This is a genomic window from Rhodococcus sp. MEB032 (assembly GCF_030208925.1).
Classification (GTDB): Bacteria; Actinomycetota; Actinomycetes; order Mycobacteriales; family Mycobacteriaceae; genus Rhodococcus_F; species Rhodococcus_F qingshengii.
Genome location: NZ_JARVSY010000009.1, coordinates 56930 through 172272, shown reverse-complemented (window position 1 = coordinate 172272; position 115343 = coordinate 56930). Strand labels below are relative to the sequence as shown.

Here is a 115343-nt window from a genome sequence, read left to right as displayed (position 1 = left end):
CACCGCCGCTATCGCATTCACCACTCTCACCCTCATGGCACTCTCGGGACATATCGCGGCCAGCGCTCCGCGCGGGCTCGTGGCAATCCGGACGAATAGTCACAAATCTTGATATTCGAGCCTCCACATCGCCTCTAACTGCAACGCGAATGCAATTGGCGGAGAGTTGATCTCGATCTGCCGCGGGCGTGTACTACAGGTGGACACACTCTCGTCTTTGGAGGTCTCGTCATGAAGTCGTGGAATCGAATGCAAGATGCCGTCGCGGTGGTTCTCGGCGTCTTTGCGGCTCTCTCGCCGATGTGGCTCGACACCACCGATCGGGCAATGTGGTCACTCGTCGTCCTGGGTGTCCTGGTTGCACTGTCGGGTCTGGCGCACATGGCACGTCCGGACATGGCCATGGCGGATTACGCGATGGGCGTTTTCGGCGTCTTGATGTTCATTTCACCCTGGGTCATGAGCTTCGACGCTCTACGCGGTGCGTCGTGGACGGCCTGGGTGGTCGGGGTCCTGACCGTTGTGGTCGCGGTGAGTGCGATGCCGGTGATGAGTGCGCGGATGCATCACGGGGGTCACGGCGGCGTAGCCGCACATTGACGGAGCGGAGTAGCCGCCCATTGACAGAGCGGAGTAGCCGCCCATTGACGGAGCGGAGAAGCTGCCCATTGATGAATGGCTGGCTGCAGGCTGGATCAGGCTTTGATCGCGCCCAACAACCGCCCGGCGTCGAAGGCTTCGGCGCTGGGCGGTAGCGCGCCCGGACGTCCACTCACGAAAACCTCGACGGTTCCCGATCCTTCACCCGCGTCACCGAGCCCGTCGATCCGCCGCAGGGTCTGTCGTGCAACGGCTTCGGCACTGTCGAAGAGTGTGACGCCGGCGGGTAGCCGCGCTGCGATTTCGTCCGCGAGCAGTGGGTAGTGCGTGCAGCCGAGGACAACGCCGTTGACGTCGTCCGGCGTCCGGGCCACTGCGGATTCGATGGCTGCAAGTGCGGCTGCACGATCACCGAGGTCTATCGAATCGGCCAGGCCGTGGCACGGCACCCCGACGACCTTGGCGCCGTTGCCGAACTGTTCGATCAGATCGGCTTGGTACCGGCTGGCAGTCGTCGCGGCGGTAGCCCAGATCGCCACTGAATCGCACGCGGCGGCCGCGGGCTTGATCGCGGGCACCGTTCCGATGACCGGCACACCCGGTCCGACCAGTTCGCGGACGTGTGGGAGAGCGGTGACGCTCGCGGTATTGCATGGAAGAACGATGACCTGAGCCCCACGATCGAGGCTCCGCCGCACCGCACCGAGTACCCGGTCGACGACCCACGGCTCGGGCTTGGGCCCCCAGGGGGCGCCGTCCGGATCGAGGGACAGCACAAGATCGAGATCCGGGCGCAGGCGTCTGAGCCACGCAGAGGTAGGGAGCAGGCCCAGTCCCGAGTCGATGAGTGCAACGATCACCGCACAAATCTATCGTCTCGGTACCGGTCCTGCCTCATCCGTTCAGGCCGGTGTGGACTCCAACACGTCCGAGATGGGCGTGCCGGCTGCGATCTTCGCGCGCATCTTCATCACAGCTCCCGCGCTACCGCCGCCGACGACAGCTGCCAGCACACCGTCGCGCTCGTAGTATGCGACGAACTTTCGGCCGTCGTCCTTCACGATGTGAACGGTGTCCGTGGGTGCGACGGTCCCCAATGCCTGGATCTTGACGTCGTACTGATCGCTCCAGAAGTACGGAACCTGCGCCGGCGCATCCGGATCACCCGTTCCGGTGATCGCTCCCGCCAGGATCTTGGCCTGGTCCCCAGCATTGGTCCAGTGTTCGACACGCTTGCGTCGATCTCCGATCTGCCAGGACGCGACGTCGCCGACCGCCCAGACGTGTTCGGTGCTGGTGCGGCCGACGCCGTCGCAGAGCACTCCGTTGTCGAGTTCGATCCCCGAACCGTCGAGCCATCCCGTGACCGGCACCGAACCGACTCCGATCGCGACCACGTCGACCGGGATTTCCGAACCGTCGCTCAAGGTCGCAGCGGCAACCGCTCCGTCGCCGGACAGCGAGGTCAAGCCCGTACCGACTCGGACGTCGATGCCCTCGTTCCGATGCAGACGTTCGACGAGGGCGCCGACGGTGGGGCCGAGCACCGACGCCAGCGGCGTCGGCTGTGGTTCGAGCAACACGACGTCGACGCCGTGAGACTTCATGCTCGCGGCCAGTTCGCAGCCGATGAAGCCGGCCCCGACGATCAGCGCACGCTTACCGGGAGCAAGGTCGGCGCGGAGGGCCAACGCTTCCTCGATGGAGCGCAGAACGTGCACTCCGGACAACTCCGGAAGGCCGGCGATGCGACGCGGAGTCAGTCCGGTCGCGATGACCAACTCGTCGTAGTCCAGGGTGGATCCGTCGGCGAACGCCACCGACTTGGCGACCGTGTCCACCGAGGTTGCCGGCGAACCGAGCTTGAGATCGACCTTGTTCTCGACGTAGAACTCGGCCGGACGCAAGGTCGTCTCGTCCTTGTCGCCGCGGATCACTTCCTTCGACAACGGAGGCCTGTCGTAGGGCAGATGCGTTTCTCCACCCGCGAGCGTCAATTCACCTTCGAAACCCGCTCGTCGCAGTTCCTCGACGGTCCGCAGTCCCGACAAACCCGCACCCACGATCACTATCCGTGCCACCACGTACCACCCTGTCCGACCCATGTCACTTGCAGCGCTCACTATGAACGCCGTCACTATTTGCCTCCGACTCTGCCATACCAAATGCCGGAGTAGGTGTGGTGCATCCCGCATGGTCACCTACCAGTCACTACAGTTGGAGGTACTTCAGACGCACGCACTGACACATGAGCAGGGAGCCCCCATGACCAGCGATTCCAGTGAAAAGAACAGCGTCCGATTCGGCGCCGACGGTGGCGCGGAACTAGTCAGCACCCAGGGTAAGACGATCATCGCCGACGCCGTGGTCGCCAAGATCGCCGGTATCGCGACCCGCGAGATCAACGGCGTGTACGACGTCGGCGGGGGCACAGCGCGTGCGGTGGGGGCACTTCGCGACCGCATACCGGGCGCCCGCGTCAACCATGCCCAGGGCGTGGCGGTGGAGGTAGGCGAGAAACAAGCCGCCATCGACATCGGCATTGTCGCCGAGTACGGCGTCGCACTCCACGAACTGGCGGTAGGTATCCGCCGCAACGTCATTGCCGCAGTGGAAAGCATGACGGGTCTCGAGGTCACCGAGGTCAACATCACCGTCTTCGACGTCATGCTCTTCGAGGATGCAGAGAGCGGCGGCAGTACCGATCCGGAAGCCAAGCCGAGGGTTCAGTGAGTACCGCCGACGCCGGCCGCGAGATCGACGCGGCCGAGGTAGTCGCCGACGCGGTTCTTGCCATCCCGGAAGTGGCAGATCTGCACGGAGGACAGTTCGGCGAAGTGGGAACCTACCTCCCCGGACGCCGCATCACCGGCGTCGTCGTCGACGAAAACTCTTGTGCTGTACACATTTCCGTTCACTATCCGGCAGACGTTCGCAGCGTCGCCGAACGCGTACGAGCGGTGGTGGCGAGATTGGTCGACGTACCGGTGAACGTGACCGTCGGCGACCTGTCGACCGCGGGATATCTACCCGTTGATGCCGAAAATGCAGTCACCGAGCCTGCCACCGTCACAGACATTGCACCGAACATTCGAGAAGGGAACTGACATGAACAGCACCACCGTCGGACTGCTGGTCGGTCTGCTCCTCGCACTCGCCGGAATCATGGGTGGGTTCAGCGGTTTCGTCTTCGCAGTCCTGCTCGGCGCCGCCGGTATGGCGATCGGAGCACACCGCGACGGACATCTCGACCTCGGCGCGATCCTCCGAAGCCGTGGCCGTGGCTGAGCCGTCCGATCCCAGCGCAGCGGACGATCCTGGCCTACGCGGCTCCTTGGTCATCAAGGACCGTGCGATGGCCAAGATCGCCACGGCCGCAGCGGTGAACGTCCCGGGGGTGGTCCGCCAGTCCGGTGGCTTGACTCGCCTGACCGGACGCGACCTTCCGCGAGCCGACATCTCGATGGGTAGCGACGCCGTCGCCATCAATCTCTTCCTCGCCGTGTCCTGGCCGTGTTCGGTCACCGAGTTGACCGGCCGGGTGCGAACGGAAGTCGGACGCAGCGTCGAATCGCTGACCGGGCTTCCACTCCACGACATGAACGTGATGATCGCGGCAACCGAGGGTTCTGACGACTCCTGTGTTTCCGGCGTCGAGATCGCGGAGGGCCCGGCACAGCAGGCACTCTCGGATCCGATTCCGCCGCGGGTCCCCTCTGCGAACCCGGCGGCCGCGGTTTCGGCCGTCGTCATCGCGTGTGGTCTACTCGCACTCGCCTTCGTCGTCTCGCGCGAATGGTTCATCAACCGTGAAACTTTCGAATCGGCACCCTGGATCCGAAACTCCGTGGAGTGGACGTCTCGTCTGCACTGGCAACCGTGGCTACTTCCGGTGGCGATCGCTGCCGTTGTCGCGGGTGTTGTCCTGATAATGTCGGCGATCAAACGCCGTGCGAAAACCCATGTCCCACTCGGGAACCCGAGCGCATCGACGGTGTGGATGCGGCCGACTGACATTGCACGTCTGTGCAGTAGCCACGCAGCGGTCGTTCCCGGCGTCGGCTCGGCTCACACCAGCGTCGACCGTAAACACGTCAAGGTCCACATCGAATCGACCGGTGGCGATCGAGTTGAACTTGCCGCAGCCGTCGACGCGGCGGTTCGGCCCCACCTCGCGATACTGCAGCGGCCACTGCAACTTTCGGTTGTCGTGCGAGAAACTGTAGTACGACGAAAGGACGCCTCGTGAACCGTTGGATCTCCGCGGTCGATCGGATCATCGTCCTCATCGTCGGAATCGCACTCCTCGCGGCGGGCGCATACGCCATCGCGTGGGACGCGGGCGCGTCGCTGATTCGAACCTGGGTGTCACGCCTCGATCGGGAGGTCCTCTTCGGCCTTCCGGAGGAGCCGTGGTGGCACTGGGTACTGTCGGGCACCTTCGTCCTCTGTGTCTTCGCCGGTTTCGGGCTGTTGTACCTGAACCTTCGCCGGCGCCGTACAAGCGCAGTCACATTGCGGCACAACGAATCCGGTACCGACGTCAGCGTGGATCTCGGACCCGTCGCAGACGGCGTAGCGGCCGAACTCGCTCAGCTGACCGGCGTGCGGAGCACCAAGAGCAAAGCGACGGTCGATCGCGGACTGCCGACGCTGTCGATTGTCGTCACTGCAGATCCGTCGATCGACGTCGCCGGATTCACCGCTTCGGCCGAACGCATCGCCGGCGCAACCAGGCGCAGCCTCGACGGCTCAACCGTCGCAGTACAGGTTCTGCTGCACCTCGACAGGGTGGAAGCCAACAAGTAAGTAAGAAGCACGCAGGCACCCGATCACCGAACACTCGATCACAGGCCACTCGATCACAGACACAGAAAAGGCGCTCACTCCCCGAAGGGAATGAGCGCCTTTTCAGTGCTGTGAATCAGCTAGCGAGACAAGAGTCTCACTTGATGATCTTGGCAACCTTGCCGGCGCCGACCGTACGGCCGCCTTCGCGAATTGCGAAGCGCAGGCCCTCGTCCATGGCGACAGGCTGGATCAGCTTGACGGACATCTCGGTGTTGTCACCGGGCATGACCATCTCGGTGCCCTCAGGCAGCGTCACGACGCCCGTAACGTCCGTGGTACGGAAGTAGAACTGCGGGCGGTAGTTGTTGAAGAACGGGGTGTGGCGGCCGCCCTCGTCCTTCGACAGGATGTATGCCTGGCCCTCGAACTCCGTGTGGGGAGTCGTGGTGCCCGGCTTGACGACAACCTGTCCACGCTCGACATCTTCGCGCTTGATGCCACGAACGAGCAGTCCGACGTTGTCGCCGGCCTGGCCCGAGTCGAGCAGCTTGCGGAACATCTCGATACCCGTGACCGTGGTCTTGGTCGAGGTTTCCTTGATGCCGACGATCTCGACCTCTTCGTTGACGTTGACAACGCCACGCTCGATACGACCGGTGACAACGGTGCCACGGCCGGTGATCGTGAAGACGTCCTCGACGGGCATGAGGAAGGGCTTCTCGGTCTCACGAATCGGGTCCGGGATGGACTCGTCGACAGCAGCCATCAGGTCGAGAATGGACTGCGTCCACTTCGGGTCACCCTCGAGTGCCTTGAGTGCCGAGATCGGAATGACGGGGGCTTCCTCGTCGAATTCCTGAGCGGCCAGCAGTTCGCGGACCTCCATCTCGACGAGCTCGAGGATCTCGTCGTCGTCAACCATGTCGGCCTTGTTCAGGGCGACGAGGATGTAAGGAACGCCAACCTGGCGAGCGAGCAGGACATGCTCGCGCGTCTGGGGCATCGGGCCGTCGGTAGCTGCGACGACGAGGATAGCGCCGTCCATCTGAGCTGCGCCGGTGATCATGTTCTTGATGTAGTCGGCGTGACCCGGTGCATCGACGTGCGCGTAGTGGCGCTTTTCCGTCTGGTACTCAACATGCGAGATGTTGATCGTGATGCCACGAGCCTTTTCCTCGGGAGCCTTGTCGATCTGATCGAAGGCCGAAGCCTCGTTCAGGTCGGGGAATGCATCCGCGAGAACCTTGGTGATGGCCGCCGTCGTCGTGGTCTTGCCGTGGTCGACGTGACCAATGGTGCCGATGTTCACGTGCGGCTTCGTCCGCTCGAACTTCGCCTTCGCCACTTTGTGTCCTCCTGGACTGTTGTTGCTTGCCGTATGCAGCAGTGCGGTTGGTTGTTACTAGGTCGTGCTTCGTGCCGGAAGAAACCGAGGTTACTTGCCGGCGCGGGCTGGGGAGCTCGCTGTGCTTACTCGCCCGTCGCCTTGGCGATGATTTCCTTCGAGACGTTCGCGGGAACCTCTGCGTAGGAATCGAACACCATGGAGAAGTTCGCTCGGCCCTGGGTCTTCGACCGCAGGTCACCGATGTAACCGAACATCTCCGAGAGCGGAACCAGCGCCTTCACGACACGGGCACCACTGCGTTCCTCCATGGCCTGGATCTGGCCACGGCGGGAGTTGAGGTCGCCGATCACGTCGCCCATGTACTCCTCGGGCGTTGTGACCTCGACAGCCATGAGCGGCTCGAGAATGACGGGGCCGGCCTTGCGGGCGGCTTCCTTCAGTGCCTGCGAACCGGCAACCTTGAACGCCATTTCCGAGGAGTCGACGTCGTGGTAAGCACCATCGAGCAGCGACAGCTTCAGGTTCACGAGCGGGTAGCCGGCGAGAACACCGTACTGCATCGCGTCCTGCGCACCGGCATCCACGGAGGGGATGTACTCGCGCGGGATACGTCCGCCGGAGACCTTGTTCTCGAACTCGTAGGTAGCACCGTCTTCGCCCACGAAAGGCTCCAGAGCGATGATGACCTTTGCGAACTGGCCCGAGCCACCCGTCTGCTTCTTGTGGGTGTAGTCGTGCTTCTCGACCTTCTTGGTGATGGTCTCGCGGTACGCAACCTGCGGCTTACCGACGTTCGCCTCGACCTTGAACTCGCGACGCATGCGGTCGACGAGGATGTCGAGGTGGAGCTCGCCCATACCGCCGATGACGGTCTGACCGGTCTCTTCGTCGAGCTCGACCGAGAAGGTCGGGTCCTCTTCGGCGAGCTTCTGGATCGCGACGCCCAGCTTTTCCTGGTCGGACTTGGTCTTGGGCTCGATGGAGACCTGGATGACCGGCGCGGGGAACGACATCGACTCGAGGACGATGGGGCTCGCCTGATCGCACAAGGTGTCACCGGTGGTGGTGTCCTTGAGGCCGATCATTGCGTAGATGTGGCCGGCTACGGCCTCGTCTACCGGGTTCTCCTTGTTGGCGTGCATCTGGAAGAGCTTTCCGATGCGCTCCTTCTTGCCCTTGGTTGCGTTGAGCACCTGAGCACCCGGATCGATACGACCCGAGTACACGCGGACGAAGGTCAGCTTGCCGAAGAACGGGTGAGCAGCGATCTTGAAGGCGAGAGCCGAGAACGGCTCGTCCTTGCTCGGCTTGCGAGTGATCTCTACTTCTTCGTCACCGAGCTTGTGGCCGATAACCTCGCCGATGTCCAGCGGGTTCGGAAGGTAGTCGATGACAGCGTCGAGCATGGGCTGAACGCCCTTGTTCTTGAACGCGGAGCCACAGAGAACCGGGTACAGCTCGGAGGCGACCGTCATCTTGCGGATGGCGCCCTTGATCTCCTCGATGGTGAGCTCTTCGCCGCCGAAGTACTTCTCCATGAGAGCTTCGTCGGACTCTGCAACCGTCTCGAGCAGCTTCTCGCGGTACTCGGCAGCCTTCTCGACGAGATCCGCGGGGATCTCCTCGATGGTCGGAGCGGTTCCCGTCGGGACCACGCCGCGCCAGGTGATGGCCTTCATCTCGACCAGGTCGACGACGCCGTCGAAGTCGTCCTCAGCGCCGATGGGCAGCTGGAGAACGAGCGGCTTCGCACCCAAGCGGTCGATGATGGTCTGGACTGTGAAGTAGAAGTCCGCGCCCATCTTGTCCATCTTGTTGACGAAGCAGATGCGCGGAACGTCGTACTTGGCAGCCTGACGCCAAACCTGCTCGGACTGCGGCTCGACACCCTCTTTACCGTCGAAGACAGCAACTGCGCCGTCGAGCACGCGCAGCGACCGCTCCACCTCGACCGTGAAGTCGACGTGGCCGGGGGTGTCGATGATGTTGATCTGGTTGTTGTTCCAGAAGCAAGTCACGGCGGCAGACGTGATCGTGATGCCGCGTTCCTTCTCCTGCTCCATCCAGTCCGTCGTCGACGCACCGTCGTGCGTCTCACCGATCTTGTAATTGACACCGGTGTAGAACAGGATGCGCTCGGTGGTGGTGGTCTTGCCGGCATCGATGTGCGCCATGATGCCGATGTTGCGGACCTTGTTCAGGTCAGTCAGCACTTCCTGTGCCACAGGTTTCTTCCCCGCTCGTTGCTTGGTTTTCGGGTGTCGGCCTTATCGGTGTGTTCCACCGTCAGGGCCATGGTCTTTCAATTATGTCTCTGCCGAGGCGAACCTGGCCACCTGCGTCCGGAATCCGTCGCGATGATCAGGCCGCCAACGGCGACAAGCGTCGGAGCCCCACCCGATGGCAGTTGCTCCGACGCTTTACATCACCAGCGGTAGTGGGCGAATGCCTTGTTGGCTTCGGCCATCTTGTGAGTGTCTTCGCGACGCTTCACAGCTGCACCGAGGCCATTGCTGGCATCGAGGAGCTCGTTGGCGAGACGCTCGACCATGGTCTTCTCACGACGTGCACGCGAGAAGGTGACCAGCCAGCGCAGTGCCAGCGTGGTGGAACGACCGGGGCGAACCTCGACCGGCACCTGGTAGGTAGCGCCACCGACGCGGCGGCTACGAACCTCGAGTGCAGGCTTGACGTTGTCCAGGGCGCGCTTGAGGGTGACGACCGGATCGGTGCCGGTCTTCTCGCGTGCCTGCTCGAGAGCCTGGTACACGATTCGCTCTGCGGTGGACTTCTTGCCGTCCAGCAGGATCTTGTTGACGAGCTGCGTCACCAACGGGGAACCGTAAACCGGGTCGTTGATGAGCGGGCGCTTCGGAGCGGGGCCCTTACGTGGCATTAGCTCTTCTCCTTCTTGGCGCCGTAGCGGCTGCGTGCCTGCTTGCGACCCTTGACACCCTGGGTGTCGAGGGAGCCGCGGATGATCTTGTAACGGACACCCGGGAGGTCCTTCACACGACCGCCACGGACGAGCACCATGGAGTGCTCCTGAAGGTTGTGACCTTCACCGGGGATGTACGCGGTGACCTCGACCGAAGTCGTGAGGCGAACACGTGCGACCTTACGGAGCGCGGAGTTCGGCTTCTTGGGGGTGGTGGTGTACACGCGAGTGCACACGCCACGACGCTGCGGGCTGCCCTTGAGGGCTGCCGTCTTGACCTTGGCGGTCTTGTCGCGGCGACCCTTGCGGACCAGCTGGTTGATGGTTGGCATTTACCGGCTTTCTTGTGACGAACAGACTGCTCGAGCGAACTCGGGCCGTTCGAAAACGTGGCTGTTCTGAAATTAGGGATCTAGCAGTTGGAGCAAGAGAGCTGCTGCTCCTCACCCACCTCAGAGTCTGTACTCAGCACTTTCATGCCGCGCACTGCCCCCGAGGTCGGGCGTGTCGCATACCCCCACACAGGCAGCCGGATGCTCGTTCATCAGCAGTTTCTGCTCGAACGCGCGCACGGCAATACCTAGCTAGGCACACAGATCGGCCCGGGCATGCCGGACACGACCCATAACGATACCTGTCGGCGCGCCACGAGGTCAAAGTGAGGCCACGGTGATAGTGACCTCACGCTCTGACCAGACACTCTGGCTGCACACTCAGACCACGCAGCCGGACCGGTCGCGATCAGATGCTGCGGTTCAACGTCAACGCGCCGAGCTTTGCCGCAGCCTCGCACGGATCCGCGCCGCCTTGCGGCTCGGTGACCCACCAACCGAACACTCCCCCGGCCGGTGCGCTCGCGCTCACCCCGCAGCTCTGCGGATCGGCCGGCTGGCGAACCTGGTACCCGCCACTGCCGTTGATGTCGATTTTCGCCACCACGTATCCCAGGTGCTCGAATGCAGCGCGCTCGTGATCGAGGGTGCCCGTCTCGAACCAGTTGAAGGTGATCTTGATCGGACCCGCGGTCCCGATGCCGTCCCAACGGCAGATAGCGCCGAAGAACCCACGCCCGACGGCGTCGGCACCCACGGCACCGGCGATCTGCTCGTCGGTGACGGCTTCGCATTCTTGGAGGACGTTCGCGAATTCCTGGCTGTCACTACCGCCGTAGCTGCCCTCCGCACGGGGAGTCCCGGTGACCACCGAGCCGCAGCCTGTCAGCAGAACCAGCGACCCCGCCAAGGCGAGTCCGATCCTTATGCGCTTCACGGCGCCCTCGAACTTCACTGTGCCCTCGAAACTGTTTTTTCCATCAGATCCCGCGCCACCGTGCATGGATCCGCGGTCGGTGGCAGCAAACCGTAGGTGATCGACCAGTGCACGAAGTCTCCGCCGAACGCGATACCCAACTCGCACAACGAACCTGCCGTGGACGCGATGAAGCCCTGGTGTCCACCGATCGTGATGTCGTCGGCAGGACGTCCGAGCAGGTCGGACCCGGCCCGTTCGCGGCCGATCGGGCTACCGCGGTACCAGGAGAAACTGACGCTCGGACCGTTCGAACCGGCGACTTCCCACTGGCAACCGACGCCGTTGCGCGTCGTCGTCGCAAAAGTGCCGAGATTGAAGGCGTTGACAACTTCCTCGTCGGTCACAGAGCCGCATTCGGCGAACATCGGGCCCGGATCCGTAGGTGCGAGTGCCTGCGAACCCGCACCGTCGCCCGGCTGATCGACGGACCCGTCGCCGGAGCTGCAGCCGACCACGGCCGAGAGCACGGCAGCCGAGACCAATACCGAAGTCCCGATCGAAGTGAGAGTGCGTGCGGCCATGGAGCCGACTGTACTTCTCGGTGGCCCCCGACACACGCCACGTGCGCGTCGAGAGCACCGGCGCCGGCCCCGCCGCTACCGATTCAGGGAGTTGCCACCGGTACCCGAACAAGTGTGGAATCCAATTGCGCCGCCCACTGTTTGACCACCTCGGTGCGTCGGCGCGAGTCGTCTGTCAAGACATCAGCCAGCCCCAGCCCGCGGGCCAGGTCCAGGGTCGCCTGTACCAAGCGGTGCGTCACCGGGTCGGAGTCGTCGACACCCAGACTCTCGACGGCCATGCGGTGCGCGATGCGCCCGAATCGTTCCTCGAGGGGCAGTACGCGGGCACGCAGGTCGGGGTCGGAGGCAGCGGCCGTCCACACCTGCAGTGCTGCTTTGAACAGAGTCCCGGTGTAGTACTCCACCAACCGCGAAATGATCGCCTCGGTTCGTCCGGCACCCACCGGAAGGTCGGTCGATTCCTTTCGTGCCTGATCCATCCGGGCGTCGAACATCACCTCGAGCGCCGCGGTGATGAGGTCCTCGCGGGTCGGGAAGTGATGCTGCATGGCGCCTCTGGACACCCCGGCACGCTGCGCGACGACGCTCATCGTCGTTGCGCTCCACCCGAGTTCGGCGAGACACTCCACAGTCACTTCGAGCAGGTGGGAGCGCGTGACTCGACTTCGGTCCTGCTTGGGCTCTCGAGTCATCGCGCCGCCATCCCTTCTACTTCTGTGTTCCAGCGCTTCTGTGTCCCAGCTGCGCAGTTTCTACTGCGCCCAGGCCGCTGGACGCTTCTGCAAGAAAGACATCATGCCCTCACGAGCCTCGTCAGAGGAAAACAGCCGAGCCGACTGCGCGATCATCTCCTCGCCGTCCCGGTCGAATCCAGCCAGGACCGAACGCGTCGTGATCCACTTCGATTCGGCAAGTCCCTGCGGTGAACATTGGCGCAAGGTGCCGAGCAGTTCGGTGATCGACTCCTCCGTGTCCTGCGACGCGGAGGTGACGAGTCCGATGGATTCGGCCTCGTGCTGGCCGAACTTCTCGCCGGTGAGCAGATAGCGGCTCGCAGATCGCTGGTCGAGCCTCGGTAGGACCGTGAGCGAAATGATGGACGCTGCCAAACCCAACCGTGATTCCGTCACCGCGAAGGTGCTCGCCGGTCCGGCGACGACGATGTCGCACGCCCCGACAAGACCCATGCCTCCGGCCCGGACGTGACCGTCGATCCGCCCGATCACCGGCTTGGGAAGCTCGAGAATGCTGCGCAAGAGTGTCAGCATCCCCCGTCCTCGCTCCTTGACGGCGTCCTCCGGTGATGCGGACGAACCGGAGGCCTCACTGAGATCGGCTCCCGCACAGAATGTTCCACCGGTGTGGGTGAGTACCACCGCTCGAACTGCCGGATCGGCGGCAGCCGACGTCAACCCAGCCTGCAACTCCGTGACCAACCGCGTCGAAATCGCGTTGCGGTTGTGGGGTGAGTCGAGAGTGATCGTGGCAGCACCGCCCGATACTTCGTACCGTACGTATGGCTTGTCCTGATCCGTCATGAGTCGCCTCTTCCTAGTAGGACCGTGGCAGACCGAGGGAATGCTGTGAGACGAAGTTGAGGATCATCTCGCGGCTCACCGGCGCGACACGGGCGATACGAGCCGCACCGAGCATGGCGGCCAGTCCGTATTCCTTCGTCAGTCCTGCGCCGCCATGCGTCTGGATCGCCTGATCGAGCGCCTTGATGCTGGCTTCGGCGGCGGCGTACTTGGCCATGTTCGCGGCTTCGGCAGCACCGAAATCGTCACCGCTGTCGTAGAGCACCGCGGCCTTCTGCATCATCAGCTTGGCGAGCTCGAGTTCGATCTTCACCTGCGCGAGTGGATGCGAAATGCCTTGGTGCGCACCGATCGGCGTCTTCCACACCGTGCGCTCGTTGGCGAACTTCACTGCGGCGTTCAGGGCGTAACGGCCCATGCCGATGGCCATCGACGCACCCAGGATGCGCTCGGGGTTGAGGCCGGCGAACAACTGCATCAGGGCGGCATCGGCTTCGCCGACCAGAGCGTCGGCCGGCAGACGGACGTCGTCGAGGAAGAGGATGAACTGGTGGTCCGGTTCGATGATGTCCATCTCCATCTGCGTCTTCACGAATCCGGGAGAATCCGTGGGGACGATGAACAGAGCGGGCTTGAGCTTGCCCGTCTTGGAGTCCTCGGTCCGCGCAACGACGAGGACCGCGTCAGCCTGATCGACACCCGAGATGTAGATCTTGTTGCCGCTCAGGATCCAGTCGTCGCCATCCCTGCGTGCCGTCGTGGTGATCTGATGAGAGTTGGAACCAGCGTCGGCCTCGGTGATTCCGAACGCCATGATCTTGGAGCCGTCGGCGAGGCTGGGTAGCCACTGCTGCTTCTGCTCCGCCGTGCCGTACTTGCCGATGATGGTGCCGCAGATGGCCGGGGATACGACAACCAGGAGCAGACCGGCACCCTGCGCCGCCAATTCCTCCTGCACCAGCGCGAGTTCGTAGATGCCTGCACCGCCGCCGCCGTATTCCTCCGGCAGGTTGACGCCCAGGAATCCGAGTTTGCCCGCCTCGTTCCACAATTCGGTGAGCGGCTCCCCCTTTCGCGCCTTGGGCAGCACGTAGTCGACGTAGTTGAAGCGCTCACCCAGTTTGGAAACGGATGCCCGCAGTTCCTTCTGCTCTTCGGTTTCGATGAAACTCATCATGCTTCCTCTTCTGTAGCGGGTTCTTCCACACGTGCGAGTACCGATCCGACCTCGACCTGCTGGCCGACGGCGACCGGAAGTTCCACCAGGACACCGGCAGTCGGCGCGGTGACGGTGTGTTCCATCTTCATGGCCTCCAGCCACAGAATCGGCTGGCCGGCGGTGACGGTGTCACCGAGTGCGGCACCGAGGCGGATGACCGATCCCGGCATCGGAGCGAGCAACGAACCGGCGGCGACTTCTGCCGACGGATCCACGAAGCGCGGTGCTGCCGTCAACGCGACGGGTCCGAGCGAGGAGTCGACAAAAATCTCACTCCCGTAGGCCGCAACGTCGAACGAGCGCTGTACTCCGCTCTGCTCGAGCACTACCCGGGTCGCAGTTGCCGATACCAGGCGCACGTCGTCGAAGCCTTCTGCACTCAGCACGCCGCTTCGGCTCAGGGAGTAGCGGACGTCGTAGTCGCCCGACGCAGTGGAATAGCTCTTGCTCTGCGGCTGCGACGGGAGGTTGCGCCACCCGCTGGGCAAGCGGCCGATGACGCGGGCCGACGCCCGGTTGTGCGCGGCATCGGCAAGTGCCGCCGCCAGCGCCGAGAGTCTTTCGGCGTCGGTATCGGCCAAGGGCGTAGACAGCTTCTCGAGGTCGTGAGTCTCGAAGAAGGCAGTGTCGGTGTCTCCGGCAATGAAGGCGGGGTGGGCCAGGACGTTGACGAGCAGGTCGCGGTTGGTGCGCAGCCCGTGAATCCTGGTGCGCGCCAGCGTCGATGCGAGCAGCCGGGCAGCTGCGGTCCGCGTCGGCGCGTACGAGATGACCTTGGCCAACATCGGGTCGTAGTGGACGCCGACAACACTGCCGTCGACGACGCCGGAGTCGAGGCGAACGCCCTGCTCACGCAGAACACTGAATTCTTGCGGGTCACCGGGCAACTCGATGTGGTGGACGGTTCCGCTCTGCGGCTGCCAGTTCTTGGCGGGGTCCTCGGCGTACAGGCGCACTTCGATCGAATGCCCACGGATCTCCGGCTGATCGTCCGGAAGTGCTTCACCTGAAGCGACCTGCAATTGCAGTTCCACCAGATCGAGTCCAGTGGTGCACTCGGTGACCGGATGCTCCACCTGCAAACGCGTGTTCATTTCCAGGAAGAAGAAGTCGCCTTTTTCGTCAGCCAGGAATTCAACGGTTCCTGCCCCCTCGTAACCGATGGCGTTGGCTGCGAGCCGCGAGGCGTCGAACAGCTTGTCGCGCATGGCGGGGATGCGTTGCACGAGCGGCGACGGGGCCTCTTCGACCACCTTCTGATGCCGACGCTGGATCGAGCACTCGCGCTCCCCCACCGCCCACACCGCACCGTGGCGGTCGGCCATGACCTGAACCTCGATGTGCCGACCGGTCTCGAGGTAACGCTCACAGAAGACTGTCGGGTCGCCGAAAGCGGACTGCGCCTCACGCCGCGCCGCTTCCAGTTCGCCGTCCAGCGCCGACAATTCACGAACGACACGCATTCCGCGTCCGCCGCCGCCCGCCGACGCCTTGATCAGCACCGGCAGATGAGCCTCGGTCACCGCGGCGGGATCGAGTTCGGAGAGCACCGGCACTCCGGCGGCGTCCATGATCTTCTTGGACTCGACCTTCGACCCCATGAGCTCGATGGATTCGACGGGCGGGCCGATCCACGTCAGTCCCGCGTCGATGACGCTGCGCGCGAACTCCGCGTTCTCGGAGAGGAATCCGTATCCGGGGTGAATCGCGTCGGCGCCCGAAGCCTTGGCGGCGGCGATGACGAGCTCACCCCGCAAGTAGGTCTCGGCAGGCGTGTTACCCGGTAGGCGAACCGAAGCATCGGCTTCGGCGACGTGCGGGCTGTCGGCATCTGCGTCGGAAAATACCGCGACCGTGCCGATTCCGTTCTTGCGGCAGGTTGCAAAGACACGGCGGGCGATTTCGCCACGATTGGCGACCAGTACTGAAGTGATTGTCACGGCGTGCCTCACATACGGAAGACGCCGAAGTTCTCGGTGCCTTCGATCGGGGCGGTGGCGATGGCCGACAGGCACATTCCCACCACGGTGCGGGTGTCTCGGGGATCGATGACGCCGTCGTCGTACAGACGACCCGACAGGAACATCGGAAGTGACTCGGCCTCGATCTGGTTCTCGATCATCGCGCGCATGCCGGCGTCGGCCTGCTCGTCGAAGACCTGGCCGCGCGCCTCGGCAGCAGCGCGTCCCACGATGGAGATGACGCCGGCGAGCTGCGCACCGCCCATGACGGCGGACTTGGAACTGGGCCAGGCAAAGAGGAATCGCGGATCGAACGCCCGTCCGCACATGCCGTAGTGACCGGCGCCGTACGACGCTCCGAGCAGGATCGAGATGTGCGGAACTTTGGAGTTGGCAACCGCATTGATCATCATCGATCCGTGCTTGATCATGCCGCCCTCCTCGTATTCCTTACCCACCATGTAGCCGGTGGTGTTGTGCAGGAACAGCAACGGCGTGTTGGAACGATTGGCGAGCTGGATGAACTGCGTGGCCTTCTGTGATTCCTCACTGAAGAGCACTCCACGTGCGTTCGCCAGGATGCCGATCGGGTAGCCGTTGAGCTCTGCCCACCCGGTCACGAGGGAGGAACCGTAGAGCGGCTTGAACTCGTCGAAGTCGGAACCGTCGACGATACGGGCGATGACCTCACGCGGATCGAACGGGATCTTCAGGTCGGCCGGAACGATGCCGAGCAACTCTTCCGGATCCTCGAGCGGTTCGATGATCTCCGCGCGCGGCGCCGGCCCCTTCTTGGTCCAGTTGAGCCGCTTGACGATCGAGCGCCCGATGCGGATCGCGTCCTGCTCGTCGGCGGCGAAGTAGTCGGCCAACCCGGACTTGCGAGCGTGCATTTCGGCGCCGCCGAGTGCCTCGTCGTCGGATTCCTCACCGGTGGCCATCTTGACCAGCGGCGGGCCTGCGAGGAACACCTTGGAGCGTTCCTTGATCATCACGACGTGGTCGGACATGCCCGGGATGTACGCACCGCCGGCCGTCGAGTTACCGAAGACCAGTGCAATGGTGGGGATTCCGGCTGCGGACAGCTGAGTGAGGTCACGGAACATACGCCCGCCCGGGATGAACACCTCTTTCTGCGTCGGCAAGTCTGCGCCGCCGGACTCTACGAGGGAGATCACCGGGAGTCGGTTCTGCATGGCGATGTCGTTGGCGCGGAAACCCTTACGCAGCGTCCACGGGTTGCTGGCGCCGCCGCGCACGGTGGGATCGTTGGCGACGATCAGGCATTCGACACCTTCGACGACGCCGATACCGACCACGGTGCTGGCGCCGACCGGGAAGTCACTCCCCCACGCAGCGAGGGGACACAGTTCGAGGAACGGTGAATCCTGATCGAGCAGGAGTTCGATCCGCTCGCGTGCCAGGAGCTTTCCCCGCTTGTGGTGCCGCTCGGTGTACTTCTCGCCGCCACCCGCCAACGCCTTGGCGTGCTCGACCTCGATCTCGGCGAGCTTGGTGTTCATGGTCGAAGTTGCGGTCTTGTACACCTCGGAATTGGTGTCCAGTGTTGACCGGATGACACTCATGACTGATACCCCAATCGCTTGGCCGCGAGGCCGGTGAGGATTTCGGTGGTTCCGCCACCGATTCCCAGAATTCGCATGTCCCGGTACTGCCTCTCCACTTCGCTTTCCTGCATGTATCCGAGGCCGCCGAACAGCTGAACAGCTTGGTTCGCAACCCATTCGCCCGTCTCGACTGCCGTGTTCTTCGCAAAGCACACCTCGGCGATCAGATCGCCGTCACCGGCCATGTACCGCTCGATCACCGAGTGCGTGTACACCTTGGCGACGTCGATCTTGCGGGCCATCTCGGTGACGGTGTTCTGGACGGCCTGCCGACTGATCAGGGGGCGACCGAAAGTCTCACGGGCGCGGCACCATTCGAGCGTCAGCTCCAGGCAACGTTCTGCACTGGCATACGCCTGCGCGGCGAGCGCTACCCGCTCGGAGACAAATGCCTGGGCGATCTGCGCGAAGCCGCTGTTCTCTGCACCGACCAGATTCTCCACCGGAACCCGGGCGTCGACAAAGGAGAGTTCCGCGGTATCGGATGCGCGCCAGCCCATCTTCTCGAGTTTGCGCGAGACGGTGAATCCCGGTGTGCCCTTCTCGATCACGAGCAGTGATACACCACCCGCGCCGGGACCACCGGTGCGCACCGCTGTAACGACGAAGTCCGCTCGAACGCCGGAGGTGATGAACGTCTTGGCGCCGTTCACGACGTAATGATCGCCGTCGCGCTTGGCTGTAGTTGTCAGGTGCCCGACGTCGCTGCCTCCGCCGGGCTCGGTGATGGCGAGCGAGCCGATCTTGTCGCCGCGCAGGGTCGGCTTGACCCACTTCTCGATCTGCGCCTCGTCGCCGGCCGCGATCAGGTGCGGCACCGCGATGCCGCAGGTGAAGAGCGATGCGAACAGCCCGCCCGACGCACCTGCCTGATGCATCTCCTCACAGATCACGATGGAGTCGACGGCGTCGCCGCCCTCACCACCGGCCGATTCGGGTGCGCTGGCCCCGAGGAGTCCGAGAGCGCCTGCCTTGCGGTGCAATTCGCGCGGAATCTCGCCGTCTCGCTCCCACTGCGTCAGATGCGGCAGAATCTCCTGGTTCACGAATCCGCGTACGGTCTCGCGAAGCGCAAGCCTTTCCGGTGTGGTCCACACGGTCACCGTGAATCCTCTTTCTCGTCAGTTACGGGGAGTAGCGAAATCGGGATGTCGATGTGGCGCGAACGCAGCCATTCACCAATTCCCTTGGCCTGCGGATCGAACCGCGCCTGCGAGGCGACACCCTGACCGAGAATTCCCTCGATCACGAAGTTGACGGCACGAAGGTGCGGAAGCTGGTAGCGAGTGACGTTCAGGTCTGCTGCTTCCGGTAGCAGTTCCTTGAGCATCTCGACGGTCAGTGTGTGCGCCAACCACTTCCACTGATCGTCCGTGCGAACCCAGACGCCGACGTTGGCATTTCCGCCCTTGTCGCCGCTACGGGCACCGGCGATCGTGCCGAGTGGTACTGAAAGCGACGTCTGTGGCGGCAACGGCTCCGGACGCTCCGGTTCGCCGACGGGTTCGAGGTCCTGCGTCAACGTGGACGGAGCGATGTCCACGCGCGTGCCGTCCGGCAGTACGGCCACGTGCGGCACCGATCCCGCGTCGACGTAGCCGGGGGTGAACACTCCGTACGGTTGGCCGTTGCTCGGCGGAGCCGTCAGCGAGAAGCCGGGGTAGCTGGCAAGTGCCATTTCCACCGCAACCGCGGAGAAAGGGCGACCGATCACCTTGGGGTCGGAATCGCGAACCACGCAGCGCAGCAACGCACTCGCGGTTTCCTCGGTGTCGGAATCCGGATGATCCGTGCGAGCGAGAGTCCAGACCAGTTCGGCGGGCTTCTTCGTCAGCCAGGATTCGAGCTGAGTCTTCGCCAGATCGGCCTTGGCCTCGATGTCGAGACCCGTGAGGATGAAGGTGGCCTCGTTACGGAACCCGGCCAGCGTGTTCAGGGAGACCTTGTACTGCGGCGGCGGAGCCTCGCCCGTGACGCCGCTGATCAACACCCGGTCCGGGCCTTCCTGGGTGAGCACTGCGTTGTCGATGCGGGTCGTCACGTCCGGGCCTGCATAGCGTCCACCGGTGATCTCGTACAGCAGCTGCGCCGTCACCGTGCCGACGCTCACCTCGCCGTCCGTTCCGGCGTGCTTGGTGATGACCGAGGTTCCGTCCGCGTTGATCTCGGCGATCGGGAAGCCAGGCCGGCCCAGATTGGGAATCTCTGTGAAGAACGCGTAGTTGCCGCCGGTGGCCTGGGTTCCGCACTCGATGACGTGGCCCGCCGCGACAGCACCGGCAAGCTGATCGAAATCATCTCGCTTCCAACCGAAATGGTGAGCGGCCGGACCGACGATCACCGACGCATCGGTGACCCGTCCGGTGACCACGACATCGGCGTCGGCCGACAATGCTTCGACGATGCCCCAGGCGCCGAGGTACGCATTGGCCGTCAGTGGGGAGCCGAGTCCGAGTTCGTCTGCCCGAGAGATCAAATCGTCGCCCTCGACGTGGGCGATCTTCGCGTTCAACCCCAGCTTGGTGTTGACCTCGCGCAACGCGTCGGCCAGTCCGGCGGGATTGAGACCGCCTGCATTCGCGACGATCTTCACCCCCTTGTCGAGCGCAAGGCCGAGCGTGTCCTCCACCTGCCGCAGGAACGTCTTCGCGTAGCCGAGCGACGGGTCCTTCATCCGATCCCGCCCGAGGATCAACATCGTCAGTTCGGCCAGGTAGTCGCCGGTCAGGTAGTCGAGTTCGCCGCCCTCGAGCATCTCGCGCATCGCCGAGACGCGGTCGCCGTAGAACCCGGAGCAGTTACCAATCCGTACCGAACTCATTTGCCCACCTTCGATGCTCGTCCCTCACCGCTGGATCCGACGGCGGCTCGTCCCTCACCGCTGGGTCCGGCAAAGGCCTGCGCGAACCCGAGCCACTCGTCCGCATCGGCACCCACGGCGACCAGATCGAGATCGGCGCGATTGGCACGCTGGGTGACCAGCAAGCAGAAGTCCAACGCCGGCCCGGTGACCTTCTGCGGCGCATCTTCCGGCCCCCAGGTCCAGAGCGACCCGTCCGGCGCGGTCAACTCAACCCGGAAATCGTCGGCGGGCGGCGTCTTCTCGTTGACCGAGTACGCGAAGTTTCGCGTCCGCACACCCAGGTGAGCGATGTTCTTGATGCGCGCCGTCGGAGCGCGTTCGACGCCGAGTGCGTCGGCAACGTCCTGCCCGTGCGCCCACGTCTCCATCAGTCGCGCGGTAGCCATGGAGACACCGCCCATGGGCGGGCCGTACCAGGGGAACTTGGTTCCGGCCGGGGCGGCGGTGAGCGCCTCGACGAGAGCGGTGCGCCCCGCTCGCCAATCGGCGAGCAACTCCGCCGGCTGGCGGGCCGCCTGTTCGGCAGCACCGTCGTCGACAAACCCTGCCGGGTTCACGAACGCCGCCTTCAACTGCTCCGCGAACCCGTCCGGGTCGGTGATCGCCAGGATCGCTGCACTGTCCGTCCAGTGCAGGTGCCCGATCTGATGTGCGATGGTCCACCCTTCCGCAGGCGTCATTGTCGCCCATTTCTCCTCGGGCAGATCCGCAACCAGGGCGTCGAGGCTCTCGCCTTCGGCCCGCAAGTCATCGATGAACGTCTGAAGTTCGGCCATGCGACCAGCATCACACTCACATCCATAAAAATCAAGCACGAATGATTGTTATTGCGAAATCCTGTGGTGAGAGACTGAGCTCAACTGCCATCGACAACCAGGAGCACCCATGAGCGACGCCGTACTGATCTCGCGAACCGGCGATGTGGTCACGTGGACCCTCAATCGCCCGGACACCCGCAATGCGATCTCCGAGATCGACATGATCGAGGCCCTCGAAGACGCAGTCACCGCGGTCAACCGAGATCAGAGTGTGCGCACGGTCATTCTGACGGGGGCCGGATCGGCCTTCTCCTCCGGCGGCAACGTCAAGCACATGCGAGACAAGGAGGGCATGTTCGGTGGCGCACCCGGCGAGATCCGCCAGGGCTACCGGCACGGCATCCAACGCATCCCGCTCGCGCTGTACACGTGTGAGGTGCCGACCATCGCGGCGGTCAACGGCCCGGCCATCGGAGCGGGCTGCGACCTCTCACTCATGTGCGACCTCCGCATCGCCTCGACCGCCGCAGTCTTCGCCGAGAGTTTCGTCAAGGTAGGACTCATTCCCGGCGACGGCGGAGCGTGGCTGCTCCCCCGCGCGATCGGCAACGCCCGCGCGGCCGAGATGGCGTTCACCGGTGAACCGATCGATGCTGCGAAGGCACTCGACTGGGGTCTGGTCTCGCAGGTGACCGAGCCCGAGGAATTGCTTTCCGCTGCGCACGCTTTGGCAGCTCGAGTAGCCGCCAATCCCCCGCAGGTACTCCGCATGACCAAAAAGCTCCTCCGCGAGGGCCAGCACCAGAGCCTCGAGAGCTTGCTCGAACTCTCGGCCGCCATGCAGTCGATCGCCCACCACACCCGAGATCACCACGAAGCCGTCGCCGCGATGCTCGAGCGTCGAAGTCCCGAGTTCACCGGAGAATGAAGGCCGGCAGTCAGCTACTGCCGGTCGGAGCAGTCCTCACGTCGATACTGTCGCTCCAGTTCGGAGCGGCATTCGCGACGACACTGTTCTCGCAGATCGGGCCGGCCGGAGCCACGACGCTGCGGCTGACGATCGCCGCGATCATCCTCGGCGTCATCGTCCGCCCGCGATGGAGCAGATGGTCGAACCGGCAGCGCAAAGGCATCTTCGCGCTGGGCATCGCCCTCGCCGTGATGAACGGCGCCTTCTACCTCGCCCTCGACACGGTGCCCATCGGAACGGCCGTCACCATCGAGTTCCTCGGACCGCTCACCCTGGCCGCAGTTCTGTCTCGTCGGTGGGCCGACGGAGCATGGGTGCTGCTCGCCTTCGGCGGAGTGTTGCTGCTCGGGTTGGGCGATCACGGCGAATCCGGCTTGGACCCGATCGGGGTGATGTTCGCGTTGATCGCCGCTACTGCGTGGGCCGGATACATCGTGGCCGGTTCCCACCTGGCCGCGACGCTCCCGAGCGCCGACGGGTTGGCAGGCGCAAGCATCGTCGCGGCCGTATTGACGCTGCCCTTCGGCGTCGTCTCGGGAGGAAGTGAACTGCTGGATCCGACGATGCTCGCCGCAGGCGCAGCCGTCGCCGTCCTCTCGTCCGTCATCCCGTACAGCTTGGAAATGTGGGCGCTGCGCTCTCTAGCCAAGAAAGTCTTTGCCGTCCTCATCGCCCTCGAACCCGCAGCGGCCGCACTGGCCGGAGTCCTCGTGATCGGGCAAACGCGCGACGCGTTCACACTCGTGGCCATCGCACTGGTGGTGACCGCGGGCGTCGGCACAGTCGTCATGAATCGAAAACCCACAGCGAAGTAGTCCAGGTACCGTCAGAGCACGTCATTCCAACGCACAGGAGAACCATGACCAACCCGATCATCGCCACCGTTCTCGGTAACACCCCGCAGATCGACGAAAGTGCGTTCATCGCACCCAACGCCACCGTTGTCGGCGCGGTGACCATCGCTGCGGGAGCCAGCATCTGGTACGGCGCGGTTATCCGCGGCGACGCAGAATCGATCTCCATCGGCGCTGACACCAACATTCAGGACAACTGCACCGTGCACGCCGACCCGACGTTCCCCGCAGTGCTGGGCGAACGAATCTCGGTCGGCCACAACGCAGTGCTGCACGGGTGCACCGTCGAAGACGACGTTCTCGTCGGCATGGGTGCCGTGGTGCTCAACGGCGCACACATCGGCTCGGGGTCACTGATTGCAGCCGGCGCCGTCGTGTCTCAGGGGATGCAAATCCCACCTGGATCACTGGTCGCCGGCGTGCCCGCCAAGGTCAAACGTGAACTCTCCGAAGGCGAAAAGGCCGGTATCACCGCCAACGGCGCCGGCTACATCATGCTCGCGAAGGCTCACCAGGACATCGAACAAGCCTGATCGAAACGACGCTCGCGGCCGGTAGCAGCAAGAGCAACGACTAGCCTCGGGGCCGCAACGTACTGTTCGGCAACTCGGGTGCCGGGAGCGCCGGACCGTCGTATCCCGGCACGACGCCGAAACGCCGGTCCGGGACGCTGCCGTCGAATCCGGAGGCAAGCTCGGCCTGCCACTTGCGTCGATACTCGACGATCTCTGCGTGTGTACGGCCCATGAAGTTCCACCACATGATGACCTGCTCGCCCAACGGTTTCCCGCCGAGAAGTAGCAGTCGAGCCGGTTCGGATCCCGGATTGCGCAAAGTCAGTTTTCCGAAACCCGGTGCTTGATAACCCAACTCGGCCCAGCCGACAGTGGTACCACGCAGAACAACCGATCCTTGATCGACGATCACGCCGTGCTCATGTGAACGATCGACATCGAGGGCGATCTCGGCCCCAGGATCGAGAATCACCTCGGCACCGAGTAATTCGGTGAAGGTAGACACCGGAGACGTTTCACCGGCGAGCGAACCGAGGAACACACTGAGCGTGACACCATCGGTGGTCACCGGCTCCGGTCGATAGTGAACGAACGCGGGTGCGGTATCGCGCGCCGCATCCGGCAGGGCCACCCACAACTGCATCCCGTGCAGAACCTTCGTATTCGGCGTCGACACCTCGGAGTGCGCGATCCCACTCCCGGCCGTCATCAGATTCAGTTCACCCGGCCGCACCATCGCATGGGAACCGATGCTGTCACGGTGCTCGATCTCTCCGGTGAACAGCCAACTCACCGTCTGCAAACCGGTATGCGGATGCGGCGGCACATGCATGCCCGGTCCTGAGCCGACGTCATCCGGACCGTAATGATCTGCAAAACACCATCCCCCGATCAGCGAACGCTCGCGTTGCGGGAGGGTGCGTCGCACTCGCATGGCCCGCGGGCCACCGAGCGGTACGTCGCGCGGGGTGAGGATCTGAATCTCGCTCTCCGCCGGATGGCCTTCGCATTCCTGCTCGACGGGCTGCGCTTCGAGGTTGCTCATATCGTCCATCCTGCCTCCAGTCATGACTGCGCGAGACGCAGACGCGTGCACAATTCGGCCAACAGTCGAAGTTCATCCGCGTCCAGGGCCGGTCCGACGTGGCGGCGGATGCTCGCGGCATGACGGCGACCCACTGATTTCTGCAGCGCTGCACCCGTTTCGGTGAGTTGCACGATCGTCCCGCGGCGATCCTGTGGATCAACACTTCTCGTTACCAGACCTTCGCCCTCCAACCGTTCCACCAGGCGACTGAGCGAAGGCTGGCTCAGCAATATCTCCCGATTCAGGTCATGCAAGCGAAGGGAACTACTCGGCGCAAGACTCAGCGTGAACAGCACGTCGTACTCGCGCATCGACACCTGATCCCAGACGTCATCGGCAGAGAGCCGCCGCATCACCGACACCTGGGCGCGAAACAAGGCTTCCCAGGCGTCGGTGGCGAGTTCGGTGGTGCTGACCGGAACCTCAGGCGGTTGCTCGTCAGGCAGTGACACTGCTTGCCTCACGAGCCGCCTTCATCGACGCGTGAGTGGGCGGGTTGTCCGGCACATGTGCTGGCCGCCTGGCCGCGAACTCACGGCGCAGAACCGGAACAACTTCCTCACCGAGCAGATCGAGCTGCTCGAGCACCGTCTTGAGCGGCAGCCCGGCGTGATCCATCAGGAACAGCTGGCGCTGGTAGTCGCCGAAGAAATCGGCAAACGCCAACGTCTTCTCGATGACCTGTTCAGGGGAACCGACGGTCAGCGGCGTCTGCTCGGTGAACTCTTCGAGTGAGGGCCCGTGGCCGTACACCGGAGCATTGTCGAAATACGGACGGAATTCCTTGACCGCGTCCTGACTGTTCTTGCGCATGAAGACCTGACCACCGAGACCGACGATCGCCTGATCCGCGGACCCGTGGCCGTAATGCTCGTAACGCCGGCGGTAAAGATTGATCAGCTCGATGTAGTGCTCTTTCGGCCAGAAGATGTTGTTCGCGAAGAATCCGTCGCCGTGATACGCCGCGATCTCCGCGATCTCGGGGCTGCGGATCGAGCCGTGCCACACGAACGGCGCGACGCCGTCCAGCGGGCGCGGTGTGGACGTGAATCCCTGGAGTGGAGTGCGGTACTCCCCTTGCCAGTTCACGACCTCCTCGTCCCAGAGCCGGCGAAGAAGTTGATAGTTCTCGAGCGCCAACGGGATACCGGCGCGAATGTCCTTGCCGAACCACGGGTACACAGGCGCGGTGTTTCCGCGACCCATCATCAGATCGACGCGCCCCTCGGCGAGGTGTTGAAGCATCGCGTAATCCTCGGCGATCTTCACCGGGTCATTGGTGGTGATCAGCGTCGTGGACGTGGAGAGCGTGATCTTCTCGGTCTGGGCCGCGATGTATCCGAGCATCGTGGTCGGAGATGACGGCACGAACGGCTTGTTGTGATGCTCGCCGGTCGCGAAGACGTCGAGACCGACTTCCTCGGCGTGCTTGGCGATGGTCGTCATGGCCTTGATGCGCTCGTGCTCTGTCGGGGTCGCCCCCGTCGTGGGATCAGTGGTGACGTCACCGACCGTGAAGATTCCGAACTGCATGGTTGCTCCTCCGCGAACTAGATCCATGCGTTTGCATGTAACTGATCAAACATTCAACCATCCAGCTGTATTCCACGGCAAAAAGGTGAGGGCGGCACACAAGATGTGTGCCGCCCTCACCTGGACGAACGATCTACCGAAAAGCGGTCAGTGCATAACGATCGGCGTTGCCGTCTCGCCCTCGGCCACCGGCCTGGTGGTCTTGCTCCGCGGCAGGAAGAACGCCGGGATGAGGGTCAGGACGATCAGCACAGTGGCAACGAGGAAGGTGTTGCCGAAAGCGTCCGACGCCGCACTGAGAATCGAATTCGCAGCAGACTCCTGCGGACTTCCCGGCTCGGTCGGAATGTGCGAGGCCGCACCGACCATCGTCGTATCGAGGCCACGATCGAGAAGCTGGTTGGTCAAGACCACCGACATCACGGCGGTACCGATCGAACCTGCGGTCTGCTGAACGATGTTCATCAGAGTGGAGCCGCGAGCGATCTGCTCGTTGGAGAGCGTCACGATAGCTGCGGTCATCAGCGGCATCATGGTGCAACCCATACCGAGGCCCATGACGAACAAGGCGCCCATCAGCAGCCACGTCGGGGAATCCGAGGCAACCTGTGTGAACACACCCAAACCGATGAGAATCAGCGGCAAACCGGTCAGGACGATCTTGCCCGGGCCGATCTTGTCGACCAGTCGACCAGCGATCGGCATGGTGACCATAGCGCCCAGACCCTGCGGAGCCATCAACAATCCGGCCGCGAGCGTGGTGTGACCGCCGACCTGGATGAAGTAGCTCGGGAACAGCAACCCGGCGCCCATGAACGCGACGATGAACAGCGACGTCGTGATGACGGCGGTGGTCAACTGACGGTTCTTGAACAGGTGCAGGTCGATCAGCGGGTGATCCTTGTTGAGCGCGTGGAACACGAAGGCGATGATCAGCGCCAGACCGATACCGGCCGACACCAGAACCCGAGCCGACGCGACGGTTCCCACCTCAGGGATGGACGACACACCGAACAGGAACAGCGCCAGGCCGGGCGACAGCAGGATCATGCCGAGGAAGTCGAAGGACTCCGAAGGCTTCGCCTTGTCGGACGGCAGAATGATGAACGCAGCAGCCAGAGCGATGATGCCGATCGGCAAGTTGATCAGGAAGATCCAGTGCCAGCTCGCGGCCTCGATCAGCCAACCACCGAGAATCGGGCCGCCGATAGGACCGAGCAGCATCGGGATACCGAGAACTGCCATGACACGACCGACACGGTCCGGACCGGCGGCCCGGGTCATGATCGTCATACCGAGCGGCATCAACATGCCGCCGCCGAGACCCTGGAGCACGCGGAAGCCGATGAGCGAGGTGATGTCCCACGCCATCGCACAAGCGACCGAACCGAGCACGAAGAGCACCAGGGCCGTCATGTAGAGGCGCTTGGTGCCGAAACGGTCGGCAGCCCAACCGGTAACCGGAATGACCGTCGCCAAAGCGAGGGTGTAGGCCGTCATCGTCCACGCGACGGTGGCGTACGAAGTTTCGAAGTCCTCGGCAAAGGTGGTGAGCGCGACGCTCACCACGGTTACGTCGAGAATCGACATGATGGCGCCGAGCACCACCACGGAAGCGATCTTGAGGACCGCCCCGTCAAGTTTGTCGGACGCCGGTGCCGGCGCGTTCGGCGATGTCATCGCGAAGTCTCCTGGTTAAGTGCTCGCAGATAGTCACCCGCGAGAATGGGCTTGAGAGCCTCGAACAAACGAATCCGCTCTGGCTCAGGAACACGCGACGCGAATTCGCGAAGCTGGCCGCGCTTGCACTCGATGTGGTTGGTCGTCACCTTACGACCGGCCTCCGACAAGGAAACCCGCTTGACGCGTCGGTCCCGCTCGTCTTCACGGCGATCGACCAGACCCATGTTCACGAGCTGATCGATGTTACGCCCCGTAGCTGCCACCGAGAGCCGAAGCTCGTCGGCAACCTCGTTGATCGGGATCGCCGCATCACGTTGTGCAAGTACGAACAGCACACGCACCTGAGAGAACGAGAGATCCAGTTCGATCAACGCATCGATCGACTCCGAATCACCGGCGCTCATCAGGCGAGTGAACAACTCGTCGAGTGCTCCATACAGGTCATCAGAATCGGAAGCGATCACCTGGCAAATGGTAGTGCGGTTGCAACTATTGCCCAAATGAAAACATGTTGCAACTTATTATTTGGTGACCACCATCACGTTGCGAAGAATCATTCCTGCAGCAAGATGGCCTTTCCGAGAACTTTGCCGCTTTCGAGATCAGCCAGGGCAACTGCTGCGTCGGCAAGCGGATACCGTGCCTTGACCAGCGGACGCAAGCCGTTTCGGACGTGTTCTACCAGCGATGCGTGTATCTCGGCTACCGCCTCGGGATTGGTACGCGTGAACTCACCCCATGCCGCGCCGACAATGCTGATATTGCGAAACAGCACCCGGTTCACCTTTATCTCGGGAATACCGCCGCCGGCGAATCCGATCACCACGAGTCGTCCTTCGGGTGCCAGAACCCGGACCGCGTCGTCGAACGCATCGCCGCCCACCGGATCCACCACGATCTGAGCGCCGACGCCGTCGGTCAGTTCCCGAATCCGCTCTCCCCATCCCGGAGCCAGCGCGACCACCTCGTCGGCACCGAGCTCACGCAAGAAGTCATCGACGCCCTCGCGTCGTACCACGGCGATCACCCGGGCACCGTGCGCCTTGGCCAGCTGGATGGTTGCCGTTCCGACTCCGCCTGCAGCGCCGAGCACGACGACAGTCTCCCCCGCGACGATCTTCGCGCGGCGAGCGAGCGCGAACTCCATCGTCTGATAGTTGATGATCAGCGAGGCCGCCTCGTCGAAGGCGAGTCCGTCCGGAATTCGGAGTACCTGCGCCGGGTTGACGGCAATCCGCTCTGCATACCCACCCAGATACGCGGCCGCGAGAACACGATCGCCCGGAGCGAAACTCGACCCTTCCGGCGCGGAGACCACGACGCCCGAGATCTCCGCGCCGGGAATGAACGGCGGTTCCGGGCGGATCTGATACTTGCCGTAGGTGATGAGCAGGTCCGGAAAGCAGACGCCACTTGCCTTCACATCGATGAGAACAAGACCTTCGGCTGCGGGCTCGGGAACCTCTTGCGCGACAATTCCTTCGGGACCGGACAGTTCCGTAACCACCATGGCGCGCACAGAAAGCTCCTCTTCGGGACATCTGAAGTCTGGACCGGTAACCCGGTTTTCTCGACTTTAACCCGGTACTCACGTCAGATCATCGTTCGCTCCCGATGTGCAGACGTTCGAGTCCGTCGAGAATCAGATCGAGACCGAAAGCGAATTCGGCGGCGTAGCTGTATCCCGGAGCAAGGACGTGCTCGGTGGTCAACTCGGCCAGGTGCGGATACTGACCGCTCTCGAACGAGCCCATGATCGCCTTCGCCAGTTCCGTCGTTTCCTGCGCTGTTTCGAACGGCAAGCTCACTTCTTGCAGCACGAAGCCGTAGATGTACGCATCCATGATCGAAAAGGCATGCGCAGCAAGGGCGACGGGAAAGTCGGCGGCGCGTAGCGTTCCGATGACGGCATCGTGGTGGCGCAGGGTCGCGGGACCAGGCGTCGTTCGGGACTCCATCAACGGAGTTGCCCACGGGTGCCTCCCCAACACTTCCCTTGTCGATACCGCTCGCACATGAAGTTCCGTGCGCCACGGGCGTCCCGGCGTCGGCAGATCGATCTCCGCGAAGACCGCATCGACCATTCCGTCGAGCAGATCCCCCTTGTCCGAAACATGGTTGTACAGAGACATCGCTTCGACGCCCAGTTCGGTGCCCAGCTTCCGCATGGTCATCGAATCGATTCCGACGGAATCGGCAAGCGCGACAGCAGCGTGTACGACGTCGTCTCGGGTCAATCTTGCGCGCTTCTCCACGTTGACAGAACTTACACCGTAAGTGCAATACTTACGCTGTAAGTATTCGACGAACGGAGACTCGCATGCCGAAGGAACTGATGACCGCCGTCGTACAGGATCGCTACGGCGAGGCCGACGTTCTCTACGTCGACCACATTCCGCGCCCCACTGTCGCCGACAACGAAGTGCTGATACGCGTCGAGGCCGCGTCCGTCGACCGCGGGGCATGGCATCTCATGGCCGGACTGCCATATCCGTTGCGCCTCGCGGGTTTCGGGCTGCGCAGACCTAGGAACCGGGTACGCGGACTGGACGTATCCGGCCGAGTCGAGGCCGTCGGCAGTTCGGTGACCCGCGTGGCAGTCGGCCAGGAGGTATACGGGATCGCGGTCGGTTCGTTCGCGGAGTACGCACGCGCACTCGAGACGAAGATTGCCGCAAAACCTGCCCGGTTGTCGTTCGCACAAGCAGCAGCGGTGCCGGTCTCCGCCCTCACAGCGTTGCAAGCCGTGCGCGACCACGGCCGCGTGCAGGCGGGCCAATCCGTCCTCGTACTCGGCGCATCCGGTGGCGTCGGGATCTACGCGGTGCAGGTGGCAAAAGCCATGGGCGCTCACGTCACCGGCGTGTGCAGCACCTCGAAAACCGATACCGTCCGCTCCATCGGTGCCGACGAGGTTCTCGACTACCGCGTCGACGACGCCACCGACGGATCGCATCGGTACGACGTCATCATCGACACCGGCGGCAACCGCCGACTGCGAGATCTTCGACGGGCGCTCACACGCACCGGAACGCTGGTGATCGTCGGCGGCGAGAACGGCGGACGGTGGCTCGGCGGAACCGATCGCCAAATACGCGCACAGTGCTTGTCTCCGTTCATATCTCAGAAAATGGGCACCTTCATCGCTTCGGAGAACGCCGACGATCTGGAGGTCCTGACGCAGATGATCGACGCAGGTGACATCACCCCGGTGATCGACTCCGTTCATCCCCTTGCCGACACCGCCGTCGCCGTGGCACGAATGGTCGACGGCTCCGGCTGCGGAAAGCAGATAATCGCCACTCGCTGAAAAGCCTGACAGAATCGGCTCACTCCAGCGAACAGGAATCTCACGTGAACCCAGATCTCACGCTCGCGCAACAGCCGGACCGAGGACCGATCTTCGTCAAGTCCCGCCCGGTCCGCACCGGCGACATCGACGTCGCCAAGCAGGTCAGGCTCGACGCCGTCGCCCGCTACCTGCAGGACATCGGCAACGACAACATCGAGGCCGCGGGAGCCATCGACACCCATCCGCTCTGGATAGTGCGTCGTACGGTCGTCGACGTCGTACGCCCGGCGATCTGGCCGGAAGAGTTGACGATGACTCGCTGGTGCTCCGGCTTCTCCACGAGGTGGGCGAACATGCGTGTGCGCTTCGACGGCAGCAACGGCGCGCTGATGGAAACCGAAGGCTTCTGGATCAACATCAGCGCCGAGTCGGGCATGCCCACGCGGATGAGTGACGACTTCATGCGGCCACTGGAGGAATCCACCGACGAGCATCGCCTGAAGTGGAAGCGGGTACTCGCCGAGAACGCACCGGAGGCGGACGGCGCGGGTGTCCTGGACACGCCGTTCGCTCTGCGCGCCACGGATATCGACCCGTTCGACCACGTCAACAACGCCGTCTACTGGCAGGCGGTCGAAGAGGTCCTCAGCGCTCGCACCGAACTACGGACAGTTCCGCATCGAGCACTGATCGAGTACCTCTCCCCCATCGTCTCCAGCGACGACGTCGTCCTGCGCAGCCGCGTCGACGACAAGACCGTCACGGTCTGGTTCCTGGTCGGCGAAGCGCTCCGCGCAGTTGCGCAGGTGAGCGCCCTCTAACGCAGTTTCTGGGTCGCGACAGCCGCGACACCGAACACCAACGCAAGAAGAATCGCGGCCCAGAAACCGAAGAGCCACCACACCACGCCGAACACGACCACTGCCGGGGCAACGGTGATGAAAGCGATGGTGGGGCTTTCGCGTACCACCTCGAGTGCAGTTCGGGCATTAGTTCGATCGAGCTTCTTACCGGCCATCGAAAACCTCCTTCAAGGTCCTGACCATCCAGAGTAACCGGACTGACGGGCACAAAGCGGATACCGTGAACGCATGGCCGACCACCGCACCCTCGTCCTCATGCGACACGGCAAGTCCAGCTACCCCGAGGGCATCCGTGATCACGAGCGTCCGCTCGCCGAACGGGGCCTGCGCGAGGCCCGCATCGGCGGCGAATGGATCCGCGAAAACGTCCCGCCCGTCGACGCCGTTCTGTGCTCCACCTCCCGGCGGACCGTCGAAACCCTTGCCTCGACGGGAATCGAAGCTCCCGCCGGGTTCGAGAAGTCCATCTACGGCGGCTCACCCGCAGACGTCATTGCAGCTGCGCGAACCACGTCCGACCACGTCAAGACGCTCCTGATCGTCGGACACGAACCCGGAATTCCTTGGACTGCACTCGATCTCGCATCGAACGAAAACTCCGAAGCGGCCCAACGTATCCGCGACAAGTTCCCCACTTCGGCGATCGCCGTCCTCTCCGTACCGGTGCCGTGGACCGAACTCGACGACTCCGTCGCCACTCTGCTCGAGTTTCACGTGCCCCGTTAGATCAACGACACCGCTAAAGCACCTCACGTAGCAGGCGGTCCGAAAGTGCAAGCGCGTCACGGTCGTACGTCGATGTCGACGCCAACACTTCGTCGGCACCGGTCCGTTCGGCGAGATCGTGAAGTTGCTGTTTCACCTCGACGGGCGTCCCGTGCAGCGCCGACGCCATGAACGACTCGATCCGCCTGGCGTTTCGATCACTGCGCGGGGCAAGCCTGATCTTGTCCAGCGACGCGAGCGGCGGAAACTCCCCCGTCCGTGACGATTCTGCGAGCGCGTACGCCTCCGGGATCAGCAACTCACGCGCCGCGTCGGTGGAATCGGCAACCGCCACTTCGAGAGAAACCACCACATAGGGTTCGGGATGAGCGTCGGTGGCCCGGAAAGCTCGGCGGTACTCGTCCAACGCCTCCACCCGATCGGTGCTACCGATTCCCAGTATCGGCCCACCCACGACCACCGGAAGCCCCAGCTGCGCTGCCACTTTCAGACCTGTGCGCGTCGCCAGCACGAAGATCGGGACTCCAGACTGCGACGCCGGCCGTGCCGTCACTGCGGCGGAACCGTCCAGATAACGCCTCACCTCGTCCAGGTCCGACACAAACGTGTCCGGAGCGTCCTTGCTGCGTCGTAGTGCCTGACGTACGGGCTCCGTGAATCCCAGCGATCGGCCGAGGCCGAGATCGATTCGCCCCGGGTACAGAGCCTCCAGCATCAAGAACTGCTCGGCGACGATCAGCGGTTGGTGATTCGGCAGCATGACCCCACCGCTGCCGAGTCTGATATCGCGCGTATGCGCGCCGATCGCGGCAAGCAGTACTGCCGGCGACCCGCTCCCGATCCCGGGCACCGCGTGATGCTCGGCCACCCAGAACCGGTGGTAGCCGAGAGCGTCGGCGTGCGCGGCACGTTCGACGGAATGCGTCAGAGCTGCGGAGTCGGGGTATCCGCTCCTGGTTCGGGATCGGTCGAGCAGTGAGAGAAGCACCCTCGGAGCAACACGGAATTCGGAAAGTTTCATCCGGACGCCGAACGAGGACCGTTTCTGACCGCAATACCCGCAACACTGGACCTGTCGCCGGAATTCACCATCACATGAAGGGCACGTCATGGACATCAAGCTCGAACTGGTCGCCATTCCCGTCACCGACATCGACCGCGCCAAGGACTTCTACGTCCGCCTCGGATTCAACGCCGACCACGATCACACGGTCAGCGAAGACCTGCGATTCGTCCAGCTGACCCCACCCGGTTCGGCCTGCTCGATCTGCATCGGCAAGGGAATCACCGACGCCGAGCCCGGTTCCGTCGTCGGCATGCAGGTAGTGGTCAAGGACATCGAAGAGGCTGAGCGCGAGTTCAAGAGCCGCGGCATCGACATCAGCCCGATCGACGACCAGGCCTGGGGCAGATTCATCTACTTCGCCGACCCCGACGGCAACAAGTGGGCCGTCCAGGAGATCGTCATCCCGGACCTCAGCGGCAGCAACTCCTGAAAACGTCCCACTCCTGACATGAAAAATCCCCCCACCTCTTTCGAAGTGGGGGGATTTTCTACGAACTAACGCTTAGCGGTAGTCGTTGCTGAAGCCGTAGTCGTCCAGCGGAACTGCAGCACCGGTGTTCTGGCCGAAGCCGTCCGGGCTGTAGTACTGGTCGTCGTACGACGGCACTGCGTAAGCAGCGGCGCGTGCCTCTTCGGTGGGCTGAACCTGGATGTTGCGGTAACGGTTGATACCGGTACCGGCAGGGATCAGCTTGCCGATGATGACATTTTCCTTCAGACCGATCAGCTTGTCCGAGCGGCAGTTGATAGCCGCGTCGGTCAAGACACGAGTGGTCTCCTGGAACGATGCCGCGGACAGCCACGAATCCGTCGCGAGCGACGCCTTCGTGATACCCATGAGCACCGGACGGCCGGCTGCGGGCTCGCCACCCTCGGCGACAACGCGGCGGTTTGCCGACTCGAACTCGGCGCGCTCGGTGAGCGAACCGGGCAGGAACTCGGTGGCACCGGAATCGATGATCGTCACGCGACGAAGCATCTGGCGCACGATGACCTCGATGTGCTTGTCGTGGATCGACACACCCTGGCTCCGGTACACCTCCTGGACCTCGTTGACCAAGTGGATCTGAACCTGACGCGGACCCATGACTCGCAGGACCTCGTGGGGATCGGCAGCACCTTCCATGAGCTGCTGTCCGACCTCGACGTGGTCACCGTCAGCCAAGAGGCTTTCGCGACCGTCGGCGTGCTTGAAGACACGCAGACGCTGACGCTTGCTGAGCTTGTCGTAGACAACCTCTTCGCCGCCGTCGTCCGGAACGATGGTGATCTTGTAGAAACGATCGCCGTCTTCGAGCTGTACCCGACCGGTGACGTCCGCGATAGGAGCCTTGCCCTTGGGCACACGTGCCTCGAACAGCTCCTGGACACGCGGCAGACCGCCGGTGATGTCATCTCCTGCGACACCACCCTGGTGGAAGGTACGCATGGTCAGCTGGGTACCGGGCTCACCGATCGACTGTGCGGCGACGATACCGACAGCCTCACCGATGTCGACCAGCTTGCCGGTGGCCATCGAGCGGCCGTAGCAAGTGGCGCAAACGCCGGTGCCGGTGGTGCAGGTCAGGACCGAGCGGACCTTGACCGTCGTGATGCCGGCTTCGAGCAGAGCATCGATCGCGGGGTCACCGAGATCGTGGCCACGCTCGACGATGACGGTGCCGTTCGCGTCGACTGCATCGGCCGCCAAGGTACGGGCGTACGTGCTGGTCTCCACGTGAGCATCGCGGATCATCGTGCCGTCGGCCTGCTTCTCAGCGATCGTGGTGACGATGCCGCGCTCTGTTCCACAGTCGACCTCGCGGACGATGACGTCCTGCGAAACGTCCACCAGACGACGGGTCAGGTAACCCGAGTCGGCGGTGCGGAGTGCGGTATCGGCCAGACCCTTACGAGCACCGTGCGTGTTGATGAAGTACTCGAGAACGGTCAGGCCTTCCTTGAAGGAAGACTTGATCGGACGCGGGATGAACTCACCCTTCGGGTTTGTCACCAGGCCCTTCATACCGGCGAGCGAGCGAACCTGAGTCATGTTGCCGGCTGCGCCGGACTTCACGATCATCGGGATCGGGTTGCTGTCGGGGAAGTGAGCCTCCATGGCCTTGCCGACCTTGTCGGTCGCTTCCTGCCAAATGGTGACCAGAGCGCTGTTGCGCTCCTTCTTGTCCAGAGCACCACGCTGGTACTGCTTCTCGATCTTGTCGGCCTGAGCCTCGAAGTCCTCGATGATGGCAGGCTTCTCCGGCGGCACGAGCACGTCGGAGATCGAGACCGTGACACCCGAACGGGTGGCCCAGTAGAACCCGACGTCCTTGAGCTTGTCGACGGTCTGAGCAACCACGATCATCGGGTACCGCTCGGCGAGATCGTTGATGATCGTCGCCTGGCGCTTCTTCGGCATCTGCTCGTTGACGAACGGGTAGTCCGCCGGAAGCAGCTCGTTGAAGAGCACACGGCCGAGTGTCGTGGTGGCGGTCCAGCCGTCACCGTAGTTCCAGCCCTCGGGGAACAGTTCGTTCTCGAGGTCGCGCGGCGGACGCTGCTGCGTCAGACGCACCTTGATCTGAGCCTGAACCGAGAGCGCGCCGCGATCGACTGCCATCTGAGCCTCGGCGGGCGAGGAGTACACGCCCTGCTCTGCCTCGTCGTTGGTCGGAGCAACGAGCTCACCGGTGACACCCTCGTCGAGACGGGTCAGGTGGAACAGACCCGTGACCATGTCCAGACGCGGCATGGCGAGCGGGCGACCCGAAGCAGGCGAGAGGATGTTGTTCGAGGACAGCATCAGGATGCGTGCCTCGGCCTGAGCCTCTGCCGACAGCGGGAGGTGAACAGCCATCTGGTCACCGTCGAAGTCGGCGTTGAAGGCCTCACACACCAGCGGGTGGAGCTGAATGGCCTTGCCCTCGACGAGCTGCGGCTCGAATGCCTGGATACCCAGACGGTGCAGCGTAGGTGCACGGTTGAGCAGCACGGGGTGCTCGGCGATGACCTCTTCGAGGACGTCCCACACCTGGACGCGCTTGCGCTCGACCATGCGCTTTGCCGACTTGATGTTCTGCGCGTGGTTCAGATCGACCAGACGCTTCATCACGAACGGCTTGAACAGCTCGAGAGCCATCAGCTTGGGCAGACCACACTGGTGCAGCTTGAGCTGAGGACCGACGACGATGACGGAACGACCCGAGTAGTCGACGCGCTTACCGAGCAGGTTCTGACGGAAGCGACCCTGCTTGCCCTTGAGCAGATCGCTCAGGGACTTCAGCGGGCGGTTACCCGGTCCGGTGACCGGACGTCCACGACGACCGTTGTCGAACAGGGCGTCGACCGACTCCTGCAGCATCCGCTTCTCGTTGTTGACGATGATCTCGGGAGCACCGAGGTCGATCAGTCGCTTGAGGCGGTTGTTGCGGTTGATGACGCGGCGGTACAGGTCGTTGAGGTCGGACGTCGCGAAACGTCCACCGTCGAGCTGAACCATCGGGCGAAGCTCCGGCGGGATCACCGGAACAGCGTTGAGGACCATGCCCATCGGCGAGTTGCCGTTGGTCTGGAATGCCGCAACCACCTTGAGGCGCTTGAGTGCACGCAGCTTCTTCTGGCCCTTGCCGCTGCGGATGGTCTCGCGGAGAGACTCTGCCTCGGCGTCGAGGTCGAAGTTCTGCATCAGGATCTGGATGGACTCTGCGCCCATCGCACCCGTGAAGTACTCGCCGTAACGGTCGACCAGCTCGCGGTACAGGAGCTCGTCGATGATGAGCTGCTTGACGCTCAGCTTGGTGAAGGTGGTCCAGATCTCGTCGAGACGATCCAGCTCACGCTGCGCGCGGTCACGGAGCTGACGCATTTCGCGCTCGCCGCCGTCCTTGACCTTGCGGCGGACATCGGACTTCGCGCCCTCTGCCTCGAGCTCGGCGATGTCGGCTTCGAGCTTCTGCGCACGTGCCTCGAGATCGGCGTCGCGCTGATCTGCGACGGTCTTCTTCTCGACCTGCATCTCGGCTTCGAGGGTGGACAGCTCGTTGTGACGGAGCTCCTCGTCGACACCGACGATGACGTAGGCAGCGAAGTAGATGATCTTTTCGAGATCCTTCGGAGCCAGGTCGAGCAGGTAACCGAGACGGCTCGGAACACCCTTGAAGTACCAGATGTGCGTGACCGGTGCGGCCAGTTCGATGTGACCCATGCGCTCACGACGAACCTTGGCGCGAGTGACCTCGACGCCACAGCGCTCACAGATGATGCCCTTGAAGCGGACACGCTTGTACTTACCGCAGTAGCACTCCCAGTCCCGAGTGGGGCCGAAGATCTTCTCGCAGAAGAGGCCGTCCTTCTCGGGCTTGAGCGTGCGGTAGTTGATGGTCTCCGGCTTCTTGACCTCGCCGTAGGACCAATTGCGGATGTCCTCTGCACTGGCCAAGCCAATGCGGAGTTCATCGAAGAAGTTGACGTCGAGCACGTAACTTCCTTTCCCCGTTGGGGTTACGGTTGCCGGTCACCCGGCAACCTGACTGCCAATTCAAATGTGAACTACGCCCCCGGGCCGCTCTTTCAAGAGCAACCCGGGGACCGAAACCTAGTTCGCGAGGTCGTCGACCGTCGCAGCTTCGTTCCTGGACAGGTTGATGCCCAGGTTCGCTGCGGCCCGCTCCAAGTCCTCGTCGTCGCCGTCCGCCATCGTGATGGCCGCGCCGTCCGAGGACAGCACCTCCACGTTGAGGCAGAGCGACTGGAGCTCCTTGAGGAGCACCTTGAACGACTCGGGGATGCCGGGTTCGGGGATGTTCTCGCCCTTGACGATGGCTTCGTACACCTTGACTCGACCGACCACGTCGTCAGACTTGATGGTCAGCAGTTCCTGCAGCGTGTAAGCCGCGCCGTAGGCCTGCATCGCCCAGCACTCCATCTCACCGAAGCGCTGGCCACCGAACTGGGCCTTACCACCGAGAGGCTGCTGCGTGATCATCGAGTACGGACCGGTCGAACGAGCGTGGATCTTGTCGTCGACCAAGTGGTGCAGCTTGATGATGTACATGTAACCGACCGAGACCGGGTACGGGAACGGCTCGCCGGAGCGGCCGTCGAACAAGGTGGCCTTTCCGTCGGGTCCGACCATCTGCTCGCCGTCACGGTTCGGCAGCGTCGCGCCGAGGAGACCGGTGAGCTCGTCTTCCTTCGCACCGTCGAACACCGGGGTGGCGATGTTCGAGTCGGCCGGAGCGGACAGCATCTCTTCCGGCAGGGTCGCAGCCCAGTCGGGACGAGAGCCGTCGGACGCGATCTGAACGTTCCAGCCGGTCTTGCCGATCCACCCGAGGTGGGTCTCCAAGACCTGACCGATGTTCATACGACGCGGGACGCCGTGCGTGTTCAAGATGATGTCGACAGGCGTGCCGTCCGAGAGGAACGGCATGTCTTCCTGCGGCAGGATCTTGCCGATGACGCCCTTGTTACCGTGGCGGCCGGCGAGCTTGTCGCCGTCCTGGATCTTGCGCTTCTGTGCCACGTAGACGCGGACCAGCTCGTTGACACCGGGAGGCAGATCGTCGTCTTCGTCACGTGAGAACACGCGGATTCCGATGACCTTGCCGGTCTCACCGTGAGGAACCTTGAGGGACGTGTCACGAACCTCGCGAGCCTTCTCACCGAAGATGGCGCGAAGGAGGCGCTCTTCGGGGGTCAGCTCGGTCTCGCCCTTCGGCGTGACCTTTCCGACCAGCACGTCGCCGTCACGAACCTCGGCACCGATACGGATGATGCCGCGCTCGTCGAGGTCGGCGAGGACCTCGTCGGAGACGTTCGGGATGTCGCGAGTGATTTCCTCGGCACCGAGCTTGGTGTCGCGGGCATCGATCTCGTGCTCCTCGATGTGAATCGAGGTCAGGACGTCCTCTTCCACGAGACGCTGCGACAGAATGATCGCGTCCTCGTAGTTGTGGCCTTCCCACGGCATGATCGCGACGAGCAAGTTCTTACCCAGCGCCATCTCACCGTTCTCGGTGCAAGGACCGTCGGCCAGAACCTGGCCGGCCTCGACACGCTGTCCCTCGTCCACGATCGGACGCTGGTTGGCGCACGTGCCCTGGTTGGAACGCGCGAACTTGCGCATCCGGTACGTCTTGCGGCTTCCGTCGTCAGCCATCACCGTGACGTAGTCCGCGGAGATCTCCTCCACGACACCGGTCTTCTCGGTGATGATGACGTCGCCGGCATCCACAGCTGCACGCAGCTCCATGCCGGTACCGACGAGAGGTGCCTCGCTGCGAACCAGCGGGACAGCCTGACGCTGCATGTTCGCGCCCATCAGGGCACGGTTTGCATCGTCGTGCTCGAGGAACGGAATCATCGCGGTTGCGACGGACACCATCTGACGCGGCGAAACGTCCATGTAGTCGATGTCGGAGGACGCGACGAACTCGACCTCGCCACCCTTACGGCGGACGAGAATCTTCGAGTCGGTGAAGCGACCCTCGCGGTCGATGGCCGAGTTGGCCTGCGCGACCACGTGGCGGTCTTCTTCGTCAGCGGTCAGGTAGTCGACCTCGTCGGTCACCTGTCCGTCGACGACGCGACGGTACGGGGTCTCGATGAAACCGAACGGGTTGACGCGGGCGTAGACCGACAGCGAACCGATCAGGCCGATGTTCGGGCCTTCCGGGGTCTCGATCGGGCACATGCGGCCGTAGTGCGACGGGTGAACGTCGCGAACCTCGAGGCCGGCGCGCTCACGGGACAGACCACCCGGGCCGAGGGCGGACAGACGACGCTTGTGCGTCAGCCCCGACAGCGGGTTGTTCTGGTCCATGAACTGCGACAGCTGGGAGGTTCCGAAGAACTCCCTGATCGCAGCGACGACGGGACGGATGTTGATCAGCGTCTGAGGCGTGATTGCCTCGACGTCCTGTGTGGTCATGCGCTCACGAACCACACGCTCCATGCGGGACAGGCCCACGCGGATCTGGTTCTGGATGAGCTCGCCGACGGTACGCAGACGACGGTTGCCGAAGTGGTCGATGTCGTCGACCTCGACGGGAACCTCGACGCCGCCCGGAGCCGTCATCGAGGTGTCACCTGCGTGCAGACGCACGAGGTACTCGACGGTGGCGACGATGTCTTCTTCGGTGAGCGTGGATGCAACGATCGGCTGACCCGCGTTCAGGCCGAGCTTCTTGTTGATCTTGTAACGACCCACGCGAGCGAGGTCGTAGCGCTTGTCCTTGAAGAACAGGTTCTCCAGCAGGGTCTGCGCGCTCTCCTTGGTGGGGGGCTCGCCCGGACGCAGCTTGCGGTAGATGTCGAGCAACGCCTCATCGGTGCCGGCGGTGTTGTCCTTCTCCAGCGTGGCCATGAGGATCTCGGAGAAGCCGAAGCGCTCCGTGATCTGCTCGGTGGTCCAGCCGAGTGCCTTGAGCAGGACGGTGACAGGCTGACGACGCTTGCGGTCGATACGGACACCAACGGTGTCGCGCTTGTCGACGTCGAACTCGAGCCATGCGCCGCGACCCGGGATCACCTTGACGCTGTGCAGATCCTTCTCGGTGCTCTTGTCGACGCTCATGTCGAAGTACACACCGGGGGAACGCACGAGCTGCGAGACGACCACACGCTCGGTGCCGTTGATGATGAAGGTGCCCTTGTCGGTCATCATCGGGAAATCTCCCATGAAGACCGTCTGGCTCTTGATCTCACCAGTGTTGTTGTTGATGAACTCCGCGGTGACGAACAACGGCGCCGCGTAGGTCATGTCCTTGTCTTTGCACTCGTCCGTCGAGGCCTTGACCTCGTCGAATCGAGGGTCGGAGAAGGACAGCGACATAGTGCCGTTGAAATCCTCGATCGGAGAAAGCTCCGCGAGGATGTCCTCGAGACCACCGGACACTGCATTGTCGCCGAGTGCCGCTGCTCGTTCACGCCAACTCTGCGCGCCGATCAGCCACTCGAACGAATCTGTCTGTACGTCAAGAAGCCCGGGAACTTCGAGGGGTTCGCGAACTTTCGCGAACGAAACCCTCTTCGGGGCTCCGGGGATTCCGGAAACTGCCTTGGTCTGGCTAGAGACTGCCAAGATGCGTCCTTCCAGCACCTCACGCGGGCCGCTCCGTGCTGTTGCGACCGCCGCTGTATCTGCTTCGAATTTCGCTGGTTACAACCCGAACGAAACCCGTCGCAGAAAGCAAGAAGTACTTGACTTCGCAGCGGTTGAGACGAGGGGTGGACAGGAGGCAGCCAGCGCAACGTCCAAAAGTACACCCTTACTCTGGAAATGTCGAGTCGGGTGTAACTGAGGGTCGAATTCAGATACTGACGTGAGACTGCCGATCACTCGTCCGTGCATGTTCACCGATCAGAGTGGACCTTGCGGACCGCTCCGTCAAGGGCGAGAGCGCGTGTCGCAGCATTCGAACATTCGTGACGCGCATTCGAACACTGCCACCGGGAGTGTAGCCAGCAGCGGCGTCACATACGAAAAATCTGGACCGACATCGTGCGTCGATCCAGATCTTCGCGCTGGTGCGCAGGGTGCTACTGGTCGCGAATCTCCGAGCTACTGGTCGCGAATCTCCGAGATCAGCCAGTTTCCGTCCTGCTTCTCCAGACTCACGATGACCATTCCGGAGCGAGAGTCTGCCGCCACGCCGTTCTGCGTCGAGCTGACGTTCAGTTGGGCGAGCAACTGTGCTCGGTCCTTCTCGAGCCGTGTGATCCCGATCAGCGGGACATCAGCGGTCGTTGCCGTCTGGGTTTGTTCGACGCCGGCCTTCTGCGTGTCCTTGTACTGCGTCAGCTGATCGCGCATCGACTGGTTCAGGCCCTGGACACCCTTGTCGAAATCGGCGTCGAACGTGTCGGGAGAGAACGTGAAGACTGCAGCCAACGCCGACGGCGTCACACGAAGAACCTCAGCCGTGGCGCCTTTGTCCACCCAGGCGATGTCGTCCGTCTTCGCGCCGACTTTGAAGAAGGCGATGCCGGCGAGGATCGCGACGATGACCGCTGCGGCCCCCAGGATCGCGACCAGGCGCCAACCGGCCTTGGATTGTGTAGGTGTTGTCGCCGACTCCCCCGCGCCCGTCTCCGAGGTAGCAGGGGCCTTGGGCTCGTCTGCGACGGTTTTCGCCGGTTTGGTCAGATCGGGGCCCGGTGTGGATTCCGGAGCGTCGGTTTCCGTCTTCGGCGGCTCGATGTCTCCGGACTCTGCCTTCGTGAGCGTCGGCTTCGCAACCTCCGGCTTCGCAACCTCCGGCTTCACAGCCTCCTGTGTTTCCTCTTCCGGCTGTTCGATCGTGGGCTCGACCGGATCCGAATCGGACGTCCCCGCGGGGACGTTGAGCGAGCGAGCGCTTCCCGCGATCTTCGGCCGACGGTTCTGCGGGGAGGACGGTCCGCCGGTACGACGTTTGGGTGGCATTACGCGCTTCTCCTTCGAGGGATGTCGGTGTGCAGGTTCGACGAACTACTGGCCACCGGAATCACCACCCTCGGTTGTCGGTGCGGGAGCACCGGAGGCAGGTGCCTCGGTCCCCGAACCGGGTGCGGGCGTTGCGTCAGGAGCAGGCGTGGAGCCGTCGGTGGCCGGCAGGGTGCCGGAGCCGAGATCGAGCCGAGAGCCGATCGGATCAGCCGACTGAGCCTTCCAGACCCCGTCGACCTCGACCATGCCCAGCCGCATGCCGAGCTGATTCTTGACGAACTGGTTGCCCTGGGTCGTGGTGACTCGAACGACGACCAGTGCCGTGGCGGTCCGGTCATCGGTATTGAGCTCGGTCAGCGCGGACTGAACGACTTCGGTGTCAGCCTTCGAGCCCGAGTTACGCAACTCGTCTGTGATGGAATCCTGAACGGTCTGCAGATACGTCGTCATCTCGTCACCGGTCACCGAAGAACGCATGTTCTCGATCGACTGGTCGAGATTGGCCGAATCCGCGTTGTTGAGGTTGATCGCGACTTGCTGCGCACCGATAAGCGCGTCGTCACGCATCTCGGCGGTGGTGCGGTCGGTGGTGAGCGCCCGAACGTACGGGACGCCGAACACACCGAGCACAACCACGGCCGCCAGAAGCAGGACACCGACCGCAATCAGAGACGCTGTCAGCCCCTTCGGTCTACCGGTTGTCGGCGCTCCCGATTCGACTTGCTCGGGCCCGCCGGACTGCGGGGAACTGTTTCTCTGAATCACACTCACTACCCTACTTACCTGTTTTGCCCAGCCTCTGGCCGCGAATCGTCAACTGCCACAACTCAGTAGCCTGAACTGCACAAACTCGACCACATTCGGATCGGTCTACTTCGGTGTCACTCCGAGCAACGGCGCCAACTGCGTCGCGATCGGGTTGAGGTTCAACTTGTCCGGATCGACCTTCGGCTTGAAGTCCCAAGGCTGGATCGTGTCGGGATCGGCGTACACCACGCGGTTGGCACTGCGGACGCCCGTCTCGCTGCCCAGCGGCGTCTCACACGACGCGGCGGTGTTGAGCGGGAAGTCCTGCTGGGTGTCGTCGAAATTGGGATTCTGACGCTTCATCTCGTCCAGGATCGCCATGGTGCCTTCGTAACCCACCGTGCACGAGAGCGGATTGTTGGTCTCCAGCACCAAGCCCTGATGGACCGTTCCGTCGCCGGGAGCAACCGTCGGTGCGGCAGCGGCCAGACCGGGAAGGAAGATCAGGAACGGCTGCAGCGCGATCGTTCGCGGCGCAAGCGTCTTGGTGGTCGCGGCAAGATTGGTCAGGTCAGTCGTCAGGCTCGGGCCCGCCTCGTTGATGAGGGCACCGATCTGATCGCTGGCCGGGATGCCGTTGTCGATCAAGCGACGGATGTCCGGATCACTGGTCCGCAACTGCGCCGTGACAGCATCGAGATCGGTACTGAACTGCTTGATCGCGGAGGACTGATCCGACTGCGTCGTCAATACCGTCTCACTGTTCCGAATCAGCGCGAGCGTCTGAGGCAGAGTGTCGAGCCCGGACTGCGAGAGACCGGACAGCGAATCGGCCAGGACCTGAATGTCCTCGCCCTTGCCGTTGAACGCTGCACCGAGTTCGACGGCGACGGTGTGGAGCGCGTCGACGGGCACGGACTTGACCAAGCCGTTGGCACTGGTCAGCACATCCTCGATCGGGATCGGAGTTGTGGTGTCCCCCACCGCGATCACCGAGCCGTCCTCGAGAAACGGTCCCTGGTCGGTATCGGGCTGAAGGTCGACGTACTGCTCACCGATGGCGGAGCGGTTGGCCACGACGGCACGGGCCGACGCGGGAATCTCCGGAGCACTGTTGTCGATCTTCAGGTCGACCTGAATTCCGTCCTCGGTCAACGACATGTCGCCCACTCGCCCGACCGGCACGCCGCGATACGTCACCTCGGCGTTGGTGAAAATTCCACCGGACGTGGCCAATTCGGTCTTGACCGTGTACTGACCGAACCCCATGAGGTTGTCCAGGCGCACGTACTTGGCGCCGACGTAGATGAGACCCAGGAGCGCAACCACGACAAAGCCGACGAGCTGCCATCTGACCAGAGCTGATCTCACTGTCCATCACCGCCGATTCCGAACTGTTCCAGCATTCCCTGGATGGGGTTGAGTGGGTTCGCCGCGGGCGCCGGCGTTGCCGGGTCACCCGCTGTTGTGGCGGGAAGGCCGGCGACAACGGGAACCTGCGGCAGGATCGGAGCGATCGGCAGCAGTGACACTGTCGGCCAGCCCGGTCGCGGTCCGTTGCCGTTGTAGTACGGGTTGGAGGGGTCGACCACCGGCTTGGGATTGCCGAACTTGGGCTGGCGGTATTCCGGTTCTCCCTGCCCGACACCGAGACCCGAGAGTGTATTGCCGATCTGCAGGTCGACACTCAGGAAGAGGTTGACGGAACCACCCTGTGCAATCTTCTCGACACCGTCCGGGAACGGGAACGTCGGAAGGAACGGAAGTGCCCCCACGAAGTCGTCACCGGAGTCTGCGAGCGCCTGCAGCGTCGGACGCAGAGCCTGAAGATCAGCGATCAGATCGTCCTTGGACTGTGTGAGGACGTCGGTTCCCACTGTTCCGAGTCGATCCACCTGAGCGAGCATCTGCGTCAGCTGCGGACGCTGCTCGTTGAGAACCTGTGTCGCAACGGGGAGTTCCTCGAGAATCTTCCCGATCTTCTCGTTCTGATCGTTGACGCGAGTCGAGAGCACATCCAGGCCGTCGAGGGCGCGTGTGATGTCGTCACGCTGCTCGTTGAGTCCACCGATGAGTGTGTTCGCCTGCTCCAGAAGACTTCTCGTCTTGCCTTCGCGACCGTCGAACGCGGCACCGAGTTCTTCGACGATGGGCTGCAACTGGCCCACACCGCCGCCGTTGAGCAGCAGCGACAATGCGCCGAGAACCTGCTCGATCTCCGTGGCGTGGCGAGTGCGATCCAGCGGAATGAGGTCACCGTCGGCCAGCTTCGCAGAGTCCGGTCCGGACGGCGGGGCCGACAGCTGGATGAACTTCTCGCCGAGCAGGTTGGTCTGCTCGACCGCGGCAATTGCGTTGGCGGGCAGATCAACCGACGAGTCGAGGATGATGCCGACGTCCGCGGTCCATCCGTCCGGTCCGACCGACACGTCGTCGACGCGACCGACGGGAACGCCGTCGACCTTCACAGCGGACTGCGGAACCAAGTCGAGCACGTCGTCGAACTGAATGGTCAAGTGCATCGGATCGGAACCCACATCAGGACCGCCGGGAAGCGGGACAGCGTAGATCCCCTCGGACGAGCAGGCTGTTGCCGAGATCAGGACGGCGCACAGTCCGGCGCCGACTATCAATGAACGCTTCACTCGCCCTCCCCGTTTCCACTGGTCAGTCGCGGTGACACGACGCCGGGCACAGTGCCCGGAACTACCTGCATCTGTCGTTCGGAACCGGCAAGGATGCCGAAGGGAAGGTTCAGGCCTGCAGCCTGATTGGCTGCGTCGGTCATCGCAGCGACGTTTGCGCACTGGTCGATAGCCGGTTGCATCTGCCTTCCCAATGCCTCGAACCGCGGATCACCGGGCAACAGCTTGCCGAGGTCCATCAACTTGCAGAGCACGCCGGCCGGGTTCTGAAGATCAGGGAACGCCAGACGTGAAGCCAGCACACCTGATTCGGCGTCGTACGAGTTGACCAGGTTGGAGATCGCCAGCGGAAGCATGGTGAGCGTGTTGGCCAGGGCTTCCTTGTTGTTCGCCAATGTCTGTGTCGGTTCGACGAGACCTGCGGTTGTCTGGACCAACTGATCGCGGTTGTCGGCCACGAACTTCGCGACGTCGCCGAGAGCAATCGAGAGCTGGTTCAGAGCGGCACCGAGATCGTCGCGCTCACCTGCCAGGAATCCGGTCAGGTCCGACAACTGCGTGTTGAACTGGCGCACCTGCTGATCGTTGGCCGCGAGAGCGCCCACAAAAGTATCCAGGTTCTTGATGGTGAGCGAGATGTTGTCACGCGAATCGTTGAGCGTCCGTGCGGCATCCGAGAGGTTGGTGATGCTGTCTCCCAACGCTTCACCGTTGCCCTCGAGGTTGGCCGCACCTGTCTCGACGAAATCGGACAGTGCTCCGTTCTTGTTGGCACCTTCAGGACCGAGAGCCGACGCGAGTTCGTCGATGCTGGAGTACAACTGGTCGACCTCGACAGGCGTCGCCGTCTTCTCGATCGGAATTACTGCACCGCTGGCCATCTTGTCGCCGCCGGTGAAGACCGGTGTCAGCTGGATGTAGCGGTCGGCAACCACCGACGGCGTGATCTGAGCGGCACTGGCACCCGCGGGAATGTCGATCCCACGATCGACACGCAGCTCGACCTTGACCTGATCTCCCTGGGGTTCGACGGATTCGACGGTGCCGACCTTGACACCGAGAACACGAACGTCGGAGCCGTCGTAGATACCCACCGACTTGTCGAAGTAGGCGGTGATCTTGGTGGTACCGGCGCGAGTGAACACCCACCACAGCGCGCCACCGATTACGAGTAACCCGATCAGAACAGCGGCGATGATCGCGACCGAGCGCTTCTTGGAGCCGCTTCCGGCTTCGGCAGTATCAGCCATCAGTTGCCTCCCAACGTACGAACGGGGTCACGGTAGCCCGGAATGTCCGGCAGACCCGGCGGAAGGAGGTTCACGACGACCTGGTCGAACCAACGGCCGTTGCCGACCACGTTGGCGTACAAGCGAATGAAGGGTTCGTAGAGCTTCAGTGCCTTGTCCAAGTTCTCGTTGTTGGCCTTCAAGATGTCGATGACGCCGTTGAGCTGCGTCAGCGCCGGCCCGATTGCCGCCTCGTTGTCACGAACGAGACCGGTGAGCTGCTGAGAGACGCGCTGAGTTCCGGTGAGCAGCTGCGAAATCGCTTGCTGGCGATTGTTGAGTTCCTGCACCAAAAGTCCGCCGTCTCGGATCAGCTGGGTGAATTCCTTGTTGCGGTCAGCAAGAATCTGCGACGTCTTCCCGGTGGCGGCGAAGAGCTTCTGCAAGTCCTGATCGCGGCTCGCGATCGTCTGCGACAGCCGACTGACACCGTCGAGCGAAGCGCGGACATCGCCAGGTGTCTCGGAAAATGCCTGGGACAACGTCTCCATGCTCTTCGCCAACTGGTCGGTGTCGATGTCGCCGACTGTGTCCGCCGCGGCCGAGAAGGCCTGAACGACGTCGTACGGAGAGGTGGTGCGCTCTAGCGGAATCCGATCCTTGGGATCGAGGTTGTCGGTTCCGCGCGGATCTAGTGCGAGGTACTTCTGTCCCAGAATGGTCTTGATCTGAATGGACGCAGAGGTTTGATCTCCCACCCACGCGTCACTGACCTTGAAGTCGACGAGAACACGGTCACCGTCGAGATCGACAGAAGTGACCTTGCCGACCTTCACGCCGGCGATACGAACCTCGTTACCAGGCTTGAGACCCGCGGCTTCGGAGAACTCGGCGGAATAGGACGAGCCTGCTCCCACGAACGGAAGCGAATCGAGGAAGAACGCGGACAAAGTGGCCAGCAGCACCACGAAGATACCGATGGCTCCGGCCATTGCCGGACTGCGACGTTTACTCATCGACCTTGCAACTCCCTCATACCGTCTTGAGTGCATCGCGTGGCCGCGTTGGTGTAAATCGGCTGATTGACCGTCGGCAGGCCGGTGGGCAGATTCAGCGACGCAGACTGTCCTGGACCGGCAACGATGTCGATTCCACACAGATAGAACTGGAACCAGGAACCGTAGCTCGCTACGCGTGCGAGCTTCTCGAGCTTGACCGGCAAGGTCTCGAGCACCGCGTTGACGTCGTCACTCCGACGATTGAGTGTGGTCGCCAATGTGTTGAGCGCCGTGATCGAGCCCTGAATCGACGGCCGCGTCGGCTCGAGCAGGTCTGCCGTCGCGTCGGTCAGGCCGGCGAGTGAGGTGACGGCCGAACCGACCACCCCACGCTCGTTGGCCAACCCGGTGACGAGTTGCTGGGTGTTGACGATAAGTGAATCGAGGTTCTTGTCGTTCGCGTTGACGGTGTCGAGAACGTCGTTGAGGTTCTTGATCACCGCGCCGATGACCGCGTCCTTGTCCGCGACGGTGTTGGTCAGGCTCGCGGTGTTGCGCACGAGCTCACTGATGGTGCCCGATTCGCCTTGGAAGACCTGGATGATCTGGTACGACAGCTTGTTGACGTCGTCCGCGCTCAGGGTGGTGAACAGCGGCTTGAAGCCGTTGAAGAGTGTCGTGAGGTTGACTGCCGGGCGCGTCTGAGACAGCGGCAGGGTATCGCCGCCGGTGATCTTCTTGCCTTGGCTGCCTTCACCTTGCGAGAGCGAGATGTACCGCTGCCCCACCAGGTTGCGGAACCGGATGGTGGCGATGGAACTGGCCGGCAACCAATCACGATCGGACACCGAGAACTGGACCTCGGCCTGGTTGTCGTTGACGATGGCAATCTTCTCGACCTGGCCGACACGAACACCGGCAATGCGGACCTCGTCGCCCTCGTTCAACGAAGTGACGTCGGAGAAGACGGCGTTGAACTTGGTGCCGCCACCGCCGCCGAGGTTGGCGATACTGGCTGCCAGCAGTCCTGTCGCCAGGACCGTCACCACAACGAAGATGATGAGCTTTGTCAGCGGAGCTGCGAGTCCTCTCATTGGACGCTCACCTCCGCACCTGCGAATGCCGGAGCGCTGACCATCGTGGTCCACGCCGGAACATCGTCCGGCGCAACACCGTTGGCCTGTCCGTAGATCACCTTCAACGTATCCTCTTCGAGTTTCGAGCCCGCGTAGCCGGCCTGCTGCGCAGGACCGCTGTTGTTGGTCGAGAACAACTGAGGTCCGGAGCCCTCGGGTGCAGGCAGGAATTCCATGGTGGCGGGACCTGGATTGCGGGAAGGAACCTGGTAGGAACCGTCACCGTACGAACCGCCGGGGTACTGCGGGAACGGACGACCGGGCTCGGTGACGTTGTCGTAGCAAACCGGGCCGCGGTTGTCGACGAGCCGTGGCTCGTCCTGGTTGGGCAGGTAGCGACCCTTGGGGTTCACGATCTGAATACTCGCACGCACACCAGGATTGGGCGCGTCGGTGGACAGGATCTTGGCAGCTTCCGGAGCGGTGTCCGAGAAGCCCTTGAACGTGCACCCGAAGGTCGGAGAGTACTGGGCCAGAAGCTGGAGAGCTTCCTTCGAATCCGCAGCGAGCGTGATGATCGAGGACGAGTTCGCTTCGAGGAAGGCTGCGGTGTCCGACGATGTCACGGTGAGCGACGCCAGCAGTGTCCGCAACTGGTCCTGCTTCTGCACCACCGTGTTACCCGTGGTCCGCAGATTGTCGAGAGCGTTGATCAGATCGGGCGCAGCGTCCGAGTACGTCTGGGAGAAGTCCGCGAACTTGCGCAGATCCTCTTGCACCGCGGGCAGTTCGGTATTGACGCCGCGGAAGATCTCCTCGAGACGATCGACCGTCAGACCGAGCTCGGCGCCGCGTCCCGTCAGACCCTGCGCGAGAGAACCGAGAGTGTTCGCCAGATCCTGCGGCGGAATCGCCTGCAGAAGTGGGAGCAGTCCGTCCAGAACGTCGCCGACCTCGACAGCATTGCCGCTCTTGTCCTGGTGGATCACCGTTCCCGCGGAAATCGGGGTCGCGGTGGTTCCCTCCGGAATGATCAGGGAGACGTAGCGCTCACCGAAAAGCGTCTTCGGGAGCAGACGCGCCGTGACGTTGGACGGAATGAGATCAGCCTTGTCCGGCTCGATCGCGAGGACCGAGGTGACCTGGCCGTCTTTCGTCGACGCGGATCGCACCTCGCCGACCAGCAGCCCACGGACCTTGACGTCCGCGTTGGGTGGCAACGCATTTCCGACTGTGTCGGTCACGAGGTCGATCTTCACGACGTCCTTGAACGTCTTGTTGAAGGTTCCGATGGTGAAGGCCAGGAACAATGCCAACACCACGAAGAACACGAGTCCGAGCACACGGCGGCGCAGGACTGACGGAGCCTCGATCATCCGGCCACCCTCACTGTCGTCGTGGTGCCCCAGATTGCGAGGCTGAGGAAGAAGTCGAGAACGGCGATCGTCACGATTGCGGCGCGAACAGCGCGGCCGACGGCCACGCCGACACCTGCGGGACCACCTGAGGCATGGAACCCGTAGTAGCAGTGGATCAGGATCAGCACGAAGGCGAATACCAGGACTTTCGCAAACGAATACAGCACGTCCTGCGGTGGCAGGAACAGGTTGAAGTAGTGGTCGTAGGAACCCGTCGACTGCCCGTTGAAGACCGTGCTGATCACTCTCGAGGCGAGGTACGCCGCAAGCAGACCCACGATGTACAGCGGGATGACGGCGACGAAACCGGCGATCATGCGCGTCGTGACCAGGAACGGCACCGACGGAACTGCCATGACCTCGAGCGCGTCGATCTCTTCGGAGATACGCATGGCACCGAGTTGGGCGGTGAAGCCACAACCAACCGTGGCCGAGAGCGCAAGAGCCGCAACGATCGGAGCGATCTCACGGGTGTTGACGTATGCGGAGAGGAAGCCGGTCAGGACCGAGCTACCCAACTGCTCCAGAGCGGCGAAGCCCTGGAGGCCGACGACGACACCGGTGAATCCGGACATCATCGCGATGACGCCGATGGTTCCGCCGATCACTGCGAGCGCACCGCTACCGAAGGTCACTTCGGCGAGTAGTCGAAGCGTCTCCTTCCGGTACCGATGCAGGGTGCGCGGGGTCCACGCGATGGCGCGCGCGTAGAACGACATCTGCTCGCCCGCGCGGTCCAACGCGTTCACTGGAATTCTGGCTACTTTGCGACTCTTCAGCAGGAACTGATCGCCGCGGCCTCGTGCGATGGTCATTTAGGTCAAGATCCCTTCGCCGGCACGATCTGGAGGTACACCATCGTCAGAATCAGATTGGCGAAGAACAACAGCAGGAACGTGATGACGACGGCCTGGTTCACCGCCTCACCGACGCCCTTCGGGCCACCGGACGGGTGGAGTCCCTTGTACGCGGAGATCACACCAGCGATGACACCGAACACCGCGGCTTTGATCTCACCGCTCCAAATGTCCGGTAGCTGCGCAAAAGCTGAGAACGACGAGATGTAGGCACCGGGGTTACCGCCCTGCAGGATCACGTTGAAGAAGTAACCACCCGCGATACCGACGACGGACACCAGTCCGTTGAGCAGAACAGCGATCAGCACCATCGCGAGGACACGCGGAACCACCAGGCGCTGAATCGGATTGATTCCGAGGACTTCCATCGCGTCGATCTCTTCACGGATGGTTCGAGAACCGAGATCGGCCGTCACGGCCGATCCGGCCGCACCGGCGACCAGCAACGCTGTCACCAGGGGGCTACCCTGCTGGATCACCGCCAGGACGCTGGCAGCGCCAGTGAACGATTCTGCACCCAACTGCTTGATCAGCGAACCGGTCTGCAGTGAGACGACGGCGCCGAAAGGGATGGCTACCAATGCCGTCGGCAAAATTGTCACGCTGGCGATGAACCAGGCCTGCTCGATGAACTCACGGAACTGAAATGGACGCCGGAACGTATTCCTGACGACGTCGACAAACAGTTCGACGATGTTTCCGGCCTGAGTTAATGCTCCGTTGACCGGACTCAGAACCGAGTTGCGGGTAACCCCCATCCGATATGCCTACCCTTGCCCGTGTGTCGTGTTTCCGTAGGGATCGCCCTCGTATGCAGGAATGACCTGCGTGTCTTGCGAGTAGTCGTTCCACTCCCCCTGATAGCCGCTCGCTTCGGCGTACTGGGGATCGTACTGCCCAGTTCCGTCAACCTCGTCGAGGCTGTCCTGAATCGCCGCCTGTGCGTTAGCTGGGAGGGTGTGCATGATCTGACGGACGCGCTCCTGGCGACGACGAACAGCCTGACGCTCCGGGTTTCCGGGGGTGGCCTTCATCTGCGGCACGATGCCCTCGACGTCGTCGACACCACCGGCGTGGTGACCGGCGTCGACGAGCGCCTGCTCGTGCGCCATCTGAGCCTCGTCCTTCTCCTCCGACATACCGATCGGACCGATCATCGTTCCGTTGAGGAACTGCTTGACGACGGGCTCGTCCGAGGTGAGCAGCACCTCACGAGGACCGAACATCACCAACTGACGACGGAAGAGCATGCCGATGTTGTCCGGCACCGTGCGTGCGAGGTTGATGTTGTGCGAGACGATCAGAATCGTCGCGTCCGACTGGGCGTTGATGTCGATCAGCGTTTGGCTGATGTACGTCGTACGCACCGGATCCAGACCGGAGTCGGGCTCGTCGACGAGGATGATCTCGGGATCGAGAACGAGTGCACGCGCCAGACCGGCACGCTTGCGCATACCGCCGGAGATCTCACCGGGAAGCTTGTCCTCGGCGCCGACCAGACCCGTGAGGTCCAACTTCTCCATCACGATCTTGCGGATATCGGATTCCGACTTCTTGGTGTGCTCACGAAGCGGGAAGGCGATGTTGTCGTACAAGTTCATCGAGCCGAACAGTGCGCCGTCCTGGAAGAGAACGCCGAACAGCTTGCGGATCTCGTAGAGCTCCTTGGAGGAGCACTGCAGGATGTCCGTGCCGTCGATGACGATGGAGCCTTGTTCAGGGCGGAGCAGTCCGATCAGGGACTTCAGGAACACCGACTTACCGGTACCCGAAGGCCCGAGCAGTGCGCTGACCTCACCCGCGGGAAGTGTCAACGACACGTCCTGCCAAATCCTCTGCGACCCGAAAGACTTTGTCAGTCCTTGTACCGCTACCTCGACTCCCACCATTACCTCCGCGACGTCCGTTGCATGCATGCACCCGTGTGGGTTGGGTCACTCTATCGCATGGGAGTGGTACCCGTGACTGCGAATACTACTAACGAGTAGGGAAGAAGCATAATTCAGATCACAGCCTAGTTCGGACACCCCTCCCACCTGCATGAATTCCGGCATATCACCCGCGAAAAAAGTTCAAAAAAAGAGGGCCACTCCCCGTGGGGAGTGGCCCTCTTCGTTACTACTCGCGAAGAGCAGCGGGAAAACCGTCTTACTTGATGACGATCTTTGCGCCGGCAGCTTCGAGCTTTTCCTTGGCAGCCTCTGCGGCATCCTTGGCAACCTTCTCGAGGATGGCCTTCGGAGCGCTCTCGACGAGATCCTTGGCTTCCTTCAGGCCGAGGCCGGAAACGACCTCACGGACGACCTTGATGACCTGGATCTTCTTGTCGCCAGCCGACTCGAGGACGACGTCGAACTCGTCCTGCTCTTCAGCAGCTTCTGCGCCGGCAGCCGGTGCGCCTGCAGCGGCGACGGCGACGGGAGCAGCAGCGGTGACCTCGAAGGTCTCCTCGAATGCCTTAACGAACTCCGAGAGCTCGAGGAGGGTGAGCTCCTTGAACTGGTCCAACAACTCTTCGGTGCTGAGCTTCGCCATTGTGGCGGTCCTTCCTGTAAGTCCCATGTCGCTGATCCGCGACCGGGCGGGGTTATAGCAGTGATGCGCGGGTGCGGATCAGCTTTCGGCTTCGGCCTCGGCCGGAGCCTCGGTGGCAGCCTCTGCGGGGGCCTCTGCGGCTCCGCCTTCTGCAGCCTTCTTCTCCTGCAGGGCAGCGGCCAGACGGGCCATCTGCGAAGCGGGAGCATTGAACAGGCCTGCGGCCTTTGCCAAGTTGCCCTTCATCGCGCCGGCAAGCTTTGCCAACAGGATTTCGCGGGATTCGAGATCCGCGATCTTGTTGACCTCTTCCACGGACAGCGCAGCGCCGTCCATGTAGCCGCCCTTGATGATGAGCGCCTTGTTGTCCTTAGCGAAGTTCTTCAGAGCCTTCGCAGCGTCGACCGGTTCGCCCTTGATGAATGCAATGGCGGTCGGACCAACGAACAGGTCATCAAGGCCCTCGATGCCAGCCTCTGCGGCGGCACGCTTGACCAGGGTGTTCTTGGCGACGGAGTAGGTGGCACCTTCTCCGAGAGCGCGTCGCAGTGTCGTGATGTTGCCAACCGAAAGGCCACGGTATTCCGTGACCACAGCGGCGGTCGAACCCTTGAACTGCTCGGTGATTTCCGCAACTGCGGAAACCTTCTCAGGCTTTGCCATACTTCGCCTCCTCTCGTGACAGTCGTTGTCCCACTCAGGAACCGCTGCACCTCATCGGGGTGAACCCGAGAAGACACAGTCCGCGACATGCAAAACGCCCCGGCGCAAGCGCACGGGGCGTACAGAGGAAACATGAAGAAGAGGCTTACGAATCAGCGTAACGATGCAAAGCGAGGCAGTGCATAACCAGGCAAACTGTAGAACCACTACATCAAGCTATCCCCCTACCTCGTTCACCTACGTGGGCCGCCGGGCACTCCCGGACTTTCAACCACACCCATCACTGAGTGCAATCACCAACGGTCTTGGGTAGAACATGATTTTGGGGTGAAGTTCATATCCAGCACTGAACTCCGCGTCGAAGACTACCTGACTGCTCGCTGCATAACCAAATCGGGTTCGTCACGCACCCGGTTTCTTCAAGCACCGATGGCCCTGGCGATCTTGTGTTCGATTGCTGCCCGAGCTCGGTCCGGCAACACCAGCAGTCCATCGAGTTCCTTGTGGGCCTTCCGATACGCACTCTGACGTTCCTGTGGCGTCGCGCCCTCGTCCATGGCCAGTCGCAGCAGACGTTGCGCCCTTACCAGGCGCTCTTGTTCGTCGAGGGTGAATCCGCTCCGTCGGCGGCGCTTCGCCTCAGCTTCCGCGATTTCGAAGGCGATCGCGTAAGCGTGCACCGCCTCGCGGTACTCGGTTTTTGCCTGCTGGTTGCCGATCATCGTCTCCGGATTGCCTGGGCGAAGCAGATCGGCACGATATTTGGCTCTATGAAACTCGGCGGTCAAAGGCTCGCGCATGTCCGTCATCATCGGGGTGTCGAGCAGTGTGACCGGGTCGAGCTCGTACGCGAACCATCGGACGTCGACCGCATCGTGCTGCTCGATGGCCTTGGCCAGCTCTCGGCGCTGTGTTTCTTCGTCGGCGTGATGTTGCGCGTTGGCCTGCGCGATGGCGACCTTGGTCTGCTGCTTGAGCCGGAAGCGCTCTTGCCGGCGCTCGATCCGCCTTTCGTTGGCAACCGCGACACCCTTCAGCGCCCCACCGATGGTGCCGCCGAAAACGAAGATCAGCCACCAAAAGTTTCCGAGGAACTGGAACGCTTCGTGCATACCCCGATGATGCCACCGTTAGATCGATACCACCGTTGGACCGATACCACCGATGGACCGATACCACCGGCAGGGATCACACTCTCCCGAAACGGCAAGAAGGCCGGCAGGGAGTGATCCCTGCCGGCCTTCTTGTTCGTATGCGGACTGCTTACGCGTCTGCAGCATCCTCGAGGAGGTTGCGAGTACGGTTCGGATCCACCGGGATGCCCGGACCGGTGGTGGTCGAGACCGTGATCTTCTTCACGTAGCGACCCTTGGCCGACGAGGGCTTCGCACGCAGGATCTCGTCCAGGGCTGCGCCGTAGTTCTCCACCAGCTTCTCATCGTCGAACGATGCCTTGCCGATGACGAAGTGCAGGTTGGCCTGCTTGTCGACGCGGAAGTTGATCTTTCCGCCCTTGATGTCGTTGACAGCCTTGGTGACATCCGCCGTGACGGTGCCCGTCTTCGGGTTCGGCATCAGGCCACGCGGTCCGAGGACACGGGCGATGCGGCCGACCTTGGCCATCTGATCAGGAGTCGCGATTGCGGCGTCGAAATCGACCCATCCACCCTGGATGCGCTCGATCAGGTCTTCTGCACCGACTACGTCAGCGCCTGCAGCCTCGGCTTCTGCTGCCTTCTCGCCAACAGCGAACACGATGACGCGAGCGGTCTTACCGGTGCCGTGGGGCAGGTTGACCGTTCCGCGGACCATCTGGTCAGCCTTACGGGGGTCGACGCCCAGACGAACTGCAACCTCAACGGTTGCATCCATCTTGGTGGACGACGTCTCCTTGGCGAGCTTTGCAGCCTGAAGCGGGCTGTAGAGCTTGTCTGCGTCGATCTTCTCAGCGGCGGCGAGGTACGCCTTGCTGCGCTTTGCCATTTGTTCTGTCCTTACTTGTCACTGCAGCGAATTACCTGTGCAGTGGTGAATGGTTCAGTTGTGGTCGGGGCCTGGCCGGCCCTCCCACGTAATGCTGTGGAGCGGACTATCAGCCCTGGACCGTGATGCCCATGGAACGAGCGGTGCCGGCGATGATCTTCGCGGCCTGCTCGATGTCATTGGCATTGAGGTCTTCAGCCTTGGTCTTCGCGATTTCGCGCACCTGATCCATGGTCACCGAGGCAACCTTGGTCTTGTGCGGTTCGCCGGAGCCCTTGGCGACGCCGGCTGCCTTGAGGAGCAGCTTGGCGGCGGGAGGGGTCTTCAGCTTGAAATCGAAGGTCCGGTCTTCGTAGACCGAGATCTCGACCGGCACAACGTTGCCGCGCTGGGACTCAGTCGCCGCGTTGTAGGCCTTGCAGAACTCCATGATGTTCACGCCGTGCTGACCGAGCGCGGGACCCACGGGAGGTGCAGGGTTAGCCTGACCTGCCTGGATCTGCAGCTTGATGAGCCCGGCGAGCTTCTTCTTCTTTGGGGGCATCTCTAGTTCCTAGTTTCTAGCTTGGGTGTGTGTCTTGCGTCGAACAAATTGCAAGTTTTGGGGTGGTCAGATCTTCGCGACCTGGTTGAAGTTGAGCTCAACCGGGGTTTCACGACCGAAGATCGACACGAGAACCTTGAGCTTCTGCTGCTCGCCGTTGACCTCGCTGATGCTGGCCGGAAGGGTTGCGAACGGGCCGTCCATGACGGTGACCGACTCGCCGACCTCGAAGTCGACCTCGATGAGGGGCTTGCCGAAGGACTCGGACGGTGCCTCGCCTGCTGCGACGGCGGCCGCTGCAGCCTGCTGCTTCTTCTGCTCCTGCTGCGGGAGCAGGAACTTGACGACCTCGTTGAGGGTCAGCGGCGAGGGACGCGACGTGGCACCGACAAAACCGGTGACACCAGGCGTGTTGCGCACGGCGCCCCACGACTCGTCGTTGAGCTCCATGCGAACGAGGATGTATCCGGGCAGAACCTTGCGGTTGACCTGCTTGCGCTGGCCGTTCTTGATCTCGGTGACCTCTTCGGTGGGAACTTCCACCTGGAAGATGTAGTCGCCGACATCGAGGTTCTGAACGCGAGTCTCGAGGTTGGTCTTGACCTTGTTCTCGTAACCGGCGTACGAGTGGATGACGTACCAGTCACCCGGGGCGCGGCGCAGCGCAGCCTTGAGTTCGGCAACGGGATCCTCGACCTCGAGCTCGGCGGCGGGAGCGGCCTCGTCGGAGTTCTCGGCATCGTCGGAGATGACGTCCTCGGTCGCTGCAGCGTCTGCATCAGTGCCTTCGGCAACGTCTGCATCGGTGCCTTCGGCAACCACGACGTCTACTTCGGCTGCCGCCTCGGCAGAAACACGCTCTTCGGCCAAAGCCTCATTCGTGTCGTTCTCGGGGGTGCTCACTGGGGCACTCGCTTCCTCTCGTTACTCGGACCCGGGTCGGGTCTTGTCGCGCTCGCAGGCAAAGACGCCCGACTGCTACGGCGATCAGCCGAACAGCCAGGTGACACCCTTGATCACAGCGATATCGACGCCGCTGATGAAAGCGACCATGAAGACCACGAACGTCAGCACGACGCTGGTGTAGGTGATCATCTGCTTGCGGTTCGGCCAGATGACCTTACGGAGTTCTGCGATGACCTCGCGGAAGAATTTGCGCAGGCGCTTGAAGATGTTGTCCTTCTTCGCCTTGGGCTTCTTGCCGGGGTTCGTTGCAGTCGGCTTGGCCGAAGATGTCCGGGATGCCGTCCGGGCCGGAGTCTTCACGGTGGACGCGCTGACCGAGGCGCCGCGTGCAGCGCGCTTGCCGGTCGGCTTGTTGGAAACCCCACTGGATGCGGAGGGAGCCTTCTCGGCACCGTCCTTGTCCAACGAAAGATCGGAACGCGTAGTCGCGTCAGCTGCAGTGTCGTCGACACCGGTCGAATCGGCAGACAGTGAAGTCTCCGCATCCGAAGTGTCGGCGTCGCGCTTGGCGCGCTCCTCGCTCACGTCGTTCCTCTCAGTCGCTGGCATCCGGGGGCAGGGGCGACAGGACTTGAACCTGCAACCTGCGGTTTTGGAGACCGCTGCTCTGCCAGTTGAGCTACGCCCCTTTGGTTGACCTCGACAGGTAGACCCTGCCTGAATCAACCGTTCTGCGATCACACAACATACGCGCTACCCGAGGTGAATGTCTTGCAACATTCAGGGCAGCGCGCAGCGCTGAGGAATCCCAGAAATCTCAGTGTACTTCAAAGCCCCGGAACAAACACAATCCGCCCTGCGATCAGGCTAGACGGACCGTGGCAGTGGCACGACCGAAGATCTTCTTACCTTCGGACTTGGCCACAATTGCCAGTACTGCGGTCTTGCTTTCTTCGTCGATCGACTTCACCTTGGCGGTGAACTCGATCTCGGCAGCCTTGTCGGCTGCCACGATCACCGGGCTCGTGAACCGTACGTTGTACTCGGTCACTGCGCCCGGATCTCCCAGCCATTCGGTGACGTAGCCGGCACCGATGCCCATGGAGAGCATGCCGTGCGCGACGACGTCCGGCAAGCCGGCAAGTCGTGCGACCTCGTCACTGAAGTGAATCGGATTGGGATCTCCCGAAACACCCGCGTAGTTGGCGAGGTTTCCACGCGTCAGGGTGACGGACTTCTCGGGGAGAAGTTCGCCGACACTCACGTCGGAAAATTTACGAAGCGACATGCATCATCACGTCCTTGACTGCGTGGGCGATGTTCTCGTCCACTTCCCCACCCGTTCGAGCAACAAGCGTCGTCCACGTGGTGACGACGGCTTCGTCGTTCTGATCGGTGATGATGTTCTTGGTCACGATGATGTCGCTACCTGCGGCCTGCCTGAACGAATCCAGGAAGACGTCGCAGAAGAGTCGGTCACCGACCTGCATGGGCTTGTGCAGCACCAAGCGCTGATCGGTCTGAAGAATCTGACTCAGGTCGTAGCCTGTGACGATCTCTTCGAACAGACGTCGCTGAGCAATGGCACCCACGATGGCGACGAACGTGATGGGAGCGATCAGGCCGTCGTATCCGAGGCCCTTGGCTGCCGACTCGTCGTAGTGCGCGGGATGGGCGTCCTGGACGGCGCGAGCGAACTCGCGCACCTTCTCGCGTCCGACCTCGTAGAAGTCTTCGACACGATAGTGGTGACCGACCATCTGGACGGCATGAGCGGCCGGGTCCGTAGGGACCTCGGCCGCTGCCTGGTTCTCTTGCAAATCTGTCACGCGGTGAGACTCTCTTCTAGCTAGGACCCGAAGACGCAGGCCCAGAGAGGGTCTTCCGCGAAAATCGTCGTCCTGTTAAGGACTTACTACTTCGACTCGCGATGCGACTGGTGGGTTCCGCAGTTGGGGCAGAACTTCTTGAGCTCCAGGCGATCGGGGTCGTTGCGCCGATTCTTCTTGGTGATGTAGTTGCGGTGCTTGCATACCTCGCAGGCCAAGGTGATCTTGGGCCGAACGTCGGTCGAGGAGGCCACGGGATGCCTTCTTTCGGGTGTATCTGATTACGAGCAATCAGGGTGGATCATGCATATTGTGTAGCGGTGACCGGACTTGAACCGGCGACGCAACGATTATGAGTCGTTTGCTCTACCAACTGAGCTACACCGCCTCGGTGTCGAGTGTCGCGCGGAAAGCACGGCACCACAATCCAGCGAGCCCCCTAACGGAATCGAACCGTTGACCTTTTCCTTACCATGGAAACGCTCTACCGACTGAGCTAAGGGGGCGTGGCTCAGGAGCGCGTTGCCGCTCTCTTGAAGCCTCCGAAAGATTACACACGAACGAGCGCCAGCACCAAATCCGCTGGTCATCGGGGCAAAAATGGTGCCGGAGCCCATTGTTGCACCGATCGGGGCCGCTGGCGAGGGCTTTGCGGGAACCAGTCTCGACCCTGCACTCCCCCTGAAACCATCCCCCGGTGCCCATCCCGAGGCCCCTGAGCCCCCGACACCCCCGACACCCCTGAGCCGAAGCCGGCGCCTGCGTCGCCAACGCGCGCTCGACCTCGGTACACGCACAAAAAAAGTCAGCCCCGACTCTCGCGAAGAGAATCGGGGCTGACTTGGTGTGGCAGATGTAGGATTCGAACCTACGTAGGCATAAGCCGACGGATTTACAGTCCGCTCCCATTGGCCGCTCGGGCAATCTGCCGTGCTTGCACCAGGCTTCGATCCGGCGCATTCGCAAGTATATCGCGACGTGCGGCGGCCGAAAACGGCTTCCTCGGTGCGGTGAGAAGAATACAACGAACACACCCCCATTTTGCAAACCGGGTGGTAACGGGCGGTGCCGACCCGATAACGTCGAGGTGTCCACCGGTATGGAAGGTGGGCGGAACTCGATGTTCGTGAACTACCGGAAAGCGGGAGTGTGAAGTGGCTGATTCGTCCTTCGACGTGGTGAGCAAGGTTGACCGTCAAGAGGTGGACAACGCCCTGCATCAGGCTGCCAAGGAGTTGACCACGCGTTTCGACTTCCGAAACACGGGAGCGTCGATCGAGTGGTCTGGTGAAGAGACGATCACGTTGAACGCCGACACCGAGGAGCGACTGCTGGCCGCCCTCGACGTGTTCAAGGAGAAGTTGATCCGTCGTGACATCTCGCTGAAGGCATTCGATGCCGGCGAGCCGGCGCAGTCCGGAAAGATCTACAAGCTGTCCGGAACCTTGGTCCAGGGCATCAGCAGCGAGAACGCGAAGAAGATCACCAAGAAGATTCGCGACGAGGGCCCCAAGGGTGTCAAGGCGCAGATCCAGGGTGAGGAACTTCGTGTGAGCAGCAAGAAGCGCGACGACCTCCAGGGCGTCATCTCCCTGCTCAAGGGTGAGGACTTCGGGATCGCCCTGCAGTTCGTGAACTACCGGTAGTAGGGGCTGTGCCCCTGTGCGCCTTTTTGGTAGTTCCGACGACCAGAAAGGCTCACAGGGGCCGAAGGCCCCTACATCCCGGCCATCTTCTCCAAACGCTCGATACGATCCGCCATGGGCGGATGTGTCGAGAACAGCTTGCTCACCTTGTCCCCCGCTCTGAAGGGGTTGGCAATCATCAGGTGGGACTGCGCCGCGAGCTTGGGCTCAGGCGGCAACGGCGCGGCTGCCACGCCCGACTCGAGCTTGCGCAGCGCCGACGCCAACGCCAGCGGGTCACCGGTGAGCTCGGCTCCCGATTGATCCGCCTGGTACTCGCGAGAGCGCGAGACGGCCAGCTTGACCACGGTTGCCGCGATCGGTCCCAGCAGGGAGACGAGCAGCAGCGCGATCGGATTGCTTCCCTGCCCGTTCCCTCGGCCGCCGAAGATGCTCGCGTACATCGCGAAGTTGGCCAGGCCAGAGATAACGCTGGCCATCGCGCCGGCCACGGACGAGATCAAAATGTCCCGGTTGTAGACGTGAGAGAGTTCGTGCCCGAGTACGGCGCGCAGTTCGCGTTCGTTCAGGATCTGCATGATGCCGCTGGTCACGCACACCGCGGCGTGCCGAGGGCTACGACCGGTGGCAAACGCGTTCGGGGCGTTCGTGGGGCTGATGTACAGCCTGGGCATCGGTTGGTGCGCCGTCGTGGCGAGTTCGCGCACGATCCGGTAGATCGCCGGTGCCTCGACCTCGGTGATGGGCTGGGCGCGCATCGATCGAAGCGCCAGCTTGTCGCTGTTGAAGTACACGTAGGCATTCATGCCGACGGCAAACAGAACGGATCCCCACAGAAGGAACGGGCTGTTGAACAGCGAGCCGATGAAGACGATCAGCGCCGACATCCCCACCAACAAGCCGAATGTCTTCGCACCGTTCGCGTAGCCGTGCAAACCGCTCACCTCTTGCCTCGCTGGAGCCGAAGGCTCACCCGAACTCCCCGGTGTATGCACCGGTTCTGTTCAGTCAACGAAGGACAGGGTCATCAGGGTTCCCACCCAGTGACTGTCGGGGTTTCCACCCGGTAGCCCCGATTCGCCGAGGTGTCAGCCGACTCGTTCGATCGTGTAATCGACGAGACGCACGAGCGCTTCGTTGGCCGGTCCCTGCGGGAGCTCAGCCAACTGAGCTTTCGCCGCGACGGCATACTCGCCCAGCTTTGCCTTCGCCTTGACCATGCCCGGCGAACGCTCGAGCAGTTCGAGGGCCTCTTCTACCAGGGCATCTTCGGTAACCGGGCCCGCGAGCAGCTGCCGCAGGCGATCTGCGTCGGCCCCTTCTTCGCGGAAGGCGTACAGGACGGGCAGGGTGTGGACTCCCTCGCGCAGGTCGGTGCCGGGCGTCTTGCCGGACTGCGCCGAGACGGACGAGATGTCGATGATGTCGTCGGAGATCTGGAACGCGGTGCCGACGGCGTCACCCAGGCGCTCGAGGCGCTCGATGTGAGCTGCGTCGGCGCCGGAGAAAGTGCCGCCGAAGCGTCCCGAAGCAGCGATCAGCGAACCGGTCTTCTCCCACACGACCTTGAGGTAGTGCTCGACCGGATCCTGCTCCTTCTTGACACCGATCGTCTCGCGCATCTGGCCGGTGACCAGTTCGGCGAATGTTTCGGCGATGATCCGAACGGCCTCGGGTCCGAGCGTCGACACCAGTCGTGATGCGTGCGCGAACAGATAGTCGCCGGCCAGGATCGCCACACTGTTTCCCCAGCGGGCGTTGGCGCTGGGTGCTCCGCGCCGCATGGACGCCTCGTCCATGACGTCGTCGTGATAGAGCGTCGCCAGGTGAACGAGTTCGGTGACAGTCGCTGCGGTGATGATCGACGGATCGTTCGGCACCGGTCCGAGTTGCGCGGTCAGGATCGTGAACAACGGACGGAAGCGCTTTCCACCAGCTCGCGCGAGATGCAGCGCGGCCTCGGTGAGGAAGTCTTCTCCGTCGGACAGCTCGCTGACCAACAACTCCTCGACATCGGAGAGTCCACCACGCACTACTGCGGCGAGCTGTTCGTCGCCCAGGTCGATGCCTGCAACGACGGTGCTCGATGCGGTTGCGTCGGCAGCAGTCTTTTCGGTGCTCACGATGTCAGTACCCATTCCTGTCGTCAGTGACGGCTCGGTTCCCACGGTAGTGAACCTAGCGGTTCGCACTCGGGACGGCCTCGCCACGGTGGCGATCGCGAGCCTGGGAAGATGTGAGTGTGTCCGTAGAAGAGCAGTCCCCCGTCGTCGATTCGCTTCCGAACGAAACCGACATTGTGGTCATCGGCGCAGGTCCCGCGGGTTCTTCGGCCGCTGCATGGGCCGCCCGCAGCGGCCGAGACGTCGTCCTCGTGGACGCTGCCGTCTTCCCGCGAGACAAGACTTGTGGTGATGGACTCACTCCGCGCGCCGTGGCCGAACTAGATCTCCTCGGCCTCGGCGAGTGGGTTCGGTCACACACGACGAACAAGGGCCTGCGGTTGTCCGGCTTCGGACAAGAACTCGAACTCGAGTGGCCGGGGACGTCGTTCCCGCCGATCGGCAGCGCCATCCCCCGCACCGAACTCGACGACGCCATTCGCCGGTGCGCCGTCGAATCGGGCGCGGTCATGGTCGAGGGCACCAAGGCCGTCGACGTCGAACTCGACGGTGATCGAGTAGCCGCCGTCGTACTCGCCGGCCCCTCGGGACGAAGCACCCTTCGTTGTCGGACGCTGATCATCGCCGACGGCGTTCGCTCGACGCTCGGCAAGAAGCTGGGACGGCAGTGGCACCGGGACACCGCGTACGGCGTCGCGGCACGCGCGTATGTCGCGACGCCGCGCAGCGCCGACCCGTGGATCACCTCGCATCTGGAACTGCGGGACACCGAGGGCACGTTGCAGGCGGGGTACGGCTGGATCTTCCCGCTCGGTACCGGCGAGGTGAACATCGGCGTCGGGACACTGGCGACGTCCAGGCGCCCGGCGCCGGGTGCCCTGCGTCCCTTGCTCGACTTGTACACCGACCAGCGCCGAAGCGAGTGGCAGTGGAGCAGCGAGATACATTCCGTCGCTTCGGCTTTGCTACCCATGGGCGGCGCCGTCTCCAACATCGCCGGACGCAACTGGGCCGTGATCGGCGACGCCGCAGCGTGCGTGAACCCGCTCAACGGTGAGGGCATCGACTACGGCCTCGAAGGCGGACGTCTGGTGGTCGAACAGCTCGGCGCCGACGATCTGACGGAGCTGTGGCCGACCGTGCTTCGGGAGCACTACGGGCAGGCGTTCTCGGTCGCGCGCCGGCTCGCAGGCCTGCTGACGGTTCCGCAGTTCCTGCCCGCGTCGGGTCCGATCGCGATGCGCTCACGGGCACTGATGACGGTCGCCGTTCGGGTGATGGGGAACCTCGTCACCGACGCCGACGTCGATCTGACGGCGAAGGCATGGCGTGCGTCGGGGGCCGCGTCGAGAAAGATCGACTCCCGACCGCTGTTCGGTTGAGCAAGTGCTGTGCGCCTTTATTAACCGCCGGGGGTTAATAAAGGCGCACAGCAGTTCAGGCAGTGGCGTAATGCAGCGCCACGATGCCGCCGGTGAGGTTGCGCCACTTGACGTTCTTCCAGCCGGCAGCCTCGATCTTGCGGGCCAACTCTTCCTGGGTCGGCCAGGCGCGGATCGATTCGGCGAGGTAGACGTAGGCGTCGGGGTTGCTGCTGACGGTGCGTGCGACCTGCGGGAGCGCCTTCATCAGGTACTCCATGTAGACCGTGCGGAAGGGCCCGAAGACGGGCGTCGAGAACTCGCTGACGACGAGACGTCCGCCCGGCTTGGTGACGCGGGCGATCTCACGCAGTCCGGCTTCGAAGTCGGAGACGTTGCGCAGGCCGAAGGAAATCGTCGCGGCGTCGAACACGTTGTCGGCATAGGGCAGGTACATCGCGTCACCTGCGACCATCGGAACCTTGCGCGAGATTCCGGCCTTGAGCATTCCCTTGGAGAAGTCGGTGGCGACGCACCAGGCACCGGAGCGCCCCAGTTCGACGGTCGAGACTCCGGTTCCGGCGGCGAGGTCGAGCACCTTCTCGCCCGGCTTGAGGTCGAGGGCTTCGCGGGTGGCCTTGCGCCAACCCTTGTCCTGGCCGAAGGACAGCACGGTGTTGGTGAGGTCGTATCGCTCCGCGACGTCGTCGAACATCGACGCGACTTCGTGCGGTTGCTTCTCGAGAGTTGCTCGGGTTCCGTGTGTAGTGGCCACACCCGAAACGCTACCAACCCTCGGGCAGCGAGGGCGTTCAGGCTGCGCTGGCACCCGTTCGCCGCCCGAGGCCCCGCACGTCCTCGTAGTGACGGAGCAACTCTTCGCAGATTGCCGGCCAGGTCCGGTGCAGCACCGAGCGCCTCGCCGCGGAGCCGAACTGCACCCGCAGATCACGCTGACGAAGTGCGTCGACTGCGCTTGGCAGGAGTTCGGTGAACCTGTCCGTCGGCAGGAGGTAGCCGTTGCGGCAATGCGAGATCAGGTCACGTGGTCCGCCGGCGTCCGGTCCGACGACAGGCACACCGCTCGCGAGGGCTTCCTGGACCGCCTGGCAAAAGGTCTCGTGCTCGCCGGGGTGAACGAACACGTCCAGGCTCGCGTAGGCGTCGGCCAGCGCGGTACCGCCCAGTTGTCCGGTGAAGATCGCGTCCGGCATCAGTCGTCGTAGGTTCTCGCGATCCGGGCCGTCTCCGACGATCACGATCTGCACGCTGGGATCGGCCGCCAGCACCGCCAGTCGCTCGACGTGCTTTTCGGGCGCGAGGCGACCGACGAAGCCGACCACCAACCGGTCGCTGTCACCGATCCAGGACCGCCGCAACACCGAGCTACGACGCGAAGGCGCGAATCGTTGTGCGTCGACGCCGCGGGCCCATCGGTGCACGCGCGGAATGCCGTGCTCTTCGAGGGCGTCGACTGCCGACGTGGAGGGCGCGAGTGTCCTGTTGCAGCTCTTGTGGATTCGACGGGTCCACGCCCATGCGGCGCGGCTGGTGACGCCGAGACCGTAGCTTTCGGCAAATCCGGCGACGTCGGTCTGGTAGACCGCGACGGTCGGGATCCCGAGCCGCTTCGCGACGGCCACTCCCCCGGCGCCGAGCAGGAACGGTGACGCCAGATGGACGACGTCGGGCGCGAAGGTCCGCACGGCCGTGGTCAATCGTGGTTGCGGCAGGCCGACGGGAAGTGAACTGACTTTGGGCACCATGACGGCTGGCACCCGAACCACCTGAACGCCTTCGTGTTCGGTGGCGGCAGAGGTGTCGGATCCGACAGTGTCCGGCGCAATGACCATGGCGTCGTGGCCAGTGCGATCGAGGTGTTCGAGCACGCGTAGTACCGAGTTGGTGACGCCGTTCATGTTGGGCAGGAATGACTCCGCAACGATGGCTACTCTCACACCGAGAACGGTGACAGGGCCAGGAAAAGTCCACGTCATGTTCGTGTGAAGTTCGGGCGAAGCGCGAACTAACTCGAGGCGACCGGCGCCGAACTTGCCGCCTGCGCTTCCCGCTTGCGCAGGTACCAGATCGACGGTCCAGCCAGGAGCCACGTCACGACGATCACCGATCCTGCCGGGATCAGCGCCACCGTCGCGTTGCGTCCCGCTACCCGGACCAAATCAGGGTCGGCTTTGGAGTACTCCACCTCGATGCGTTGTCCCACAGTCAGATTGGTGGGGTAGAGCACGCCGAGTTCAGGGTTGTGGTTGGCGCCGTCCGGTGTCACGAAGCTGATCGCCGAACGTAGCGAGCCTGCCGAGAGCACCTCGGCAGTTGCGGTACCCATGTTCGATTCGATGGTCCGATCGTTGCGCCAGGCACCGAGAACCAGGATCACCGCGAGCACGGAAATGCCGACCGCAACCACCAGCACACCGATGCGGAGGCGACGCAGAACTGTTTGCGTCACAGCTGTGCCCGCACGGAAGCGTGGAGTTCGCGCAGCCCACTGCGATCCGTCGCGACCTCGAGCACACGAATGCCGTTGGCCGGTTGCGCCAGCGTCGTTGCCAGGGCGTCGACGGTGACCGCTGCGTGCGGCACGCGGTAGGCCGCGCACAGCGCAGCGAGGTCCATGCCGTGTGGTGTTCCGAACACTCGCTCGAAGACTCCGGCGTACTGCGGGTCGCCTTGTTCGAGGAGCTCGAAGATACCGCCGCCGTCGTCGTTGGCCACGACGATGGTGAGATCGCTCGGCCTCGGCTCACCGGTCCCGATCAGCAGCCCGGACGCGTCGTGCAGGAAGGTCAGGTCGCCCATGAGCGCGACGGTCCGGCCGCCCTCGTACGCCAACGCGGCGCCCACCGCCGCCGAGACGGTGCCGTCGATACCTGCGACGCCGCGATTCGACAGCACCCGTACGGCGGGCTTGGGATAGCTCACGAGTGCCGCGTCGCGAACAGGGTTGGATGCGCCGAGCAGAAGCTGGTCGCCGTCCGCGAGAGCATCCATCACAGCAGCTGCCACGTGCAGGCCGGTGGCCTTGGGGTGGGCGTCGAGTTGCTTGCGGACGGCAGTTTCGGCGTGTTCGGTCAGCGCGGCACATCGAGCGATCCAGGCGGGATCGGGAGTCCCGGTGACCACTGCTCTGGTTCCGGTGGCGAGTACGTTGCCGGATACGTCCGGCCAGCGCGGCCCGGTAGTCAGCGCGTAGACGTCGACGCCCGGGTCGGCCAGCACCTTCGAGACCTGACGATGCAACGTCGGGCGGCCGGTGATGATCGCCTGCTTGGGCTTGAGTTGCGAGAGCGCGAGTGGATGCAGTGCGATCCCGTGCATCGGAGCCGTCGGCTCGGCCACCGTCGGCAGGCCGGCCAGCTCAGGCCGAAGTGCGCTGCCGTGTCCGGAAATGACCACCGTATCTGCGGTCAGATCCAGATCGACGGGAACGTCGAGCGTCGCATTCTGGGTGGTGGTCCAGGCCGCACCGCCGGGACGGCCCTCCGGGACCGGTCCCTGCACGTGCACGTCCGGCACCAGCGGCTCACGAAGTGGAATGTCGAAATGCACCGGACCCGCGTTTCCGGATCGGGTTCCGCGGGCAGCGGCGAGGACCCGGCAGACCGCCGAGCGCCACTGGCTGTTCTGCGTCGAATCGTCCTCCGCCAGGCCCAGGCTGATGGTTGCGCGGACTTGACTGCCGAAGAGCCCGAGTTGCTCGACGGTCTGGTTGGCGCCGGTGCCGAGCATCTCGTACGGCCGGTTGGCGCTCAGGACCACCAGCGGCACTCGCGCGTAGTTGGCCTCGAGGACAGCGGGTCCGAGATTCGCGACGGCGGTCCCGGAAGTCATCACGATGGGGACCGGTCGTTTCCCGGCGATTGCCAGTCCGAGTGCCAGAAAGCCTGCTGTCCGCTCGTCGATCCGCATGTGCAGACGCAACCGGCCGTCGAGATCGGCGGCCTGGAGGGCAAATGCGAGGGGCGCGTTGCGAGAGCCTGGACACAGCACGACTTCACGCACGCCACCACGAACCAGTTCGTCGACGACGGCTGTGGCTTGTGCAGTGGACGGATTCACGCCTTCAAGAGTGTCAGATGTTCGGGCACAAGCATGCCCAGGGGCGGGGACAGCGGCATTATGTGTGGGTGCGCACACTCTTCGATCCAGCCGAGCTCGAACCCCGTCGGTTCTATCAGTTACTCACCGCTTCGGTGGTCCCCCGGCCGATTGCCTGGGTGTCCACCCTGTCGGCGGACGGCGTCGGCAATCTGGCTCCGTACAGCTTTTTCACCGTGGCAAGTTCGGCGCCGCCGATCGTGCAGTTCACGTCGGTCGGACGCAAGGACAGTCTGCGCAACATCGAAGCGACCGGCGAATTCGTGATCAACCTGGCGACTGCCAGGCTTGCCGACGTGGTGAACCAGAGTTCCGCCTTCTACGACGCCCAGGCCGACGAGTTTCTCGAGTTGAACATCCGTAGCGAGCCGAGCGAGCGGGTTCGCCCCGTCCGGGTCGCCGACTCCCCGATCGCCATCGAATGCACGCTCCACCAGGTCATCGAGGTCGGTAATTCATTTGTCGTGATGGGAAATGTGGTCGCGGTCGCAGTACGTCCCGAGGCTGTCGCCGACGACGGCCTACCGGACTTCGCGGCAATCGCACCGATGAGCCGACTTGGCCGAGCGCAGTGGGGCCTTCCTCCCGAAGTCGTCGAAAAGGACAGACCCACCACTCCACAGCGACCGTAAATCAGGTTAGGGTTACCTGATTAGGTACGAGTAACAGATAATCAGGGAGCAACCAGTCATGGCCAAGCGCGCCAAGTTCGTGAAACCGGCCTCACGCAGCATCGTGTCGGCGCGGGTCGTGGCGAACAAACGAATCAGCCCCAGCTTCATCCGGGTGACCATTGCCGGCGAAGAGCTGTCCACCATCGCTCCGATGGGTGCCGATCAGTGGTTCCGCATGTTCATCCCGCAGGTCGGCCAGAGTGAACTCCGGTTGCCGAGCGCGGCCAGCAATCTCTGGTATGCGCAGTACCTGTTGATGTCCAAGGACACGCGACCCGTCGTGCGCAACTACACGATTCGCGCCTACCGTGCCGCCGGATCCGGTCTCTTCGGCGAGACCACGGAGATCGACATCGACTTCGCTTATCACGGCGACATCGGCCCGGCATCCGCGTGGGCGGACACCGCGTCGGCCGGCGACGAGGTCGCCCTCTTGGACGAAGGCTGCATCTACAACCCCACACCCGAGGCCAAGTGGCAACTGCTCGTCGGCGACGAGAGTGCACTTCCCGCGATCATCGGCATTCTGGAATCCGCGCCCGCAGACCTGCGTGCCGAGGTCTTCGTCGAGATTCCGAACATCGAAGACAAGCAAGACATTCCGGAGTTGGCGAACGTCAACGTGCATTGGCTCGTTCGCGAGGACGAACACGCGACGCCGGGTGTTCTGACCCTCGAGACCGTCCGCGCCGCCGAACTGCCCGAGGGGCCGTCGTACACCTTTGTCGCCGGCGAACAGGCACTCACCACCGGGCTGCGTCGGCACCTCGTGAACGACCGGAAGTTCGCCAAAACCGACATCACCTTCACCGGCTTCTGGCGCCACGGACATTCGGCTCACTGACAAACGCACCGAAAACGACGAGTGGCCCGAGAGAAACTCCCGGGCCACTCGTCGTTTTACGTTCGCTTATGCAGCGTGCTTCTGGATCACATCGCCCAGACGCGGCAGAGCTGCAGTCACATGCTTCTTCGCCGAACCGCGCAGCTTCGAGTACATCGACTTGACGACGGCCTTGTCGCTGCCCTCGATACGCTCGTCCGTCACCTCGAGGAGGGAATCGGCAACCGCGTCACCGCGGGCGCTGATGAAATCGGCGAAGCTGCCTTCGCCGGAAGCCGAGAATTCCTGCCAGTACGGCTCGAGCTTTGCCACGAAAGCCGGCAGAAGCGCGGTGACGGCGTCCGGCACGATGGACGGGCTCACCTTCTTGACCGCGCCGTAGCCACCCTTGAGAGCCAGCCCTGAGGCCCCCGACTTATCCGAAACCTCTGCGTCGATCAAGGTCTGCACGTCCGCGACGACCGCGGGAACCCGTGATTCCTCGAGCAGGGTTTCGTTCAGAGCTGCAACCACTTTCGATCCCTTCATTCTTCACTGATGTTCATCAGGTCGCGCCCGAGACTATACGAAATTCGGCTGGTCTCTACTGCCGAGTATCCGATGGCAGCGCCTGGCCCTCTCCAACCACCAGTCGCGCCGGTCTGCGGGCGCGGCCAGCGTCTCGAGCAGAACCGGATCAGGCTCGACGGCACCGACGGATAAAGCCCCGTCGACGGCTGCTCCGGTGACCGCGACATCCCGGACGAACAGGCCGCCTGTACCGAGACCGCAGGCAAACGGAAGCGAAGGCAACGCTGCCGCGGCCGCCAGTCCCGCGGACATCCCCACAGCCGTGTCCAGAGCACTCGAGACCACCACCGGCACCCCGTAGTCCACCAGCTGCGCCGACAGCGCCACCACAGCACGCATTCCGCCCAGCGGCGGCACCTTCACGACGGCGACGTCCGCTCCCCCGGCTCGTACGACGCGCAACGGGTCCTCGGCACGGCGAATGCTCTCGTCGGCAGCGATCCGCACACCGGTCCCCGCGGCGCGGACCCTGACCAGTTCCTCGACGCTTGCACAAGGCTGCTCGGCGTATTCGAGTTCACCGTCATCGGTGATCGCTCGCAAGGCCGTGATCGCCTCGTCCACGCTCCACCCGCCGTTGGCGTCGACGCGTACGTTCGGGATGTGCCGACGCACCTCGTTCACCCGGGCGACGTCCTGCGCCAGCGACTGTCCCTTCTCGGCGACCTTGACCTTGGCGGTCCGGGCCCCGGGGAAGCGCTCCAGCAATTCCGGAACGGCAGACGCGTCGATCGCCGGCACGGTCGCGTTGACGGGAACTGCGTCACGAAGCGCCGGCGGCGGACCCAGCCACGCCGCCTCGATCCCGGCGAGCAGCCACTGCGACGCCTCGTCGTCGTCGTACTCCACGAACGGGGCGAATTCTCCCCACCCGGCCGGGCCGCGAACGAGCAGGGCCTCACGAGTCGTGATGCCGCGAAAGCGAACTCGCATCGGTAGTGCGAGCACCACGGCGTCCGCGATCAGATCGTCGAACGAGGGGAACATGTCAGGGCTGTCCCGGAAGCAGTTCGATCATGAGCGCCTCACCGTCGGCGAGGAGCTTGCCGTCGAGATCGGTCAGGCGCGCGCTGACAAAAGTCTTGCGACCCTCGACCCGATCCACCTGCCCCTCGATCACCAGTTGTTGATTGAGCGGAGTGATCGCGCGGTAATTGATGTGGAGGTAGCCGGTGCGGGAGATCGGACGGCCACCCGCGTGGACCGTCATCCCGAAGACGTCGTCGAACAGCAAGGGCAGGACACCGCCGTGAGCGGCGCCGTTGCCGCCCAGGTGGTAGCGACGGAAGACGCCGGTACTGCGGACTCCTTCGGTGTCGAACTTCTCGACCATCCACGGGAGCATGAGGAGGCTGCCGCGTCCGGGCAGTTGGATGTTCGAGCCTGCGGGCGACTTGCCTTCCGGGACCTCGTACGGAGTCAACCGATCGGCAAGCTCTTCGGCTTGCGTAGCGATGTCTGCGAGTACGTCGTCGGGAACATTGGTCGAGACGGCAAGGTCCTGCAACCTGCGCATCGCTTCGACGAAGCGGCCGAAGTCCGGACCTGCGGGAGTGTGCCGGAACCGTGGAAATCCGCCCCGCTTCTCACCGTCTGTGACGATCTCCGTGCCGTCTGCGGTTTGTTCGCTCATGACCTGCACGTTAGCGCGCCCGGGAACGTGTTCTACCTCAGGTATCCGTTAGACGCGCGAGCCGTGCCTCTATCGTGGCTCAGGTGACCTTCAACCCGCAGCTCTGGCGCCCTGTCCCCGGATTCGAGAACCTCACCGACATCACCTACCACCGGCACGTCAGTCAAGGCACCGTTCGCGTCGCCTTCGACCGACCGGAAGTGCGTAATGCGTTCCGCCCGCACACCGTCGACGAGTTGTACCGCGCGCTCGATCACGCCCGGATGACCTCCGACGTGGGAGCGGTGCTCCTGACCGGCAACGGACCCAGCGAGAAGGACGGCGGTTGGGCGTTCTGCTCCGGCGGAGACCAGCGCATCCGTGGTCGCAGCGGCTACCAGTACGCCGAAGGTGAAACGGCGGACACCGTCGACAAAGCACGCGCCGGGCGCCTGCACATCCTCGAGGTCCAGCGCCTGATCCGCTTCATGCCGAAGGTCGTGATCTGCCTGGTCAACGGCTGGGCTGCGGGCGGCGGCCACAGCCTGCACGTGGTGTGCGACCTGACGCTCGCCAGCCGCGAGCACGCACGGTTCAAGCAGACCGACGCCGACGTCGGAAGCTTCGACGGCGGCTACGGCAGCGCCTATCTGGCAAAGATGGTGGGCCAGAAGTTCGCTCGCGAGATCTTCTTCCTGGGTGAGACGTACACCGCCGAGGAAATGCATCAGATGGGCGCGGTCAACAAGGTTGTCGACCACGCGGAACTCGAAAACGTCGCGATCGACTGGGCCGGCAAGATCAACGGCAAGTCGCCGCAGGCACAGCGGATGCTCAAGTACGCGTTCAACCTGCAGGACGACGGGTTGGTCGGCCAGCAGCTGTTCGCCGGTGAGGCAACACGTTTGGCGTACATGACCGACGAGGCCGTCGAGGGTCGTGACTCGTTCCTCGAAAAGCGTGATCCCGACTGGTCACCATATCCCTGGTATTTCTGACACAGTAGGTGCGAGAGGGAGGTCGGACGTGGAGATTCTGAGCAGTCGGACGATTTTGCGCCCGAGCGAGTACGAACGAACGCTGAGCTTCTACCGAGACACCCTCGGTCTGGCGATCGCTCGTGAATATCCCGGCGGCACAGTCTTCTTCGCCGGCCAAGGGCTGATCGAAGTCGCTGCGCACGGCGGCACCGGCGAGGGCGGCTTTCGCGGCGCGATCTGGCTGCAGGTCCGGGACCTCACTGCCGTTCAGACCGAACTGGTTCTCGCCGGGGTCAAGATCGCGCGCGAGGCAAGACAGGAACCGTGGGGTCTACACGAGATGTGGATCGCCGACCCGGACGGGACACCGATCGTGATGGTGCAGATCCCGGAGGACCATCCCATCCGACGCGATTCCCGGCCACCGTCCGCGTAGTCGAGACACCGCTGTAGCCGAGACACCGCTGTAGCCGAGCAATGACAGATGCCCGCCACGACTTTCGTGGCGGGCATCTTTCGGTTCTTCACAAAGATCAGTTGCGCGTGCTCAACGCCTGCGAGATCTGATCTGTCTGTGCCTGGCCCTCGAGCAGTTGGCGAACCAGCCACAGCCGCAGCACCTTTGCCACCGATGCGGCCAGGAAGAGAGCGGCACCGACCACTGTCAGGGCGAGGAAAACCACGGTGAGGATCTGGTACGACACCAGATCCCGCAGGTCCGAGAGCGTCAGCGAAGAGATGTAGACGACGAAGGCGCCGACCACTCCGACGACCATGAGCACCAGGCCCGCGATGCGCGTCGCCGCGTCGCCGCCTGCCTGCTTCTTGTCCAGCTTCAACTCTGCGATGTTCTTCTTGAATTCCTCACGGCGATCTTCGGCGAGAGTAGTCATCGTCATCCTCCTAGATAACTGGTAGAAAGTTCGTTTTCGATGTCGTGTGGATCGCCGGTCTTGACGACGCGTCCCTGCAACATCAGTGCGGCCGACGTCGCGATGGGCAGCACCGCTCGCGCGAACTGCTCGGCGACGAGAATGGAAATGCCTTCGGCTGCAAGCGAGCCGACGACGTCGTACATCTGCGAGACGATTCGAGGTGCGAGACCCATCGACAGCTCGTCGAGCAGGAGCACCGTCGGGTGAGTGCCGAGTGCCCGTGACAGCGCCAGCATCTGCTGCTCACCACCGGACATCGATCCGGCCAACTGTCCGCGCCGCTCCCCCAGGATCGGGAACCTGCCGTACGCAACCTCTTCGAGTTCGGCCAGCCCGACGCCCGTTCCGGTGGCGATCCACAGGTTTTCCCGCACAGTGAGGTTGGCGAAGATCCCGCGTCCTTCGGGGATGGAGCAGACCCCCAGCCGAGCCAACTCCGAAGGCTCGACTCCGTTCACGACCTGGCCCGCGAGCCGGAACTCGCCGCGGGTGACCGGAAGGACGCCCGAGCAGATCTTGAGCGTCGACGTCTTGCCGCCACCGTTGGGTCCGAGTAGCGCCACCACGGCGCCCGGTTCCAGAATCAGGTCCACCCCGTGCAGAACTTCGATGGATCCGTAACCGGCGCGGACACCGGACAGTTCGAGCAACGGTTCGGCGCGGTCGGGGCTGCGTATACCCTCGTCGATTTTCGCCTCGCCAATTTTCGCTGAAGTCATACCGCCTCCTCCTCGGTCCCGATGTAGGCCGCGATCACTTCCGGATCCGTCCGGATCTTCTCCGGTTCACCCGAGGCGAGGACTGCGCCGTAGTCGAGCACGTGGATGGTCGAGCACACTTTCATCACCAGCGGAATGTCGTGCTCCACCAGACAGATTCCGAGTCCACCCGCAGCAAGTTCGGTGAGCATCTCGGCAAAGACCTCGGTTTCCTGCTCGGTCTGACCCGAGGCCGGTTCGTCGAGCAGCAGCACTCGCGGGTCGGTCATGAGCGCCCGTGCAACTTCGACGACGCGGGCGCGTCCGGTGGGGATGTCCGCGACGTCCTTGTCCGCGACATCCGTCAGCCCGGTCAGCTCCAGCAGACGATCCGTCTCGCTGTCCACGTCGATCTTGTTGCGGCCGTTCGCCTTGTGGATGTCTCCGGCGACGCGCAGGTTGTCACGCACCGACAGCGAGACGAACAGTTCGAGCCGCTGGAAGGTACGTGCCAGCCCGCGACCTGCCCGCTTGTGCGGCGGTAGCTTCGTCACGTCGACGCCGCCGAGGAACACCTGACCGGAGGTGGGTTTCTGCAGCCCGGTGATGGTGTTGAAGAGCGTCGTCTTGCCGGCACCGTTCGGTCCGATGAGTCCTGTCACGGTGCCGGGTTGCACGGTGAGCGAAACGTCCTTGACCGCGACGTGTCCACCGAAACGAACGCTCACACCGCGCGTTTCGAGAAGTGGTGTATCAGACATGGACGGTCAACTCCTTCGGCGAGCCACCCTGGTACTGAGGAATCCCCAGTTCGCGGTCGATCTCGTCACGGATCTCGGGGCTGTAGGGGACATCGATCCCGATGTCCTCGGGAACGACTGTCGCTTTGGCGGCCAGTTCCTCCGGAGTGAGAACCGCGCTGGGCATGACCATCTCACCGATCACCGGCAGCATGAACACCACCGCGATCGTGATGGACGCGAACCACCAGTTGCCGAGTACACCGGTCAGAGCGAGGACGTAGGTCAGCAGAACGACTGCGGCGCCGCCGATCAGAACAGGCTTGGCACCGGCGAGCCGTCGGTAGCCCTCGATCACGCTGTGGACCGTTCCGCTGGGGTTCGCGCCGACGCCGATGCCGATCAGTGCCGGGCTGACTGCCGCGATGTTGCCGAAGAGCAGCCACATTCCCTCCAACTCCGGTTGCGCCGAAGCCAGATTGGTGAACGAGACCATGATGACCGCAAACCCGATTCCAGCCATCAGTCCACCGAACAGGGCGCCGGTGACGTATCCGATACCCGCGACGACGGTCAGCATGAGCAGCGAGAGGCTGACCATGATGGCAAAGCTCTCGCCCGAGACGGACCCCATGGCGCTCGACATCAGAATGCCGCCGAGACCGGCGATCCCCGAAGAGATCATGAAGACGCTGAGCTTGAGCCGAACCAGGCTCTGTCCGAGCATGGCCGAACCGGCCGGGCTGTCCTTCATCGCCGCGAGTCGGCGCCCGTAGCCGCTGTTACGCAACGCGATGACGCCGACGCCGAGTATCGAGAACAGCGCGGTCACGGTCATCAGGAACACCGTCTCGTTGCTCAGATCGAGCGGACCGATCTTCAGCGGAGGGAGGGCGATGTTCCCGTCCTTGAACAGCGAGTACTTCATGCCGAACATCTCGTGTTCGGTGGTGTCGCGAAGGACCATGTTGGAGAGGAACACTCCGAAGGCCATGGTTGCCAGCGCGAGATACAGCCCTCTGAGCCGCAGCGCCGGCAGGGCGACGAGGCCACCGATCACGGCGGTGACGAGGACTCCGACGACGATGCCCCACAGGTTGAGGTGCGCAGCCAACCCGGAACCGGAGATCCCGAAGTGGAAGGCCACGATGGTAGCGATAGCGCCGAAAGATACCGGCGCCAAGTTCAATTCACCCGCGTAGCCGGTGAGGAGTGTGAGCGAGAGCGCGATGATCGCGAAAGTCATTCCGATGGTCAGTGTGGTGACGGCGGAGGTCACCATCAGCAGACGGATCAGGTAGACGATGACGATCAGTGCCACGCCCCAGACGACGGCCTTGCGCACGCTCGGCACGTGGTAACGCTCGCGAGTACGAGTGACCGCGCCACGCAAGCGGTCCTGTGGGAGCACGATCAGCACCACGAACAGCGCGATCATCGGCAGGGAGACACGGAAATTCGATGTCCAACTCCAACTCGTCGGGAAGTACGCCAATACGTACGTACCGGCAAGCCCGAGGACCACGGCGCCGACGAACGTGCGCGGAATGCTGCGCAACCGGCCGAACATGGCCGCGGCAAACGCGTCGATCACCAAGAGTGTCAACATGTTCGCCTCGAGTGTGCCGCCACTGATCGGGGTGATCAGGATGCCGGCCAGGACTGCGAGCGTCGAACCCATCGCCCAGGACAGGGCCGCAAGACGCTCCGGATTGTGGCCGTTGAGGCGCAACAGTTCCGGATCGTCGACGACGCCGCGCATCGCGACACCGGCGCGGGTGCGCGTGAACAGGATGCGCAGGCCGACGGCGATGGCGATCGCAACGAGGATGCAGATCAACTCGTGGTAGCGGATGCTCGCGCCGAACACCGTGATCTTGGACTGGTCGCCGAAGAACATCTGCATCGTCCGAGCGGTCTCGGGGTGCCAGAACCAGTGCGAGATCGAGAGCATTCCGAGCAGGATCGAGACCGTCACAACGATTTTGGTGACCTCGGCGGTATCGCGCAGACCCTTCATGATCAGGACGTAGAGGCCGAGGCCCATCAGTGGCCCGACCAGGACGAGTGAAATCAGCAAAGCGACGACGGTGGGAAGTTCCCAGCCGTAGCGCAACTGCCAGTAGATGAACGCACCGAGCATTGCCTGTGCACCGTGCGCGAAGTTGAAGATGCCTGACGTGTTGTACGTGAGTACCAGCCCGGAGGCGGCGATCGCGTACACCGACCCCAGGACCAGGCCCAGGATCGTGAAAGTGACAAAAGTGTTCATGGCTGAACCCTCGTTAGGGACTCGGGCGGCGGTTGGCGCTCGCCGCCCGAGTCGGAAGAATCAGGACTGCGGCTTGATGACGTTGGCGTTCTGGTACTTCGTCGACACGCGGTCAGCGCCGAGTTCGGTCCCCCAGGTGCTCTTGTCGGTCGCGACGAGGTACTTGGGGTCACACTTGAATTCGCCCGCGGTGGACGGGAACGCCTGCGCGTAGCTACTGCCCTTCAACGAGGTCATGAGTCCGCAGGTGGCCGGCATGTTCTTGCCGGGATCGGTGACGGCGTGCAATCCGCCGCCGTCCCACTCGTGAATGTTCGAGAGTTCGTTCACCATGCACTGACGCGTCAGATCGCTACCGCACTCGTCCGCGGCGGCCGCCCACAGCAGGAAGGACGACGCCGCCTGCATACCGAGGAGCGCGGTCTTGCCACCCTGCTCGGAGACCAGATCGACGTACTTCTTCACTGCGGGCACCTTGTCCGCGTTCTCGAGCATCTGGAAGGTCATGCCCGCGTTGAGGTTGTCGAGCAGTCCGGTGTCCTTGTTCCAATCGGAGACGGTCGCGCCGTACCAGGTGGCTTCACCGAAGAAGATGGGATCGATCCCGACCTGGTCGAGGGCCTTCACGAAGTTCAGCTCCGACGGGCTTGCCGATCGTGACGTCCAGATCCCCTTCGCGCCGCACTCCTTGTACTTCTCGGCGAACGGCACATAGCTCGATTCCCCCTCGTAGTTGAGTGTGACGCCGCAATCCTTGAGCTTGAAGCCCGCAGCCTCGGCGATCGAGCGAATCTTCGTGGTGGAGCTGATGATCGTGGGCATCGTGCTGTTGACGACGTCGAAGTCGTTCACCAGATCGGGGTGCATCTCGGCCATCTGGAACCACTGCGAACCGTTCGCGTAGTCGACCGGGAACGGGACACCCTGGAATGTCATCGGTCCGTTGGCTGCGTCGGGTGACACGGTGAAGCCTGGCACGGACACCAGGTTGCACGCGACACGCGTCTGCTCGGCGGTCTGATCCATCGCGAAGCCGTAGCCGACCATCATGAACTGGCTCGCGCACGCTTCCTGCATGACCGAGTTGGCCTGCGTCATCGCGGCGTCGTAGTCGGTACCGACAACCTTGCGGCCGTTGATGCCGCCCTGATCGTTGCACCAAGAGATGAGCGCGTTCACCGCATCGCTCATTTCCTTGTTCAGCCCAGGAGACTTCACATAACCGCGGTCGTCACCGAACCCGATCTTGATCTCGGTGTCGCTGACGCCTTGATCGGTTGCGCCGGTGGCGTCGCCTTCACCACAGGGCGAATCGAGGGTGCCGAACTTCGCGTCGGATGTGCTCGACGCAAGGTCTGCGCTGACGCCGGGTCCGCCGACAGCGACGGCGTAGGGATCGTCACCACGATTCGATGCGCAGGCTGACGCCAGAACGGCGGTCGCGGCGAGTGCCACGATCAGCTTCGTGGACTTGTTGGGCTTCACGGTCGGAGCTCTCCTTCTCACTGACAGACACCGAGAAACAGGGGTGAAACCCCTGTTCCGGTGCGCTCGGTGCCCGTAGGTAATCAGCGTTTAAAACGGTCCGAATGTGCCTTCCCGGTGAGTGAGACCAAAAAGTGAGGTCCCACACAGGGTTCCGATTTCGTGGCGCTGAACACATCGCGAACGGCAGCGCCGCAGCCCACGCGCGGGGACGTACTCCGCGGAGCCCCTGTTCGCATCCCGTTCGCTGTACTTTTACGCGTTCGATACGCACAATTCACGTTGTGACCGCAGAGCTCGTAATCCTCCTGGTGGTAGTTGTCACCGCCCTCGCGTTCGATTTCACGAATGGTTTTCACGACACCGGTAACGCAATGGCCACCTCCATCGCGACCGGAGCACTCAAGCCCAAAGTTGCGGTCACACTTTCCGCGATCCTGAACCTGGTCGGTGCGTTCCTGTCCGTCGAGGTCGCTGCGACCGTGGCCAAAGGCGTCGTCAACCTCGGCGCGGTCAGTGGGCAGGATCTGCTGCTGATCGTCTTCGCCGGTCTCGTCGGCGGAATCATCTGGAATCTGGCGACCTGGCTGCTCGGATTGCCGTCGAGCTCCTCACACGCACTGTTCGGCGGATTGATCGGCGCCGCAATCGCCTCCATCGGTATGGGCGGCGTCGAGTGGGGTGGAGTTCTGACCAAGGTCGTCGTCCCCGCGATCCTCGCGCCGGTCGTCGCGGCCCTGGTCGCAGGCGTCGGTACCAAGCTCGTGTACCGAATCACCGCATCCGTCAAGGAAGACGAGCGTGAGCGCGGTTTCCGTTTCGGCCAGATCGGCACCGCCTCATTGATCTCACTTGCGCACGGCACCAATGACGCCCAGAAGACTATGGGCGTCATCTTTTTGGCCCTGGTCGCTCACGGCACCATCACCGCCGAGACCGAGATGCCGTTCTGGGTGAAGTTCACCTGTGCCGTCGCGATCGCTCTCGGCACCTACCTGGGCGGTTGGCGCATCATCCGCACCCTGGGCAAGGGCCTTGTCGAGATCGCCGCGCCGCAGGGTCTGGCAGCCGAAGCGTCGTCCGCCGCCATCATTCTCACGTCGAGCCACCTCGGACTCCCCCTCTCGACCACCCACGTCGCCACCGGATCGATCCTCGGTACCGGCATCGGGCGCAAGGGCGCCGAGGTCCGCTGGGGCGTCGCAGGCCGGATGGCCGCCGCCTGGTTGATCACCTTGCCGTCGGCCGCAGTGGTCGGCGCCATCTGCTGGGCACTCGCGCATCTGATCGGCGGCCTGGCCGGCGTGCTCGTCGTCTTCGCTGCCCTCATCGCGTTCGCGATCTTCATGTACCTGCGTTCGCGTAAGGAACCCGTAGACGCCGCCAACGTGACCGCCGAATGGGACGAGAATCCGGATGCGACGGCTCGCGAGATTCCGACTGCTGATCCCACTCCGTCCACGGAACCCACTCGCAACTCCTGAAAGGGGCGCAAGAGAATGCATCTACTCACCGATACCCTCGATTCGCTCTGGCAGGTAGTGGCAGTCGGACTGCTCTTCGGAGCCGGACTGCCGGCGATCTTCGCCTTCGGCCTCAAGTCGCTGAGTCTGCCGAACGCCGACGGCACCGAAGGACCGTCCACCCTGGGTAAAATGGGTGCGTACCTCTGTTTTGCGGTCGTGCTCGTCACGATCTTCGCCGGAATACTGTTGTTGATGAAGAACTTCTTGGCCAGCACGTTCGGAATCCACGTCTTCTGAGTGGTCGTCGCGGCACACCACTGAAACCACCGAAACGAAAATGAGGCCGAGGATTTGAGCAAGTATTCATTGCGCAGCGTGCTCGACTGGCTGCGTGCCGGGTATCCCGAGGGCATCCCGGACAAGGATCATTTTGCGCTGCTCGCCGTTCTCCGTCGTCGTCTGACCGACGAGGAGATCGAGCAGGTCGTTTCGATGTCCATCGAGTCGGCACACGAAGTGCCGGACCGCCATGTCGACTACGACACCATCCGCGCCATCATCGAGGGAATCCTCAACGAGGAGCCGTCCGAGGACGACGTCGATCGTGTCACCGAAAGGCTGCGCGCAGGTGGGTGGCCGGTCATCGAAGACGTGGACACCGACAACGAAGTTCGAGACGTGAGCTGACGTCATGGCCCTTCCGCCCTTCCTCACGTCGATAGTCGGCTGGTTGCGGGCCGGCTATCCCAATGGCGTCCCCGAGCAGGACTACATCCCACTTTTCGCGCTCCTCACTCGCAGACTCTCCGAAACCGAGGTCGACGCCGTCGCCGATGCGTTGATCGAGGACGGCGATCTGCCCATCGAGAAGACCGACATCCAGGTCCTCATCACGAAGATCACCAACGAGATGCCACTCGAAACCGACGTCGACCGCGTACGAAGCCATCTGGCTGCCGGTGGTTGGCCGCTGGCCGGGCCGGACGTCCGGTGAACGTTCTTCGCACACTGGCCGTTCCACAGGGTGAGGCGGTCTTCGAGGTACTGCCTGCCATCGCGCAGATCCTGGACGGCGTGCACGACGCCGTGCTTCCCGTCCCGGCGGCCGACGCACGCGAGACGGCCCGACTGAGCGACGCTCTGCACCCCGATCAGCCAATCGACGACGGCATCTCGCTGGTGGTCGCCACGTCGGGGACCACCGGAACCCCGAAGGGCGCGATGCTCACCGCGAGCGCACTGCGAGCCAGCGGCGACGCGACCAATGAACGCCTCGGCGGCACCGGATCCTGGTTACTGGTTCTCCCCCCGCACCACATCGCCGGGATGCAAGTTCTGTTGCGCAGTGTCCTCGCCGGAACACAACCGGTGATCGTCGACGTCAGTGCGGGTTTCGACCCTGCCGCATTGCCGGGCGCTGTCGCCGCGATGAGCGGACCGCGCCGCTACACCTCGTTGGTGCCGACGCAGTTGGTCAAGGCACTCGGTGATCGCGCCGCGGTCGAGGCTCTGGCTTCGCTCGACGCGGTTCTGCTCGGCGGCGCTGCTACTCCCGCACCGGTACTCGCGCAGGCCACCGAAGCGGGCATCACCGTCGTCCGCACCTACGGGATGAGCGAAACGTCCGGCGGTTGCGTCTACGACGGAATCCCGTTGTCCGGAGCGCAGATTCGTATCGACGACGGCCGAGTACTGCTGGGCGGTCCGATGCTCGCGTCCGGGTACCGCGGGCTTGCCGACCACCCCGCTTTCGCCGAGCCCGGGTGGTTCCGGACCGACGACGCCGGATCAGTGGTCGACGGAGTCCTGCGCATCACCGGCCGGTTGGACGAGGCAATCTCCACCGGCGGGCTGACCGTCGTACCGCAGGTGGTCGAGGCCGCGCTGGCCGATCACCCCGCCGTTCGCGAGTGCGCGGTGATCGGCATCGAGGACCCGCGGCTGGGGCAGCGGGTGGTGGCCGTCGTCGTACCCGAGGGCGAAGCTCCGACGCTCGACGAACTACGCGCACATGCTCAGCGGACACTCGACGTCACCGCAGCGCCGCGGGAACTCTTCGTCCTTGACGCGCTCCCCCTGCGCGGACCGGGCAAGCTCGACCGCGCCGCCCTGGTGGCTCGGTTCAGTTAGCAGCCGCAGCCCGATTGTTCAGCCGCAGGCCTGATCAGCGCCGCGGCTGCACAATCAGCGCGCGGCTCCGCGGAGGCAAGCCCGCTCGAACCTTTCGCGGACACGTTCGAAGTCGCGAAGATCCGCCCATACCCACCGGAACACCTCGAACCCCGCGTCCCGGATCGCGTCCTCCCGCAGTTTCTCGCGCTCTACCGCCCTCCCTGGATTGTCGCCGCGATACTTGACCATCCCGTCGAACTCGCCCACCACACCGTGCTCTTTCCAGAAGAAATCGACTCTCCCGATGAACCGGCCACCGTGACGGATCTCGTGCTGCAGGGTCGGCATCGGCCAACCGTCGTCGCGCATGCGTACCCGGCTGATGGACTCCCCCGGACTCTCGGCACCTGGTTCGATGAACGTCGCCGCCACTCGAGCGCGACTCATTCCCAGCCGTCCGCGCGCATGATCGAGCGAAGCGTCGACGTTCTCACGCCTCATCCCACGTCGCAGGGCGCAATCACCGATCACCACGGCGGTCTCGAACGGCGTCGTCCGTGCGAGGTCGACGAACGTTCGCGCAAGCGACGTGGTTGCGACGCCGTCGATCAGCACGACCTCCTCGGCCGGGACCACTGCCGGATGAAGATGCAAGGTTTGACTCTTCCGCCCACCCGAGCACCGGTTACGCGTCATGTGCACGGTGTCCAATCGCAATCCGCCGCAATCCAATTTGTGCATGACCGCTGCCGAAGCGTGGCTCACGATTGCGCCTGGTCCACAGCTTTCGGTGGCTACCATGACAGCGCAGCGGTGGCGTGCTCTCGCATCGAGTTCGCGGAAGTGATCGGCGCGCATGTAGATCCCCGCTGCGATTCGGTGCAGCTCGCCGCGCCTGACCGCTCGCTGCAACTGCGCGTCGCTGGTGCCGTCCCGGTGAGCCTGTGCCCGCGTAAGAATCTCCATGCAGCGAGCGTGATGCCGCCGCGCCCGCACACCGACAAGCAAGATCCGTCTGGGGATTGTTTGCCGGTTGTGGAGCACCGACCTCGCGCACTGTGCAAGTAACCGCAAGTTCCACGCAAGGTCCATGCAAGATCGGTCTGCCAAGCTTCATCCCATGAACCACACAGCTTCGCCTCTTGCCATCGAGGCCGACGGACTCGTCAAGAAGTTCGGCGAGCACCGCGCGGTCGACGGCGTCAGCCTCACCGTCCCCACCGGCTCGGTGTTCGGCGTCCTCGGGCCGAACGGCGCCGGCAAGACCACCACCGTCCGCATGCTCGCCACTCTCCTTCGCCCCGACGGCGGTGAGGCGCGCATCTTCGGCCACGACGTCAGCCGTGAACCCACCGCGGTCCGATCCCTGATCGGCGTCACCGGTCAGTACGCCTCCGTCGACGAGGATCTGACGGCGACCGAGAACCTCGTGATCTTCTCGCGGTTGCTCGGCCTGAGCCGCCGCGATGCGCGCACCAAGTCCCTGGAACTCCTCGAGGAGTTCGATCTGGTCGAGGCCGCGACCAAACCGCTGAAGAACTTCTCCGGCGGCATGCGTCGACGCCTGGATCTGGCGGCAAGCCTGATCGCGCGCCCGCCGCTGCTGTTTCTCGACGAGCCCACCACCGGCCTCGATCCGCGCACCCGCGCCCAGATGTGGGTGACCATCCGGCGACTCGTCGCCGAGGGTTCGACGGTGTTGCTCACCACGCAGTACCTCGACGAAGCCGATCAACTGGCCGATCGCATCGCGGTGATCGACCGCGGCCGCGTGATCGCCAACGGCACCGCCGACGAACTCAAGGCTTCGGTCGGGATCTCCTCGCTCCAACTCAAGCTGGTCGATCGTGATCGCACCGAGGAGGCTCGCTCGCTCATCGCCGCTGCGCTGAGCGTCGAGGTGGGTGTCACTCCCGAGGTCGGGCGGATCACCGCACCACTGAGCGACCCGTCGATCACGGCGGACCTGTTGATCCGTCTGCGTGAGCAAGGTATCGCCGTCGACGAGATCAACGTACAGAAACCCAGCCTGGACGAAGTGTTCCTGACCATCACCGGGCACCAGCCCGAAGACGGTGGACGCAACGACGCCCAGTCCGACAACGACTCCGATCGGAGCGTCGCATGACAACCACCCTCACCAAACCCCGGTCGCCGATAGCCCAGCCGGATGCCGCACCCCGCCGCATCAGCCTGCAGCAGAGCTTCGCGAACACGTTCACGATGGCGTACCGCGGAATTCTCAAGATCAAGCACAACCCCGAGCAACTGTTCGACGTCGTCATCCAGCCGATCATCTTCACGTTGATGTTCACTTACATCTTCGGCGGCGCGATCGCCGGTGACGTGACGGCATATCTGCCGACGATCATCCCCGGCATCCTCGTCCAGACCGTCATCACCGGTTCCATCGTCACGGCACTCAGCTTCGTGAGGACATGGACAAGGGCGTGTTCGACCGCTTCAAGTCCCTTCCCATCGCTCGTATCGCCCCGCTGTCCGGTGCATTGCTCGCCGACGTCGTGCGCTACGGCATCGCCACGACCATCACGTTCATCGTCGGTTTCGCGATGGGTTACCGCCCCGCAGGCGGCGTGGTCGGCATTCTGTCTGCCGCGATCCTGGTCATGGTGTGCGCCTTCTCCATCAGCTGGATCTTCGCTCTCATGGGCGTGCTGATGAACAAAGCGTCCACGGTGCAGGGTGTTTCGATGCTCGTGCTGTTCCCGCTGACGTTCCTGTCGAATGCGTTCGTCGATCCTGCCACCATGCCGAGTTGGCTTCAGAAGTTCGTGAACGTCAATCCGGTCTCACACCTGGTGACCGCGGTTCGCGAGCTGGCCAACGACGGCCACTTCGGTATCCACGTCGTGTGGTCGCTGGTGGGCGCCGCGGTGATCGTTGCCGTCATGGCACCTTTGACCGTGCGGATGTACATGCGCAAGACATAAGTCCCGCACCATCGTCCAGACCTAATCCAGCACCGGTCCGCGAAGCGCAGCCAACACTGCTTCGCGGACCGCTCTGCGTGAGTAACCCGATACCTTCTCGGTTTCCACAGACCACCTGTCGGCTCCGACCAGACCAACCGCGAAGTCGGAGAGGCGCGCGTGATGGAGCGAGACGAAGTCTTGTCTCCCCGGCATTTTCAACGACAAAGCCATCAGTTCGACTCCGCGTTCGATGTTGCCCGTGACAAGATCGAACGACCCGATCGCCGACGCCAACGAACCCGCGAGCGGCAGGTCCGCGTAACCGTTGGGATCGAGCTTGAGTGCACTCGACTCCTTCATCTGCAGAACGCGGCCTGCCACCAGTTCGTGCCTGCCGTGAACTGCGTGAGCGCACACAGCCGCGGCACCGAGCAGAACGACGAAGGGATCACCGAAGATGTTCTCGATCGCAGAACCCAACAGCTCCAGCGCTTCTCGATAGCGAGCCAAGCCCTCGTCGATACGGCCGTCCGCGAGATCCGCCTCGGCGATACTCGCTATGAGCGCTGCGCGCCGTTGATCGGTTTCGATGGCCCCGGTCCCACCCGAGTGCGCCAATGCCGGACGTGCACGATCGAGAAGCACCCGACCACCAGCGGTGTCACCGGCCGCGATCATTGCTCCGGCTTGAAAGCAGATGAGCTGCATCGCCTCGTCACGCGCACCGAGGCGTTCCATCGACGCCGCCGCGATCGCGTAGAACTCGATGGCCTCGCCATAGCGGGCGGATTGGCTGTGAACCGACCCGACATGTTGGGCCGCCATCGCCAGACCCCACTCGTCACCGATGCTGGTGGCGTAGTCGAACAGAGTCTCCCCGTCCAGCAACGCACCGCGCAGATCTCCGATGTTCTCCCGCATGTTCGAACGCGCGGACAACGCCGCCATGCGGGTCTCGGGATCGGAACTGCGAACGCCTTCGGCCACCAACCGCGCAAGTTTGTGGTTGGCGATCCCACTCGTGGTCAGCTTGATCAGAAATGCGAACAACGGACCGAGATCATCGCGCTCACGCAACAGCTTTCGAAGTCGGATCCGCGCACGGGCATGGTTTCGATCGGCCTCTCCGAAGAAGAGATGCATCGCCACCAGGATGAACGTAGCGCCCACCAGTTCTGCATTCACGTCGCGCAGATCGTTGTCCGCGGTCGCCCCGACGATCTTCGACGCCCAGTTCGAGATTTCCGAGTTCGATCCTCGTACGGCCCACAGAATCGCAAGGACGGGGAAGACGTTGGCTACGGTCACCGCGTCGCCGCGTTCCACGGCCCAGCGCAGTACAGCCAGAAGGTTGTCGTGCTCGGCGTCGAGGTCGGCAATCAGACGGAGCTGATCCGTCCGTGCACGCACGACGGCATCCTCGGCGATCGCAATCGCCCAGTCGTCGAGGCGCCGAATCACTTCCGGTCCCTCCCCGGACGCGGCGAGTTGCTCCTCGCCGTATTCACGGACAGTCTCGAGCATGTAGTACCGAAGATCTCCCTGCCCGTCGCTGACGGAAAGAAGTGACTGATTCACCAGCGCTTCGACGGCACTTGCCACATCGGTCAACTCGCCCCACCCGGCAACGGCTTGCGCCGAAGAAAGGGTGAAGCCGGCCGGGAATCGGCACAATCGACGCAACGCAATCTGATCCCCGCTGCCCAACAGATTCCAGCTCCAGTCGATCACCGCGTGCAGGGTGCGATGCCGATCCGGAGACGTCGGATCATCGGAGCGCAACAACGCGAACCTGTCTCGCAGTCTCGAACCGATTTCGTCGACGCTCATGGTGCGGACCCGCGCGGCAGCGAGCTCGATCGCCAGCGGGAGTCCGTCGAGCGTCGTACACAGCTTGACGACCGCGTCGACGTCCAGATGAACAGACGGCCGCACCGCACGGGCTCTCGCCGAGAAGAGTTCGACTGCCGAGCCGGTTCCGTCTTCGATCGCCAACGGCGGCAACGGGTACACCGCCTCGGCACTGATCATGAGCGGAGAACGACTGGTGGTCAGTACCGTCAGCTGACGACCGGCCGCGATCATCTCGGCCACGATCTCCGAACACGCGCCGATCACGTGCTCACAATTGTCGAGGATGAGCAACATCGGACCGGCGGACAGCGCCTCTTTGAGTCGCTCTCTCGCCGAATGCGTTCGGCCGACGGTCAATTTGCCTGGCGCCAGATCGGATTCGCTGATTCCGAGGGTGCCTCCGATGGCCGCGATGACATCTTCGCTGCTGCGCAACGACGCCAACTCCACGAGGACCACCGAGACGCCCGGCTGGTTCACGGATCCGCGCAGGCCCAATTCGTGTGCGAGACGGGTCTTTCCGGCGCCACCAGGTCCGAGAATGGTGACGACGCGCGAGCGGGCGAGCAAGGATTCGATCTGGTCGATGTCGTTGTCGCGACCGAGCAAGGTGTTGGGGGCAGCGCGCAGACCGATCGCACGCGCGGCCCGCGGTGTAGCCGCAGGTGCCCCGAGAAGTTCCGCGTTGAGAGTCACCAGTGCGGGTGACGGATCAGCGCCCAGGCGATTGGCGAGGTGGTTGCGGAACTCCGCGAACACTTCGAGTGCCTCGTTGACTCGGCCTGCTCCGGCGAGCGCACGCATCAACGCCTCGGCCGCTGTGTCGTCGAATGGGCTCGCCAGATGGCGTCCGCGCACCAGGGGAATGGCTGCCGCGTACTCCCCCAATGTGAGCAACGCGTCGATCTGCGCCGTCTCCAGTTCGTCGTACACCCGGCCTGCGTCGAGCGCCAGACGATCTGCAACGTCGCCGACGACGTCACTCCCGGGGGTACCGCGCCACAGGCGCAATGACGCGGTCGTGACGGCGAGCGCTTCGGACGCGTCGGCGCCGACGGTGCGCATACCACGGGCGGCGTCCGCTGCCCTGGCCAGGTCGACACGCTCCCGAGCGAGAGTGAGCCGGTATCCGGCCGCCGTGACTTCGAGGGCCCCGTCCGGGAGTGCAGATCGCAGGCGCGAGACCTGAGTGTGGAGGGCGTTCATCGGTGAGCGCGGCGGCTCCAGCCCCCAGACGTCGTCGATCAGGCTCTGCGCGGTACGTGGCTCACCCGGATTGCGAGCCAGCGCAACCAGCAGAGTTCGAGCTCGCGGACCCGGCAACGGAACCAGACGATCGCCCACTTTGGTCGAAACGGGTCCGAGCAAGGCAATGTCTGCCAGGTCTTCGCCCGACTGCGCGTACCTGGCGCGCTCACTCACGTCTCGAGTCATGTGCTGATCCACCGCGTTCGATCGTATTGCACAGTGCAAAGATCGTTGTATGGCAACAGCTGCTCAATGGATCGAAGGCGCGAGGCCGCGCACACTCCCGAACGCGATTGCGCCCGTGCTGGTCGGCACCGGAGCCGCGGCGTCCCTGGACCTCGCAGTGTGGTGGAAGGCGCTCCTGGCACTGATCGTCTCCTTGGCCTTGATCGTCGGGGTGAATTTCGCGAACGACTACTCCGACGGAATCCGCGGAACGGACGACGACCGCGTCGGGCCACTGCGCTTGGTCGGATCGAAGTTGGTCAGTCCCGGAGCCGTGAAGGCCGCGGCGATCAGCTGCTTCACCGTTGCCGCGGTAGCCGGGTTCGTTCTGGCGGCGACCACAGCCTGGTGGCTGGTTGCGGTCGGCGTGTTCTGCATCATCGGTGCCTGGTTCTACACCGGCGGCAAGAAGCCGTACGGATACAGCGGGTTCGGCGAGATCGCCGTGTTCATCTTCTTCGGACTGATTGCAGTGCTGGGAACTCAGTTCGTACAGGCCGAACGGGTGGATCTGGCCGGGCTGGCCGGCGCGATCGCCATCGGCTCGTTCTCGAGCGCGGTGCTCGTTGCCAACAATCTTCGAGACATCCCGACCGACACCGAGTCCGGAAAGATCACTCTCGCAGTCCGGCTCGGCGACGCCAAGACCCGCACACTGCACGTGATCCTGCTGGCCGTCCCGTTCGTCGCGACCCTGCTGCTGATCCTGCGCACTCCGTGGGCATTGCTCGGATTGCTGGCGTTGCCACTGGCAATCCGAGCCAACGCCCCACTGCGTTCGGGCGGGCAGGGTATGGCCCTGATCCCCGCGTTGCGCGACACCGGACTCGCCATGCTCGTCTGGGGTGCCGCGACCGCAGTTGCGCTCAGTCTCGCCTGAAAGTCGACGGACTCAACGGTTGTCCGGGACGAACGCGCTGAGCAGGAAGTTCACGATCGAGATGATCAGCGCGCCCCAGACTGCCGTCCAGAAGCCGTCGACCGTCAAGCCGTAGGACGTTCCAGACGAGATCCACGCCGTCAGCATCAGCATGAGGGCGTTGATCACGAGCGTGAACAATCCGAGAGTCAGGATGAGCAGCGGTAGCGAGAGAAGCTGCACTACCGGCTTGATGAACGCGTTGACCACCGTGAAGATCAAAGCGATCACCGCGATCACGAGAACCGTGCCCCAGGTGCCGTTGTCGTGGTTGGCGATCGTGATGCCGGTGACCCACGCCGACGCCAGCCAGATGGCTATGCCGTTGATGATGAGACGTGCCAGAAATGTCATGTCTGAATGCTGGCACATCCCGCCCCGTGCATGCGGAGCCGTGCCGAATCTAGGCGGCGCGATTCATCTTCGCTTCCAAGCGCTCACGGATCACCGACATCGTGACCTGCGTTTCGAGGGCCTGACGGGTAGGCCCGTCGGCGACACGCAGGATGCCGAGCAGGATGTGTTCGGCACCGATTCGATTGTCCTTGTGCGCGAGCGCTTCACGGAGCGAGAGTTCCAACACCTTCTTGGAGTCCTTCTCGAATCGTGAACGAGGGAACCCGAATCGGCTCTTGCGAGAAGTGTCGACGCCGTCCGGCACAGGAGTCTCGTCCAGCACACCTTCGCCGAAGGACTGCTCGAGACTCTCCCGAACCGCATCGAGATCGATGCCGATCGACTTGAGTATCTCGGCGTCGTCGTCGAAATTGTTGGAGCTACCTTCGTTCGATCCGGCGCCGGCGTGGCGGATCACGTCGAGCGTGACACCAGACTCGGTGAGCACCTCGGTGGCGATGCCCCGATCAGAGGTGAGCAGCGCGGTCAGAAGTTCCATCGGCGTGACAGGACCGGAGCCGGCGACAGCATCGACAACGACGCCTCGAGCCTGTGCGGAGAACCTTTCGAACATGGCAATTACCTGCCCTTCTCGCGCAGTGAACGCAGCATCGATTCCGACTGCGCGGACGCGTATTTCTTGTGGACGGCTTGACGGCTGACCTCGAGAGCTTCCGCGATCGCCTGCCAGGACCATCCGTGACGGCGCGCATTAGCGACCTGAATGGCCTCGAGTTTTTCGAGAAGACGACGCAGCGCTCGAACAGCACGCAATCCCTCGGTGGGATCCGGGCTACCGGCGGCAGCAGCGAGAGAGGTTGCTTCGGTCATGATGTCAATTTAGGTTGACAACCGGAATCTGTCAACCAAAATTGACAGGCGCGCCTAGTATCCGGCGACGGCCCCGTTCACTGCCACCTGCAAATCCGCCTGCACAGTTCGGGCGATATCCATCGGCTTGTCCGGAAGTTCGGTCACCGGCATTCCGACAAAGACACTCGCAGCCTTGACGTCGCCGGACACCGGACCGTAGTTGATGCCGATCGACACCAGCGCCGGTGAGCATCCCAACTTCTCGGCGCGCGCGACGATGTGGCCGATTCCGCTGTTGACGTGCTGCAGCCGCGTCGGATCTTCGGTGTTGCACGTCCCTTCCGGGAAAATCGCCAGACAGTCCCCGTTGCCCAGCCGCTCGGCCGCGACGTCCATCATCACTCGGCCGGCATCCGAAACTGCACGGAGGCCGTAGTTCTTGCTGCGAAAAACCGGGATGCTGCCCATCATGTCGACCTTCTTGCGCTGTGAAGGATCAACGAAGAGTTCGTCTTTGGCGAGGACCCGGGTCCGTCCGATCACTCGACGCAACGGAGTACGCCACGCGGTCGCGGCGAGCGTGAACTGGTCGCTCTCGGTCAGATGATTGACTGCCACGACCAACTGCGTCTTACGTTCCAGGAGAGTCTTCAGCGCAGCTTCCGCACCCGGCGCGTACCTCACTCGCGGGCGGTACTTCAGCGCCAATGCGGCATAGGCGAGCTTCGCCACGAATCGGTTCTGCTGATGACTGCGGTAGTACTCGTACACAGCCTCGTAATTGTCGAGTGAAACTTCAGGATTGCCCATGATCCGCCCTCGCTGGAGAAGTGCCCCTTGACCAAACGATACACAACCTACGGTTGCGTAGGTTTGCGTTACAGAAGGCGTAGCGCTGGGAGAAACGCACTTCTCGAGGTAAAACGGTTTCTGTGATCCGCTCGGCCATATCCACCGACCTACCCGCACTGCAACAGATCGAGGTCGCCGCGGGCGAACCGTTCCGAGACATCGGGATGGACGCCATCGCAGACGATCCACCGCCGACGCTCGACGAGTTGAACGATTTTCTCGCGGCCGAGCACATCTGGGTTCAGACCGACGCGAACGACGTGCCCGTTGCGTACGCACTCGTCGAGATCGTGGACGGCGGCGCGCATATCGAACAGGTCTCCGTTCACCCCGATCATGCCCGCAAAGGCCTCGGAGCCCAGCTGATCGACGCCGTCACCGAATGGGCGGCGGACCATCACCACGATCTCGTGACTCTGACGACGTTCGTCGACGTTCCGTGGAACGCGCCGTACTACGAGCGACTCGGGTTCGTGCGTCTGGCCGAGAACACGCTCTCTCCCGGCCTGATACGCATCAGAACGGACGAGCAGTCGTCCGGGCTGGACGCCTGGCCGCGGGTGACGATGAGCCGCCCGTCACACGGTCCGGCGCCGGCGATTCAGGAACTGGCCGTCCACGCACCCGAACGGACGAACTCGTCCAGCACTGCCGTCGGACCGAGCAGGTCGATCCCTTCCGACGCCACCCATTCGTCGTTGTAGTACGTCCCCGAGTAACGCTCTCCGCCGTCGCACAGGAGGGTGACGACGCTGCCGCTGCGCCCGGCCGCCATCATTTCGGCAATCAACGCAAAAGCTCCCCACAGGTTCGTCCCCGTCGAGCCGCCCACTTTGCGCCCCAGGGCCGCGCTGGCGTGCCGTGCAGCCGCGATCGAGCCTGCGTCCGGCACCTTGATCATTCGGTCGACCACCTGACCGACAAACGACGGTTCGACGCGCGGACGGCCGATGCCCTCGATCCGGGAACCTCGAGTACCGACGATCGACGGATCGCTCGCTCGCCACGCGTCGAAAAACACGGAGTGCTCCGGGTCCACCACGCACAGCCCCGTGTCGAATTTCCGGTAACGAAGAAAGCGGCCGATCGTGGCACCGGTTCCGCCCGTCCCGGCTCCGACGACCACCCAGTCGGGAATCGGATGTTCCTCGTGTTCGAGCTGAGTGAAGATCGATTCGGCGATGTTGTTGTTTCCGCGCCAATCCGTCGCGCGCTCGGCGTGGGTGAACTGGTCCATGTAGTGACCGTTCAACTCACTCGCGAGCCGATGCGATTCCGAGTAGATCGACGACGGATCGCTCACGAAATGACAACGTCCCCCCTGCGCCTCGATCAACGCGATCTTGGCGGGACTCGTGCTCGCGGGCATCACCGCGACAAAATCCAGGCCCAGCAACTTCGCGAAATACGCCTCGCTGACAGCAGTCGATCCGGACGACGCTTCGATGACAGTGGTCTCTTCGGTAACCCAGCCGTTGCAGATCGCGTAGAGGAAAAGCGACCGTGCGAGTCGATGCTTGAGACTCCCCGTGATGTGGGTCGACTCGTCCTTCAGATAAAGCTGGACGGTACAGTTACTCGGCAGCGGATAGCGCAGCAGGTGAGTGTCCGCGCTGCGTTGCGCGTCGGCTTCGATCAACCGCACCGCGTTGTCGACCCACTGGCGTGAGGTCCGACGGTCGACGTCGAGCGAGCCCGTGGTCACCGCCCGTCTCCGCGCAGCTTGGAGCGAAGATCGTCACGATCGGACCGACGCTGGGCGTCGACCGCCGCAATGCCCGCATTGACACGCTTGCGCAGTTTCGCGAAGAGCAGCAACGACAGCGGCAGCGCGATCAGAACTGCGAACAGCGCCGCGACGATCAAGGGAACGTCCGTGCCGGCGAGCTTTCCGCCACCGATGATGACGGCACCGATCACGACGACAAGCAGCAGCCGAGCGACCGAGTACAGCACCACGTCGCGGGCCAGTTGACCCTTGGTCACCGGCCCGGAAGCCGACTTTGCTTGCCCAGAGTTTGCGGAAGGTTTACTGGCCTTGACCGGCTCAGAAGGAACATTTTCGGGGTTTTCAGACAACTGACTCACCCTCTCAGGTTACCCATTCCGAATACGGGTGGGACCGAGCCCGCTATATCCATTTTGTCCTTTACTTAAACATTACTTTTTCTTGAAAGATCGACTACCCGGCTATATCTGTGCAAACATTGCGCTACCACTCAGAAAACGGTCGAATGTGAGCGAAGGACTTCGAAACAAACTCGACGCAGGTTTTTGGCAACTGGTCGACACACCGGTTCGGAACCAAAGTTCGGAATCACTGCTCGGTTCGGAATCACTGTTCGTCAAACGTTCGACATCAACATGGAGGACCTCACAATGAGCGCACCAACCTTCAATACCGCCGCAGACGCACTCATGACGCCCGGACAGGTAGCGGCATTGTTTCATGTCGATCCCAAGACCGTGACCCGCTGGGCACACGCAGGACGACTGGGCTCGCTTCGCACGCCAGGAGGACATCGTCGATTCCGTGAGACCGAGGTCATGCAGCTTCTGCGCTCGCTGACCACCGAAGCAGACAACAACTGAGCAACTTCAGCTCACTTCGAAGCACTTTGCGGTACCCGAGAGATCTTGCAGTACCCGACAGATACAGCACTAGCGCACTGAGCCGAAACGCTTGTCCGCACCACTTCTGGTGAAGCGGGGCGGAGACTGAGTAGGCTCGACTTCAGTTCCCTGAGGAGGTGCGCCGTGTTGTATCTGTTGGCGTTGGTGGGTTTGGTGACATTGATCGTTCTGATGTGGAAGGCATTCGGGCCCGATCCGTCGACGCGCACCCCGGTGAGCGGTGTACGCGGGCCGGATGACGATCCCGAATTCCTGTGGAATGTGAACCAGCAAACACGACGCAAGCGCACGGAAGGTCCGGACGTACCGCCGACTGACGCGTCGACGTAGCGTCCGGGCTCACCCGGCTATCCGATTACCGCCCCGTCAACGCGAACGGGGAGGCCGGAAAGTCCTGCGCAACCACCGCAGCCAACTCCAGCACCGCTTCCCGAGTACCTGGACGCAGCCGGTCCAGATCGATTTCGGCGCCCTCTTCCAAATGCGGATCGAACGGAATCAGTTTCACCGCTCGACAGCGCTGCTCGAAGTGCTCGACGACCCGCGGCAGATCAACCTTGCCCGAGCGAGGCCGTACCGCGTTGATGACAGCTACGGACGTGGCGACCAGCCTGCTGTAACCGTGAGCGTCGAGCCAGTCAAGTGTTGCGGAGGCGCTACGTGCACCGTCGACGGAACCGGAACTGACGACGATCAACGAATCTGCACCTTCGAGAATGGCCTGCATCGCCGAGTGCATCAATCCGGTGCCGCAGTCGGTCAGAACTATGCTGTAGAACTTCTCGAGCATGTCGACCGTGCGCGTGTAGTCCCCACCGCTGAAGGCCTCTGAAACTGCTGGATCGCTGTCGGAGGCAAGCACTTCGAGCCGGTGTCGATTTTGCGATGTGTAGCCACGGACGTCGCTGTACTTCTCGATGCTGTTCTCGTCGCGCAGCAGGTTTCGCACTGTTGCCGGAGTTTCGAGCGGGATCTTCTGGCTCAGCGTTCCCCGGTCGGGGTTTGCATCGACAGCGACGACGCGATCGCCGCGGATCGAGCCGAACATCGACCCCAGTGTCGCTGTGGTCGTGGTTTTTCCGACGCCGCCTTTGAGACTGAGCACCGCAACCTTGTAGCAGCCCTGCAGCGGCTGGTTGATCTGGCGCGTCAACTCGACGAGGTGCTGCTCCTTTGCACCGTTTCCGAGGTTCACCGATCGGCCGGACAACGTGTACAGCGCCTTGCGCCAGCCGCCCACCGGGGCAGGCCGGACAGGCCGCTTGACGAGGAGCGCAGCCGAGAGATCTTGCGCAGTCATCGGGAGAGCGGACTCGAAGCGACTGTCCGGAGCCGAGGTGAGTCCGGTCTGCGGCATCGGAGCGCGAGTAGGTGGCGCCGTCGGCGGGGCCATCGGCACGGCCTGACCATTCTGGAGGGCGTGGCCGTTCTGCACCGGCGCAGCGCCGGGATGACCGAACTGCCGAATCGCGGGATTGGGCGGATGGACGCCGGGCGAAAAAGGTGCCTGCGGTTGCTGGAGCGGTCTCGCGGATGAATGCGCCGTCGGGCCGGGCTGCGAATTCTGGACAGGCTGCAGGTTCCGAACAGGCTGCGAATTCTGAACAGGCTGCGGAACGCCAGTTCGTGAATCCGGAAGCGACCCTCCACGATTCGTAGGTTCGTAGGTCTGCATCGGCATCGCAGGCGAGGTCGAGAACTGGCCGTTGATCGGGCCTGGCTGCGCTGCCGGATACTGGATGACCGGAGTCTTGGGACCTGGCACCGGAGCCGCTGGGGTCGTCGTCGGCGGCGGAGCGGCGGGTGCACTGGGCGCCTGGCCGGCGACTTGCTGGAGCGGCCCGGAGTCGACCGGGGCCACGAAGAGACTACGAACGTCGCTGGGAACCGAGTCCGATGACGGCTCGGGCGCGGATGCGCGCGGCTCGCGCCGCGTCGGCTCGGCAGGGCGCACCGGCTCCCACAATCCTGCTCCGGCGTCTTCAATCTTGTCGGCCATCTCGCCGCTCCCCCTCGTCGATCCCACAGCTACCAGACAGCTAGTAATTCGCCAAGCTGCATCGTAACTGTTGCCCGCCCCTGACGTACCTACCGGTAATACCTACAGACCGGTCGGCAGCCACCCACGGTACCTCGAGAGGATCAGGTGAGTCCCGCGTAGGAGTGCAAGCCGGAGACGACCATGTTGATGATGAAGAGATTGAACAGCATCGCAACAAAACCGGCGATGTTGATCCAGGCGGCCTTCGTCTCCCGCCACCCGGACGTTGCCCTCGCATGCAGGTAGGCCGCGTAGATCACCCAGGCGATGAAGGACATCGTCTCCTTCGGATCCCAACCCCAGAAGCGTCCCCACGCAGCTTCCGCCCAGATGGCACCGAGGATGACGCCGGCGCCGAACAGCGGAAACGCGATGATCGTGCTCTTGTACGCCAAGCGGTCGAGAGTCTGGGCATCCGGCAGTCGCTCTGCGATCCGGCCACCGATACTCGTGCCTTCGTCACCGGGCGGGAACTTCAGTCGCAGCAGGAACAGAAGGCTCGCGATACCGCCGATCATGAAGATTCCGGAACCGACGCTGACGATCGTCACGTGAATCGGAAGCCAGTACGAGCGCAGCGCCGGAACCACGGGAGCCGCGTCGGCGTAAAGGACCGTGCCGGCGAGGAACATCAAGATCAGAACCGGTACCAGCAGGAAGACCCACATCGGACGGTACGCCGGCTTGATCAACAGGACGTGCCCGACCAGCAACGACGCCGCACACGCCATCGCCACGAATTCGTACATGTTGCCGAGCGGGAATCGTTCCGTCGCAAATCCGCGGAGCACGATCGACGCGATGATCAGCACCGTTCCGACGACCAGGACAGCTCGGCCCATTCCGCCGAATCGCTCCGAGAGCGACTTGCTCGGAGTCTCCGCGACCCTGCCAGGCACGGACGCGTCGACACCTCCGGCGGAGACCAGTTCCTTGTCCTGAACCGCCTTTGCTCTGGCCGACGCGTACTGCACGATGAGCAGCACAAACGCCAGCACGAGCACGGTGAAGGCGGACTTGAAGGCCCAGTCGCTGTACTGCGCGAGTGTCTCGTTCGTTGTCATCGGGCGTTCTCCTGCGCGTGCGGTTGGTTCACCGCGGTGGTCGGATTGCTTTTCAGCAAGCGGTCGGCGAGGCGGTCGAACTCGTCGCCCCAGCCTGCGTGGTCGGTGCGGGCAAGCCCACCAAGTTCTACTACAGTACGTCGTTCGTCATCTGGATAGATACGTGCCCAGACGCGGCGACGCTTGATCACGAGCGAGACGAGTAGGCCCGCCATCATGGTCAACGCCGAAACCAACACCCACACCTGAGCGGGATCGTGGGAGACCTGCAGGTTCACGAAGTCGACGGCACCATCGAATCGCACCTGGGTTCCGTCGGCAAGCGTCGCGCTCTCCCCCGGAAACAGATTGACTCGATCCTGCTTGACCAGTCGGCCCTGATTGATCAGTTCGGTGTTGAGTTCGAACAGCGATTGCGGGTTACCGGTATCGAGTCCGGTGTCGCCCTTGTAGATGTCGATGGCGACTGCCGGATCGTTCATCGCCGGGTAACTCGACGACAGCAGGTTGCCGTGGAACAGCGCTGTGGGCGCGAACAATCCTTCGATGGCAATCTGATTCTTCCGACGCTCGTCCGCATCGGGATACATGCCGCCCGGCGGGTCGAAGCGCATCGCGCCACTGCTCAGGAACGTCGTGGCGTCGTCCGGACGCCACTGGAGCGTCTCGGTGCGGGTCTCACCGTTCGGGAACGTGACGGTGAACGTCGGCGCATATCCGTGTCCCTGCAGGTACACACGATCGCCGGCGATCCGCAGTGGGTGGTTCACCTGGATGGTCGTGTCCCGCCAGGTATCGGACTCGAGGTCGTCGCCTGCCTGGTACGAGATGTCCGAGGTGAACATCTCGGCCTGACCGGTCTCGAGGTAGTCGGCCTGGAAATTCTTCACACGTACACACAGCGGGGTCATGCCGGTGCCGTCGAGGCTCAGACCGGCGACGAAGGAGTCGAACACTGCCGGCGAGGTCGTGCAGAACCCGGGGCCGTCGTTGGCGATGACGATGCGATTACCCTCGTAGCCGAACAACTTGCCCGCGGCGATCGCGATCAACAATCCGACCAGCGAGAGGTGGAACACGAGGTTGCCGAACTCGCGGAGGTATCCCTTCTCCGCCGAGATGGTGATCTCGCCTTCGCGTCGTGATTTCGAATCGCCGCGACGCGTTTCGACGCGCCACCCGCGCAGTTCTTTCGACACCCGGGCAGCAAGTTCGTCGGGAGTCTCGCCGTCCACAACGCTCGTGGTGTGGTGCGGCAGGCGAGCAAGATTGCGCGGCGCATTCACCGGACGGGTGCGCAGCGCCTTCGCGTGCTCCACGCAACGCGGCAGGATGCAGCCGACCAGCGAGATGAAGAGCAATGCGTAGATCGCGGTGAACCAGAAACTGCTGAACACGTCGAACAATTCGAGGCGGTCCATCCACGGACCGAGCGTCGGACGCGCGGCGATGTAGTCGGTGACCTTGCCCTCGTTGAGGGTTCGCTGTGGCAGCAGGGCGCCGGGGATCGCAGCGAGCGCGAGGAGGAACAGCAGTACCAGCGCGGTCCGCATCGAGGTGAGCCCGCGCCAGGTGTTGCGCCCGAGTGCAACGACTCGACCGATCACCGACTGCTTCGGCAGCACGGGTTTCGGGTGGTCGTTATTGTCGTCAGCTGTCATATCGGCAGCGTCACCTCCGAGATAAATGCGTCGCGAACCCAGCCGACGAACTGGTCCCACGCGCCGGTGACGAGGGCGATTCCCACTGCCACCAACATGATTCCGCCGAAAATTTGAATGGTGCGTGCATTACGACGCAACCAGCCGACGCCGGTCAGCGCGCGCGCCGATCCCAGCGCCAAGATGATGAACGGCAGGCCGAGTCCGATGCAGTACGCGACGATCAACGTGACACCACGCGCGGCGGTCATCCCGTCGGTTCCCGCCGCTACGGACATCACGCCTGCCAATGTCGGACCGAGGCACGGCGTCCAGCCCAGAGCGAACACTCCCCCGAGCAGCGGCGCACCCACCAGTGACGACACGCGACGCGGTTCGAAACGAACGTCCTTCTGCAGCGCCGGAATCAGCCCGATGAAGACGAGACCCATTGCGATGGTGACGACACCGCCCACTCGCATCAGGACCTCGCGGTTGACGAGCAGCGTGGAGATCACGCCGAATACCGACGCGGTCGCGAGGACGAACACAACGGTGAAGCCCGCGACGAACAGTCCGGCCGCACCGGCCACCCTCAGTCGACTGCTCCGGGTGATCGTCCGCGTCTTCGCTTCTTCGGCGGTGATCGCGGGAGCGTCGGCACCGACGACGCCGGCCAGGTAGGACAGGTAGCCGGGAACGAGCGGCACGACGCACGGTGAAGCGAACGACACCAGACCGGCGAGCACACAGGCGCCGAGGGCGAGCAGAAGCGGACCGGACGACGCCGCGTTCTGAAACGCTTCGCCCACACCGGCACTCAATGTGTCGCTGCCGGCCAGCAGCGTAGTGGTCGTGGTTGTCATCTTTACTGCGCGTCTTCCTGAGCTACTCGCTGGACGACGGGCAGTAAATCCTCGGCGAGAAGTTCTTGGAGGAACACCGCGGCGACGCGATGCTGGCGGTCCAGGACGATCGTCGTCGGAATGACCGACGTGGGGTAGCCGTCACCGAGGGCGATCAGCGAACGCATCGACGGGTCGTAGATCGACGGGTACGAGACCTTGTTGTCGACCACGAAGTCCTGCGCTTTGTTCTTGGTGTCGTCGCGGACGTTGATGCCGAGGAACTGCACGCCCGAATCCTTGGTCTGCTCGTAGACCTGTTCCAGGTCGTCGGCTTCGGCGCGGCACGGTCCGCACCACTGACCCCAGACGTTGAGAACGACGACCTTGCCCTCGAAGTCCTCGACACCGACCTTCTGACCTTCGTTCATCAGGTCGGGCCCGGAGAGCTTGCCGATGGTGCCTCGGTCGGACGGCGGATCGTAGAAGATCTTGGTTTGTCCGCCCGGTGAGACGAAGTCGAAAGTTCCGCCCTGTGCGACGGCGTCATCGCCGGTCGCGCAGGACGAGAGAAGAAGCATCGCCGACGCAGCGGCTGCGAATGCTGCGGCGATGCGGCGCGAAATCATGCTCCTGTCACTCTCGGGTCGGAGGCGCCGGCAGGTTCGGAGTAGACGATGTCGACCAGGGTGTCGCCTTCGTAGACCAGTGAAGTCAACGAGGCCAGTCCACACTGACGGTGACGGGGATCGTGCCAGAGACGCTCGCCCTGCAGGAATCGACGCAGTGTCCAGACCGGAAGTTGATGGCTGACGACGACGGCTTCGTGTCCGACTGCCGCGACGCGTGCGGCATTGACGGCTGCGAGCATGCGATGGGCGATCTGCAGGTAGGGCTCGCCCCAGGACGGGGTGAACGGGTCACGCAGTTTCCACCAGTGACGCGGACGCGAGAGCGCACCGTCCCCGACGGCAACCTTGAGACCCTCGAACTCGTTGCCTGCCTCGATCAGGTTTTCGTCCGTGACGATGTCGAGCTTGTGTGCCTCGGCGATCGGAGTCGCGGTCTCTTGTGCCCGCTGCAGCGGCGACGCGACCACGTGGGTGATGTCGTGATCGGCGAGCACCGACGCGACCGCACGAGCCTGAGCTTCGCCCGCCACCGACAACCGGAAACCCGGGAGCCGTCCGTAGAGGATCCCGCGCGGGTTGTGTACTTCGCCGTGGCGCAGGACGTGGACGATGGTGCGGGTGGACGTGTGGTCGGGGTGATCGGCGTCGGTCACAGTCGAGGGTCCTCGCTGAAGATGATGGATGTCGGAAGCGTGCGGTGTTCTGGAACTGGAACTGCTCAGGGCTTGACGGCAGCAGCTGCGGCCTTGGCTGCGTGAGGCATGGCGTCGGCGATGATCGAGAAGGCTCGATCGTCGAGGGCTGCGGAGACGAACCACGCTTCGAACGCGCTCGGCGGCGGGTACACGCCGCGGGAGAGCAGTGCGTGGAAGAAGGCGGGGAATCGCCAGGTCTGCGCGGCTTTGGCTTCGTCGTAGTTGGTCACCGTGTTCTCGGTGAAGAACACGCTCACCAAGGTGCCTGCGTACTGCACTCGGTGTTCGACGCCTTCGGCGGTGAGTGCTTGGGTCATGAGGTCGCCGAGGGCGGTCGCGTTCCGGCCGAGCTTGGCGTACACCTCGGCGTCGGCGGCGCGCAGGCTCGCGAGTCCGGCGGCGACGGCTACGGGGTTACCCGAGAGGGTGCCTGCCTGGTAGACGGGACCGTCCGGTGCGAGGTGGCCCATGATGTCGGCGCGGCCGCCGAATGCTGCGGCAGGCAGGCCGCCGCTCATGACCTTGCCGAAGGTGTAGAGGTCGCCTGCGACGTTGTCGATGCCGTACCAACCCGAGGCACTGACGCGGAATCCGGTCATCACCTCGTCCATGATCAGGAGTGCGCCGTGCTCACGGGTGAGACGACGCAGACCCTCGTTGAAACCGGGAAGCGGTGCGACGGCGCCCATGTTTCCGGCGGCAGCTTCGGTGATGACGCACGCGATGGCGCCGGGATTGGCCGCGAAGGCCGCGGCCACCGCGTCGAGATCGTTGTAGCGCACGACGATGGTGTCTTCTGCTTGAGCGCCGGTCACGCCGGGAGAGGTCGGCAGCCCGAACGTCGCGAGGCCGGATCCGGCGTCGGCGAGAAGGGCGTCGACGTGGCCGTGATAGCAACCGGAGAACTTGACGATCTTGGTCCGCCCGGTGAATCCGCGGGCGAGGCGGACTGCGCTCATCGTGGCTTCGGTTCCGGAGTTGACCAGACGAACCTTTTCCACGGGCGCGACGCGGGCGACGATTTCCTCGGCGAGAGCAACTTCGCCTTCGGTCGGCGCACCGAAGGAGAGACCTCCGAGGGCTGCTTCGCGAACTGCTTCGACGACTGCCGGGTGAGCGTGCCCGAGAATCATCGGACCCCAGGACGACACCAGGTCGACGTAGTTGTTTCCGTCGACGTCGGTGAGGGTGTAGCCGGATGCTTCGCGAATGAATCGCGGTGTTCCGCCGACCGAACCGAACGCGCGGACGGGCGAGTTGACGCCACCCGGAATCACGTTGCCGGCACGTTCGAAGAGCCGAGCGGAGTTCGTTGCATGCACGTCGGGATCACCGGAAGACACAGTCACGGCTTCCAGTGTCCCAGTTCTGTCGAATCTGACAACGACAGGGTGTAGGACTTCGGTGCTCGAGGCGAGTTTTCCGGTCGAACCGGGCCCCGCGTGAGACGATTCCGGGCATGAAGCGACTGTTGACGACGCTGATGGTCTCGGCTGCGATTCTTCTCACATCGTGTGGTTCGGACGCTTCGAACGACGACAAGGCGACAGTTTCGTCGCCGCCGAGTGCCACCGACTCGGCTCGAACCACCGCGGCGACGAGCACCGACCCCGCGTTTCTCGGCGGGTGTTCGGCGGTGTCCGTCTACGTTCAGCAGCGTGTTCAGAGCGGCGACACGTCGACCCAGACGGCGGGCGCCGACTTCCTGAAGATCGTCGAGAACGACCCTTCGTACCAGGCTATGTCCGAGGGCGAGAAGGAACTCTTCCGCCAAGGAATCGAAGCGGGTGCCGCGGGCTCCTGCTGAATGTGAGATTGGGATCGAACCGGGTTGCCCGCGGTGCGCTACGCGCTATCGTCGGTTCCATGGCCACCACAGCGGACCACCTCAGGACAACACTCGACGGACGCTGGCGGGAGGTGCGTGAGCGCGTTCGCGGCGAATTGAACGACGAACGTTTTGCTCCGCACTACACACCCAACACCGCCATTGCGCGCTCCAAGGCTCTCGAACAGATGCGGGTCCTCGCCGATCTCGGGTACGCCGCAAACGGTTTCGCGGTCTCTCACGGCGGAACGGGCGACGCGGGTGGCGCCGTCACCAGCATCGAGATGCTCGCGATGTCCGACCTCTCACTGATGGTCAAGGCCGGCGTCCAGTGGGGTCTGTTCGGCGGCGCCATCGAAAACCTCGGCACCGAGCGTCACCACCAGGCGTACGTCAAGCCGCTGATCGATCTGGACCTGCTCGGTTGCTTTGCGATGACCGAGACCGGTCACGGCAGCGACGTCCAGGAACTCGAAACCACGGCGACCTACGACGTCGAGACGGGCGAGTTCGTCGTCAACTCCCCCACTCCGTCCTCTCGCAAGGACTACATCGGCGGCGCTGCCCAGCACGCCACCGTCGCAGCGGTGTTCGCACAGCTGATCACCGGAGGCGAAAGTCAGGGCGTCCACTGCTTTGTCGTGCCGATTCGTGACGACGCCGGCAACGACCTCCCCGGCGTCACGACGTCCGACTGCGGGCTCAAGGGTGGACTGCCCGGAGTCGACAACGGCCGCATCGTCTTCGACCAGGTCCGCATCCCGCGTGAGAATCTACTCAACCGTTACGCCGACGTCGCCGAGGACGGCACGTACAGCTCGGCGATCGAGAACCCGAACCGTCGTTTCTTCACGATGGTCGGCACACTGGTTCGTGGACGTGTCACCGTCGGTGGTTCCGCGGCAGCGGCCGCCCGCGTCGGATTGGCCATCGCCGGTCGATACGCCCTGCAGCGCAGGCAGTTCAGTGCTCCGAAGAGTGACGACGAAGTCCTGATCATGGACTACCTCGTCCACCAGAAGCGTCTGCTGCCGTTGATCGCCCGCTCGTACGCTCTGCAGTTCGCACAGAACGAACTCGTAGCCGCGATGCACGACATCCAGAGCAGCGACGACCCGGATCCGCAGGAGCAGCGCGAACTCGAAGGTCGCGCCGCCGGACTCAAGGCCGCCAACACCTGGCATGCCACTCGGGCCATCCAGGAGGCACGCGAAGCCTGCGGCGGCGCAGGCTATCTCGCCGAGAACCGCCTCACCGCACTCAAGGCGGACACCGACGTCTTCACCACGTTCGAGGGTGACAACCACGTTCTGACGCAGTTGGTCGCAAAAGAACTCCTCACCTCCTACGCCGACGAAGTTCGCGGCATGAGCCCGGTCGACTGGATGCGCTTCGCCGCTACGACGGTCTCCGACGTGGTCAAGAAACGCACGGCAGCGCAGCAGATCCTGCAGACGATCGTCGACACTCGCCAGGACAACGAAGAGGACGGCAGCCTCTTCAACCGCGGCACCCAGATGAAGATGTTCGAAGACCGCGAAGAGTACCTACTCGCCACTGCGGCAAGGCGATTGCAGGCAGCGCAGAAGCGCGAGGAGAACCCGTTCGACGCGTTCAACTTCGTGCAGGACCACGTACTCAAAGCCGCTCAGGCGCACATCGAGCGCGTCATCCTGGAAGCATTCGTCGCCGGCATCGACTCGTGCGAGGACGAGACCGCAAAGGAACTCTTCGGCGAGGTGTGCGATCTCTACGCACTGTCCGTGATCGAAGAGGACAAGGCCTGGTTCATGGAGCACCGGCATCTGTCGGTGGAGCGTTCGAAGGCCGTGACGCGCGGAATCAACGAGCGTTGCCGCACCCTGCGCCCCCACGTCGAGACACTGATCGACGGGTTCGGCATTCCGGACATCCTGCTGGGGTCCGCGATGCTCGACGGACCGGGCACCGACGCGGTACGGCTGAAGTAAAGGGTTCGGGTGGGGTCGGCAATCGCCGGCCCCACCGCACTCAGTGCGCTGCTGCCTTTTTCGACTGGCGAGAGGCGAGCAGTCCGGTCAGGCCGAGTGCCGCGACCAGCCAGATCCCCAGAACGAGCAGGTGCGGTCCGGCGCCGTTGCCACTGAAGTAGATGACGGAGCGGATGGGCTCCATGGCTGCCGATCCGAGCCAGAACGAATGGATGTGCTGCCAGAATCCGGGCAGGAACGACACCGGAATGGCACCACCCGAACTCGGGAAGTTGATGAAAACGAGCACCGTCAGCACCGCGAAGATCGCGGCTTGGCCGAGCAGTCGATTGAGCAGAATGCTCACCGCACCGACGGTGAACGTGTAAACCATCGAGATTCCCAGCAGTTGCAGGATCTGGCCGAACGACGCCCCGAAGGCGTGCATGAAGATGCTGGTGATGCCGAAGGCTATGAGCGGGGTGAGTATCGCCGCACCGGCCAGGATCGAATACTGCTCTCGCAACCGCATTCTCGGCGCAACCTGACTGAGCACCGTGATGGTCAGGTAGCCACCGAGGGTGCAGACGATCAGGAAGTAGAAGAGTCCGACGGTCGAGGAGTCTCGCGCCGTGACAGGCGCCGAGTCGATCACCGTGACCTGCTGCCCCGTCTGCTCCGCAACCGAATGCGCCAAGCTGCTCACCACGGAAACCGTCGAGGCGCCCGCGCCGGTGGCGATATGTGCGGTCACGGTGTCACCGATCTCGATGGCGCCGATCGCATCGCGGTTGTCGATCCGAGAGAGTGCGTCGGCGGCGTTGGCTGTGGCAACGATGTCGAACTTGTCACCCGACGAAGCCTGGATTCCGTCGATCAGCGGGGCCGTGACGGACGGCGACCCGACCACCACGATCGGTGCCTGATTCGGCGTCGGCGAATGGAAGGCGCTGACGTAGCACAAGCAGAACATGATGACGAAGAACAACGGAAATGCGAGTCCACTGCCCACCATCTTCCAATTGGTCGGCGGATCGACAACTTCTTCGCTGGGTACTCGGACGTCGGTATCTGTCATATTCCACGCTCTCTTCACTAACCGCATCTAGCTGTCAACACCGTTGACAGACTCAACAGTCAACACCGTTGACACGTTATAGTCAACGCCGTTGACAACGCGGTCGGCGAGCGAGCACAGAGGTCGATGTCGTGACACCCACGAGGCACACGCCAGAGCAGGAGCACCCCTCGACATCCGAGGCGATTCGCGCGGCGGCGTTCCAACTGTTCGGCGAGCACGGGTTCGGCGGCACGTCAATTCGCGCCATCGCCAAAGTTGCCGGAATCGATCCGGCCCTGGTCATCCGGCATTTCGGGTCCAAAGAAGCACTGTTCCTGGAAACCACGCCGGTTGCGGACTACTTCGAAGGCCAGTTCGACGGCCCACTCGACACCCTCGGTGAGCGAATCGCCGCCTTCGTCCTGGGCAAGGCCGACGCCCGGATGCTGTCGGTGTACACAGCGCTCATGCGAGCGTCGGACAGTCCACGCATCCGGGAGCGACTCCGAGACATGACCGGAGTATTCGCCACCAATCTCGCCGCTCGTCTAGACGGCGAAGACGCGTACACCCGCGCACTCCTGGTCTCCGCCCAGGTGTCCGGGCTGTTGAGCGTCCTCAGCGACGAGAGTATCCCCCAGTCCGCAGATCGCGACGAGTTGGCAAAACTCTACGGCCGGGCGATGCAGACGCTGATCGATCAGTACTGAGCGATGACCTCCTCGGCAAACCGCCGAACGGAGTCGAGTCGTCCCTGACGATCACCGGAGTCAACTCCGTAGTGATACCAGGGCAAAACTCTGATTTCCGTGACTCCGAGAGTCTCGAGTTCGCGATATCCGTCCAGATCACGAACATCCGTCGGCGAGACGTTGACGCCGAAAGGAACATCGGCACGACCGTACTCGACCCGCAATTCCGTGAGACGATCGATGGCGCAGGCTAATTCGGCTTTGGTCGTGTTCACCGACATCCAACCGTCGGCCAGCCTGGCTGCACGACGCAACCCCGGTTCGCTGTGCCCACCGATGTAGATCGGAACCGGAATCTCCGGAGCAGGACTGATCATCAGAGCGTCGAAATCGTAGTGCTTGCCGTGGTATTCGACCCATTCCGGCCCACGTCCCGCACACACCGCCTTGATGATCTCGATGGCTTCGTCGGTACGCGCGCCGCGGGTGCGCATCTCGGTACCGGTGAAGGTGAATTCCTCGGGAATCCAGGACAAACCGACGCCGAGAGCGACGCGGTTCCTCGACATCACGGCCATGGTCGCGACCTGCTTGGCAGTCAACAGCGGATCGCGCAGTGGAAGTTTGAACACGTTGGTGTAGAACTGAATTCGCGATGTGACGGCCGCCATCGCCGCCATGGCAATGAACGGATCAGGCATCGGCGTCTCGGGCGCCCACATCCGCTTCCCGTCAGCAGTGTACGGGTACGGCGCCGACACCTGCTCCGGATAGAACACGGAATCCGGCATCGCGATTCCGTCGAACCCCACCTCTTCGGCGACCTGCGCCAACTCGCACAGTTCCAGCGCGTCGATCATCGCACCCGCCAAGGACCACTTCATCGTTCCACCGTTTCGCCGTTGGGCGAGATCCAAGCGCCGCCCAAGAACATGATGTCGGTGATGTTGCGAACGACGCCGTGAACGTTGCCGTCCCATGCGGTCAACACCGACGCCGGCCCCCAGATCACGTAAGGCACAGTCGCGTTGGCGTACTCCTGCACCTTGCTGATCGCCTCACGGACAGCATTGTCCGTCGATGCCGTCTGCACAGCTGTGATCATCGCGTCCATCTCCGGGTCCGCGAAGCCGGACGGGTTGTTCTTCGAATCACTGGCCATACTGTTGTACAAATTGAGGTACGGCGCTTCTTCTCCGACCGGAGCGCCACCTCTGGTCATGTCGAAATCGTGGTCCTTGTATACCCGTCGAACCAGATCGGTCACATCGGTCGCGTAGTCGATGGTGACGTCGAAACCGATCGCGTTCAGCGAAGCCTGAACCGTCAGTGCCGTCGCCTGTTGGCTCGGCTCCGAGGTGGTGAGGTAGCGGAGTTTCCCGTCGTACCCGTCGGACTTCGCTTGATCGAGCAGCGCCTTTGCCTTCACCTGATCGAACGGAATGGCTGCTGTGTTGTTGTACCAACGTGACGTCTGCGGGACCAGTTCGGAACTGGCGGTGCCCAATCCGTTGTTCGCCCGGGTATTGACCGCCGCCGGATCCACCCCGTAGGCGATCGCCTGACGGACGCGAACATCGGCCCCGGGCTTGCCCTCACGGTTGTTGATCGTGCCGATCCCGTTCTGTCCGGTCGGACTGAGGTAACCCGAGTATCCTTCGTCGAGAGCTTGTTCGATCACGGCCTCGTCGCGGAGGATGTACGTCATGTCGATCTGGCCGCTCTTCAACGATTCGTACTGAGACTGCGCACCCGACGTGGGAACAAACCGCACTGTGTCCAGTGGAGGTTTACCGCCCTGATAATCCGTGCGTGCGGCGAGTACCAGTTCTTCGTGCGGGGCGAACTTGGCCAAGGTGAACGGACCCGCCCCGATCGGTGTGAACGCTCTCTCCCCGGTTCCTGAAACCGACCCTGCCTCTCCCCCTGAACTTCGCGCAACGATCATTCCGGGCCCGAGCGACAACAGCGCCGGGAATTGACGCCAGGGCCGCTCGAGCACGAATTCGACTGTGGTGGCGTCGGGCGTCTCGATCCGATCCACGATGTTGAGCCAGGTCTGCGATACATCACCCTTGCCTGCCACGAATCGATCGATACTCCACTTCACCGCTTCCGCGTCGAGCGGACTTCCGTCGCTGAAGGTGAGGCCGTCAGCCAAAGTGACGGTGTACGAGGTGAAGTCGCTGTTGTTCGACAGTGTCTTCGCGAGTTGTGGCACGAAGCTCCCGTTTGTGGAGTCGCTGCGTACCAGCGTGTCGTAAATCGCGGCCATTTCGGTTCCGCCGGTCGAACCGGCGGCTTGCGTTCTCGTGGGGTCCAACGAGGAAGGGAACGAATAGGACCCGAAGGTGAGAACACCGCCGTCGATCCGCTCCCCCACATCTGGGGCGCCCACAAAACCAGCTGCGCCACTACTGCTCGATGAAGCCGATCCCGAGTTGTCCCCACTGCTCGACGCGCAGCCGGCCAACATCAATGCACCGGCAAGCCCGAGCGCGACAAAGCGAGGGCCGAACCTAATCTTCCTGGTGTACATACGTTCCCAATCTCCGTCAGCGTGTCAGATCTTGACTACCTTTGACGTCGGGATCGGGTGCGAGTCCGCCTTGATCCAGCGCAGCGCCCATGTCCCCTCGGCATGCGAATCGGTGTCGATCCAGTTGCCATAACCCGGATCCTTCGCCGCCACGACGATTGTCATGGTGCCGTCGTCGTTGAGCTTCGCGGTGTGATTGTTGATGTAGATGTTCGTGCGGTTGTAGTCGAGGGACTCGACCCAGAAGTTCTGCAGCACGAAGTTGAAGTACTCGCAGTTCGGAACCTCGGTCTCGATGACCCACGCCTCGTCCTCGGCGAGCTTCCAGTAACCGTGGAAGTAGAAGATCGTCGGATCGCCGCCGGCATCCTGGAAGTAGTCCTGTCCCCAGTCGAAAATCTCGTTGGTGTGCGGCTGGAATTTGCGCGACCATTCCAGGAAGGTCTCCGCCATCCCCTTCACGATCCCGACGGACTTGGTGAGGCGCTCGCCGATCTCTTCCGGACTCAACGGGACGAACTCCCCGTCCGGGTTCAGGCATTCGATGGTCAGATCACCGATGACCTCGTTGCGCCGATCCCGGTGAGTTTGCCGAACGGAGATGAGGTTGCTGTCGGGCGCCAAAGGCAGCCAAGCACCCTCGTCGGGCTTGTCGACGCTCGCGATGAACTCGAAACGGCCGTTCTCGTCGACCTCGAGGTCGTGGATATGCAGATCGCCGGTCTGCAGCATGGTGCCGTCGATGTGGTACCGATTTACGCGCGAGCCGAAGGTGATCAGCGGGACGGTGCCTCGGGTGCCGATGATCCGGTAGTTGTACTTACCGGAAATGTTGGCGCGCATGTAGACGTTGTCCGGGTTGTCGGCACCGATCTTCGTCATCATGTTCGGGTTCGGAGCCGACGAGAACTGCGGCCACCGTGGATCGGTGTACTCGACACAGTTGATCGTGCCGTACCGAAGCAACCGACTCAGGTAGCGGACGCCCTCGGCTTGAGTCAGCGGATCCTGAGGGACGATCTCGTCTTCCAGGACCTTTCCGACCTCGAGCAGATCTGCGCAGAACTTTTCCCAAACAGCATTCATGTGAATCTCCTTGTTTCGGTTGGGGCTTCGCCCTGTGCGCCTTTTTGGTAGTCGGCACTACCAAAAAGGCGCACAGGGCCGGAGGCCTTCAGGGTGTGGTGGCGAACTTCGCTTCGACGTCGGCAGCGCTCACGCCGAAATCCTCGAGCGAATAGCGATGCGACGGACGACGGTGCTCGGCAAGGCTGGCCTGATGCGACGCCTCCACCGCGGCGCGGGCGTCGTCTGTGAAGGGCAGGGCGAACTGTGCATAGATCTTCTCGACGGTGCCGACCGCACCGGCGATGAAGTCCTTGTAGTCGACGTCGATGAACTGATCGGGGTTGTAACGGCTACGGGCATTGTTGAAGTTCGCGTTCCCTCGCGCCCACAGGTCCAGTTGCGTGCGCCCGATGGCGGGACGGTCGAATGCCTTCGACATGTCGTGTCCGCCCTGCTCTACGAGGCTGAAGGTGGACGCCATCGATGTCAACGGGTCTCGGAAGGTCCGAACGAACAGTGCATCCGGATAGACCGACATGATCTCGTTGATCGCGAAGACATGGCTCGGGCTTTTGAGCACCCACCGTCTGTCCTGGTCGTGCAGCCCGATCAACTGCAGGTTCTTCTTGTGCCGCGCATATGTTTCGGTCCAGTCCTGCTCCGCCAGCCACCGGGTGTAACTCGGCACGTACGCCACCGTCTCGAACGCGGTCGAGAGCATCGTCTGCTGCAGCAGCCGCCAGCATTCCTCGACCTCCTCCGCCCCCATGAAATGAACCTTCATCAGGTCTGCCTCGTTACGCTGGCGAGCACGGTAGAAGGCGTCGGAGCGAACGTAATCTTCGTTCTCCGACCACTTGTCGCGCTCGGGGCGCGGCTGCGGCGTCTCGGCGAGCCACATCTCGGCGCCCTGATGCGCTGGGTCGGCACCGAGCAAGCGGTGCAGCGCGGTGCTGCCGGTGCGGGTCAACCCGACCACGAAGATCGGGCGTTCGATCGGAACATCTACGTGCTCTGGATATTTCGCGAATCCGGCCTCACTGGTCAGGCGACCCGCGAGCGCTCCGACGATCATCTTGCGAGCGATCACCTTGCCGTGAGGAGTGAGGTCGGCCTCGTTCTGGAACGACTCGAGGAGAACTCGAAGTCCTTCGAGATAGCTTTCGCTGCCGAAGTTTTCGTACCCGGCCGCCTCGCGCGCAGCCTGGTGCAGGTCATCGATGGAACCGATGCCGTCGTAATCCTGTGTCATGGCTAGTCCTTGTATGAGTTGATCAGTGGTGCGTGTGACCGCAGTTGACGTCGAGACATTGCCCTGTGATGGCCCTGGCTGAATCGGACAGGAGGAAGACGACAGCGTTTGCGATGTCATCTGGCTCCGGCAATCGGCGCAGATCGGCGCCCGCTGCGATCTCGTCGTAGATCACCTTGGGGTCGACTCCTGCCTCCGCCGCCTTCTTCTCGAACATGTTCTTGACCGAGTCCGCCCAGATATAGCCGGGAGCAACCGAATTGACTCGAACGCCCTTGGGACCGAGATCGATCGACAAACTGCGTGCCATTGCCAGGAGCCCGGATTTCATGATGCGGTAGGCCCCGAACCCGGGAAGCTGGTTGCGCAACACCATGGACGTGACCATCACGACGGACCCGTGCGACTCGATCAATGCCGGAGCAAATTCTCTGGTGACGTTCAACGCCGCGAGCAAGTTGATGTCGATGCCCGACTGGATGGACGCCACGTCGGCGTCCAGGAGCGGGACCTGCGCGGGTTGAACAAATGCGTTGTTCACCAAGCAATGCGCCGCACCGAACTCAGCGACAGTTGTCTCCGCCAACGAAGCGATCGAATCGACGTCGGTGAGGTTCGTCGGTACGGCCAACGCGATTCCGCCGCGGTCTCGAATCTCCCTTGCCACCGATTCCAAGCGCTCGGGTGTGCGGGCAGCCAGAACAACCTTCGCTCCGGCCGCCGCGCTCTGCAGCGCAATCGAACGACCCAGCGCCGGGCCCACTCCCGAGACGACGACAACCTTGCCTGCCAGCAGGCCCTGATGGGTCAGCACAGCGCCTGCGGATCGAGAACAACACTCAGGGAGATGATCTTGCCGTTCTCGTCGAACTCGAACACATCGGTGGCAGCGAAGTCAGGGATACCGGCGCGCTGCACCCGAAGCTGCATGGCTGCGTACTTTCCCGTCACCGAAATCGGACCGAGCAGGCTGACTGTGAAATCGACCTGCGCGTTCGCGGTATCGAATTCGCGAATCTCCTCGATTCCGCGGTAGGTCTGGACCCCCAGCGGTTCGTGTTGAACTGCGTCGGGCGCAAACAGCGCAACCAGTCCGTCGACGTCGTGACTTCCGAGACACTTGACGTAATCTTCTACGGCAGAAACTATTTCAGCCCTGTCAGGCATGGATGCTCCTCGTGTTCAGGCGGATCAAGAAATGGTTCCGCGGGCGCGGAGATGGTCGACGATCGCGATCGCAGCGTCCTCGGTCGTCGTGACGCTGGTGTCGATGTGAATGTCAGGGTTCTGCGGCGGTTCGTACGGCGAATCGATTCCGGTGAAGTTCACCAACTCGCCCCGTCGAGCCTTCTTGTACAGACCCTTGGGATCTCGCTCCTCTGCGACGGCAAGAGCGGTGTCGACGAAGATTTCGACGAACTGTTCGTCGCCGATCAATTCACGGGCGGCATGACGCTCGGCCTCGAACGGTGAAATGAAGGACGCGAGCACGATCAGACCGGCGTCCGCCATCAGTCGGGTGACCTCGGTGACGCGACGGATGTTCTCGACGCGGTCGGCTTCGGTGAATCCGAGGTCTCGATTCAGCCCGTGACGGACGTTGTCTCCGTCGAGGAG

At 63.2% G+C, this 115343-nt stretch carries 117 protein-coding genes, 4 tRNA genes and 1 pseudogene (1 of these 122 cut by a window edge); 33 read left to right on the top strand and 89 right to left on the bottom strand.

The annotated features are described in order from the left end of the window. Positions 1–231 precede the first annotated feature (231 nt). The gene (locus QRN54_RS09840) at positions 232–600 is read left to right on the top strand and encodes an SPW repeat domain-containing protein (protein ID WP_003941901.1); all 369 of its coding nucleotides are present in this window, start codon (positions 232–234) and stop codon (positions 598–600) included. 95 nt (positions 601–695) lie between these two features. On the opposite strand, the gene QRN54_RS09835 is transcribed toward QRN54_RS09840, so the two are convergent. Then, positions 696–1460, bottom strand: coding sequence for a glutamate racemase (locus tag QRN54_RS09835; RefSeq protein ID WP_003941981.1), 765 nt, complete (start codon positions 1458–1460; stop codon positions 696–698). 42 nt (positions 1461–1502) lie between these two features. Next, the gene (locus QRN54_RS09830; protein ID WP_172403507.1) at positions 1503–2705 is read right to left on the bottom strand and encodes an NAD(P)/FAD-dependent oxidoreductase; all 1203 of its coding nucleotides are present in this window, start codon (positions 2703–2705) and stop codon (positions 1503–1505) included. Between the two features lie 160 nt (positions 2706–2865). Here QRN54_RS09830 and QRN54_RS09825 point away from each other — a divergent pair, with 160 nt between their 5' ends. From QRN54_RS09825 to QRN54_RS09805, 5 genes are read left to right on the top strand one after another with little or no spacing between them, the layout of a single operon-like run. Then, positions 2866–3333: an Asp23/Gls24 family envelope stress response protein gene (locus tag QRN54_RS09825; RefSeq protein WP_003941912.1), complete on the top strand. Its 468-nt coding sequence runs from the start codon at positions 2866–2868 to the stop codon at positions 3331–3333. Then, positions 3330–3707 (top strand): hypothetical protein, encoded by a 378-nt coding sequence (locus tag QRN54_RS09820; RefSeq protein WP_042453130.1) that lies wholly within the window; start codon positions 3330–3332, stop codon positions 3705–3707. Before QRN54_RS09825 ends, QRN54_RS09820 begins: the two co-directional genes overlap by 4 nt. A 1-nt stretch (position 3708) precedes the next feature. After that, a complete protein-coding gene (locus QRN54_RS09815) occupies positions 3709–3888 on the top strand; it encodes a hypothetical protein (protein WP_003942043.1) in 180 nt (59 codons plus the stop codon). After that, positions 3875–4849 (top strand): DUF6286 domain-containing Asp23/Gls24 family envelope stress response protein, encoded by a 975-nt coding sequence (locus tag QRN54_RS09810; protein ID WP_082931432.1) that lies wholly within the window; start codon positions 3875–3877, stop codon positions 4847–4849. The genes QRN54_RS09815 and QRN54_RS09810 overlap by 14 nt, the downstream gene beginning before the upstream one ends. Next, positions 4846–5409: a hypothetical protein gene (locus tag QRN54_RS09805; protein ID WP_003942084.1), complete on the top strand. Its 564-nt coding sequence runs from the start codon at positions 4846–4848 to the stop codon at positions 5407–5409. The genes QRN54_RS09810 and QRN54_RS09805 overlap by 4 nt, the downstream gene beginning before the upstream one ends. A gap of 136 nt (positions 5410–5545) precedes the next feature. Here QRN54_RS09805 and tuf read toward each other — a convergent pair whose 3' ends face one another. The 14 genes from tuf to QRN54_RS09735 form a co-directional block, all read right to left on the bottom strand. Beyond that, positions 5546–6736, bottom strand: coding sequence for an elongation factor Tu (gene tuf, locus QRN54_RS09800; RefSeq protein WP_003941926.1), 1191 nt, complete (start codon positions 6734–6736; stop codon positions 5546–5548). A gap of 125 nt (positions 6737–6861) precedes the next feature. Beyond that, positions 6862–8964, bottom strand: a complete 2103-nt coding sequence (gene fusA, locus QRN54_RS09795) for an elongation factor G (protein WP_007728394.1) — start codon at positions 8962–8964, stop codon at positions 6862–6864. 200 nt (positions 8965–9164) lie between these two features. After that, entirely contained in the window at positions 9165–9635 is a 471-nt protein-coding gene (gene rpsG, locus QRN54_RS09790) for a 30S ribosomal protein S7 (RefSeq protein ID WP_003941856.1), read from the bottom strand. Further along, positions 9635–10009 (bottom strand): 30S ribosomal protein S12, encoded by a 375-nt coding sequence (rpsL, locus tag QRN54_RS09785; protein ID WP_003941908.1) that lies wholly within the window; start codon positions 10007–10009, stop codon positions 9635–9637. The genes rpsG and rpsL overlap by 1 nt, the downstream gene beginning before the upstream one ends. A gap of 409 nt (positions 10010–10418) precedes the next feature. Continuing rightward, positions 10419–10964: a DUF3558 domain-containing protein gene (locus tag QRN54_RS09780; protein ID WP_064074181.1), complete on the bottom strand. Its 546-nt coding sequence runs from the start codon at positions 10962–10964 to the stop codon at positions 10419–10421. Beyond that, the gene (locus QRN54_RS09775; RefSeq protein WP_047268916.1) at positions 10961–11509 is read right to left on the bottom strand and encodes a DUF3558 domain-containing protein; all 549 of its coding nucleotides are present in this window, start codon (positions 11507–11509) and stop codon (positions 10961–10963) included. Before QRN54_RS09775 ends, QRN54_RS09780 begins: the two co-directional genes overlap by 4 nt. Positions 11510–11592: 83 nt before the next feature. Next, complete coding sequence (locus QRN54_RS09770) at positions 11593–12204, bottom strand: TetR/AcrR family transcriptional regulator (RefSeq protein WP_003942008.1); 612 nt, start codon at positions 12202–12204, stop codon at positions 11593–11595. A gap of 60 nt (positions 12205–12264) precedes the next feature. Next, positions 12265–13050: an enoyl-CoA hydratase family protein gene (locus tag QRN54_RS09765; protein WP_007728400.1), complete on the bottom strand. Its 786-nt coding sequence runs from the start codon at positions 13048–13050 to the stop codon at positions 12265–12267. A 13-nt stretch (positions 13051–13063) separates the two neighbouring features. Continuing rightward, a complete protein-coding gene (locus tag QRN54_RS09760) occupies positions 13064–14224 on the bottom strand; it encodes an acyl-CoA dehydrogenase family protein (RefSeq protein WP_003942033.1) in 1161 nt (386 codons plus the stop codon). After that, positions 14224–16209: an acetyl/propionyl/methylcrotonyl-CoA carboxylase subunit alpha gene (locus QRN54_RS09755; RefSeq protein WP_050656406.1), complete on the bottom strand. Its 1986-nt coding sequence runs from the start codon at positions 16207–16209 to the stop codon at positions 14224–14226. Before QRN54_RS09755 ends, QRN54_RS09760 begins: the two co-directional genes overlap by 1 nt. Before the next feature lie 8 nt (positions 16210–16217). Next, positions 16218–17816: an acyl-CoA carboxylase subunit beta gene (locus QRN54_RS09750; RefSeq protein WP_064074182.1), complete on the bottom strand. Its 1599-nt coding sequence runs from the start codon at positions 17814–17816 to the stop codon at positions 16218–16220. Continuing rightward, on the bottom strand, positions 17813–18961 hold the full coding sequence (locus QRN54_RS09745) for an acyl-CoA dehydrogenase family protein (RefSeq protein ID WP_007728404.1): 1149 nt from the start codon (positions 18959–18961) through the stop codon (positions 17813–17815). The genes QRN54_RS09750 and QRN54_RS09745 overlap by 4 nt, the downstream gene beginning before the upstream one ends. Further along, positions 18958–20679 carry an acyclic terpene utilization AtuA family protein gene (locus QRN54_RS09740; RefSeq protein ID WP_047268913.1) on the bottom strand — a complete coding sequence of 574 codons (1722 nt, stop codon included), beginning with the start codon at positions 20677–20679 and terminating at the stop codon, positions 18958–18960. Before QRN54_RS09740 ends, QRN54_RS09745 begins: the two co-directional genes overlap by 4 nt. Beyond that, on the bottom strand, positions 20676–21497 hold the full coding sequence (locus QRN54_RS09735; RefSeq protein ID WP_003941918.1) for a TIGR03084 family metal-binding protein: 822 nt from the start codon (positions 21495–21497) through the stop codon (positions 20676–20678). Before QRN54_RS09735 ends, QRN54_RS09740 begins: the two co-directional genes overlap by 4 nt. A 109-nt stretch (positions 21498–21606) precedes the next feature. Here QRN54_RS09735 and QRN54_RS09730 point away from each other — a divergent pair, with 109 nt between their 5' ends. From QRN54_RS09730 to QRN54_RS09720, 3 genes are read left to right on the top strand one after another with little or no spacing between them, the layout of a single operon-like run. Beyond that, complete coding sequence (locus tag QRN54_RS09730) at positions 21607–22407, top strand: crotonase/enoyl-CoA hydratase family protein (RefSeq protein ID WP_047268912.1); 801 nt, start codon at positions 21607–21609, stop codon at positions 22405–22407. Further along, on the top strand, positions 22404–23264 hold the full coding sequence (locus QRN54_RS09725; RefSeq protein ID WP_285181898.1) for an EamA family transporter: 861 nt from the start codon (positions 22404–22406) through the stop codon (positions 23262–23264). The genes QRN54_RS09730 and QRN54_RS09725 overlap by 4 nt, the downstream gene beginning before the upstream one ends. Positions 23265–23308: 44 nt before the next feature. Then, positions 23309–23836 carry a gamma carbonic anhydrase family protein gene (locus tag QRN54_RS09720; protein WP_003941993.1) on the top strand — a complete coding sequence of 176 codons (528 nt, stop codon included), beginning with the start codon at positions 23309–23311 and terminating at the stop codon, positions 23834–23836. A gap of 40 nt (positions 23837–23876) precedes the next feature. Here the strand turns inward: QRN54_RS09720 and QRN54_RS09715 are convergent, their stop codons facing one another. The 7 genes from QRN54_RS09715 to QRN54_RS09685 all read right to left on the bottom strand — a co-directional run bounded on the left by QRN54_RS09715 (position 23877) and on the right by QRN54_RS09685 (position 30376). Then, positions 23877–24863, bottom strand: coding sequence for a pirin family protein (locus QRN54_RS09715; RefSeq protein ID WP_058038176.1), 987 nt, complete (start codon positions 24861–24863; stop codon positions 23877–23879). 20 nt (positions 24864–24883) lie between these two features. Further along, positions 24884–25357, bottom strand: coding sequence for a MarR family winged helix-turn-helix transcriptional regulator (locus QRN54_RS09710; protein ID WP_007728410.1), 474 nt, complete (start codon positions 25355–25357; stop codon positions 24884–24886). Continuing rightward, entirely contained in the window at positions 25344–26438 is a 1095-nt protein-coding gene (locus QRN54_RS09705) for an LLM class flavin-dependent oxidoreductase (protein WP_007728412.1), read from the bottom strand. The genes QRN54_RS09710 and QRN54_RS09705 overlap by 14 nt, the downstream gene beginning before the upstream one ends. A 147-nt stretch (positions 26439–26585) precedes the next feature. Continuing rightward, positions 26586–28118 carry a DHA2 family efflux MFS transporter permease subunit gene (locus QRN54_RS09700; RefSeq protein WP_003942006.1) on the bottom strand — a complete coding sequence of 511 codons (1533 nt, stop codon included), beginning with the start codon at positions 28116–28118 and terminating at the stop codon, positions 26586–26588. Then, on the bottom strand, positions 28115–28585 hold the full coding sequence (locus QRN54_RS09695) for a MarR family winged helix-turn-helix transcriptional regulator (protein ID WP_003941890.1): 471 nt from the start codon (positions 28583–28585) through the stop codon (positions 28115–28117). The genes QRN54_RS09700 and QRN54_RS09695 overlap by 4 nt, the downstream gene beginning before the upstream one ends. An 89-nt stretch (positions 28586–28674) precedes the next feature. Continuing rightward, positions 28675–29640, bottom strand: coding sequence for an NADPH:quinone oxidoreductase family protein (locus QRN54_RS09690; protein WP_285181897.1), 966 nt, complete (start codon positions 29638–29640; stop codon positions 28675–28677). A gap of 79 nt (positions 29641–29719) precedes the next feature. Continuing rightward, positions 29720–30376, bottom strand: a complete 657-nt coding sequence (locus QRN54_RS09685) for a TetR/AcrR family transcriptional regulator (protein ID WP_003941871.1) — start codon at positions 30374–30376, stop codon at positions 29720–29722. A 65-nt stretch (positions 30377–30441) separates the two neighbouring features. On the opposite strand from QRN54_RS09685, the gene QRN54_RS09680 reads away from it, so the two are divergent. Together QRN54_RS09680 and QRN54_RS09675 are read left to right on the top strand one after the other, a co-directional pair. Further along, the gene (locus QRN54_RS09680) at positions 30442–31431 is read left to right on the top strand and encodes an NAD(P)-dependent alcohol dehydrogenase (protein ID WP_007728421.1); all 990 of its coding nucleotides are present in this window, start codon (positions 30442–30444) and stop codon (positions 31429–31431) included. 44 nt (positions 31432–31475) lie between these two features. Beyond that, complete coding sequence (locus QRN54_RS09675; protein WP_083291738.1) at positions 31476–32234, top strand: acyl-[acyl-carrier-protein] thioesterase; 759 nt, start codon at positions 31476–31478, stop codon at positions 32232–32234. On the opposite strand, the gene QRN54_RS09670 is transcribed toward QRN54_RS09675, so the two are convergent. Next, positions 32231–32431, bottom strand: coding sequence for a hypothetical protein (locus tag QRN54_RS09670; protein ID WP_003941897.1), 201 nt, complete (start codon positions 32429–32431; stop codon positions 32231–32233). The genes QRN54_RS09675 and QRN54_RS09670 overlap by 4 nt on opposite strands. A 73-nt stretch (positions 32432–32504) precedes the next feature. Between QRN54_RS09670 and QRN54_RS09665 the strand changes: the two genes are divergently transcribed. Then, on the top strand, positions 32505–33002 hold the full coding sequence (locus tag QRN54_RS09665) for a SixA phosphatase family protein (RefSeq protein WP_007728426.1): 498 nt from the start codon (positions 32505–32507) through the stop codon (positions 33000–33002). Positions 33003–33015: 13 nt separating this feature from the next. Here the strand turns inward: QRN54_RS09665 and QRN54_RS09660 are convergent, their stop codons facing one another. Then, on the bottom strand, positions 33016–34023 hold the full coding sequence (locus tag QRN54_RS09660; protein WP_285181896.1) for an MsnO8 family LLM class oxidoreductase: 1008 nt from the start codon (positions 34021–34023) through the stop codon (positions 33016–33018). Positions 34024–34111: 88 nt separating this feature from the next. Between QRN54_RS09660 and QRN54_RS09655 the strand changes: the two genes are divergently transcribed. Further along, positions 34112–34498 carry a glyoxalase superfamily protein gene (locus QRN54_RS09655; RefSeq protein WP_003942070.1) on the top strand — a complete coding sequence of 129 codons (387 nt, stop codon included), beginning with the start codon at positions 34112–34114 and terminating at the stop codon, positions 34496–34498. A 72-nt stretch (positions 34499–34570) separates the two neighbouring features. Here QRN54_RS09655 and QRN54_RS09650 read toward each other — a convergent pair whose 3' ends face one another. The 27 genes from QRN54_RS09650 to QRN54_RS09520 all read right to left on the bottom strand — a co-directional run bounded on the left by QRN54_RS09650 (position 34571) and on the right by QRN54_RS09520 (position 61840). Beyond that, positions 34571–38527, bottom strand: a complete 3957-nt coding sequence (locus QRN54_RS09650; protein WP_003941914.1) for a DNA-directed RNA polymerase subunit beta' — start codon at positions 38525–38527, stop codon at positions 34571–34573. A gap of 117 nt (positions 38528–38644) precedes the next feature. Further along, entirely contained in the window at positions 38645–42151 is a 3507-nt protein-coding gene (rpoB, locus tag QRN54_RS09645; RefSeq protein WP_003942068.1) for a DNA-directed RNA polymerase subunit beta, read from the bottom strand. Between the two features lie 462 nt (positions 42152–42613). Beyond that, positions 42614–43477, bottom strand: a complete 864-nt coding sequence (locus QRN54_RS09640; protein ID WP_285181895.1) for a hypothetical protein — start codon at positions 43475–43477, stop codon at positions 42614–42616. A 45-nt stretch (positions 43478–43522) separates the two neighbouring features. Next, on the bottom strand, positions 43523–44251 hold the full coding sequence (locus tag QRN54_RS09635) for a hypothetical protein (RefSeq protein ID WP_204856321.1): 729 nt from the start codon (positions 44249–44251) through the stop codon (positions 43523–43525). Between the two features lie 99 nt (positions 44252–44350). Then, positions 44351–45598 carry an MCE family protein gene (locus tag QRN54_RS09630; protein WP_003942085.1) on the bottom strand — a complete coding sequence of 416 codons (1248 nt, stop codon included), beginning with the start codon at positions 45596–45598 and terminating at the stop codon, positions 44351–44353. Beyond that, positions 45595–46872: an MCE family protein gene (locus QRN54_RS09625; protein ID WP_003941859.1), complete on the bottom strand. Its 1278-nt coding sequence runs from the start codon at positions 46870–46872 to the stop codon at positions 45595–45597. Before QRN54_RS09625 ends, QRN54_RS09630 begins: the two co-directional genes overlap by 4 nt. Then, positions 46869–48122, bottom strand: coding sequence for an MCE family protein (locus tag QRN54_RS09620; protein ID WP_285181894.1), 1254 nt, complete (start codon positions 48120–48122; stop codon positions 46869–46871). Before QRN54_RS09620 ends, QRN54_RS09625 begins: the two co-directional genes overlap by 4 nt. Next, positions 48122–49117 (bottom strand): MCE family protein, encoded by a 996-nt coding sequence (locus QRN54_RS09615; protein WP_003942053.1) that lies wholly within the window; start codon positions 49115–49117, stop codon positions 48122–48124. The genes QRN54_RS09620 and QRN54_RS09615 overlap by 1 nt, the downstream gene beginning before the upstream one ends. Continuing rightward, on the bottom strand, positions 49114–50193 hold the full coding sequence (locus QRN54_RS09610) for an MCE family protein (protein WP_003941932.1): 1080 nt from the start codon (positions 50191–50193) through the stop codon (positions 49114–49116). Before QRN54_RS09610 ends, QRN54_RS09615 begins: the two co-directional genes overlap by 4 nt. After that, positions 50190–51551, bottom strand: coding sequence for an MCE family protein (locus QRN54_RS09605; protein WP_003942007.1), 1362 nt, complete (start codon positions 51549–51551; stop codon positions 50190–50192). Before QRN54_RS09605 ends, QRN54_RS09610 begins: the two co-directional genes overlap by 4 nt. Then, positions 51548–52408: an MlaE family ABC transporter permease gene (locus tag QRN54_RS09600; protein WP_003941894.1), complete on the bottom strand. Its 861-nt coding sequence runs from the start codon at positions 52406–52408 to the stop codon at positions 51548–51550. The genes QRN54_RS09605 and QRN54_RS09600 overlap by 4 nt, the downstream gene beginning before the upstream one ends. Positions 52409–52413: 5 nt before the next feature. Continuing rightward, positions 52414–53208, bottom strand: a complete 795-nt coding sequence (locus tag QRN54_RS09595; RefSeq protein WP_003942038.1) for an MlaE family ABC transporter permease — start codon at positions 53206–53208, stop codon at positions 52414–52416. A 9-nt stretch (positions 53209–53217) separates the two neighbouring features. Further along, positions 53218–54339, bottom strand: a complete 1122-nt coding sequence (locus tag QRN54_RS09590; protein WP_285181915.1) for an ABC transporter ATP-binding protein — start codon at positions 54337–54339, stop codon at positions 53218–53220. Positions 54340–54598: 259 nt separating this feature from the next. After that, a complete protein-coding gene (gene rplL / locus QRN54_RS09585; protein ID WP_003941857.1) occupies positions 54599–54985 on the bottom strand; it encodes a 50S ribosomal protein L7/L12 in 387 nt (128 codons plus the stop codon). 78 nt (positions 54986–55063) lie between these two features. Further along, complete coding sequence (gene rplJ, locus QRN54_RS09580; protein ID WP_003942074.1) at positions 55064–55648, bottom strand: 50S ribosomal protein L10; 585 nt, start codon at positions 55646–55648, stop codon at positions 55064–55066. A gap of 419 nt (positions 55649–56067) precedes the next feature. After that, on the bottom strand, positions 56068–56760 hold the full coding sequence (locus QRN54_RS09575) for a hypothetical protein (protein WP_065455913.1): 693 nt from the start codon (positions 56758–56760) through the stop codon (positions 56068–56070). A 151-nt stretch (positions 56761–56911) separates the two neighbouring features. Continuing rightward, a complete protein-coding gene (gene rplA / locus QRN54_RS09570; RefSeq protein WP_003941982.1) occupies positions 56912–57631 on the bottom strand; it encodes a 50S ribosomal protein L1 in 720 nt (239 codons plus the stop codon). Positions 57632–57740: 109 nt separating this feature from the next. Further along, complete coding sequence (gene rplK, locus QRN54_RS09565) at positions 57741–58175, bottom strand: 50S ribosomal protein L11 (protein ID WP_003941896.1); 435 nt, start codon at positions 58173–58175, stop codon at positions 57741–57743. A gap of 66 nt (positions 58176–58241) precedes the next feature. Then, complete coding sequence (gene nusG / locus QRN54_RS09560; RefSeq protein ID WP_003942049.1) at positions 58242–59078, bottom strand: transcription termination/antitermination protein NusG; 837 nt, start codon at positions 59076–59078, stop codon at positions 58242–58244. A gap of 84 nt (positions 59079–59162) precedes the next feature. Further along, positions 59163–59666: a preprotein translocase subunit SecE gene (secE, locus tag QRN54_RS09555; RefSeq protein ID WP_064113968.1), complete on the bottom strand. Its 504-nt coding sequence runs from the start codon at positions 59664–59666 to the stop codon at positions 59163–59165. A 31-nt stretch (positions 59667–59697) separates the two neighbouring features. Next, positions 59698–59770: transfer RNA gene (locus QRN54_RS09550), tRNA-Trp, on the bottom strand. A 173-nt stretch (positions 59771–59943) separates the two neighbouring features. Then, entirely contained in the window at positions 59944–60369 is a 426-nt protein-coding gene (gene hadB, locus QRN54_RS09545; protein WP_003941909.1) for a (3R)-hydroxyacyl-ACP dehydratase subunit HadB, read from the bottom strand. Continuing rightward, complete coding sequence (hadA, locus tag QRN54_RS09540; protein ID WP_019744315.1) at positions 60356–60910, bottom strand: (3R)-hydroxyacyl-ACP dehydratase subunit HadA; 555 nt, start codon at positions 60908–60910, stop codon at positions 60356–60358. The genes hadB and hadA overlap by 14 nt, the downstream gene beginning before the upstream one ends. A gap of 86 nt (positions 60911–60996) precedes the next feature. Continuing rightward, positions 60997–61164, bottom strand: a complete 168-nt coding sequence (gene rpmG / locus QRN54_RS09535) for a 50S ribosomal protein L33 (RefSeq protein ID WP_003941903.1) — start codon at positions 61162–61164, stop codon at positions 60997–60999. 61 nt (positions 61165–61225) lie between these two features. Next, positions 61226–61298: transfer RNA gene (locus QRN54_RS09530), tRNA-Met, on the bottom strand. A gap of 45 nt (positions 61299–61343) precedes the next feature. Next, positions 61344–61416 (bottom strand) — tRNA-Thr (locus tag QRN54_RS09525). A gap of 341 nt (positions 61417–61757) precedes the next feature. After that, positions 61758–61840: transfer RNA gene (locus tag QRN54_RS09520), tRNA-Tyr, on the bottom strand. 224 nt (positions 61841–62064) lie between these two features. Between QRN54_RS09520 and QRN54_RS09515 the strand changes: the two genes are divergently transcribed. Continuing rightward, entirely contained in the window at positions 62065–62556 is a 492-nt protein-coding gene (locus QRN54_RS09515) for a YajQ family cyclic di-GMP-binding protein (RefSeq protein WP_003941854.1), read from the top strand. A gap of 71 nt (positions 62557–62627) precedes the next feature. On the opposite strand, the gene htpX is transcribed toward QRN54_RS09515, so the two are convergent. Together htpX and QRN54_RS09505 are read right to left on the bottom strand one after the other, a co-directional pair. After that, positions 62628–63491, bottom strand: coding sequence for a zinc metalloprotease HtpX (gene htpX, locus QRN54_RS09510; protein ID WP_029254860.1), 864 nt, complete (start codon positions 63489–63491; stop codon positions 62628–62630). A gap of 153 nt (positions 63492–63644) precedes the next feature. Beyond that, positions 63645–64694: a polyprenyl synthetase family protein gene (locus tag QRN54_RS09505; protein WP_047268905.1), complete on the bottom strand. Its 1050-nt coding sequence runs from the start codon at positions 64692–64694 to the stop codon at positions 63645–63647. A 104-nt stretch (positions 64695–64798) separates the two neighbouring features. Here QRN54_RS09505 and QRN54_RS09500 point away from each other — a divergent pair, with 104 nt between their 5' ends. Then, positions 64799–66061 carry a geranylgeranyl reductase family protein gene (locus QRN54_RS09500; RefSeq protein ID WP_422395661.1) on the top strand — a complete coding sequence of 421 codons (1263 nt, stop codon included), beginning with the start codon at positions 64799–64801 and terminating at the stop codon, positions 66059–66061. A 55-nt stretch (positions 66062–66116) separates the two neighbouring features. Here the strand turns inward: QRN54_RS09500 and QRN54_RS09495 are convergent, their stop codons facing one another. The 4 genes from QRN54_RS09495 to menD form a co-directional block, all read right to left on the bottom strand. Next, positions 66117–66815 (bottom strand): demethylmenaquinone methyltransferase, encoded by a 699-nt coding sequence (locus QRN54_RS09495; RefSeq protein ID WP_003941879.1) that lies wholly within the window; start codon positions 66813–66815, stop codon positions 66117–66119. Positions 66816–66852: 37 nt separating this feature from the next. Then, complete coding sequence (locus tag QRN54_RS09490; RefSeq protein WP_285181892.1) at positions 66853–67998, bottom strand: glycosyltransferase family 4 protein; 1146 nt, start codon at positions 67996–67998, stop codon at positions 66853–66855. Between the two features lie 68 nt (positions 67999–68066). Next, on the bottom strand, positions 68067–68510 hold the full coding sequence (locus QRN54_RS09485) for a DUF3592 domain-containing protein (protein ID WP_007728471.1): 444 nt from the start codon (positions 68508–68510) through the stop codon (positions 68067–68069). Continuing rightward, the gene (gene menD, locus QRN54_RS09480) at positions 68507–70120 is read right to left on the bottom strand and encodes a 2-succinyl-5-enolpyruvyl-6-hydroxy-3-cyclohexene-1-carboxylic-acid synthase (protein WP_003942063.1); all 1614 of its coding nucleotides are present in this window, start codon (positions 70118–70120) and stop codon (positions 68507–68509) included. The genes QRN54_RS09485 and menD overlap by 4 nt, the downstream gene beginning before the upstream one ends. 68 nt (positions 70121–70188) lie before the next feature. Here menD and QRN54_RS09475 point away from each other — a divergent pair, with 68 nt between their 5' ends. Both QRN54_RS09475 and QRN54_RS09470 read left to right on the top strand, forming a co-directional pair. Then, a complete protein-coding gene (locus QRN54_RS09475) occupies positions 70189–70791 on the top strand; it encodes a flavin reductase family protein (protein WP_083059088.1) in 603 nt (200 codons plus the stop codon). Positions 70792–70849: 58 nt separating this feature from the next. Further along, entirely contained in the window at positions 70850–71677 is an 828-nt protein-coding gene (locus tag QRN54_RS09470; RefSeq protein WP_003941977.1) for a siderophore-interacting protein, read from the top strand. 66 nt (positions 71678–71743) lie between these two features. Here the strand turns inward: QRN54_RS09470 and QRN54_RS09465 are convergent, their stop codons facing one another. From QRN54_RS09465 to QRN54_RS09455, 3 genes are read right to left on the bottom strand one after another with little or no spacing between them, the layout of a single operon-like run. Further along, positions 71744–72190, bottom strand: coding sequence for a DUF6918 family protein (locus QRN54_RS09465; protein ID WP_003941973.1), 447 nt, complete (start codon positions 72188–72190; stop codon positions 71744–71746). Between the two features lie 48 nt (positions 72191–72238). Further along, on the bottom strand, positions 72239–73234 hold the full coding sequence (locus tag QRN54_RS09460) for an o-succinylbenzoate synthase (RefSeq protein WP_003941878.1): 996 nt from the start codon (positions 73232–73234) through the stop codon (positions 72239–72241). Between the two features lies 1 nt (position 73235). Next, positions 73236–73880 (bottom strand): PaaI family thioesterase, encoded by a 645-nt coding sequence (locus QRN54_RS09455; RefSeq protein WP_037129937.1) that lies wholly within the window; start codon positions 73878–73880, stop codon positions 73236–73238. An 83-nt stretch (positions 73881–73963) separates the two neighbouring features. Here QRN54_RS09455 and QRN54_RS09450 point away from each other — a divergent pair, with 83 nt between their 5' ends. Beyond that, the gene (locus QRN54_RS09450) at positions 73964–74857 is read left to right on the top strand and encodes a 1,4-dihydroxy-2-naphthoyl-CoA synthase (protein WP_024487301.1); all 894 of its coding nucleotides are present in this window, start codon (positions 73964–73966) and stop codon (positions 74855–74857) included. A 28-nt stretch (positions 74858–74885) separates the two neighbouring features. After that, positions 74886–75275: a VOC family protein gene (locus QRN54_RS09445; protein ID WP_003941917.1), complete on the top strand. Its 390-nt coding sequence runs from the start codon at positions 74886–74888 to the stop codon at positions 75273–75275. Between the two features lie 97 nt (positions 75276–75372). Here the strand turns inward: QRN54_RS09445 and QRN54_RS09440 are convergent, their stop codons facing one another. Genes QRN54_RS09440 through QRN54_RS09420 form a run of 5 tightly spaced genes read right to left on the bottom strand, consistent with a single transcriptional unit; the run spans position 75373 to position 80969 of the window. Further along, complete coding sequence (locus QRN54_RS09440; RefSeq protein WP_003942018.1) at positions 75373–75732, bottom strand: hypothetical protein; 360 nt, start codon at positions 75730–75732, stop codon at positions 75373–75375. A 2-nt stretch (positions 75733–75734) separates the two neighbouring features. After that, positions 75735–76493: an ABC transporter ATP-binding protein gene (locus QRN54_RS09435; RefSeq protein WP_003941866.1), complete on the bottom strand. Its 759-nt coding sequence runs from the start codon at positions 76491–76493 to the stop codon at positions 75735–75737. Beyond that, on the bottom strand, positions 76490–77233 hold the full coding sequence (locus QRN54_RS09430; protein WP_063314758.1) for an ABC transporter ATP-binding protein: 744 nt from the start codon (positions 77231–77233) through the stop codon (positions 76490–76492). The genes QRN54_RS09435 and QRN54_RS09430 overlap by 4 nt, the downstream gene beginning before the upstream one ends. Next, positions 77226–79484: an ABC transporter permease gene (locus QRN54_RS09425; RefSeq protein ID WP_063314759.1), complete on the bottom strand. Its 2259-nt coding sequence runs from the start codon at positions 79482–79484 to the stop codon at positions 77226–77228. Before QRN54_RS09425 ends, QRN54_RS09430 begins: the two co-directional genes overlap by 8 nt. A 60-nt stretch (positions 79485–79544) precedes the next feature. Continuing rightward, on the bottom strand, positions 79545–80969 hold the full coding sequence (locus QRN54_RS09420; protein WP_063314760.1) for an ABC transporter substrate-binding protein: 1425 nt from the start codon (positions 80967–80969) through the stop codon (positions 79545–79547). A 284-nt stretch (positions 80970–81253) separates the two neighbouring features. Between QRN54_RS09420 and QRN54_RS09415 the strand changes: the two genes are divergently transcribed. From QRN54_RS09415 to menE, 5 genes are read left to right on the top strand one after another with little or no spacing between them, the layout of a single operon-like run. Continuing rightward, positions 81254–82453 carry an inorganic phosphate transporter gene (locus QRN54_RS09415; RefSeq protein WP_007728486.1) on the top strand — a complete coding sequence of 400 codons (1200 nt, stop codon included), beginning with the start codon at positions 81254–81256 and terminating at the stop codon, positions 82451–82453. A gap of 15 nt (positions 82454–82468) precedes the next feature. Continuing rightward, a complete protein-coding gene (locus tag QRN54_RS09410) occupies positions 82469–82732 on the top strand; it encodes a hypothetical protein (RefSeq protein WP_003942079.1) in 264 nt (87 codons plus the stop codon). A gap of 54 nt (positions 82733–82786) precedes the next feature. Beyond that, positions 82787–83122: a DUF3349 domain-containing protein gene (locus QRN54_RS09405; protein ID WP_003941853.1), complete on the top strand. Its 336-nt coding sequence runs from the start codon at positions 82787–82789 to the stop codon at positions 83120–83122. A gap of 4 nt (positions 83123–83126) precedes the next feature. Further along, on the top strand, positions 83127–83429 hold the full coding sequence (locus tag QRN54_RS09400) for a DUF3349 domain-containing protein (protein ID WP_003941976.1): 303 nt from the start codon (positions 83127–83129) through the stop codon (positions 83427–83429). Next, entirely contained in the window at positions 83426–84565 is a 1140-nt protein-coding gene (gene menE, locus QRN54_RS09395) for an o-succinylbenzoate--CoA ligase (protein WP_285181891.1), read from the top strand. The genes QRN54_RS09400 and menE overlap by 4 nt, the downstream gene beginning before the upstream one ends. 54 nt (positions 84566–84619) lie before the next feature. Here menE and QRN54_RS09390 read toward each other — a convergent pair whose 3' ends face one another. Beyond that, the gene (locus QRN54_RS09390) at positions 84620–85513 is read right to left on the bottom strand and encodes a hypothetical protein (protein ID WP_285181890.1); all 894 of its coding nucleotides are present in this window, start codon (positions 85511–85513) and stop codon (positions 84620–84622) included. A gap of 154 nt (positions 85514–85667) precedes the next feature. Between QRN54_RS09390 and QRN54_RS09385 the strand changes: the two genes are divergently transcribed. Together QRN54_RS09385 and QRN54_RS09380 are read left to right on the top strand one after the other, a co-directional pair. Next, positions 85668–86675 carry a daunorubicin resistance protein DrrA family ABC transporter ATP-binding protein gene (locus QRN54_RS09385; protein ID WP_003941960.1) on the top strand — a complete coding sequence of 336 codons (1008 nt, stop codon included), beginning with the start codon at positions 85668–85670 and terminating at the stop codon, positions 86673–86675. After that, positions 86672–87498, top strand: a pseudogene (locus QRN54_RS09380) (ABC transporter permease). Before QRN54_RS09385 ends, QRN54_RS09380 begins: the two are co-directional and overlap by 4 nt. A 21-nt stretch (positions 87499–87519) precedes the next feature. Here QRN54_RS09380 and QRN54_RS09375 read toward each other — a convergent pair. Further along, complete coding sequence (locus QRN54_RS09375) at positions 87520–90768, bottom strand: AfsR/SARP family transcriptional regulator (RefSeq protein WP_285181889.1); 3249 nt, start codon at positions 90766–90768, stop codon at positions 87520–87522. 49 nt (positions 90769–90817) lie between these two features. Between QRN54_RS09375 and QRN54_RS09370 the strand changes: the two genes are divergently transcribed. Then, entirely contained in the window at positions 90818–91687 is an 870-nt protein-coding gene (locus tag QRN54_RS09370) for a 1,4-dihydroxy-2-naphthoate polyprenyltransferase (RefSeq protein ID WP_019744341.1), read from the top strand. Between the two features lie 12 nt (positions 91688–91699). On the opposite strand, the gene QRN54_RS09365 is transcribed toward QRN54_RS09370, so the two are convergent. Genes QRN54_RS09365 through QRN54_RS09350 form a run of 4 tightly spaced genes read right to left on the bottom strand, consistent with a single transcriptional unit; the run spans position 91700 to position 93745 of the window. Beyond that, positions 91700–92080 (bottom strand): phage holin family protein, encoded by a 381-nt coding sequence (locus QRN54_RS09365; protein WP_003941998.1) that lies wholly within the window; start codon positions 92078–92080, stop codon positions 91700–91702. Between the two features lie 49 nt (positions 92081–92129). Further along, complete coding sequence (locus QRN54_RS09360; RefSeq protein WP_003941949.1) at positions 92130–92696, bottom strand: Clp protease N-terminal domain-containing protein; 567 nt, start codon at positions 92694–92696, stop codon at positions 92130–92132. Between the two features lie 5 nt (positions 92697–92701). Then, complete coding sequence (locus tag QRN54_RS09355; protein ID WP_003941869.1) at positions 92702–92953, bottom strand: helix-turn-helix domain-containing protein; 252 nt, start codon at positions 92951–92953, stop codon at positions 92702–92704. 54 nt (positions 92954–93007) lie between these two features. Beyond that, complete coding sequence (locus QRN54_RS09350) at positions 93008–93745, bottom strand: lysophospholipid acyltransferase family protein (protein WP_285181888.1); 738 nt, start codon at positions 93743–93745, stop codon at positions 93008–93010. 122 nt (positions 93746–93867) lie between these two features. Between QRN54_RS09350 and QRN54_RS09345 the strand changes: the two genes are divergently transcribed. Continuing rightward, complete coding sequence (locus QRN54_RS09345; RefSeq protein ID WP_285181887.1) at positions 93868–94491, top strand: GNAT family N-acetyltransferase; 624 nt, start codon at positions 93868–93870, stop codon at positions 94489–94491. On the opposite strand, the gene cds1 is transcribed toward QRN54_RS09345, so the two are convergent. Beyond that, positions 94389–95492, bottom strand: coding sequence for an L-cysteine desulfhydrase Cds1 (cds1, locus tag QRN54_RS09340; protein ID WP_209448476.1), 1104 nt, complete (start codon positions 95490–95492; stop codon positions 94389–94391). The genes QRN54_RS09345 and cds1 overlap by 103 nt on opposite strands. Next, positions 95489–95875 carry a DUF4229 domain-containing protein gene (locus QRN54_RS09335; RefSeq protein WP_030535490.1) on the bottom strand — a complete coding sequence of 129 codons (387 nt, stop codon included), beginning with the start codon at positions 95873–95875 and terminating at the stop codon, positions 95489–95491. The genes cds1 and QRN54_RS09335 overlap by 4 nt, the downstream gene beginning before the upstream one ends. Positions 95876–96166: 291 nt before the next feature. Here QRN54_RS09335 and QRN54_RS09330 point away from each other — a divergent pair, with 291 nt between their 5' ends. Then, positions 96167–96379, top strand: a complete 213-nt coding sequence (locus QRN54_RS09330; protein WP_003942029.1) for a BldC family transcriptional regulator — start codon at positions 96167–96169, stop codon at positions 96377–96379. Positions 96380–96544: 165 nt separating this feature from the next. Then, a complete protein-coding gene (locus QRN54_RS09325; protein ID WP_003941996.1) occupies positions 96545–96751 on the top strand; it encodes a hypothetical protein in 207 nt (68 codons plus the stop codon). Between the two features lie 25 nt (positions 96752–96776). On the opposite strand, the gene QRN54_RS09320 is transcribed toward QRN54_RS09325, so the two are convergent. The 7 genes from QRN54_RS09320 to hemL form a co-directional block, all read right to left on the bottom strand. After that, positions 96777–98420 (bottom strand): MinD/ParA family ATP-binding protein, encoded by a 1644-nt coding sequence (locus QRN54_RS09320; protein WP_082661407.1) that lies wholly within the window; start codon positions 98418–98420, stop codon positions 96777–96779. 143 nt (positions 98421–98563) lie between these two features. Beyond that, complete coding sequence (gene ccsB, locus QRN54_RS09315; protein ID WP_003941951.1) at positions 98564–99526, bottom strand: c-type cytochrome biogenesis protein CcsB; 963 nt, start codon at positions 99524–99526, stop codon at positions 98564–98566. Then, a complete protein-coding gene (gene resB / locus QRN54_RS09310; RefSeq protein ID WP_042453041.1) occupies positions 99523–101187 on the bottom strand; it encodes a cytochrome c biogenesis protein ResB in 1665 nt (554 codons plus the stop codon). Before resB ends, ccsB begins: the two co-directional genes overlap by 4 nt. After that, on the bottom strand, positions 101184–102032 hold the full coding sequence (locus QRN54_RS09305; RefSeq protein ID WP_007735278.1) for a cytochrome c biogenesis CcdA family protein: 849 nt from the start codon (positions 102030–102032) through the stop codon (positions 101184–101186). Before QRN54_RS09305 ends, resB begins: the two co-directional genes overlap by 4 nt. Before the next feature lie 2 nt (positions 102033–102034). Then, on the bottom strand, positions 102035–102640 hold the full coding sequence (locus QRN54_RS09300; RefSeq protein ID WP_007735280.1) for a TlpA disulfide reductase family protein: 606 nt from the start codon (positions 102638–102640) through the stop codon (positions 102035–102037). After that, positions 102637–103296 carry a histidine phosphatase family protein gene (locus QRN54_RS09295; RefSeq protein ID WP_003941868.1) on the bottom strand — a complete coding sequence of 220 codons (660 nt, stop codon included), beginning with the start codon at positions 103294–103296 and terminating at the stop codon, positions 102637–102639. The genes QRN54_RS09300 and QRN54_RS09295 overlap by 4 nt, the downstream gene beginning before the upstream one ends. A 65-nt stretch (positions 103297–103361) precedes the next feature. Beyond that, positions 103362–104687: a glutamate-1-semialdehyde 2,1-aminomutase gene (gene hemL, locus QRN54_RS09290; RefSeq protein ID WP_037129903.1), complete on the bottom strand. Its 1326-nt coding sequence runs from the start codon at positions 104685–104687 to the stop codon at positions 103362–103364. 110 nt (positions 104688–104797) lie between these two features. Here hemL and QRN54_RS09285 point away from each other — a divergent pair, with 110 nt between their 5' ends. Continuing rightward, positions 104798–105145 (top strand): hypothetical protein, encoded by a 348-nt coding sequence (locus QRN54_RS09285; protein ID WP_064688330.1) that lies wholly within the window; start codon positions 104798–104800, stop codon positions 105143–105145. Positions 105146–105204: 59 nt separating this feature from the next. Continuing rightward, positions 105205–107136 (top strand): acyl-CoA dehydrogenase family protein, encoded by a 1932-nt coding sequence (locus QRN54_RS09280; RefSeq protein ID WP_024487810.1) that lies wholly within the window; start codon positions 105205–105207, stop codon positions 107134–107136. 40 nt (positions 107137–107176) lie between these two features. Here QRN54_RS09280 and QRN54_RS09275 read toward each other — a convergent pair whose 3' ends face one another. Further along, the gene (locus QRN54_RS09275) at positions 107177–108193 is read right to left on the bottom strand and encodes an ABC transporter permease (RefSeq protein ID WP_003941940.1); all 1017 of its coding nucleotides are present in this window, start codon (positions 108191–108193) and stop codon (positions 107177–107179) included. A gap of 131 nt (positions 108194–108324) precedes the next feature. On the opposite strand from QRN54_RS09275, the gene QRN54_RS09270 reads away from it, so the two are divergent. Then, entirely contained in the window at positions 108325–108885 is a 561-nt protein-coding gene (locus QRN54_RS09270; protein WP_285181886.1) for a TetR/AcrR family transcriptional regulator, read from the top strand. On the opposite strand, the gene QRN54_RS09265 is transcribed toward QRN54_RS09270, so the two are convergent. From QRN54_RS09265 to cysN, 7 genes are all read right to left on the bottom strand, one after another. After that, on the bottom strand, positions 108876–109751 hold the full coding sequence (locus QRN54_RS09265) for a TIGR03619 family F420-dependent LLM class oxidoreductase (protein WP_081557560.1): 876 nt from the start codon (positions 109749–109751) through the stop codon (positions 108876–108878). The two genes, QRN54_RS09270 and QRN54_RS09265, sit on opposite strands and share 10 nt — an antisense overlap. Next, on the bottom strand, positions 109748–111406 hold the full coding sequence (locus QRN54_RS09260; protein WP_285181885.1) for an ABC transporter substrate-binding protein: 1659 nt from the start codon (positions 111404–111406) through the stop codon (positions 109748–109750). The genes QRN54_RS09265 and QRN54_RS09260 overlap by 4 nt, the downstream gene beginning before the upstream one ends. A gap of 24 nt (positions 111407–111430) precedes the next feature. After that, entirely contained in the window at positions 111431–112492 is a 1062-nt protein-coding gene (locus QRN54_RS09255) for a DUF1214 domain-containing protein (protein ID WP_058038149.1), read from the bottom strand. 88 nt (positions 112493–112580) lie between these two features. Then, positions 112581–113726 (bottom strand): sulfotransferase family protein, encoded by a 1146-nt coding sequence (locus tag QRN54_RS09250; protein ID WP_285181884.1) that lies wholly within the window; start codon positions 113724–113726, stop codon positions 112581–112583. Positions 113727–113748: 22 nt separating this feature from the next. Then, a complete protein-coding gene (locus tag QRN54_RS09245) occupies positions 113749–114540 on the bottom strand; it encodes an SDR family oxidoreductase (RefSeq protein ID WP_064113990.1) in 792 nt (263 codons plus the stop codon). Further along, on the bottom strand, positions 114534–114893 hold the full coding sequence (locus QRN54_RS09240) for a nuclear transport factor 2 family protein (RefSeq protein ID WP_064113991.1): 360 nt from the start codon (positions 114891–114893) through the stop codon (positions 114534–114536). The genes QRN54_RS09245 and QRN54_RS09240 overlap by 7 nt, the downstream gene beginning before the upstream one ends. A gap of 24 nt (positions 114894–114917) precedes the next feature. Continuing rightward, positions 114918–115343, bottom strand: partial view of a sulfate adenylyltransferase subunit CysN gene (gene cysN, locus QRN54_RS09235; protein WP_007735300.1) — the end only. It continues 1476 nt past the right edge of the window; the window shows 426 of its 1902 coding nt (coding positions 1477–1902); its start codon lies off the right edge, out of view — the gene reads right to left on this strand; it ends in the stop codon at positions 114918–114920.

Excerpts from the sequence above, each read along its gene's own strand:
- QRN54_RS09840 (WP_003941901.1), top strand. The coding sequence starts at position 232 with ATGAAGTCGTGGAATCGAATGCAAGATGCCGTCGCGGTGGTTCTCGGC.
- QRN54_RS09830 (WP_172403507.1), bottom strand. The coding sequence starts at position 2,705 with ATGGGTCGGACAGGGTGGTACGTGGTGGCACGGATAGTGATCGTGGGT.
- QRN54_RS09825 (WP_003941912.1), top strand. The coding sequence starts at position 2,866 with ATGACCAGCGATTCCAGTGAAAAGAACAGCGTCCGATTCGGCGCCGAC.
- QRN54_RS09815 (WP_003942043.1), top strand. The coding sequence starts at position 3,709 with ATGAACAGCACCACCGTCGGACTGCTGGTCGGTCTGCTCCTCGCACTC.
- rpsG (WP_003941856.1), bottom strand. The coding sequence starts at position 9,635 with ATGCCACGTAAGGGCCCCGCTCCGAAGCGCCCGCTCATCAACGACCCG.
- rpsL (WP_003941908.1), bottom strand. The coding sequence starts at position 10,009 with ATGCCAACCATCAACCAGCTGGTCCGCAAGGGTCGCCGCGACAAGACC.
- QRN54_RS09775 (WP_047268916.1), bottom strand. The coding sequence starts at position 11,509 with ATGGCCGCACGCACTCTCACTTCGATCGGGACTTCGGTATTGGTCTCG.
- QRN54_RS09770 (WP_003942008.1), bottom strand. The coding sequence starts at position 12,204 with ATGACTCGAGAGCCCAAGCAGGACCGAAGTCGAGTCACGCGCTCCCAC.
- QRN54_RS09765 (WP_007728400.1), bottom strand. The coding sequence starts at position 13,050 with ATGACGGATCAGGACAAGCCATACGTACGGTACGAAGTATCGGGCGGT.
- QRN54_RS09760 (WP_003942033.1), bottom strand. The coding sequence starts at position 14,224 with ATGAGTTTCATCGAAACCGAAGAGCAGAAGGAACTGCGGGCATCCGTT.
- QRN54_RS09750 (WP_064074182.1), bottom strand. The coding sequence starts at position 17,816 with ATGAGTGTCATCCGGTCAACACTGGACACCAATTCCGAGGTGTACAAG.
- QRN54_RS09740 (WP_047268913.1), bottom strand. The coding sequence starts at position 20,679 with ATGAGTTCGGTACGGATTGGTAACTGCTCCGGGTTCTACGGCGACCGC.
- QRN54_RS09735 (WP_003941918.1), bottom strand. The coding sequence starts at position 21,497 with ATGGCCGAACTTCAGACGTTCATCGATGACTTGCGGGCCGAAGGCGAG.
- QRN54_RS09730 (WP_047268912.1), top strand. The coding sequence starts at position 21,607 with ATGAGCGACGCCGTACTGATCTCGCGAACCGGCGATGTGGTCACGTGG.
- QRN54_RS09725 (WP_285181898.1), top strand. The coding sequence starts at position 22,404 with ATGAAGGCCGGCAGTCAGCTACTGCCGGTCGGAGCAGTCCTCACGTCG.
- QRN54_RS09720 (WP_003941993.1), top strand. The coding sequence starts at position 23,309 with ATGACCAACCCGATCATCGCCACCGTTCTCGGTAACACCCCGCAGATC.
- QRN54_RS09715 (WP_058038176.1), bottom strand. The coding sequence starts at position 24,863 with ATGAGCAACCTCGAAGCGCAGCCCGTCGAGCAGGAATGCGAAGGCCAT.
- QRN54_RS09705 (WP_007728412.1), bottom strand. The coding sequence starts at position 26,438 with ATGCAGTTCGGAATCTTCACGGTCGGTGACGTCACCACTGATCCCACG.
- QRN54_RS09700 (WP_003942006.1), bottom strand. The coding sequence starts at position 28,118 with ATGACATCGCCGAACGCGCCGGCACCGGCGTCCGACAAACTTGACGGG.
- QRN54_RS09680 (WP_007728421.1), top strand. The coding sequence starts at position 30,442 with ATGCCGAAGGAACTGATGACCGCCGTCGTACAGGATCGCTACGGCGAG.
- QRN54_RS09670 (WP_003941897.1), bottom strand. The coding sequence starts at position 32,431 with ATGGCCGGTAAGAAGCTCGATCGAACTAATGCCCGAACTGCACTCGAG.
- QRN54_RS09665 (WP_007728426.1), top strand. The coding sequence starts at position 32,505 with ATGGCCGACCACCGCACCCTCGTCCTCATGCGACACGGCAAGTCCAGC.
- QRN54_RS09660 (WP_285181896.1), bottom strand. The coding sequence starts at position 34,023 with ATGAAACTTTCCGAATTCCGTGTTGCTCCGAGGGTGCTTCTCTCACTG.
- QRN54_RS09655 (WP_003942070.1), top strand. The coding sequence starts at position 34,112 with ATGGACATCAAGCTCGAACTGGTCGCCATTCCCGTCACCGACATCGAC.
- QRN54_RS09640 (WP_285181895.1), bottom strand. The coding sequence starts at position 43,477 with ATGCCACCCAAACGTCGTACCGGCGGACCGTCCTCCCCGCAGAACCGT.
- QRN54_RS09620 (WP_285181894.1), bottom strand. The coding sequence starts at position 48,122 with ATGGCTGATACTGCCGAAGCCGGAAGCGGCTCCAAGAAGCGCTCGGTC.
- QRN54_RS09615 (WP_003942053.1), bottom strand. The coding sequence starts at position 49,117 with ATGAGTAAACGTCGCAGTCCGGCAATGGCCGGAGCCATCGGTATCTTC.
- QRN54_RS09610 (WP_003941932.1), bottom strand. The coding sequence starts at position 50,193 with ATGAGAGGACTCGCAGCTCCGCTGACAAAGCTCATCATCTTCGTTGTG.
- QRN54_RS09605 (WP_003942007.1), bottom strand. The coding sequence starts at position 51,551 with ATGATCGAGGCTCCGTCAGTCCTGCGCCGCCGTGTGCTCGGACTCGTG.
- QRN54_RS09600 (WP_003941894.1), bottom strand. The coding sequence starts at position 52,408 with ATGACCATCGCACGAGGCCGCGGCGATCAGTTCCTGCTGAAGAGTCGC.
- QRN54_RS09595 (WP_003942038.1), bottom strand. The coding sequence starts at position 53,208 with ATGGGGGTTACCCGCAACTCGGTTCTGAGTCCGGTCAACGGAGCATTA.
- QRN54_RS09590 (WP_285181915.1), bottom strand. The coding sequence starts at position 54,339 with ATGGTGGGAGTCGAGGTAGCGGTACAAGGACTGACAAAGTCTTTCGGG.
- rplL (WP_003941857.1), bottom strand. The coding sequence starts at position 54,985 with ATGGCGAAGCTCAGCACCGAAGAGTTGTTGGACCAGTTCAAGGAGCTC.
- rplJ (WP_003942074.1), bottom strand. The coding sequence starts at position 55,648 with ATGGCAAAGCCTGAGAAGGTTTCCGCAGTTGCGGAAATCACCGAGCAG.
- QRN54_RS09575 (WP_065455913.1), bottom strand. The coding sequence starts at position 56,760 with ATGCACGAAGCGTTCCAGTTCCTCGGAAACTTTTGGTGGCTGATCTTC.
- rplA (WP_003941982.1), bottom strand. The coding sequence starts at position 57,631 with ATGGCAAAGCGCAGCAAGGCGTACCTCGCCGCCGCTGAGAAGATCGAC.
- rplK (WP_003941896.1), bottom strand. The coding sequence starts at position 58,175 with ATGCCCCCAAAGAAGAAGAAGCTCGCCGGGCTCATCAAGCTGCAGATC.
- hadB (WP_003941909.1), bottom strand. The coding sequence starts at position 60,369 with ATGTCGCTTCGTAAATTTTCCGACGTGAGTGTCGGCGAACTTCTCCCC.
- QRN54_RS09505 (WP_047268905.1), bottom strand. The coding sequence starts at position 64,694 with ATGGGTACTGACATCGTGAGCACCGAAAAGACTGCTGCCGACGCAACC.
- QRN54_RS09470 (WP_003941977.1), top strand. The coding sequence starts at position 70,850 with ATGGCCAAGCGCGCCAAGTTCGTGAAACCGGCCTCACGCAGCATCGTG.
- QRN54_RS09460 (WP_003941878.1), bottom strand. The coding sequence starts at position 73,234 with ATGTTCCCCTCGTTCGACGATCTGATCGCGGACGCCGTGGTGCTCGCA.
- QRN54_RS09455 (WP_037129937.1), bottom strand. The coding sequence starts at position 73,880 with ATGAGCGAACAAACCGCAGACGGCACGGAGATCGTCACAGACGGTGAG.
- QRN54_RS09440 (WP_003942018.1), bottom strand. The coding sequence starts at position 75,732 with ATGACTACTCTCGCCGAAGATCGCCGTGAGGAATTCAAGAAGAACATC.
- QRN54_RS09435 (WP_003941866.1), bottom strand. The coding sequence starts at position 76,493 with ATGACTTCAGCGAAAATTGGCGAGGCGAAAATCGACGAGGGTATACGC.
- QRN54_RS09430 (WP_063314758.1), bottom strand. The coding sequence starts at position 77,233 with ATGTCTGATACACCACTTCTCGAAACGCGCGGTGTGAGCGTTCGTTTC.
- QRN54_RS09425 (WP_063314759.1), bottom strand. The coding sequence starts at position 79,484 with ATGAACACTTTTGTCACTTTCACGATCCTGGGCCTGGTCCTGGGGTCG.
- QRN54_RS09410 (WP_003942079.1), top strand. The coding sequence starts at position 82,469 with ATGCATCTACTCACCGATACCCTCGATTCGCTCTGGCAGGTAGTGGCA.
- QRN54_RS09400 (WP_003941976.1), top strand. The coding sequence starts at position 83,127 with ATGGCCCTTCCGCCCTTCCTCACGTCGATAGTCGGCTGGTTGCGGGCC.
- QRN54_RS09390 (WP_285181890.1), bottom strand. The coding sequence starts at position 85,513 with ATGGAGATTCTTACGCGGGCACAGGCTCACCGGGACGGCACCAGCGAC.
- QRN54_RS09385 (WP_003941960.1), top strand. The coding sequence starts at position 85,668 with ATGAACCACACAGCTTCGCCTCTTGCCATCGAGGCCGACGGACTCGTC.
- QRN54_RS09375 (WP_285181889.1), bottom strand. The coding sequence starts at position 90,768 with ATGACTCGAGACGTGAGTGAGCGCGCCAGGTACGCGCAGTCGGGCGAA.
- QRN54_RS09370 (WP_019744341.1), top strand. The coding sequence starts at position 90,818 with ATGGCAACAGCTGCTCAATGGATCGAAGGCGCGAGGCCGCGCACACTC.
- QRN54_RS09365 (WP_003941998.1), bottom strand. The coding sequence starts at position 92,080 with ATGACATTTCTGGCACGTCTCATCATCAACGGCATAGCCATCTGGCTG.
- QRN54_RS09360 (WP_003941949.1), bottom strand. The coding sequence starts at position 92,696 with ATGTTCGAAAGGTTCTCCGCACAGGCTCGAGGCGTCGTTGTCGATGCT.
- QRN54_RS09355 (WP_003941869.1), bottom strand. The coding sequence starts at position 92,953 with ATGACCGAAGCAACCTCTCTCGCTGCTGCCGCCGGTAGCCCGGATCCC.
- QRN54_RS09350 (WP_285181888.1), bottom strand. The coding sequence starts at position 93,745 with ATGGGCAATCCTGAAGTTTCACTCGACAATTACGAGGCTGTGTACGAG.
- QRN54_RS09330 (WP_003942029.1), top strand. The coding sequence starts at position 96,167 with ATGAGCGCACCAACCTTCAATACCGCCGCAGACGCACTCATGACGCCC.
- QRN54_RS09320 (WP_082661407.1), bottom strand. The coding sequence starts at position 98,420 with ATGGCCGACAAGATTGAAGACGCCGGAGCAGGATTGTGGGAGCCGGTG.
- ccsB (WP_003941951.1), bottom strand. The coding sequence starts at position 99,526 with ATGACAACGAACGAGACACTCGCGCAGTACAGCGACTGGGCCTTCAAG.
- resB (WP_042453041.1), bottom strand. The coding sequence starts at position 101,187 with ATGACAGCTGACGACAATAACGACCACCCGAAACCCGTGCTGCCGAAG.
- QRN54_RS09305 (WP_007735278.1), bottom strand. The coding sequence starts at position 102,032 with ATGACAACCACGACCACTACGCTGCTGGCCGGCAGCGACACATTGAGT.
- QRN54_RS09300 (WP_007735280.1), bottom strand. The coding sequence starts at position 102,640 with ATGATTTCGCGCCGCATCGCCGCAGCATTCGCAGCCGCTGCGTCGGCG.
- QRN54_RS09285 (WP_064688330.1), top strand. The coding sequence starts at position 104,798 with ATGAAGCGACTGTTGACGACGCTGATGGTCTCGGCTGCGATTCTTCTC.
- QRN54_RS09280 (WP_024487810.1), top strand. The coding sequence starts at position 105,205 with ATGGCCACCACAGCGGACCACCTCAGGACAACACTCGACGGACGCTGG.
- QRN54_RS09275 (WP_003941940.1), bottom strand. The coding sequence starts at position 108,193 with ATGACAGATACCGACGTCCGAGTACCCAGCGAAGAAGTTGTCGATCCG.
- QRN54_RS09265 (WP_081557560.1), bottom strand. The coding sequence starts at position 109,751 with ATGAAGTGGTCCTTGGCGGGTGCGATGATCGACGCGCTGGAACTGTGC.
- QRN54_RS09260 (WP_285181885.1), bottom strand. The coding sequence starts at position 111,406 with ATGTACACCAGGAAGATTAGGTTCGGCCCTCGCTTTGTCGCGCTCGGG.
- QRN54_RS09255 (WP_058038149.1), bottom strand. The coding sequence starts at position 112,492 with ATGAATGCTGTTTGGGAAAAGTTCTGCGCAGATCTGCTCGAGGTCGGA.
- QRN54_RS09250 (WP_285181884.1), bottom strand. The coding sequence starts at position 113,726 with ATGACACAGGATTACGACGGCATCGGTTCCATCGATGACCTGCACCAG.
- QRN54_RS09240 (WP_064113991.1), bottom strand. The coding sequence starts at position 114,893 with ATGCCTGACAGGGCTGAAATAGTTTCTGCCGTAGAAGATTACGTCAAG.